Annotated in this window: 114 protein-coding genes, 2 tRNA genes, 1 other RNA gene and 3 pseudogenes (1 of these 120 cut by a window edge); 72 read left to right on the forward strand and 48 right to left on the reverse strand. The window is 70.5% G+C overall.

Translation table 11 applies throughout. The annotated features are described in order from the left end of the window. Window positions 1–37 precede the first annotated feature (37 nt). The 5 genes and pseudogenes from FJM51_RS12110 to FJM51_RS12130 form a co-directional block, all read right to left on the reverse strand. Window positions 38–712 (reverse strand): sulfatase-like hydrolase/transferase, encoded by a 675-nt coding sequence (locus FJM51_RS12110; RefSeq protein WP_140454415.1) that lies wholly within the window; start codon window positions 710–712, stop codon window positions 38–40. 271 nt (window positions 713–983) lie between these two features. Then, on the reverse strand, window positions 984–1715 hold the full coding sequence (locus tag FJM51_RS12115; protein ID WP_233713106.1) for a sulfotransferase family protein: 732 nt from the start codon (window positions 1713–1715) through the stop codon (window positions 984–986). Next, complete coding sequence (locus tag FJM51_RS12120) at window positions 1684–2073, reverse strand: hypothetical protein (protein ID WP_140454417.1); 390 nt, start codon at window positions 2071–2073, stop codon at window positions 1684–1686. Before FJM51_RS12120 ends, FJM51_RS12115 begins: the two co-directional genes overlap by 32 nt. A gap of 155 nt (window positions 2074–2228) precedes the next feature. Then, window positions 2229–2865: pseudogene (locus FJM51_RS24400) on the reverse strand (baseplate megatron protein TIM-barrel domain-containing protein). A 58-nt stretch (window positions 2866–2923) separates the two neighbouring features. Continuing rightward, window positions 2924–3316 (reverse strand): annotated as a pseudogene (locus FJM51_RS12130) (transposase); the annotation flags it as partial. Here FJM51_RS12130 and FJM51_RS12135 point away from each other — a divergent pair. After that, window positions 3304–4291 (forward strand): annotated as a pseudogene (locus FJM51_RS12135) (IS256 family transposase); the annotation flags it as partial. The pseudogenes FJM51_RS12130 and FJM51_RS12135 sit on opposite strands and share 13 nt — an antisense overlap. Here the strand turns inward: FJM51_RS12135 and FJM51_RS12140 are convergent. From FJM51_RS12140 to FJM51_RS12170, 7 genes are all read right to left on the reverse strand, one after another. After that, complete coding sequence (locus FJM51_RS12140) at window positions 4292–4435, reverse strand: hypothetical protein (RefSeq protein WP_233713097.1); 144 nt, start codon at window positions 4433–4435, stop codon at window positions 4292–4294. 78 nt (window positions 4436–4513) lie between these two features. Then, window positions 4514–4708 (reverse strand): hypothetical protein, encoded by a 195-nt coding sequence (locus FJM51_RS12145; protein WP_140454419.1) that lies wholly within the window; start codon window positions 4706–4708, stop codon window positions 4514–4516. Beyond that, the gene (locus FJM51_RS12150; RefSeq protein ID WP_140454420.1) at window positions 4708–5295 is read right to left on the reverse strand and encodes a DUF6538 domain-containing protein; all 588 of its coding nucleotides are present in this window, start codon (window positions 5293–5295) and stop codon (window positions 4708–4710) included. Before FJM51_RS12150 ends, FJM51_RS12145 begins: the two co-directional genes overlap by 1 nt. Before the next feature lie 131 nt (window positions 5296–5426). Next, window positions 5427–5500: transfer RNA gene (locus FJM51_RS12155), tRNA-Gly, on the reverse strand. A 97-nt stretch (window positions 5501–5597) separates the two neighbouring features. Further along, window positions 5598–5933, reverse strand: a complete 336-nt coding sequence (locus FJM51_RS12160) for a DUF167 domain-containing protein (protein ID WP_140454421.1) — start codon at window positions 5931–5933, stop codon at window positions 5598–5600. Then, window positions 5934–6602, reverse strand: coding sequence for an HAD family hydrolase (locus tag FJM51_RS12165; protein ID WP_140454422.1), 669 nt, complete (start codon window positions 6600–6602; stop codon window positions 5934–5936). It abuts the gene before it with no gap. A gap of 66 nt (window positions 6603–6668) precedes the next feature. Next, window positions 6669–8003, reverse strand: coding sequence for an ATP-binding protein (locus FJM51_RS12170; protein ID WP_140454423.1), 1335 nt, complete (start codon window positions 8001–8003; stop codon window positions 6669–6671). A gap of 72 nt (window positions 8004–8075) precedes the next feature. On the opposite strand from FJM51_RS12170, the gene FJM51_RS12175 reads away from it, so the two are divergent. Then, window positions 8076–8999, forward strand: a complete 924-nt coding sequence (locus FJM51_RS12175; protein ID WP_140454424.1) for an MBL fold metallo-hydrolase — start codon at window positions 8076–8078, stop codon at window positions 8997–8999. Here the strand turns inward: FJM51_RS12175 and FJM51_RS12180 are convergent. The 5 genes from FJM51_RS12180 to FJM51_RS12200 form a co-directional block, all read right to left on the reverse strand. Further along, window positions 8984–10756 (reverse strand): glucan ABC transporter ATP-binding protein/ permease, encoded by a 1773-nt coding sequence (locus FJM51_RS12180; RefSeq protein ID WP_140454425.1) that lies wholly within the window; start codon window positions 10754–10756, stop codon window positions 8984–8986. The genes FJM51_RS12175 and FJM51_RS12180 overlap by 16 nt on opposite strands. A gap of 6 nt (window positions 10757–10762) precedes the next feature. Beyond that, window positions 10763–12211 carry a protein adenylyltransferase SelO family protein gene (locus FJM51_RS12185; RefSeq protein ID WP_140454426.1) on the reverse strand — a complete coding sequence of 483 codons (1449 nt, stop codon included), beginning with the start codon at window positions 12209–12211 and terminating at the stop codon, window positions 10763–10765. A 100-nt stretch (window positions 12212–12311) separates the two neighbouring features. Beyond that, a complete protein-coding gene (locus FJM51_RS24720) occupies window positions 12312–13115 on the reverse strand; it encodes a tellurite resistance TerB family protein (RefSeq protein WP_140454427.1) in 804 nt (267 codons plus the stop codon). 135 nt (window positions 13116–13250) lie between these two features. Further along, window positions 13251–14492: a histidine kinase dimerization/phospho-acceptor domain-containing protein gene (locus FJM51_RS12195; RefSeq protein WP_140454428.1), complete on the reverse strand. Its 1242-nt coding sequence runs from the start codon at window positions 14490–14492 to the stop codon at window positions 13251–13253. Next, complete coding sequence (locus tag FJM51_RS12200; RefSeq protein WP_140454429.1) at window positions 14489–15142, reverse strand: response regulator; 654 nt, start codon at window positions 15140–15142, stop codon at window positions 14489–14491. Before FJM51_RS12200 ends, FJM51_RS12195 begins: the two co-directional genes overlap by 4 nt. A gap of 150 nt (window positions 15143–15292) precedes the next feature. Between FJM51_RS12200 and FJM51_RS12205 the strand changes: the two genes are divergently transcribed. Both FJM51_RS12205 and FJM51_RS12210 read left to right on the forward strand, forming a co-directional pair. Continuing rightward, window positions 15293–15550, forward strand: coding sequence for a PepSY domain-containing protein (locus tag FJM51_RS12205; protein WP_140454430.1), 258 nt, complete (start codon window positions 15293–15295; stop codon window positions 15548–15550). Continuing rightward, window positions 15543–16100, forward strand: coding sequence for a cytochrome b/b6 domain-containing protein (locus FJM51_RS12210; protein ID WP_140454431.1), 558 nt, complete (start codon window positions 15543–15545; stop codon window positions 16098–16100). Before FJM51_RS12205 ends, FJM51_RS12210 begins: the two co-directional genes overlap by 8 nt. A gap of 10 nt (window positions 16101–16110) precedes the next feature. Here the strand turns inward: FJM51_RS12210 and FJM51_RS12215 are convergent, their stop codons facing one another. From FJM51_RS12215 to fumC, 4 genes are read right to left on the reverse strand one after another with little or no spacing between them, the layout of a single operon-like run. Next, window positions 16111–16344 (reverse strand): ribbon-helix-helix domain-containing protein, encoded by a 234-nt coding sequence (locus FJM51_RS12215; protein ID WP_140454432.1) that lies wholly within the window; start codon window positions 16342–16344, stop codon window positions 16111–16113. Window positions 16345–16394: 50 nt separating this feature from the next. After that, complete coding sequence (locus tag FJM51_RS12220) at window positions 16395–16577, reverse strand: DUF4169 family protein (protein WP_140454433.1); 183 nt, start codon at window positions 16575–16577, stop codon at window positions 16395–16397. Window positions 16578–16584: 7 nt separating this feature from the next. Continuing rightward, window positions 16585–17442, reverse strand: a complete 858-nt coding sequence (gene ypfJ, locus FJM51_RS12225; protein ID WP_140454434.1) for a KPN_02809 family neutral zinc metallopeptidase — start codon at window positions 17440–17442, stop codon at window positions 16585–16587. A gap of 24 nt (window positions 17443–17466) precedes the next feature. Beyond that, window positions 17467–18861: a class II fumarate hydratase gene (gene fumC, locus FJM51_RS12230; RefSeq protein WP_140454435.1), complete on the reverse strand. Its 1395-nt coding sequence runs from the start codon at window positions 18859–18861 to the stop codon at window positions 17467–17469. Window positions 18862–19049: 188 nt separating this feature from the next. Here fumC and FJM51_RS12235 point away from each other — a divergent pair, with 188 nt between their 5' ends. Further along, window positions 19050–19463 (forward strand): DUF3775 domain-containing protein, encoded by a 414-nt coding sequence (locus FJM51_RS12235; RefSeq protein WP_181164544.1) that lies wholly within the window; start codon window positions 19050–19052, stop codon window positions 19461–19463. Window positions 19464–19491: 28 nt separating this feature from the next. Here the strand turns inward: FJM51_RS12235 and FJM51_RS12240 are convergent, their stop codons facing one another. The 3 genes from FJM51_RS12240 to ssrA all read right to left on the reverse strand — a co-directional run bounded on the left by FJM51_RS12240 (window position 19492) and on the right by ssrA (window position 21204). Beyond that, window positions 19492–20223: a gamma-glutamylcyclotransferase gene (locus tag FJM51_RS12240; protein WP_210240275.1), complete on the reverse strand. Its 732-nt coding sequence runs from the start codon at window positions 20221–20223 to the stop codon at window positions 19492–19494. Then, window positions 20220–20714, reverse strand: coding sequence for an SspB family protein (locus FJM51_RS12245; protein WP_140454437.1), 495 nt, complete (start codon window positions 20712–20714; stop codon window positions 20220–20222). Before FJM51_RS12245 ends, FJM51_RS12240 begins: the two co-directional genes overlap by 4 nt. Window positions 20715–20852: 138 nt before the next feature. After that, window positions 20853–21204: a transfer-messenger RNA gene (gene ssrA / locus FJM51_RS12250) on the reverse strand. Between the two features lie 113 nt (window positions 21205–21317). Between ssrA and FJM51_RS12255 the strand changes: the two genes are divergently transcribed. After that, window positions 21318–21680 carry a cupin domain-containing protein gene (locus tag FJM51_RS12255; protein WP_140454438.1) on the forward strand — a complete coding sequence of 121 codons (363 nt, stop codon included), beginning with the start codon at window positions 21318–21320 and terminating at the stop codon, window positions 21678–21680. Window positions 21681–21690: 10 nt separating this feature from the next. Here FJM51_RS12255 and FJM51_RS12260 read toward each other — a convergent pair whose 3' ends face one another. Next, the gene (locus FJM51_RS12260; RefSeq protein ID WP_233713098.1) at window positions 21691–22380 is read right to left on the reverse strand and encodes a DUF1194 domain-containing protein; all 690 of its coding nucleotides are present in this window, start codon (window positions 22378–22380) and stop codon (window positions 21691–21693) included. Beyond that, on the reverse strand, window positions 22374–22802 hold the full coding sequence (locus tag FJM51_RS12265) for a VOC family protein (protein ID WP_140454440.1): 429 nt from the start codon (window positions 22800–22802) through the stop codon (window positions 22374–22376). The genes FJM51_RS12260 and FJM51_RS12265 overlap by 7 nt, the downstream gene beginning before the upstream one ends. 77 nt (window positions 22803–22879) lie before the next feature. Here FJM51_RS12265 and thyX point away from each other — a divergent pair, with 77 nt between their 5' ends. Then, entirely contained in the window at window positions 22880–23803 is a 924-nt protein-coding gene (gene thyX, locus FJM51_RS12270) for an FAD-dependent thymidylate synthase (RefSeq protein WP_140454441.1), read from the forward strand. Window positions 23804–23841: 38 nt separating this feature from the next. Continuing rightward, window positions 23842–24462, forward strand: a complete 621-nt coding sequence (locus FJM51_RS12275) for a hypothetical protein (protein WP_140454442.1) — start codon at window positions 23842–23844, stop codon at window positions 24460–24462. A 150-nt stretch (window positions 24463–24612) separates the two neighbouring features. Here FJM51_RS12275 and FJM51_RS12280 read toward each other — a convergent pair. The 3 genes from FJM51_RS12280 to FJM51_RS12290 form a co-directional block, all read right to left on the reverse strand. Beyond that, window positions 24613–24688: transfer RNA gene (locus tag FJM51_RS12280), tRNA-Arg, on the reverse strand. A gap of 86 nt (window positions 24689–24774) precedes the next feature. Continuing rightward, window positions 24775–25728, reverse strand: a complete 954-nt coding sequence (lipA, locus tag FJM51_RS12285; RefSeq protein WP_140454443.1) for a lipoyl synthase — start codon at window positions 25726–25728, stop codon at window positions 24775–24777. A gap of 92 nt (window positions 25729–25820) precedes the next feature. Continuing rightward, window positions 25821–26762 carry a hydrogen peroxide-inducible genes activator gene (locus tag FJM51_RS12290; RefSeq protein WP_140454444.1) on the reverse strand — a complete coding sequence of 314 codons (942 nt, stop codon included), beginning with the start codon at window positions 26760–26762 and terminating at the stop codon, window positions 25821–25823. Between the two features lie 108 nt (window positions 26763–26870). Between FJM51_RS12290 and katG the strand changes: the two genes are divergently transcribed. The 3 genes from katG (at window position 26871) to argE (ending at window position 31414) form a co-directional block, all read left to right on the forward strand. After that, the gene (gene katG / locus FJM51_RS12295) at window positions 26871–29102 is read left to right on the forward strand and encodes a catalase/peroxidase HPI (RefSeq protein WP_140454445.1); all 2232 of its coding nucleotides are present in this window, start codon (window positions 26871–26873) and stop codon (window positions 29100–29102) included. Between the two features lie 153 nt (window positions 29103–29255). Continuing rightward, window positions 29256–30185, forward strand: a complete 930-nt coding sequence (locus tag FJM51_RS12300; RefSeq protein ID WP_267901411.1) for a pseudouridine-5'-phosphate glycosidase — start codon at window positions 29256–29258, stop codon at window positions 30183–30185. A gap of 83 nt (window positions 30186–30268) precedes the next feature. After that, window positions 30269–31414 carry an acetylornithine deacetylase gene (gene argE / locus FJM51_RS12305; protein WP_140454446.1) on the forward strand — a complete coding sequence of 382 codons (1146 nt, stop codon included), beginning with the start codon at window positions 30269–30271 and terminating at the stop codon, window positions 31412–31414. Between the two features lie 80 nt (window positions 31415–31494). On the opposite strand, the gene FJM51_RS12310 is transcribed toward argE, so the two are convergent. Further along, window positions 31495–32436 (reverse strand): LysR family transcriptional regulator, encoded by a 942-nt coding sequence (locus tag FJM51_RS12310; RefSeq protein WP_140454447.1) that lies wholly within the window; start codon window positions 32434–32436, stop codon window positions 31495–31497. 203 nt (window positions 32437–32639) lie between these two features. On the opposite strand from FJM51_RS12310, the gene FJM51_RS12315 reads away from it, so the two are divergent. From FJM51_RS12315 to recN, 11 genes are all read left to right on the forward strand, one after another. Further along, on the forward strand, window positions 32640–33806 hold the full coding sequence (locus FJM51_RS12315; protein WP_140454448.1) for a peptidoglycan glycosyltransferase FtsW: 1167 nt from the start codon (window positions 32640–32642) through the stop codon (window positions 33804–33806). Between the two features lie 76 nt (window positions 33807–33882). Beyond that, a complete protein-coding gene (locus tag FJM51_RS12320; RefSeq protein WP_267901417.1) occupies window positions 33883–34965 on the forward strand; it encodes a UDP-N-acetylglucosamine--N-acetylmuramyl-(pentapeptide) pyrophosphoryl-undecaprenol N-acetylglucosamine transferase in 1083 nt (360 codons plus the stop codon). Further along, complete coding sequence (gene murC / locus FJM51_RS12325; protein ID WP_140454449.1) at window positions 34962–36389, forward strand: UDP-N-acetylmuramate--L-alanine ligase; 1428 nt, start codon at window positions 34962–34964, stop codon at window positions 36387–36389. Before FJM51_RS12320 ends, murC begins: the two co-directional genes overlap by 4 nt. Before the next feature lie 54 nt (window positions 36390–36443). Beyond that, complete coding sequence (gene murB / locus FJM51_RS12330; RefSeq protein ID WP_140454450.1) at window positions 36444–37376, forward strand: UDP-N-acetylmuramate dehydrogenase; 933 nt, start codon at window positions 36444–36446, stop codon at window positions 37374–37376. Window positions 37377–37443: 67 nt separating this feature from the next. Continuing rightward, a complete protein-coding gene (locus FJM51_RS12335) occupies window positions 37444–38358 on the forward strand; it encodes a D-alanine--D-alanine ligase (RefSeq protein ID WP_140454451.1) in 915 nt (304 codons plus the stop codon). Further along, entirely contained in the window at window positions 38346–39233 is an 888-nt protein-coding gene (locus tag FJM51_RS12340; RefSeq protein ID WP_140454452.1) for a cell division protein FtsQ/DivIB, read from the forward strand. The genes FJM51_RS12335 and FJM51_RS12340 overlap by 13 nt, the downstream gene beginning before the upstream one ends. Further along, a complete protein-coding gene (ftsA, locus tag FJM51_RS12345) occupies window positions 39230–40564 on the forward strand; it encodes a cell division protein FtsA (protein ID WP_140454453.1) in 1335 nt (444 codons plus the stop codon). Before FJM51_RS12340 ends, ftsA begins: the two co-directional genes overlap by 4 nt. A gap of 184 nt (window positions 40565–40748) precedes the next feature. Continuing rightward, on the forward strand, window positions 40749–42251 hold the full coding sequence (gene ftsZ, locus FJM51_RS12350) for a cell division protein FtsZ (protein ID WP_140454454.1): 1503 nt from the start codon (window positions 40749–40751) through the stop codon (window positions 42249–42251). A gap of 262 nt (window positions 42252–42513) precedes the next feature. Further along, window positions 42514–43434, forward strand: a complete 921-nt coding sequence (lpxC, locus tag FJM51_RS12355; RefSeq protein WP_140454455.1) for a UDP-3-O-acyl-N-acetylglucosamine deacetylase — start codon at window positions 42514–42516, stop codon at window positions 43432–43434. A gap of 143 nt (window positions 43435–43577) precedes the next feature. Further along, on the forward strand, window positions 43578–44438 hold the full coding sequence (locus tag FJM51_RS12360; RefSeq protein WP_233713099.1) for an outer membrane protein assembly factor BamD: 861 nt from the start codon (window positions 43578–43580) through the stop codon (window positions 44436–44438). A 36-nt stretch (window positions 44439–44474) separates the two neighbouring features. Next, complete coding sequence (gene recN / locus FJM51_RS12365; protein WP_140454457.1) at window positions 44475–46124, forward strand: DNA repair protein RecN; 1650 nt, start codon at window positions 44475–44477, stop codon at window positions 46122–46124. 18 nt (window positions 46125–46142) lie between these two features. Here the strand turns inward: recN and FJM51_RS12370 are convergent, their stop codons facing one another. Beyond that, window positions 46143–46487: a DUF427 domain-containing protein gene (locus FJM51_RS12370; RefSeq protein WP_306419435.1), complete on the reverse strand. Its 345-nt coding sequence runs from the start codon at window positions 46485–46487 to the stop codon at window positions 46143–46145. A gap of 57 nt (window positions 46488–46544) precedes the next feature. Further along, window positions 46545–48347 (reverse strand): aminopeptidase P family protein, encoded by a 1803-nt coding sequence (locus FJM51_RS12375; protein WP_140454458.1) that lies wholly within the window; start codon window positions 48345–48347, stop codon window positions 46545–46547. 111 nt (window positions 48348–48458) lie between these two features. Between FJM51_RS12375 and FJM51_RS12380 the strand changes: the two genes are divergently transcribed. Continuing rightward, a complete protein-coding gene (locus FJM51_RS12380) occupies window positions 48459–48746 on the forward strand; it encodes a hypothetical protein (protein WP_140454459.1) in 288 nt (95 codons plus the stop codon). Window positions 48747–48769: 23 nt separating this feature from the next. Here the strand turns inward: FJM51_RS12380 and FJM51_RS12385 are convergent, their stop codons facing one another. The 6 genes from FJM51_RS12385 to FJM51_RS12410 all read right to left on the reverse strand — a co-directional run bounded on the left by FJM51_RS12385 (window position 48770) and on the right by FJM51_RS12410 (window position 54402). Beyond that, window positions 48770–49858 carry a zinc-binding metallopeptidase family protein gene (locus tag FJM51_RS12385; RefSeq protein ID WP_140454460.1) on the reverse strand — a complete coding sequence of 363 codons (1089 nt, stop codon included), beginning with the start codon at window positions 49856–49858 and terminating at the stop codon, window positions 48770–48772. Between the two features lie 64 nt (window positions 49859–49922). After that, complete coding sequence (locus FJM51_RS12390; RefSeq protein WP_140454461.1) at window positions 49923–50111, reverse strand: PLD nuclease N-terminal domain-containing protein; 189 nt, start codon at window positions 50109–50111, stop codon at window positions 49923–49925. 121 nt (window positions 50112–50232) lie between these two features. Then, on the reverse strand, window positions 50233–52110 hold the full coding sequence (cobT, locus tag FJM51_RS12395; RefSeq protein WP_140454462.1) for a cobaltochelatase subunit CobT: 1878 nt from the start codon (window positions 52108–52110) through the stop codon (window positions 50233–50235). Between the two features lie 48 nt (window positions 52111–52158). After that, on the reverse strand, window positions 52159–52521 hold the full coding sequence (locus tag FJM51_RS12400) for a carboxymuconolactone decarboxylase family protein (protein ID WP_140454463.1): 363 nt from the start codon (window positions 52519–52521) through the stop codon (window positions 52159–52161). A gap of 144 nt (window positions 52522–52665) precedes the next feature. Beyond that, window positions 52666–53652: a cobaltochelatase subunit CobS gene (gene cobS / locus FJM51_RS12405; RefSeq protein WP_140454464.1), complete on the reverse strand. Its 987-nt coding sequence runs from the start codon at window positions 53650–53652 to the stop codon at window positions 52666–52668. 93 nt (window positions 53653–53745) lie between these two features. Then, complete coding sequence (locus FJM51_RS12410) at window positions 53746–54402, reverse strand: J domain-containing protein (RefSeq protein WP_140454465.1); 657 nt, start codon at window positions 54400–54402, stop codon at window positions 53746–53748. Between the two features lie 113 nt (window positions 54403–54515). Here FJM51_RS12410 and FJM51_RS12415 point away from each other — a divergent pair, with 113 nt between their 5' ends. Further along, window positions 54516–54785 carry a BolA family protein gene (locus FJM51_RS12415; RefSeq protein WP_140454466.1) on the forward strand — a complete coding sequence of 90 codons (270 nt, stop codon included), beginning with the start codon at window positions 54516–54518 and terminating at the stop codon, window positions 54783–54785. Window positions 54786–54791: 6 nt separating this feature from the next. Here FJM51_RS12415 and FJM51_RS12420 read toward each other — a convergent pair whose 3' ends face one another. Continuing rightward, window positions 54792–55175, reverse strand: a complete 384-nt coding sequence (locus FJM51_RS12420) for a DUF4177 domain-containing protein (protein WP_140454467.1) — start codon at window positions 55173–55175, stop codon at window positions 54792–54794. A gap of 13 nt (window positions 55176–55188) precedes the next feature. After that, on the reverse strand, window positions 55189–56703 hold the full coding sequence (gene gatB, locus FJM51_RS12425; RefSeq protein WP_140454468.1) for an Asp-tRNA(Asn)/Glu-tRNA(Gln) amidotransferase subunit GatB: 1515 nt from the start codon (window positions 56701–56703) through the stop codon (window positions 55189–55191). A 135-nt stretch (window positions 56704–56838) separates the two neighbouring features. Between gatB and FJM51_RS12430 the strand changes: the two genes are divergently transcribed. Then, entirely contained in the window at window positions 56839–57138 is a 300-nt protein-coding gene (locus tag FJM51_RS12430) for a hypothetical protein (RefSeq protein WP_140454469.1), read from the forward strand. A 5-nt stretch (window positions 57139–57143) separates the two neighbouring features. Here FJM51_RS12430 and FJM51_RS12435 read toward each other — a convergent pair whose 3' ends face one another. Together FJM51_RS12435 and pepN are read right to left on the reverse strand one after the other, a co-directional pair. Beyond that, window positions 57144–58022, reverse strand: coding sequence for a 1-acyl-sn-glycerol-3-phosphate acyltransferase (locus FJM51_RS12435; RefSeq protein ID WP_140454470.1), 879 nt, complete (start codon window positions 58020–58022; stop codon window positions 57144–57146). A gap of 83 nt (window positions 58023–58105) precedes the next feature. After that, a complete protein-coding gene (pepN, locus tag FJM51_RS12440) occupies window positions 58106–60700 on the reverse strand; it encodes an aminopeptidase N (protein WP_140454471.1) in 2595 nt (864 codons plus the stop codon). Between the two features lie 242 nt (window positions 60701–60942). Between pepN and FJM51_RS12445 the strand changes: the two genes are divergently transcribed. From FJM51_RS12445 to FJM51_RS12460, 4 genes are all read left to right on the forward strand, one after another. After that, entirely contained in the window at window positions 60943–61293 is a 351-nt protein-coding gene (locus FJM51_RS12445; RefSeq protein WP_140454472.1) for a hypothetical protein, read from the forward strand. A 104-nt stretch (window positions 61294–61397) separates the two neighbouring features. Then, a complete protein-coding gene (locus tag FJM51_RS12450; RefSeq protein ID WP_140454473.1) occupies window positions 61398–62147 on the forward strand; it encodes a gamma-glutamyl-gamma-aminobutyrate hydrolase family protein in 750 nt (249 codons plus the stop codon). Window positions 62148–62151: 4 nt separating this feature from the next. Continuing rightward, a complete protein-coding gene (gene crcB, locus FJM51_RS12455) occupies window positions 62152–62520 on the forward strand; it encodes a fluoride efflux transporter CrcB (RefSeq protein ID WP_140454474.1) in 369 nt (122 codons plus the stop codon). A gap of 111 nt (window positions 62521–62631) precedes the next feature. Beyond that, window positions 62632–62955 (forward strand): hypothetical protein, encoded by a 324-nt coding sequence (locus FJM51_RS12460; protein WP_140454475.1) that lies wholly within the window; start codon window positions 62632–62634, stop codon window positions 62953–62955. A gap of 16 nt (window positions 62956–62971) precedes the next feature. Here FJM51_RS12460 and FJM51_RS12465 read toward each other — a convergent pair whose 3' ends face one another. Further along, complete coding sequence (locus FJM51_RS12465) at window positions 62972–64177, reverse strand: M10 family metallopeptidase C-terminal domain-containing protein (RefSeq protein WP_140454476.1); 1206 nt, start codon at window positions 64175–64177, stop codon at window positions 62972–62974. A gap of 30 nt (window positions 64178–64207) precedes the next feature. Beyond that, window positions 64208–65194 (reverse strand): 2-hydroxyacid dehydrogenase, encoded by a 987-nt coding sequence (locus FJM51_RS12470; RefSeq protein ID WP_140454477.1) that lies wholly within the window; start codon window positions 65192–65194, stop codon window positions 64208–64210. A 112-nt stretch (window positions 65195–65306) separates the two neighbouring features. Here FJM51_RS12470 and FJM51_RS12475 point away from each other — a divergent pair, with 112 nt between their 5' ends. Both FJM51_RS12475 and FJM51_RS12480 read left to right on the forward strand, forming a co-directional pair. Further along, entirely contained in the window at window positions 65307–65864 is a 558-nt protein-coding gene (locus tag FJM51_RS12475; protein WP_140454478.1) for an SH3 domain-containing protein, read from the forward strand. Between the two features lie 150 nt (window positions 65865–66014). Then, on the forward strand, window positions 66015–66500 hold the full coding sequence (locus tag FJM51_RS12480) for a cytochrome b (protein ID WP_140454479.1): 486 nt from the start codon (window positions 66015–66017) through the stop codon (window positions 66498–66500). Window positions 66501–66519: 19 nt separating this feature from the next. Here the strand turns inward: FJM51_RS12480 and irrA are convergent, their stop codons facing one another. Further along, entirely contained in the window at window positions 66520–66960 is a 441-nt protein-coding gene (gene irrA, locus FJM51_RS12485; protein WP_140454480.1) for an iron response transcriptional regulator IrrA, read from the reverse strand. Window positions 66961–67147: 187 nt separating this feature from the next. Here irrA and fabA point away from each other — a divergent pair, with 187 nt between their 5' ends. Genes fabA through FJM51_RS12515 form a run of 6 tightly spaced genes read left to right on the forward strand, consistent with a single transcriptional unit; the run spans window position 67148 to window position 72230 of the window. Continuing rightward, the gene (fabA, locus tag FJM51_RS12490; RefSeq protein WP_140454481.1) at window positions 67148–67654 is read left to right on the forward strand and encodes a 3-hydroxyacyl-[acyl-carrier-protein] dehydratase FabA; all 507 of its coding nucleotides are present in this window, start codon (window positions 67148–67150) and stop codon (window positions 67652–67654) included. 18 nt (window positions 67655–67672) lie between these two features. Further along, entirely contained in the window at window positions 67673–68902 is a 1230-nt protein-coding gene (gene fabB, locus FJM51_RS12495; protein WP_140454482.1) for a beta-ketoacyl-ACP synthase I, read from the forward strand. Then, the gene (locus FJM51_RS12500; protein ID WP_233713100.1) at window positions 68895–69719 is read left to right on the forward strand and encodes an enoyl-ACP reductase FabI; all 825 of its coding nucleotides are present in this window, start codon (window positions 68895–68897) and stop codon (window positions 69717–69719) included. The genes fabB and FJM51_RS12500 overlap by 8 nt, the downstream gene beginning before the upstream one ends. 11 nt (window positions 69720–69730) lie before the next feature. Further along, the gene (locus FJM51_RS12505; RefSeq protein ID WP_140454483.1) at window positions 69731–70423 is read left to right on the forward strand and encodes a haloacid dehalogenase type II; all 693 of its coding nucleotides are present in this window, start codon (window positions 69731–69733) and stop codon (window positions 70421–70423) included. After that, a complete protein-coding gene (locus tag FJM51_RS12510; protein WP_140454484.1) occupies window positions 70420–71256 on the forward strand; it encodes an alpha/beta fold hydrolase in 837 nt (278 codons plus the stop codon). The genes FJM51_RS12505 and FJM51_RS12510 overlap by 4 nt, the downstream gene beginning before the upstream one ends. Then, on the forward strand, window positions 71253–72230 hold the full coding sequence (locus tag FJM51_RS12515; RefSeq protein WP_140454485.1) for a threonine ammonia-lyase: 978 nt from the start codon (window positions 71253–71255) through the stop codon (window positions 72228–72230). Before FJM51_RS12510 ends, FJM51_RS12515 begins: the two co-directional genes overlap by 4 nt. 33 nt (window positions 72231–72263) lie before the next feature. On the opposite strand, the gene FJM51_RS12520 is transcribed toward FJM51_RS12515, so the two are convergent. Next, the gene (locus FJM51_RS12520; RefSeq protein WP_140454486.1) at window positions 72264–72806 is read right to left on the reverse strand and encodes an NADPH-dependent FMN reductase; all 543 of its coding nucleotides are present in this window, start codon (window positions 72804–72806) and stop codon (window positions 72264–72266) included. Between the two features lie 370 nt (window positions 72807–73176). Between FJM51_RS12520 and FJM51_RS12525 the strand changes: the two genes are divergently transcribed. From FJM51_RS12525 to FJM51_RS12630, 23 genes are all read left to right on the forward strand, one after another. Next, the gene (locus FJM51_RS12525; protein WP_140454487.1) at window positions 73177–73674 is read left to right on the forward strand and encodes a hypothetical protein; all 498 of its coding nucleotides are present in this window, start codon (window positions 73177–73179) and stop codon (window positions 73672–73674) included. A 53-nt stretch (window positions 73675–73727) separates the two neighbouring features. Next, window positions 73728–75776: a M3 family metallopeptidase gene (locus FJM51_RS12530; protein ID WP_140454488.1), complete on the forward strand. Its 2049-nt coding sequence runs from the start codon at window positions 73728–73730 to the stop codon at window positions 75774–75776. Between the two features lie 399 nt (window positions 75777–76175). Continuing rightward, complete coding sequence (locus FJM51_RS12535) at window positions 76176–76592, forward strand: Ros/MucR family transcriptional regulator (protein WP_140454489.1); 417 nt, start codon at window positions 76176–76178, stop codon at window positions 76590–76592. Between the two features lie 81 nt (window positions 76593–76673). Continuing rightward, window positions 76674–77996, forward strand: a complete 1323-nt coding sequence (gene miaB / locus FJM51_RS12540; RefSeq protein ID WP_140454490.1) for a tRNA (N6-isopentenyl adenosine(37)-C2)-methylthiotransferase MiaB — start codon at window positions 76674–76676, stop codon at window positions 77994–77996. Window position 77997: 1 nt separating this feature from the next. Further along, window positions 77998–79077 (forward strand): radical SAM family protein, encoded by a 1080-nt coding sequence (locus tag FJM51_RS12545; protein WP_140454491.1) that lies wholly within the window; start codon window positions 77998–78000, stop codon window positions 79075–79077. A 106-nt stretch (window positions 79078–79183) separates the two neighbouring features. Continuing rightward, window positions 79184–80203: a PhoH family protein gene (locus FJM51_RS12550; RefSeq protein WP_140454492.1), complete on the forward strand. Its 1020-nt coding sequence runs from the start codon at window positions 79184–79186 to the stop codon at window positions 80201–80203. A 9-nt stretch (window positions 80204–80212) separates the two neighbouring features. Continuing rightward, a complete protein-coding gene (ybeY, locus tag FJM51_RS12555; protein ID WP_140454493.1) occupies window positions 80213–80716 on the forward strand; it encodes an rRNA maturation RNase YbeY in 504 nt (167 codons plus the stop codon). A 38-nt stretch (window positions 80717–80754) separates the two neighbouring features. Beyond that, window positions 80755–81654 (forward strand): hemolysin family protein, encoded by a 900-nt coding sequence (locus FJM51_RS12560; RefSeq protein ID WP_140454494.1) that lies wholly within the window; start codon window positions 80755–80757, stop codon window positions 81652–81654. 6 nt (window positions 81655–81660) lie between these two features. After that, window positions 81661–83229 (forward strand): apolipoprotein N-acyltransferase, encoded by a 1569-nt coding sequence (gene lnt, locus FJM51_RS12565; RefSeq protein ID WP_140454495.1) that lies wholly within the window; start codon window positions 81661–81663, stop codon window positions 83227–83229. A gap of 107 nt (window positions 83230–83336) precedes the next feature. After that, on the forward strand, window positions 83337–83705 hold the full coding sequence (locus FJM51_RS12570) for a helix-turn-helix domain-containing protein (RefSeq protein ID WP_140454496.1): 369 nt from the start codon (window positions 83337–83339) through the stop codon (window positions 83703–83705). 90 nt (window positions 83706–83795) lie between these two features. Next, the gene (gene metK / locus FJM51_RS12575; RefSeq protein WP_140454497.1) at window positions 83796–84965 is read left to right on the forward strand and encodes a methionine adenosyltransferase; all 1170 of its coding nucleotides are present in this window, start codon (window positions 83796–83798) and stop codon (window positions 84963–84965) included. A 51-nt stretch (window positions 84966–85016) separates the two neighbouring features. After that, window positions 85017–85766 carry a tRNA (guanine(46)-N(7))-methyltransferase TrmB gene (gene trmB, locus FJM51_RS12580; protein ID WP_140454498.1) on the forward strand — a complete coding sequence of 250 codons (750 nt, stop codon included), beginning with the start codon at window positions 85017–85019 and terminating at the stop codon, window positions 85764–85766. 100 nt (window positions 85767–85866) lie between these two features. Beyond that, a complete protein-coding gene (gene aroA, locus FJM51_RS12585; protein ID WP_140454499.1) occupies window positions 85867–87204 on the forward strand; it encodes a 3-phosphoshikimate 1-carboxyvinyltransferase in 1338 nt (445 codons plus the stop codon). Then, window positions 87204–87362, forward strand: a complete 159-nt coding sequence (locus FJM51_RS23765) for a hypothetical protein (RefSeq protein ID WP_181164545.1) — start codon at window positions 87204–87206, stop codon at window positions 87360–87362. The genes aroA and FJM51_RS23765 overlap by 1 nt, the downstream gene beginning before the upstream one ends. After that, entirely contained in the window at window positions 87359–87988 is a 630-nt protein-coding gene (gene cmk / locus FJM51_RS12590; RefSeq protein ID WP_140454500.1) for a (d)CMP kinase, read from the forward strand. Before FJM51_RS23765 ends, cmk begins: the two co-directional genes overlap by 4 nt. Window positions 87989–88081: 93 nt before the next feature. Then, window positions 88082–89764 carry a 30S ribosomal protein S1 gene (rpsA, locus tag FJM51_RS12595; protein ID WP_140454501.1) on the forward strand — a complete coding sequence of 561 codons (1683 nt, stop codon included), beginning with the start codon at window positions 88082–88084 and terminating at the stop codon, window positions 89762–89764. Window positions 89765–89908: 144 nt separating this feature from the next. Continuing rightward, on the forward strand, window positions 89909–90820 hold the full coding sequence (sppA, locus tag FJM51_RS12600; RefSeq protein WP_140454502.1) for a signal peptide peptidase SppA: 912 nt from the start codon (window positions 89909–89911) through the stop codon (window positions 90818–90820). 85 nt (window positions 90821–90905) lie between these two features. Beyond that, window positions 90906–91187, forward strand: coding sequence for an integration host factor subunit beta (gene ihfB, locus FJM51_RS12605; RefSeq protein ID WP_140454503.1), 282 nt, complete (start codon window positions 90906–90908; stop codon window positions 91185–91187). A 28-nt stretch (window positions 91188–91215) separates the two neighbouring features. Then, window positions 91216–91554, forward strand: a complete 339-nt coding sequence (locus FJM51_RS12610; RefSeq protein ID WP_140454504.1) for a LapA family protein — start codon at window positions 91216–91218, stop codon at window positions 91552–91554. Window positions 91555–91564: 10 nt separating this feature from the next. Continuing rightward, window positions 91565–92251, forward strand: coding sequence for a phosphoribosylanthranilate isomerase (locus tag FJM51_RS12615; RefSeq protein ID WP_140454505.1), 687 nt, complete (start codon window positions 91565–91567; stop codon window positions 92249–92251). A 34-nt stretch (window positions 92252–92285) separates the two neighbouring features. Next, a complete protein-coding gene (gene trpB / locus FJM51_RS12620; protein WP_140454506.1) occupies window positions 92286–93509 on the forward strand; it encodes a tryptophan synthase subunit beta in 1224 nt (407 codons plus the stop codon). A gap of 158 nt (window positions 93510–93667) precedes the next feature. Beyond that, a complete protein-coding gene (locus FJM51_RS12625; protein ID WP_140454507.1) occupies window positions 93668–94168 on the forward strand; it encodes a hypothetical protein in 501 nt (166 codons plus the stop codon). A 115-nt stretch (window positions 94169–94283) separates the two neighbouring features. After that, on the forward strand, window positions 94284–94616 hold the full coding sequence (locus tag FJM51_RS12630) for a hypothetical protein (protein ID WP_140454508.1): 333 nt from the start codon (window positions 94284–94286) through the stop codon (window positions 94614–94616). 48 nt (window positions 94617–94664) lie between these two features. Here the strand turns inward: FJM51_RS12630 and pth are convergent, their stop codons facing one another. Then, window positions 94665–95348 carry an aminoacyl-tRNA hydrolase gene (pth, locus tag FJM51_RS12635; protein ID WP_140454509.1) on the reverse strand — a complete coding sequence of 228 codons (684 nt, stop codon included), beginning with the start codon at window positions 95346–95348 and terminating at the stop codon, window positions 94665–94667. Window positions 95349–95466: 118 nt separating this feature from the next. After that, window positions 95467–96081, reverse strand: a complete 615-nt coding sequence (locus tag FJM51_RS12640; protein ID WP_140454510.1) for a 50S ribosomal protein L25/general stress protein Ctc — start codon at window positions 96079–96081, stop codon at window positions 95467–95469. Window positions 96082–96318: 237 nt separating this feature from the next. Here FJM51_RS12640 and FJM51_RS12645 point away from each other — a divergent pair, with 237 nt between their 5' ends. The 12 genes from FJM51_RS12645 to FJM51_RS12700 form a co-directional block, all read left to right on the forward strand. After that, complete coding sequence (locus FJM51_RS12645) at window positions 96319–98682, forward strand: Tex family protein (RefSeq protein WP_140454511.1); 2364 nt, start codon at window positions 96319–96321, stop codon at window positions 98680–98682. A 214-nt stretch (window positions 98683–98896) separates the two neighbouring features. Further along, entirely contained in the window at window positions 98897–99745 is an 849-nt protein-coding gene (gene efeU, locus FJM51_RS12650; protein WP_140454512.1) for an iron uptake transporter permease EfeU, read from the forward strand. 6 nt (window positions 99746–99751) lie between these two features. Continuing rightward, window positions 99752–100924, forward strand: a complete 1173-nt coding sequence (efeO, locus tag FJM51_RS12655; protein ID WP_140454513.1) for an iron uptake system protein EfeO — start codon at window positions 99752–99754, stop codon at window positions 100922–100924. A 6-nt stretch (window positions 100925–100930) separates the two neighbouring features. After that, on the forward strand, window positions 100931–102262 hold the full coding sequence (gene efeB / locus FJM51_RS12660) for an iron uptake transporter deferrochelatase/peroxidase subunit (protein ID WP_140454514.1): 1332 nt from the start codon (window positions 100931–100933) through the stop codon (window positions 102260–102262). A 45-nt stretch (window positions 102263–102307) separates the two neighbouring features. Further along, window positions 102308–103132 carry an iron uptake system protein EfeO gene (efeO, locus tag FJM51_RS12665; RefSeq protein ID WP_140454515.1) on the forward strand — a complete coding sequence of 275 codons (825 nt, stop codon included), beginning with the start codon at window positions 102308–102310 and terminating at the stop codon, window positions 103130–103132. 173 nt (window positions 103133–103305) lie between these two features. Next, complete coding sequence (locus FJM51_RS12670) at window positions 103306–104220, forward strand: AAA family ATPase (RefSeq protein WP_140454550.1); 915 nt, start codon at window positions 103306–103308, stop codon at window positions 104218–104220. Further along, window positions 104204–105064 carry a DUF58 domain-containing protein gene (locus FJM51_RS12675; protein ID WP_140454516.1) on the forward strand — a complete coding sequence of 287 codons (861 nt, stop codon included), beginning with the start codon at window positions 104204–104206 and terminating at the stop codon, window positions 105062–105064. The genes FJM51_RS12670 and FJM51_RS12675 overlap by 17 nt, the downstream gene beginning before the upstream one ends. Next, window positions 105061–105453, forward strand: a complete 393-nt coding sequence (locus FJM51_RS12680; protein WP_140454517.1) for a hypothetical protein — start codon at window positions 105061–105063, stop codon at window positions 105451–105453. The genes FJM51_RS12675 and FJM51_RS12680 overlap by 4 nt, the downstream gene beginning before the upstream one ends. Then, window positions 105446–106441, forward strand: a complete 996-nt coding sequence (locus FJM51_RS12685; RefSeq protein WP_140454518.1) for a VWA domain-containing protein — start codon at window positions 105446–105448, stop codon at window positions 106439–106441. Before FJM51_RS12680 ends, FJM51_RS12685 begins: the two co-directional genes overlap by 8 nt. Then, a complete protein-coding gene (locus tag FJM51_RS12690; protein ID WP_140454519.1) occupies window positions 106438–107373 on the forward strand; it encodes a VWA domain-containing protein in 936 nt (311 codons plus the stop codon). The genes FJM51_RS12685 and FJM51_RS12690 overlap by 4 nt, the downstream gene beginning before the upstream one ends. Beyond that, the gene (locus FJM51_RS12695) at window positions 107370–107972 is read left to right on the forward strand and encodes a tetratricopeptide repeat protein (protein WP_140454520.1); all 603 of its coding nucleotides are present in this window, start codon (window positions 107370–107372) and stop codon (window positions 107970–107972) included. Before FJM51_RS12690 ends, FJM51_RS12695 begins: the two co-directional genes overlap by 4 nt. Beyond that, window positions 107966–108583: the 5' portion of a BatD family protein gene (locus FJM51_RS12700; protein WP_140454521.1), read on the forward strand. The gene runs 582 nt beyond the window's last position; the window shows 618 of its 1200 coding nt (coding positions 1–618); its start codon is at window positions 107966–107968; its stop codon lies beyond the right edge, outside the window. The genes FJM51_RS12695 and FJM51_RS12700 overlap by 7 nt, the downstream gene beginning before the upstream one ends.

Consider the following 108583-nt stretch of genomic DNA (forward strand, 5'->3'; position numbering starts at 1 on the left):
GCCGCGCAACTCGGCCTTGAAACCGAAGCCGCCACGGTCAAACTGGCGGCGTAACCGGCGCAAAGCGCTGTCTCGAATCCGTGCCCCGGTACAATGGCTTGTCCGGTTCGATCGCCTCGAGTGACCGCGGCCAGTCGATCGTTTGGTCCGCCAGATCGACGCTGAGATAGTAGTCGGGGGCGGTCGGCGTGCCGAGCGGCGTCTGGTTCTCGAAGAGAAAGGGCCGGATCTGGTTCGTATCCCCCGCCATGAAGCCGTAGAAGTAGTCGAGGCCGAGCCCGTTCGGCCAGTGATCGTAGGGGCCGACCGCGCTCGTCTCGTAGATCGGCGTATTGTGGTTCTTGCCGATCCAGGCGGTGGCATAGCCGTTCTGGCGCAGGATCTCGGACACGGTCGCCGTGTCCTTCGGGATGATCCCCGTATAGCCGTCGTAGCCGGTGGCGAGTTCGGTGATGACGCCGGTGCCCGCCACGTTGTGGTTGCGCCCGGTCAGCAGCGCCGCGCGGGTGGGCGAGCAGAGCGCCGTGGTGTGGAAGCGGGTGTAGAGTTCCCCCTCGCGCGCCAGCTCGTCCATCGCGGGCGAGGGCACGCCGCCGCCGGTGACGTCGAACTGGCCGAAGCCGACATCGTCGAGCAGGACGAGCAGGACGTTCGGCGCGCCCTCGGGCGCCTTGATCGGGGCCGAGAACTGGGCCGGCCGGATGGGAGGTATCGGCCGCGTGCCCCCCCGCGGACCGCCGCTCCGTCATGCTCTGCCCACCCGCGCCGGCTCCGGCGCGGCACACGGTGAAGGACGGAAAATGGCTGCGAAAACGAAGGTGCCCGAGGCGCGATCCCGCGGATGGCGGGGACAGTTCCGGTCCGCGGTCCGGGTTCGGCCCCCGAGGGGGCCATGGCAATGAGGTTCCGCCGCCAGCCGGTCCGGCGCCGCGGCCATCGGAGCGACTTCGGCCGCGGTGGCCGCCGCTTCGCGGTGTGGCCGCTCAGGCCGGTTGTTTGAAGCGATGGATGAAATCGTCCTTGGTGTTTGTCCTCGGATAGGGGGTGGCGGGGATCGGCTTGTCGAGAAAGCGACAGAGCGGCTCCCATCCTTCCGAGGCCTGAAAAACCAGCAGGCGGTCCGGCGGCACGCTGGCCTTGACCTCGGCCTCGTAGGCATTGAAGACTGCGATCGCATGTTCCCGGTCCGTCGGCCGGCCGCCGAAGGTCGTTTTCGTGACCAGGTCGCTGGCCATCGTCAGCCAAGGTTGAAGATGAGGCGGCAGCGTCGCGGGCGTGGCCATCAGCCAGGCGATCGTTTCCGAAAAGCTGTCGTACCAGCCCTCGGCGGGCCGCGTGCTCAGGATCACCTTCGCGTCCGGATAATGGGCGAGGATCTCCTTCCAGTACGCCGCCGAGGGCCAGTCCACCGTCGAGCCATAGCCCTCGAAGATCGCGTCCCAGTCGGCCTTCCCTTCGCTCGCCGCCACCCATTGCGGCACCTTGCGGTCGGGATCCTGGATGATCTCGATCATATGATAGCAAGGACCGAGACCCAGCGTGTCGAGCGCCTCCCTCAGCGAATGCGTTCCAGTCCGGCCGAAGCCCGCGCCAACGATTTGTAGCGACACGAGTACCCCCTTCGATGTGCCAGCGGCACGCCAAGCACATCTTCCCTGATCTATTTCGAATACTGTTCTACTACTATCGAAGCACTGTATTCCTTTTGAAGGCATCGGAACATCCGATTCCTCCGCCGCGCCGGTCACATGCGCGCGCCTTGGCCCGAGCCTCCCGGCTACCGCCTCCGCGGCGGCCCGACCAGCGGGGCCGGTAGCCACGCCCCGAACCACGCCAGCACGATCCCCCGGTCCCGAGCGCGATCAGATCCGTCGCCGTCATGAACACTTTCCCGCCGCCGAGGGCGAAGCGCGGCACCTCGACCTCGACGAAGCGCCGCGCGGCGAGCGCGAGCGAGCCGGGATCCGCGACCTGGGCGACGAGGCGGACCGTGCGATCGACCGCCGTGGCGCCCGCGAGCGTCGCGATCAGGTTCGAGTCGATCCGCCCGAGCGGCGCGTCACGGAAGAACATGGCGGACCTCGTTCGAAGGATCGGAGGCGCCCCGCGCGGCGCGGGACGCGGGCGGCGCGGCGGGCTCAGCGCCCCGCGCGCTCCCCGGCGGCGGCGATCAGCGCCGCGCGCTGGCCCGCGCTCGGCGCGGCCCCGACCACGATCGCCGCGTCGGCTCATTCCCAGGCGAAATTGGGGCATTCCGGCCAGGGCCGCGCGTCCCAGGCCCAGACCAGCACGTTCGCCGGATCGAGGATCGCCGAGCCGTTGTCGCGCCACCATTCAATGACAGCGCGGAGATACTGGCGCGGCATGAAGTCATCGCGGACCCCGCCCGAGAACCGCGGGAGCCCTGATTCCGAGGTATTGATCGCCGCGAATGTTCGGCTGATTGGCGCCCAAGTCGACCGCGGGGCAGCCGCTTTCGGTAAACCAGAGCGGCTTCGCGTCCGGGGTCCAGCTCGTCGCCGTGGCGGAGCGGACCCCGCCCGGGCGGTTGCGGTGCGCGTTCCCGAACCCGTCGCGGATCGCCTTTCGCCGAAAGATCCAGTCCTCGCCGTGCGCCCCGTCCGCGATCGGGGTCCGGACCCGCGCCGCGCGATCCGCGTCGCTGGCGTAGTACCAGGCGAAGTATTCCCCGCCCTCGACGTTCGCCTTGAGATAATCGAGGTCGTAGATCGAGACGCGACCCGCCGCCGGATCGTCATCGAGATGATCGTCTCCCGGGCGCCCGTCGGCCATGGGCGGACATTGGTCGATCGCGACGAAATCGACATGAGGCGAGGACCAGAGCGCATCGAGGTTGAAGAACACACCCCGGGCTGTCGCCCGGTCGCGGCAAGCTTCGCGAGGTCCCGGACTCGGAATCCAATCAACGGTAACAGAACCTTGCGAGGCCTCTGGTTGTGATGCGGATGTGGGCGACGTTGATCCATGCTTCCGCCGAGGCGACGGATTTCTCCCGGTCCTTTGCCAGACGCGGCCAGCGCCCGAGCCAGGCGAAGGGGCGTTCGACCCCCCATCGGCGCGGCAGGACTTCGAAGCCTTTCGCGGTGTCGGATCGCTTGACGATCCGTAGCGTCCAGTCGCCCATCCTGTCGAGCGCCGCCCGCAGTTTCGGCCCGGCATATCCTCCGTCCGCGAAGGCGTGCCGAAGCCAGGGACAGGCATGGCGGATGGATTTCAGGACCGCCGGCGCGCCGTCGCGATCCTGGATGTCGGCGGCATGGACCACCAGCCCGAACAGGAGGCCGATGGTGTCGACGAAGCCTCGATGCGCTGCTGCCGGTGCTCTATTTGCGCGGCGTCTCCACCGGCGATTTCCAGGGTGAGGCCCCGAGCGCCACGGGTTCGAGCGAGCGGGCCGAACCTGGCGGCGCTGCTCGGGACGGACGCGCCGAGCCTGTCGCCCGGCGCGATCGCCCGGCTCAGCGCCGGCTGGCGGGAGGAGTATGACCGCTGGCAAGGGCGCGATCTCTCGGCGCGTCGCTACGTCTACGTTTGGGCCGACGGGGTCTACCTCCAGGCGCGCATGGAGCCTCGGGCCGAATGCATCCTCGTGATGATCGGGGCGACGCCGGAAGGCGGAAAGGAACTGCTCGGCTTTCAGGTCGGGGTGCGGGAAAGCGCGCAGAGCTGGCACGAGTTATTGGTCGACATCAAGGCCCGTGGGCTGGCCGTCGCCCCCGAGGTCGCCGTCGGCGACGGGGCGTTGGGGTTCTGGAAGGCCCTCGACGAAGTGTTTCCGGGCACGCGCCACCAGCGCTGCTGGTTCCACAAGATTTCGAACGTTCTGAACAAGTTCCCGAAATCCATGGGCCCGGCCGTCAAGTCCGACCCGCAGGACATCCATCATGCCGAGACGAAAGCGGCGGCTCTGGCTGCCGTCGAGGTCTTCAAGGAAAAGTACGGCTTCAAGTTCGCCCCCGCCGTCGCTTGCCTGACCAAGGACGTCGACGCGCTGATGACGTTCTACGATTTTCCGGCCGAGCACTGGGACCACCTGCGCACGTCCAACCCGATCGAGAGCGCCTTCGCCACCGTCCGCCACCGCGCCGTGCGCACCAAGGGCGCGTTATCGCAGAAAACCGTGAAGCTGATGGTGTTCACCCTCGTGCGCGAGGCGTCGAAGAAATGGCGTCGCCTGAACGGCGCAAACCAGTTGCCGCGCGTCATCGAAGGCGTCAAATTCGCCGACGGCGTCGCCACGAGCGATGCCGCCCAAAGCCGCGCCGCCTGATCAGCACGAGTCACCCAAATTCATCCATAGCTCTGTCCGCGACAGCACCCGATTGTACAGAACCGTCCCACCCGCTCCGACAGCGCAGACCTGAAAGCTGCCCTTCGCCAGGTCGATCGCCAGCATGCTGATTTTCGTCATCATCGATGCGCCTCGGCTCGGTCCTATCGAACCTTCATGGCATACGAGATGCCGCTGGCTGGGGGTATCCACCGCATCACTTCAGATCTCGCGGATGAAATCGGGGGAATAGGGATCACGTTTGCTGCTCCCGAGGTCGCGCAGGCTCAACCGGCCGAACGGGCTCACCAGCCCGTAATGGCGCGGCGTGTTGACAGTCTCGAAGATGTTCGAGGCGTGCTCCAGTTCCTTGTTCGCGGTATCCGCGACGTGCCCTTCGCGACCCGCGCCTGCCATCACGTCCGGAACGCGACCGCGTCCTCGCAGGTAATCTGATTGATCGGTTTGTCGCCGAACACCTTGGTCATGTTCGCGACCGAGCGGATCCGCACGTTCTTCCAGCGCCGGATCTGACCTTCGTTCTTGCCCTTGAGCCGATCCGAGGTCAGCGCGACGAAGTCTTCGAGCACTTCCGAGAGGCGCGGGCGCGGGGAGGCGACCAGCCCGAGCGCCGCGTTGGGCTCGGCGCCGATCGCGACCGCGCCGCCGGGATGCACCGGGGATTCGACGCGCGCGTGCAGGGCCTCGAAGTCGCCGGCGGCGAGGTCGGTTGCCGGGCGGCAGGTGAAGCCGTGCGCTTCCGCGAGCTTGAGGGTCGCGTAATGACCCGCCTTCGCGTCGGTCGTGTTGCCGGCTTCGAGCGCTTCCCAACAGGCCCAGAGGCCCGCCGCGATCCCCGGCGCCTCGCGCTCGGAATCCGTCCTGAGCGCGATCCGGACCGGTCGTCTCGGGTCCGGCCTCTCGAATCTTCGGGGAACGCGCTGCTTGAAGCACCAGCGTCCGCCGCGTTGATACAGACAATTTCCCTCGTTGTGCCGCGCCAATGCCATTCCCGTTCAGGTTGTCGATCGTAGCGCAATATATGGCGCAAAAATCGGGCACTCTCGCAGGGGATCGGGGGGCGTCGGTTAACGGGCTGATCTGAAGGAAATTTTCAGATGGGCACCATTTTTGATGGAGCGGGTGAAGGGAATCGAACCCTCGTCACTTGCTTGGGAAGCAAAAGCTCTACCATTGAGCTACACCCGCCTCGATTCCCGGAGGTATCGACAAACGCGCCGCCGGTCAAGATGCCCTCCGGCTCCGGAGGGAGCCGGGCGCGGGCGCCTTGGCCGTCCGAGCGCCGTCAGAGCCCGGCGGCGATGGCCTCGAGCCTCTCCGCGATGCCCGGGGCCAGCAGGCGGAGCCGCTTCACGCGCGCGCGCTCCCCGGCGAGGAGCGTGATCGCGGAACGGGGCAGGCCGAGCAGATCGGAGAGGCAGGCGATCAGCGCCGCGTTCGCCGCGCCCTCGACCGGCGGGGCGGAGACGCGCACGCGCAGGACCGGCTGGCCCCCGGCCTCGGCGAGGCCGTCGATCGCCGCCCGACCGCCCCGGGGCGTGAGCCGGACGGCGAGTTCGACGCCGCCCGGGACCTCCTTCCACGGGCGCGGCGCGGTTGGCGCGGGCGGCTGGCGTGCCATTCAGGCGTCCCGCGCCACGAGCGCGTCGAGATAGGACCAGAGCGCGGGGGCGGTGAAGTCGTCGATGATCTCATGCGCGCCCGCGCCGCGCAGCGTCTCGGGGGAGAGGCTGCTCGTCAGGCCGAAGACATGCGCCCCGGCGGCGCGGGCGGCGCGCAGGCCCGAGGGGCTGTCCTCGAAGGCGACCGAGCGCGCGGGCGTGGCGCCGAGGGCTTCCATCGCCATCCGGTAGGGCAGGGGATCGGGCTTCGGCCGCGGGCATTCCTCGCCGATCAAAAGCAGCGTCAGCCGTTCCGCGAGCCCGGCCGCGGCCAGCATCGCCTCGGCGTTCACCCGGGGCGCGTTGGTCACGACCGCCGTGCCGATCCGCTCCCGCTCCGCCCAGTCGAGCAGCGCGTGGATCCCGGCCGTGGGATCCGCGCGCCCGCCGAGCAGGTCGCGGAAGCGGCTCTCCTTGATCTCCGCGATCTCGGCGTGGCGCGTCTCCTCGCCGGGAAAGTATTCCGCCATGATCTGCGCGTTCGGCTTGCCGATGATCCGGGTCTTGTATTCCTCGATGTCGAGGCCGCGCCCGCGCTCGGCGAAGACGGAGACGAAGGCCTTGTGATGCAGCGGGTCGGTGTCGAGGAGCGTACCGTCGAGATCGAACAGCAGGGCGGGGCGGGACATGGGGACTCCGGAAACGGGCGACAGGGATCGCGGCTCCTTAGCACCGGGCCGGCGCCGATGCACGTCTCAGCGCGGGATGCGGAGCGTCGCGCGCAGGCCGCCGAGCGCCTCGCTCTCCGCGAGGTCGAGATTGCCGCCATGGCTGCGCGCGACGTCGAGCGCGATCGAGAGGCCGAGGCCGACGTTGCCGTCCTCGTCCTGTCCGCGCGCGTGGTCGAGCCGGGTGAAGGGCGAGAGCGCCCGCGCCCGGTCCTCGGGGGGAATGCCGGGGCCGTCGTCCTCGACGACGAAATCGATCGTCTTGGTCCGGAGCCGCGCGCGCAGCGTCACATGCGCGCCGTGGCGGATCGCGTTGCCGACGAGGTTCTGCACCGCGCGGGTGATCGCGCCGGGGCGCATCTCGACGAGCCGGTTCTCCGGCGTCTCGTTCTCCTCGATGAGTTCGATCGCGGCGCCGGTGCGCCGGGCATTCTCGACGACGCGCTCCGCGAGCGCGAAGGGATCGGTCGGCGTCGTGGTCTCGAGCCCGTCGCCCCGGGCGAAGGCGAGGAACTCGCCGAGCATCCGGTCCATCTGGTCCATGTCATGCACCATGTCGCGCGCCTCCTCGCTGTCCTCCATCAGCGCGAGGGTCAGGCGCATCCGCGTCAGCGGCGTCCGGAGGTCGTGGCTGACGCCCGAGAGCATCTGCGTGCGCTGCTCGATCTGGCGCTCGATGCGCGAGCGCATCGCGAGGAAGGCCGCGCCGGCGCGGCGGACTTCCTCGGCGCCGGCGGGACGGAACGGCAGGGAGCGGCCCTTGCCGAAGGCCTCCGCCGCCTCGGCCAGCGCGCGGATCGGGCGGACCTGGTTGCGCAGGAAGATGACCGCGATCGCGGTCAGCAGGATCGAGGTTCCGATCATCAGCACCAGAAGCTGGTGCGGATTGGAGACCGAGAGCCGGGTCCGCGGAATCGTTGCCCGCAGCGCGCCCTTGTTGGTCGCGGCGGTGACGCTCGCCACCCTCTGGTCGGTCCGCAGATCGACGGCGAGCGGGCCGGGCAGTTCCTCGCCCAGCGTCGCCGCCAGGGTGCCGCCGCTGATGTCGTAGAACACGCGCCTGAGCCCCGGCGTCACGCCGATGCCGGGCCGGAGCGTGAGTTCGAGGTCGAGCGGGGCGGAGAGCCGGTCGAGCGCCGCCCGCGCCTCCGCGACATCGCGGGCGCGGTTGACCTCGCCGATCGCGTAGCGCAGTTCGAGCCCCACGCCGCTCGTCAGCTGGTCCGTCACGCGCAGATAGTGCCGCTGGAAGAAGACGAGGCCGACGACGAGTTGCAGAAGCACGATCGGCACAAGTAGGATCGTCAGCGCCCGGCCGAAGAGGCTGGTTGGCAGGACGGTCCGGGCGGTTGGCCATTTCATCGCAAGGCGAGCGTTACGCGGCGCCGCGCGGGGGCGCAAGCGGAAGGGCGCCCCGGGGCGCCGGGGAGGACCATGGCGGAGGATCCGTTCGAGCGCGACCATGCCCCGCCGATCGGCGCGGCCGAGCGGCTGGCGCCGGGGGTGCGGGTCGTCACCGCGCCGAACGCCGGGCCGATGACCTTCACCGGGACGCGCACCTATCTCGTGGGGGAGGGCCAGGTCGCGGTGATCGACCCCGGCCCCGACGATGCCCGGCATCGCGAGGCCGTCGCGCGGGCGCTCGGGCCGGGGGAAACGGTGGTGGCGGTGCTGGTCACCCACGCGCACCGGGATCATTCCGAGGGCGCGGCGGCGATGGGCGCGCGGCTCGGCGCCGAGGTGCTGGCGCATGGCGATCCGGTGGGCGCGCGCGCGCCCGGGATGGCCCGGCTCGCGGGCGATCTCGGCCTCGGCGGGGGCGAGGGGCTCGTCCCCGGCTTCGCGCCCGATCGCCGGATCGGCGAGGGCGAGGTGATCGCCGCGCCGGGCCTGACGCTGGCCGCGCTGGCGACGCCCGGCCATACGGCGGATCACCTGAGCTTCGTCTACCGGGAGGGCGCCGCGCTCTTCTCGGGCGATCTGGTGATGGGCTGGTCCACGACGATGATCTCGCCGCCCGACGGCGACCTCGCCGCCTATCGCGAAAGCCTCGGCCGGCTGCGGGAGCGCGGGGAAGGCGTCTACTACCCCGGCCACGGGGCGGCGGTGACGCGCCCGGGGCGGCTGATCGGCCACATGCTCGCGCATCGCGCCGCCCGCGAGGCGCAGGTGCTCGACATGCTCGCGAAGGGGCCGGCGCGGGTGCCGGAACTCGTGGAGGCGATGTACCGGGGGCTCGATCCGAAGCTGCGGGGGGCCGCGGCGCGGACCGTGCTCGCCCATCTCGTCGATCTGGCGGGACGGGAGCGCGTCGCGGTGGAGGGGAGCGGAGCCGGGGCGCTCTACGGGCTCGCTTGAGGCGGCGCCTCCTCCGGCTCCGTGAAGCCGCCCTCCGCCACCAGCCGGGCGAAGAGCCCGCCCTCCGCGACGAGGGAGCGGAAGGTTCCGCGCTCGACGATCCGGCCCTGGTCGAGCACCAGGATCTCGTCGGCGTCCGCGACCGTCGAGAGCCGGTGCGCGATGATGAAGGTGGTGCGTCCGGCACGCAGCGCGTCGAGCGCGCGCTTGATCTTCGCCTCGGTCTCGGGATCGAGCGCGCTGGTCGCCTCGTCGAGGATCAGGATCGGCGCGTCCTTCAGGATCGCGCGGGCGATCGCGAGCCGCTGGCGCTCGCCGCCCGAGAGCGCCGAGCCGCGCTCCCCGATCACGAAGCCGTAGCCGCCCTGCTTGCGCGCGATGAAGCGGTCGGCCTCGGCGCGGCGCGCGGCCTCCTCCACCTCGGCGTCGGTGGCGGAGGGCCTGCCGACGCGGATGTTCTCGGCGATCGAGCGGTTGAAGAGCCCCGCCTCCTGGAACACCACGGCGATCTCGCGGCGCAGCGAGTTCAGCGTGACGCCGGTGATGTCGTGCCCGTCGACCGTGATCGCGCCGGCATCGGGGTCGCGCAGCCGCTGGAGCAGCGCGAGGGTGGTCGACTTGCCCGAGCCGGTCGGGCCGACCAGCGCCACGGTGCGGCCGGGCTCGACCGAGAAATCGAGATCGAACACGCCCTGGTCGCTGCCCGGAAAGCGCATCGAGACGCCCGAATACCGCACCGCGCCCCGGACCCGGCCGAGATCGGGCGCGCCGGGCCTGTCCGCGACCCCCGCCTTGGCGTCGAGCAGGTCGAAATAGCCCGTCAGCGTCGGCGTCTGCTTGAAGATGCCCGCGACGAAGCCGGAGAGCTGGTCGAGCTTGCCGATCAGCAGCGTCGCGAAGGAGACGAAGGCCACGATCTCGCCCACGCTCACCTCGCCCCGCCGCGCGAGGATCGCGCCCACGGCGAGCACGAGGACCATCGCGATGGTCGCGGCCGCGCGCGTCAGCACGGTCAGCACGCCCCACCAGGTCAGCACCGGGTATTGCGCCGCCAGCAGCCGGTCCATCAGCCCCCGCATCGCCTCCGTCTCGGCGCCGAGCCGGGTGAAGCTCTGCACGATGGTCACGTTGCCGATCACGTCGCCGACGCGGCCGAAGACATTGGCATGATGCGCCTCGACATTCGCCTGGCCCGCGCGCGTGCGACGGATCACCGCGACGTTCAGCACGGCGTAGAGCGCGGCCAGCACGATCAGGATCGAGGCCATGGCGAGGTTCATGCCGAGCGCGGTCGGAATGAGGAGCAGGATGCTGACGACCGCCGTCAACTGGTTGCGCAGGACCGCGAGCCAGAGCGCGAAGAGCGCGTCGGTTCCCGCGAGGATGCCGCGCACCACCGCGCCGGTGCCGCGCGCGGCGTGATAGCCGATCGGCAGCGTGATCGCCCGCTCGAAGGCCCCGGCCATCGCGGCCATCCGCCGGCGGTGCGCCAGCCGGTCGGCGGAAACGGAGACGACGACGCCCGCGACGATGCCGAAGAGGCCGAGCGCGGCCCAGAGGCCGATGGTCGGGAAGGCGTCGGCGCCGGAGGCGAGCGCGTCCACCACCCGGCCGAACAGGATCGGCTCGGCGAGCTGGGCGACCGCGATCGCGACCGAGGCGGCGGCGAGGAGCACGGCCTGCCCGCGTTCCGCCGCGAGCAGGCCGAGGCTTCGCAGATAGACGCGGACGAGGCTCGGGGACCCGGGCGCGCCCATGCGGTCCTACGCGATCGGCACGTGGCGGGGCCGCCCGTTCGGCCCCCGGAGCAGGCCGAGCGCGGCGGTGAAGGCGCCGAAGGCGCGGACGCGCGCGATCTTCTCCCTGAGCGGTCCCCAGTCGTCGCTTTCGGCGATGGGCGCCCAGATCGCCTCGACCTCCTCGATCACCATCGTCTCCGGCGCCTCCGGCCGGATCGCGAGCGCCGCCTCGAGGCCGGGCGCGGGGGCGAGTTCGCGCAGGCCCTCGATCACCTCCGCCCAGGTCGCCGTCTCATAGAGCGGGCGCAGCGGGCTCGCCGCGATTCCCTCCGGCCGCGCGGCGAGGAGGTCGAGGAAGATCCGCTGGAACGGCGGCCGCGTCTCCTGCATCGCGCCCCAGAAGCGGTGCATGAGCTCGCGCGAGGCCGGCGTCGCCGGGGTGAGCAGGCCGAGCCGGGCGAAGGTCTGGCGCTCGAGCGCGGCGTGGAAACGTTCGGCGAAATCATTGAACCTTGGCTCGATTGCCTCGCGCGACGCGATCGGGATCAGGCATTCGCCGAGCCGCGCGAGATTCCAGACCAACGCCTCGGGCTGGCGCGCGAAGCAGTAGAGGCCGGTCTGGTCGAAATAGGCGGCCGTGAAGGCCGGGTCGAACCGGTCGAGGAAGCGCCAGGGCCCGTAGTCGAAGCTTTCGCCGGTGATGTTGATGTTGTCGGTATTGAGCACGCCGTGGACGAATCCCGCGGCGAACCATTCGGCGCCGAGCCGGGCGACGGCGGTGACGATCTGGTCGTAGAGCCCGGCGACCGGATCGGTTCCGGCGGCTTCCGGCCAGTAATGCGCGACGCAGTGATCGGCCAGCCGCCGGGTCGCGTCATGGTTGCCGAGGGCCGCGAGCCGCTGGAAGCTGCCGATCCGGATGTGCGAATGGCTGAGCCGGGTCAGCACGGCGGAGCGCGTGGGCGAGGGCTCGTCGCCCCGCGTCAGCGCCTCGCCGGTCTCGATCACCGAGAAGGTCTTGGAGGTATAGACGCCGAGCGCCTCCAGCATCTCGGTCGCGAGGATCTCGCGCAGCGCCCCCTTGAGCGTCAGCCGTCCGTCCGCGCCGCGGCTCCAGCGCGTCTGGCCGGATCCCTTGGTGCCGAGGTCGAGCAGCCGGCCATCCACCGCGTCGCGCAACTGCGCGAAGAGAAAGCCGCGCCCGTCGCCGAGATCGGGATTGTAGGCCCGGAACTGATGCCCGTGATAGCGCAGCGCGAGCGGCGTCGGCATGTTGCCGGGCAGGGGTTCGAACCGGCCGAAATGCCGGATCCAGTCGGCGTCGGAGAGGGAGTCGAGCCCGACGCGCGCGGCCCAGCGGTCGTTGCGGAATCGCAACTCGGCCCGGGGGAAATCCGCCGGGGTCGCGGTGTCGAAGAATTCCGCGCCGAGGGATTCGTGGATCCGGGCGCTGTCGGTCGCGAGACTGGTCATGACGGGCAGGCTAGGGCGCGGCGGGGGCGGGTCAAGCGCCGCCCCCGCGAGGCCCGCCGCGTCGCGGTCGATGGCGCGGCGGGCCGGGCGGTCGCCATGCTCAGGCGCCGGTCGTCTTCTCGAGCGCCTCGACCGCGGCCGGGTCGAGCCGGAGCGCCGCGGCGAGCTGCGAGAGATAGGCCTTCTCCGCCGGCGTGTCCGGCGTGATCGTGAGCAGCGACGCGGCGTAGACCGCGGCCGCCTGGGTGGGCGAGGTGACCCGCGCGGCCAGCGCGTCGATGTCGACGGGCGTCGTCAGTTCGGACAGGACGAACTGCTTCTCCTCCTCGGTCACTCCGTCCTCGCCGGCCTTGCCGATGATCTTCTTCATTTCCGCCTCGTCGACGCTGCCGTCGGCCTTGGCCGCGGAGATCATGGCGAGGAGCACCAGCCGTTCCGCCTCCGGCCCGGTCACCGAGGCGATTTCCTCGGTCGCGGGCGGGATGTCCGCCGCCGGCGCCCCGCCAGCCCGTTCCGCCTGGGCGGCGCGCAACGCGCCGAGCGCGAGCGTGCCGAGGATCGCCATCGCCCCGCCCTTGGCCGCGCCGCCCGCGCCTCCGCCGAGCAGCGCGCCCGCGATCGCGCCGATGCCGCCGAGCTGGCCGCCCGTCAGGCCGCCGACCTGTTCCCTGCCGAGGAAGTCCTTGGCCCGACCGGCGAGACCGCCCGTCCCGCCCCCGGAAACGCCGCCGGAAGCGCCGCCCGTCGCCCCGGCGAGCGCGCCCTGGAGCTGGCCCAGCAGGTCGCCGAGGCCGCCGCCGGTGGTCCGGCCGGTCCCGCCTAGGTTGCGCAACAGCTGGTCGAGGCGGCTCCCGCCACCGCCGCCTTGCCGCATCATCTGTTCGAGAATCGCCCCGAGGCTCATGGCTTCCCCCTGTTCGGCGCTATGGCGCCGGGGCCCGCTGCGAGCCGCGGCGTCCTCTGGCGCGACAATCGCGCCGGGATCGGGGTAGCAAAGCGGACCGGTCCTGCCAAGCGCGGCGTATCCCCGCGGGCGAGGTCATGCGGGCGCGGAAGGCGGAGCCCCGAGATCGAGCGTCGCCACCGCGCGGCCGTCCTCGAGCGTCAGATCCAGGCGCCAGCCGTAGCGCTCCGCGATGGCGCGGGCGATCGAGAGGCCGAGGCCGCTGCCGGAGGACCCGGCGCCGAGGGCGCGGCGCGGCTCGTGGAAGCGCGCGCCCGGCGCCACCTCGTTCGCGATCTCCACCCGGGGCCCCGGCCGCAGCGCGACGCGGACCGCGCCCGCGCCGTGTTCGACCGCGTTGCGCAGGAGATTGCCGAGCACGATCGCCGCCGCCTCGGCGTCCGCCTCGATCGGGAGCGTCTCGATATCGCCATCGTCGAACCGGACGCGGCCCGCCGGCGCCTCCCGGACCAGCAGCGTCAGCACCCGCGCCAGATCGCAGCCCTCGCCCGGCTGGCCGATCAGCGTCTCGGCCCGGGCGAGTTCGAGCAGCCGGTCCACCGTGACCCGGAGCCGGTCGACGGCCTCCAGAATCGCCGGGGCCGCCCCGGGCCCGGCGCGGCCATCCGCGATCAGCCGCGCCTCGGCCGCGACGACCGCGAGCGGGGTCCGGATCTCGTGCGCGGCATTCGCCGAGAAGGCGCGCTCGGACCGGAGCAGCCCGTCGATCCGCGACAGGTAGCGGTTGAGCGCGCGCGGAATGGGCAGCAGTTCCACCGGCAGCCCGGCCTCCGGCGTCGGCGACAGATCGGAGGCGCGCCGGCGCTCCATCCCGGCGGCGAAGCCCACCACCGGCGCCATGGCCCCGCGCACGGTCAGCACCACGAGGGGACCGAGCGTGAGCAGGAGCGGGACGGTAAGCAGGAGCCAGACGCGCGCGGCCTCGAGGAAGTCGTCGCGCCGCTCGCCGAGGGTCTGGCCGATCTCGACCGCGAATCCGTCCGGACCCGACCTGCGCGCCACGGCCCAGCCCCCGACCTCGGCGAAGCCGTCCGCGGCGAGCGGCGGCCAGGGCGCGGGCGTCGCCGCGGCGCCGGGCCGCTCCAGCCGCGCGCGGGTCTCGTCATCCTCCGGTTCGGGCGGTATGCCCCGTTCGAGCGCGGCGAGGGCGACGCGCGCCTTGAGGCCGAGCGCGTCGTCGGCGAATTCGCCCATCTCGTGCCACATCACGGCGAGGGCGACGCCGAGGACGATGGTCCAGACCAACCCCGCGCCGATCAGGATGCGCCGCGCGAGGCGGCCGCCGAGCGACCAGCCGCCGCGCCCTCCGATCCTCATGGCACGAGATATCCGAGGCCGCGCCGGGTCTCGATGATGCCGGGGCCGAGCTTGGCGCGCAGGCGCGAGACATAGACCTCGACCGCGTTGCCGGCGATCTCGTCGTCGAAGGAATAGAGCGCCTCCTCGAGCGCGGCGCGGGAGCGGACCCGGCCCCGCGCGGAGACGAGCACCGCGAGCACCGACCATTCGCGCGACGTCAGCCGGACCTCGCCCGCGGGGCCGAACACCCGCCCGGCGACCAGATCCACCCGGTAGGGGCCGACCGTCACATCGGTCGCGCCGTCGCTCGTCGCGCGGCGCGCATGGGCGCGGAGCCGGGCGGCGACCTCCCCGAGGTCGAAGGGCTTCAGCACGTAGTCGTCGGCGCCCGCGTCGAGCCCCGCGATCCGGTCCGCGATCCCGTCCCGCGCCGTCGCGATCAGCACCGGCGCCCGGTTCCCCCGCGCCCGCTCCGCGCGCAGCAGGTCGAGCCCCGATCCGTCGGGCAGGCCGAGGTCGAGGATGATCGCGCCGTAATCCGACACCCGCAGCGCGGAATCGGCCTCGGCCGCCGTCGATACGTGATCGACGGCGTGCCCCTCCGCCCGGAGATAGCGGACCAGCGCGTCCGCGAGATCCCGGGTATCCTCGACGACGAGCACCCGCATGGCGCGGGAGATTAGGCACGGGCCGGCCGGGGCGGAAGGGGGGCGGGGGCGGCGCATGAAAAAATGACGCGCCCCCTCGCCCTGTAAGCGGAGCGCAAGAACGGCCGGCGAGGAAGAGGCACGCAGAATGCATCAATCCGGAGTTTTCCCATGCGTCTCGCCCTCATCCCGATGATCCTCGCCCTCTCCGCCTCGGCCGCCTTCGCGGGCGAGCGGTGCGACGTGCCGAAGGAGAACTGGCGCCCGGTGGAGGACCTGAAGTCCGAGCTTACCGCCAAGGGCTGGACCATCGCCAACGTCAAGACCGAGGACGGCTGCTACGAGGTCTATGGCAAGGACGAGGCGGGCAAGCGGGTCGAACTGTTCTTCGATCCGGCGACCTTCGCCATGGTCGGTTCGGATGACTGACCGCCCCGTGGCGGCGGAGGGGGTCCTGGTCTGGGACCCCTTCGTCCGGGTCTTCCACTGGCTGCTCGTCGCGCTCATCGCCACCGTCTGGCTTCTCGCCGGGGAATGGAAGGCCGCGCACGAGTTTCTCGGCTATTGCGTCGCGGCGCTGGTGGCGGCGCGCATCGTCTGGGGCTTCGTCGGGCCGGGCCATGCCCGGTTCTCAGACTTCGTGCGCGGCCCCCGCGCGGTGCGGGGCTATCTCGGGGATCTCCTGCGCGGGCGCAACCGGCGGATGCTGGGGCACAATCCGGCCGGCGGGGCGATGATCGTCGCGCTGCTGCTCACCATCGCCGCCACCGGGCTCACCGGCTGGCTGCAGACGACGGACGCCTGGTTCGGCTCGCCGCTGCTCGACGTGACGCACCGGACGCTCGGCAACGGGATCCTCGCGCTGGTGGCCGTCCATGTCGGCGGCGTGATCTTCGAGAGCCTGCGCCACCGCGAGAACCTCGTCGCCGCGATGCTGACGGGCCGCAAGCGCCCGCTCGCGGCGGAGGAGGCCGACTGAGCCACCCCGCTCAGGCCGCGGGCGGCTCCGCGCGGTCGCGATACCAGGCCAGGACGTGCAGGCGGATCGCCGAGGCGAGGCCGGTGCCCGGTTCGCGGGCGGCGTCGATCTCGGCGGCGAGCGCGTTCAGCGCCCGGCCCTCGATCCGGGCGATCTCGCGGAAGGCGCGCCAGAACTCGGCCTCGAGGCTGACCGAGGTCCGGTGGCCGCTCAGGGTCAGGGAGTGCTTGACCGGACGGGCCAAGGGAAATCCTCGCGACTCGGCGCCCGGGCGGCCGGCCCGTGGCGCGTGACTCAGTCCTCGGTCTCGCGGCGGTGGCGGTCGAGATGGGCGAGGCCGCGCGCGCGCTCCATCTCCTGCCGGCGGCGTTCGCCCTTCGTCAGCCCGTGACGCGCGGCGTTCTCGTCGGCCGCCTGGCGCTCGGCCTCGCGGCGCGCCTGCTTGCGGGCCTGGCGGAGGTTCACGATCTCGGTCATCGGCGCCTCACAGGCTGTTGGCGTTGAACGTGTCGCACTGATCGGGGTCGCCGCTCCGGAAGCCGCGATAGAACCAGTTCTGCCGCTGTTCCGAGGTGCCGTGCGTGAAGCTGTCCGGCACGGCGTAGCCCTGCGCCGCCTTCTGCAGCGCGTCGTCGCCGATCCGCGCCGCGGTGTCGAGCGCGGAGCGGATGTCGTCGTCCGTGACGCTGAGCCGGTCCCGCGCCGCGTTGGCCCAGACCCCGGCATAGCAGTCCGCCTGCAGCTCGACCCGGACGGAAAGCGCGTTCGACCGCGCCTCCGAGACGCGGGCGCGCATCTCGTTCACCTGTCCGAGCACGCCGAGCTGGTTCTGCACGTGATGCCCGACCTCGTGCGCGACGACATAGGCGCGGGCGAATTCGCCCTGGCTGCCGAGCTGGCGCCGCATCACGTCGAAGAAATCGGTGTCGAGATAGACCTTGTGATCGACCGGGCAGTAGAACGGCCCCATCGCCGATTGCGCCGCGCCGCAGGCGGAGCGGGTGACGCCGGAAAAGAGCACCAGCGTCGGATCCTCGTAGGTCAGGTTCGAGGCCTTGAAGATCGCGCCCCAGACGTCCTCGGTCTCGGCGAGCACGACGGAGACGAAGGCCTTGTATTCCTCCGCCTGGGGGTCGCCCGGGGCGGAGGTCGTCGAGGCCTGGCGGGAGGTGTCGCCCGGCCCGACCATCCCCGAGAGATCGACGCCGAAGAAGGCGCCGAGGAGGAGCACGACGACGAGGCCGATCCCGCCGAGCCGGATGGGCCTGCCGCCCATCCCGCCCATGCCCATCCCGCGACGGTCTTCGATGTTCGAGCTTTCACGCCGTCCACGCCAGTCCATCGCATCTCCCCCCGAGGATCCTGCTCAGTCCTTGGGGCCAAGCATATCCTTCGGCTGTACCACCCTGTCAAAGGTCTCGGCATCGACGAAGCCGAGATTGATGGCCTCCTCCTTCAGGGTGGTGCGGTTCTTGTGCGCCGTCTTTGCGACCTTGGTCGCATTGTCGTAGCCGATCGTGGGCGCGAGCGCGGTGACGAGCATCAGGCTCTCCCACATCAGCCGCGAGATCCGCTCCTCGTCCGCCTCGATCCCCGCGACGCAGTTGTCGGTGAAGGCGGAGGCCGAGTCGCCGAGAAGCTGCATCGACTGGAGCACGTTGTAGGAGATCATCGGCTTGTAGACGTTGAGCTCGAAATGGCCCTGCGATCCGGCGAAGCCGACGGCCGCGTCGTTGCCCATCACATGGGCGCAGACCATGGTCAGCGCCTCGGCCTGGGTCGGGTTGACCTTGCCGGGCATGATCGAGGAGCCGGGCTCGTTCTCCGGCAGGATCAGCTCGCCGAGGCCGCAGCGCGGGCCGGAGCCGAGCAGGCGGATGTCGTTCGCGATCTTGAAGAGCGAGGCGGCGACGGTCTTGAGCGCGCCCGACATCTCCACCATCGCGTCATGGGCGGCGAGCGCCTCGAACTTGTTCGGCGCGGTCACGAAGGGCAGGCCGGTGATCTCGGCGATCTTCGCGGCCACGCCCTCGGCGAAGCCGGCCTTCGTGTTGAGCCCGGTGCCGACCGCCGTGCCGCCCTGGGCGAGCGGATAGATGTTGTGCAGCGCCTGGGTGACGCGCTTGATCCCCTGTTCCACCTGGAAGGCGTAGCCGCCGAATTCCTGGCCGAGGGTGAGCGGCGTCGCGTCCTGGGTATGCGTGCGGCCGATCTTGATGATGTCCCGGAACGCCTCGGCCTTCTCGGAGAGCGCCGCGTGCAGCTTCTGCAGGCCGGGCAGCGTCACGTCGCGCGCGGTCATCGCCACGGCGACGTGCATCGCGGTCGGGAAGGTGTCGTTCGAGGATTGCGACATGTTGACATGGTCGTTCGGATGCACCGGCTTCTTCGAGCCGATCTCGCCGCCCATGATCTCGATCGCGCGATTCGAGATCACCTCGTTCGCATTCATGTTCGACTGCGTGCCCGAGCCGGTCTGCCAGACGACGAGGGGGAAGTGATCGTCGAACCCGCCGGCCACGACCTCGGAGGCCGCCTCGACGATCGCCTTGCCGAGCTCGGGGGCGAGCTTGCCCTGGGCCATGTTGACCTCGGCCGCCGCCTGCTTGATGACGCCGAGCGCCCGGACGATGGCGACGGGCTGCTTCTCCCAGCCGATCGGGAAATTCATGATCGACCGCTGGGTCTGGGCGCCCCAGTAGCGGTCGCTGGCGACTTCCAGCGGTCCGAAACTGTCGGTCTCGGTGCGCGTCGCGGTCATCGGCGTCTCCTCGTTTCCGTGTAGGGTCGCGCGCGGTATACCGTCGCATGGCGCGGCCTCCAACCGGATTCGGCGCGCGCTCCCCGCGCTCCCGCCGCCTCCCGGTTCGGCCGGACCTCGCCGACGGCTGGCGGAGGCGGCGATCCGGCGCTATGTTCCGCGTGAAGATGAGAAAGGGCCGGTTCGCCGTGGAAGAAGAGATCTCGCTCAACCCCGAATTCCTGCGCAGCCTGATCCTGAAGCTCGGCGCGTTGATGGCGCAGGAGGAGATGGTCTCGCCGGATTCCGGCTCCAACCCGTCCGACGACGAGGCCGCCGCCGTGCTGCAGGACAGTCCGGACAACCTGACCCGCGACGAGATCGTGGCGCAGATCGAGGATCTCGAACCCGATCAGCAGGCCGAGCTCGTCGCGCTGATGTGGGTCGGCCGCGGCGATTTCGAGCCGGACGAGTGGCAGGAGGCGGTGGCGCTGGCGGCCGAGCGGCGGGATCGCCCGACGGCGGGCTACCTGCTCTCGCATCCGCAGGTGGCGGAGGACATGATCGAGGGGCTCGACAAGCTCTTCGACGGCAGCGACCTGCTCGAGACCGGCCAGTACTGAGGCGAGGTCCGGGGCGCGCGCGCGCCCGTCAGGCCCTCGGCAGCGGCCAGGCGCCGATCTCCTCGGCGACGAGATCCTGCAGGCGCCAGAGGTTGCGGTCATGGATGCCCGCGGCCTCGAGATGCTCCACGGTGTTGTAGAGATATTCCGCCCCCGATCCGCCATGCCCGCAGGCATGGGCGAGCCGATGCGCGACGGTTCCGAGCGGCAGCCGGTGCTCGATGTTCGGCCCCTTCGGACCGGCCCAGAATACCAGTGCCGGCAGCCGGCCCCGCGCGGTATCGATCTGCGACCAGCGCGCCATGTCGGCGCCCTCGCGATGCGGGATCTCGCGCCGGACGAGCTTCACCAGCGCCTCCGTCCGGCCCTCCGCCGGCAACCGGAGCAGCAGGCCCACGCAGGTGCCCCCACGTTCGAGCGCCAGCATCAGCCCCGGGCAGGCCGGCGATCCGCGCCAGCGCGTCAGGCTGATGCAGAAGGAGCGGTGCCACCCGCGCAGCGTGCCGCGCAGGCTCTCGGTCACCTCGAATTCCGGTTTCCAGATCAGCGAGCCATAGGCGAAGACGTAGAGCGGCTCACCCGGCCCCGGCGCCTCGGGCCGCGCCAGCAGCGCCTCGACCAGCGCGGCGGATTCGGCCTCGGTCGCCGGGGTGAATCCCGGACCCGGCCCCGGGTCCGGCTCCTCGCGATGGGCGCGCCGGACCATCTCCGGGGTCAGCCGCATCGCCCGCGCGCGCCGCGCGCCGGTGTCGTCCCTCAATGCTTGCCGCGGAACTTGGCGAGACTCACCACCTCGGCGTCGCCGGCGGGGGGGGCGGCGGGCGGCTCGGGCGGCTCGTCCCCGTCGGATCCGTCCCTGTCCTCGGACGAGCCCGCCTCGTCCTCCGCCGGGTCGACCTCGTGCGCCTCGAACCGCAGGCCGAACTCGACGCTCGGATCGACGAAGGTCTTGACCGCCTCGAAGGGCACGACGATCGGCTCCGGCACATTGCCGAAGTTGAGCGTCACCGTGAACCGGTCCTTCATCACCGCGAGATCGGCGAACCACTCCTGGAGCACGATCGTCATCTCGGTCGGATAGCGCTGGCGCAGGAAGTCGGCCATGTCGACGCCCGGATGGGTGGTGTCGAAGCTGATCATGAAATGATGCTTGCCCGGAAGGCCCTCCCGCGCAACCTGTGCCAGGGCGTCCGCCATCAGCTGGCGCATCGCCTTGTACATGAGTTGCCGGTAGTCGATCCCCTTTGCCATGCGGCGCTCCCTGGTATTCGGGGTCACCCTAACGCTTTTTCGCGGGCAGGAAAGCGGGAAATGGCCGCTCTGGCCCGGCGCGCGGGCATCCGCGGGAAGCGGCCGCGGTCATCGGGATTCGGGGGGAGTCGGGAGGAAAGTGCAGGCTTCTGTTGCCAGGTGCCTGCGAACCCCGCCCGGACCTGCTAGAGCCCGGGGCTTAGATTTGGTCTTGCGAACCGCTTACGCGGCGAGCGCGACCGGAGCGTGGTTGTCGTTGGCAACTATTGCTCTTGAGCCGGTAACGGTGGCATCCAGCCGAGTGAAAGCTAACACCTTTGGACGTCCGTCGATCCTGTTTCGGCCCCGTCCGCCCCCAACGAGGGTGTCTGGTGGAGCCGCCGGGTACCGCCCCCGGGTCCGATCCGCTTATTACGTGCGCGTTTATCACCATAGTCCGGTTGCCCGGACAGGAGGGAATATAGGTCCGCCGCCCGCCGTTTTGAAGGGGCAATCGCATCGCCGGGGGGAGGTGGCGAAATCCTGGCTGGGCGGGGGGCGGGGGAGGCGGTAACCTCGCGCCGTTCCGGCGCCTCGGCCGGGGAAGATCATCGGGGGTCATCCGTGCCAAAGCCAGACCACGTCGTGACCGTCGACATGAGCGACAGGGCGGAGCCCGCCGACGCGGCCCTTTCCCGCGTCGTCGCGGGCTCGGGCGTCGCGCGCCTCTGGAACGCCTTCAGCGATCCCTCCGGCCGCTACCACGCGGGTCACTGGCAGGCGGAGCCCGGCACGCTCTCCGTCGACTATGCCGAGAGCGAGCTCTGCGTCCTGCTCGAGGGGCGGGTGCGGCTGACCGACGCGACGGGCACGGTCGAATACGGCCCCGGCGAGGCCTTCGTCGTCGCCGCGGGCTTCCGCGGCACCTGGGAATCGATCGGGCGGGTCACCAAGATCTACGCGATCCTGATGCCCGAGGGGGCGTGAGCGCGGGCGATCACAGCCTCGGCGCGGGCGGCGCGCCGAGCAGGCTGACCGCGGCCGGGCGCAGTTCGCGCTCCAGCTTGCGCTTCATCGCCACCTCGAAATCCTGGTAGTCGCTCGCCTGCTCGACGAAGGCGCCGGGCCCCCGGATCACGAAATTCGCATAGTAGCGCGCGAGCGTCTCGCCCTCGTCGCCGACCACGAGCCCGTTGATCACGATCGGCGCGTCGGGCGCGGCGAGCGGCGGCGGGATGCCGTCGTTGTTGGTCCCGTCGCCGGAGATGTCGAGCTTCAGCTCCGCGCAGGGCGGCGCCGCCGCGAGGGTCTCGGCGCCGTAGAGCACCGCGTGGCCGAGCGCGGTCGGATACTGCTCGAAGCTCCGCCCCATCTCCGCGAGCCGCCCCGCCACCGCGTCGAGATCGGCGGCGGAGCGGATGATGACCCACTCCTGCCGCGTCTGCTGCTGCCGCCGCCCGCTCCATTCGTAGATGTTGAGCGCGACGACCTCGCCCGGCACCGCGAGAAACGCCTCGCGCACCGAATCGGAGGCGAGGGCGGCGGCCAGCCCCCGCGTCTGCAACGCGTATTCCCGCCCGTCGACCGAGGAGGAGACGTCGAGGCCGAGCGCCAGCGCGATCCGGCACTGTTCGGCGGTGGCCGCCCCGGGCAGGCCGAGCGCGAGGGCGAGGGCGAGCCTTACCACGTGCCGGTGTTCTCCATGCTCGCCCAAGGCTCCGCCGGTTCCTTCGCCGGGCCGGACTGGATGAGCTCGACCGAGATCCCGTCGGGCGAGCGCACGAAGGCCATGTGCCCGTCGCGCGGCGGCCGGTTGATCGTGACGCCGCCCTTCATGAGCTTGTCGCAGAGCGCGTAGATGTCCTCGACCGCGTAGGCGAGATGGCCGAAGTTGCGCCCCTCGCCATAGCCCTCGCTCTGGTCCCAGTTGTGGGTGAGCTCGACCGCCGCGTTCTCCTGGCCGGGGGGCGAGAGAAAGACCAGGGTGAAGCGGCCCTTCTCGTTCTCGACCCGCCGCGTCTCCTCGAGCCCGAGCAGGTCGCAATAGAAGCGCTTCGACGCCTCGATGTCCTTTACGCGGACCATGGTGTGGAGGTATGTAATCTTCATATTGGGGCTTCCGTCGTGTGAAACGCTAGATTTAGCTGGCGCCCGACTCCCCGCGAGTGCCTGCGAGGAATGAGCATATGCCACTGACCGAGGAACAAAAGGCCGAGATCGAGGCCGCCCGCGCCGAACCCCGGCCCACGCTGCGCGCGGTCTCCGAGGGGATGGAGCGCTGGCTCTACAGGCCGGTCGAGGTGCTCGACCACGGGCTGATCCGGGTCATCGACTACATGGGCGACGATTCGGCGATCACCCAGGCGGCGCGGGTCAGCTACGGCCGGGGCACGAAGTCGGTCTCGAACGACGAGGGGCTGATCCGCTACCTGATGCGGCACTGGCATTCGACCCCCTTCGAGATGTGCGAGATCAAGCTGCACGTGAAGCTCCCCGTCTTCGTCGCGCGCCAGTGGATCCGGCACCGCACCGCCAATGTGAACGAGTATAGCGCGCGCTATTCGATCCTCGACCGCGAATTCTACATTCCCGCGCCGGAACACCTCGCGGCCCAGTCGACGGTGAACAACCAGGGCCGGGGTGCGGTGCTGGAAGGCGATGAGGCGGCGCGCGTGCTCGACTGGCTGCGCGCCGACGCCGGGCGGGCCTACGACCATTACGAGGCGATGCTGAGCCAGGCCCAGGCCGATGGAACACCCCAGGCCGGGCTGGCGCGGGAACTGGCGCGGATGAACCTGCCGGCGAACATCTACACGCAATGGTACTGGAAGGTGGACCTGCACAACCTCTTCCACTTCCTGCGCCTGCGCGCCGACCCCCACGCGCAATACGAGATCCGCGTCTACGCGGAGGCGCTGTGCGAGATCGTCAAGGACTGGGTGCCGGCGGCCTACGCGGCGTTCGAGGATTACCGGCTCGGCGCCGTGCAGTTCTCGGCGAAGGGGATGGGGTGCCTGCGCCGGATGCTGGCGGGGGAGGTGGTCACGCAGGAGACCAGCGGGATGAGCAAGGGGGAGTGGCGGGAATTTGAGGGGGCGTTGGAGATTTGATAGATTTCGCTTACCGCCCTGAGACAGGATTGCCGTATTTGGCGATAGCCATTGAAGCGTTGCGAGTACTGGCGTGGCCAACAGCGGCATATCTTATTGCCAGAATTTATCGATCGGAGATCAAGGCGCTATTCCCTAGAGTCCGACGCATTGGGCCATCCTCGATAGAGTTGGATATCGACACAAAGCAAGCGAGTATTTCTGATAAAAGCAGTGAAGATATTATCGAATCTGCGCGTTCCCCTCTGACTCTAGCGCATCCGGCAATAATTGAGATGGAAGAATTTATTAAAGAAAGACTGGAGCAAATTGATCAGGGAGAAAGGTCAGATTTTCTTATACGGGCTGCTGCTGTCGAGCGAGCCGAGAAACATTGTGCGTTTGTGTATATCAATATCTTTGGGAGTCAGATCGAGGCGCTGCAACTGGCGAATCAGCGAGGGGGTCCCGTTTCTTGGGCTGAGGCGGAGGAGGCATTTTCAAAATTAAAGTTAGAAAATCCGGCTTTTTTAGAGTGGAACTTGCATAAGTATTTGAGATTTTTATTTGTTAATAATCTTATTATTCAAGAGGGTGACATGATATTTATAACAAATATGGGAAAATATTTTTTGCTTTTTCTAGCCCACTATGGGCTGGAAGAAAAACGTCCACTATAGAGATTGATGCAATAGCTCTGCAAGGAACCGCCTGAAGACTGCTGGCAAGCGTAGCAAGCGTAGGGCGGGCATTTGTCCGCCGCCCCCTCCCGCGGGCGGCCGTTCGGCTCCGGACGGCGGACAGATGTCCGCCCTACGGGCGCCGGGGCATGGCGATCCCGGGTGGACTTGAACCACCGACCTACCGCTTAGGAGGCGGTTGCTCTATCCGCTGAGCTACGGGACCGTGGGGGTGGTCGTAGCGGCGAAAGCCGCCCGGGTCAATCGCGAGGGGGCGCGCGGTGTGAAAGGGGTGGCGGACAGATGTCCGCCCTACGCTTCGCCGAGCTTTGCCAGACGCGCCGCTCTCAGCCGGGCGAAATCGTCGCCGGCGTGGTAGCTGGAGCGCGTCAGCGGCGTCGCGGAGACCATGAGGAAGCCCTTGCCGAAGGCCGCCTTCTCATAGCTTGCGAATTCCTCCGGCGTCACGAAGCGGTTCACCGCGTGGTGCTTCGGCGTCGGCTGGAGATACTGGCCGATGGTCAGGAAATCGACGTCCGCGGCGCGCATGTCGTCCATCACCTGGATCACCGACTGCCGGTCCTCGCCGAGGCCGACCATGATGCCGGACTTGGTGAACATGCTCGGATCGAGCTCCTTCACCCGCTGCAGGAGCCGCAGCGAGTGGAAGTAGCGCGCGCCGGGCCGGACCTCGGGATAGAGGCCGGGGACGGTCTCGAGGTTGTGGTTGAACACGTCGGGTTTCGCCGCGACCACCACTTCCAGCGCGTCGGGGCCGCATTTGAGGAAATCGGGCGTCAGCACCTCGATCGTCGTCCCGGGCGCCTTGCGCCGCACCGCGCGGATCGTCTGCGCGATATGCTCGGCCCCGCCATCCGCGAGGTCGTCGCGGTCCACCGAGGTGATGACGACGTGGTTGAGGCCGAGCTTTTCGACCGCGACCGCGACGCGGCCCGGTTCGAACACGTCGAGCGCGTCGGGCCTGCCGGTGGCGACGTTGCAGAAGGTGCAGCCCCGGGTGCAGATCTCGCCCATGATCATCATCGTGGCGTGGCCCTGCGACCAGCATTCGCCCACGTTCGGGCAGCCCGCCTCCTCGCAGACGGTGACGAGGCGGTTCTCGCGCATGATGTCGCGGGTCCGGCGGTAGCCTTCCGAGGTCGGCGCCTTCACGCGGATCCAGTCCGGCTTGCGCAGGAGCGGCGCGTCGGCGCGATGCGCCTTTTCCGGATGCCTCTGCGCGCGGTCCTTGATGTCGCGGCTCATTCTCTTCCCCCGGGACAGGCCGCGACCCTGGCGCGGCGCGGCCTCAACATAGGCGGTATCGGGGGGAATGTCAGGGGGGAAACGGTTTGTGATCACGCCGCGATGCGCGGCGGCGACAGCGCCTCGGCATGGGCGATCTCCGCCCGGCCGGCGTCGGAGAGGAGTTGCGCGAGTTCGCTGAACCAGCCGTCGTCGGCCGAGCGGGCGCGGCGAACCAGGCCGATGGCGCGCCTGGGCTCCGGCGCCGAGAAGCGGCGCAGCGCCAGCCCCGGCGCCGCCGCCCGCTCGACGCGGAGCGCGAGTTCGGGGATCAGCGTCAGGCCGAATCCCTCCTCGACCAGCCGGCAGAGCGTCGAGAGGCTCGAGGCGCGCAGGTCGAGCCGCCCGGAATCGCGCGCCAGCGCGCAGGCGGCGAGCGCCTGGTCGGTGAGGCAATGCCCGTCCTCGAGCAGCAGCAGCCGGTCGGGGCGCATCTCCGCCGGGCTGACCGGCCGGGCGCCGAGCGCGGCGATCTGCGTCTCCGACCCGCCGAGCAGGAAGCGGTCCTCGAAGAGCGGCTCCTCGATCAGGTCGCGCGCCCCGATCGGCAGCGCCACGATCGCCGCGTCGAGCGCGCCGCCGCGCAATTCGTCGAGCAGTGCCTGGGTCTGACCCTCGCGCACGCCGAGATCGAGCGCGAGGTCGCGCCCGCGCAGGAGCGGCAGCGCGGCGGGCAGCAGGTAGGGCGCGACCGTCGGGATGATCCCGAGCCGGAGCCGCCCGCCGAGCCCGCCCCGCCAGCGCGAGATGCGCCGCAACTCGCCGAGTTCCTCCATGACGCGGCGGGCATGGATCAGCGCCTCGCGCCCCGCGGGCGTCGGCACCACCTCGCGCGGGCGCCGTTCGAAGAGCTCGACCCCGAGCGACGTCTCGAGCTCGCGGATCTGCACGGAGAGCGCGGGCTGGCTGACGTTGACCGAGGCGGCGGCGCGGCCGAACCCGCCTTCCTCGGCGAGGGCGACCATGTAACGGAGCTGGCGCAGCGTGATTTCCATAATTTTCTCTTATCGGAACGTGAAGGAAATACAACTTCCAACTATGGCGCCGAGGGCGTATCAACGCCGCAGCCATTGCACGACATCATGCCATGAAGGGGAGCGGATATGGACGCGGTCGTTGACGAGAAGGGCGGCGGTTGCCCGATGGGACACGGTCCGAGCATCGCCTCGAATTCGGCCATGCGGGGGAACCGCGACTGGTGGCCGAACCAGCTCAACCTGAGGATCCTGCACCAGAATTCGGCTTCGAGCCTCGCGCTGTCCAATCCGATGGGCAAGGATTTCGACTACGCCGCCGAATTCGCGAAGCTCGATTACGAGGCGCTGAAGGCCGATCTCACCGCGCTGATGACCGACAGCCAGGAGTGGTGGCCGGCGGATTTCGGCCATTACGGCGGGCTCTTCATCCGCATGGCCTGGCACTCGGCCGGCACCTATCGCACCGGGGACGGCCGGGGCGGCGCGGGCGGCGGGCAGCAGCGTTTCGCGCCGCTCAACTCCTGGCCCGACAACGTGAGCCTCGACAAGGCCCGGCGCCTGATCTGGCCGATCAAGCAGAAGTACGGCGACAGGATCTCCTGGGCCGATCTCATCGTGCTCGCGGGCAATGTCGCGCTCGAATCGATGGGCTTCAAGACCTTCGGCTTCGCCGGCGGCCGCGTCGACACCTGGGAGCCGGAGGAGGACATCTACTGGGGCGCCGAGGACGAATGGCTCGCCCCGAGCGGCAGCCGCGGCACCCGCTACTCGGGTGAGCGCGACCTCGAGAACCCGCTCGCCGCGGTGCAGATGGGCCTCATCTACGTCAACCCCGAGGGGCCGGACGGCAATCCCGATCCGCTGGCCTCGGCGAAGGACATCCGCGAGACCTTCGCCCGGATGGCGATGAACGACGAGGAGACCGTCGCGCTGATCGCGGGCGGCCACACCTTCGGCAAGACCCATGGCGCCGGCGACGCCGCGCTGGTCGGGCCGGAGCCGGAGGCGGCGCCGCTCGAGGAGATGGGGCTCGGCTGGACGAGCAAGCACGGCACCGGCGTCGGCCCCGACACGATCACGAGCGGACTCGAGGTCATCTGGACCTCGACGCCGACGAAGTGGAGCAACAACTTCTTCTGGAACCTGTTCGGCTACGACTGGGAACTGACGAAGAGCCCGGCCGGCGCGCATCAGTGGACGCCGAAGAACGGCGCGGGCGCGGGCACCATCCCCGATCCGTTCGACAAGACCAAGCGCCGCGCGCCGACGATGCTGACCTCCGACCTCGCGCTCCGCTTCGACCCGATCTACGAGCCGATCGCGCGCCGCTTCTTCGAGAACCCGGACGAGTTCGCGGATGCCTTCGCGCGCGCCTGGTTCAAGCTCACCCATCGCGACATGGGGCCGAAGTCGCGCTACCTCGGCCCGGAAGTGCCGGCGGAGGATCTGCTCTGGCAGGATCCGGTTCCGGCCGTCGACCACCCGCTGATCGACGCGGCCGATCAGGCGGCGCTGAAGGAGAAGATCCTCGCCTCCGGCCTCTCGGTCGGCGAACTCGTCTCCACCGCCTGGGCCTCGGCCTCGACCTTCCGCGGCTCGGACAAGCGCGGCGGCGCCAATGGCGCGCGCATCCGCCTTAGCCCCCAGAAGGACTGGGAGGCGAACGAGCCCGAGAAGCTCGCGAAGGTCCTCTCAGTGCTCGAGGGCATCAAGGCCGATTTCGACGCCGCCGGGGAGAAGAAGGTCTCGCTCGCCGATCTCGTCGTGCTCGCCGGCAACGCGGGCGTCGAGGCGGCGGCCAAGGCGGCCGGCACGCCGGTCGAGGTGCCCTTCGCGGCCGGCCGGACCGACGCGACACAGGAGCAGACCGATGTCGAGGCCTTCGCCGTGCTGGAGCCGATCGCGGACGGGTTCCGCAACTACCAGAAGAAGCGCTACAGCGTGACGGGCGAGGAACTGCTGGTCGACAAGGCCCAGCTTCTCGGCCTGACCGCGCCGGAGATGACGGTTCTGGTCGGCGGCCTGCGCGTGCTCGGCGCCAACGCGGGCGGGGCGACGCATGGGATCTTCACCGACCGGCCCGAGACGCTGACCACCGACTTCTTCGTCAACCTCTGCGACATGGCCACCAAGTGGGCGCCGGTCGACGCGGACGAGGAGGTCTTCGCCGGCCGCGACCGGAAGACGGGCGAGCCGAAATGGACCGCGACCCGCGTCGATCTCGTCTTCGGCTCGAACTCGCAGCTCCGCGCGCTCTCGGAGGTCTACGCGCAGGCCGACGCGCAGCCGAGGTTCGTGAAGGACTTCGTCGCCGCCTGGACCAAGGTGATGAACGCCGACCGGTTCGATCTCGCCTGATCGGAACAGGGTCTGATCCGAAAGGAGGGCGCCGGACGGAAACGTCCGGCGCCTTTCGCTTGCGCCCTTGCGCCCCGCCGGCCCGCCTGCGCTAGAAAGGCGTGACGACGCGAAGGAGGGAGAGGCGGTGAGGCTGAGTCGGGGAAGGGCGCGGTGAACCCGCCCGAAAGGATTCCGGTCGAGCGGAGCCTGGAGGTCGCCGAGGCGATGGCCGACGGCCGGCCCGTGGTCGCGCTCGAATCGACCATCATCACGCATGGCATGCCCTATCCGCGCAACGCGGAGACGGCGCGGGCGGTCGAGGCGGAGGTGCGCGCGGCCGGGGCGATCCCCGCGACGATCGCCGTGATCGGCGGCGAGTTGCGCGCGGGGCTGAGCGCGGAGGAGATCGACGAACTCGGCCGGGCCGAGGGCGTCTTCAAGGCGACGCGCCGCGACCTCGCGCCGGTGATCGCCGCGCGGGGGACGGCGGGCACCACGGTCGCGGCGACCATGGCGATCGCGGCGATGGCGGGAATACCGGTCTTCGCGACCGGCGGCATCGGCGGCGTCCATCGCGGCGCGGCCGAGACATTCGACATCTCCGCCGACCTGACCGAACTCGCGACCACCCCGGTGACCGTGGTCTGCGCCGGGGCGAAGTCGATCCTCGACATTCCGAAGACGCTGGAGGTGCTGGAAACGCGGGGCGTGCCGGTGCTCGGCTATCGCACCCATGCCTTCCCCGCCTTCTTCTGCCGCGACAGCGGCGAACGGCTCGATTTCTCCTGCGAGAGCCCGGAAGAGGTCGCGGCGGTGATCGCGACGCATCGCGCGCTCGGCTTCGGGAGCGGCATCCTCGTCGCAAATCCGATCCCCGAGGCCGACGCGCTCGATCCGCTGGCGATCGACGGCCGCGTCGCCGCCGCGCTCGCCGATGCCGAGGCGGCGGGCGTGTCGCGCAAGGAGGTCACGCCCTATCTGCTCGCCCGCGTCCTCGAACTGACCGGGGGGCGCAGTCTCGAGGCCAATATCGCGCTCGCGCGGAACAACGCCCGGCTCGCGGCGCGGATCGCCGGCGCGCTCGCGGCGCGCAACGGCTGAGACGGGCGCGCCCTGTGCCTCCGGTCCGGCTTGACCACCGGGCGGCGGGCGCGGCATCGAAGGGCTTTGAGAAGGAGCGCGCGATGGAAACGCTGGAGATCCTGGAACGGCTGATCGCCTTTCCGACCGTGAGCCGCGATCCGAACGCGCCGCTGATGGAGTATGTCGCCGATCTGCTGCGCGCCGGCGGGATCGAGCCGGTCCTGGTGCCGAACGCCGACGGCGCAAAGGCCAATCTCTTCGCGAGCGTCGGCGGATTCGAGGGCGGGGTGATGCTCTCGGGCCATACCGACGTGGTGCCGGTCGAGGGCCAGCACTGGACCCGGCCCCCTTTCGCGCTGACGCGGGACGGGGGACGGCTCTACGGGCGCGGGACCGCCGACATGAAGGGCTTCGTCGCGGCCTCGATCGCCGCGATGCTGCGCGCGGCGAAGATGGAGCTCGCCGCCCCGCTGCATCTCGCGCTCTCCTACGACGAGGAACTCGGCTGCCTCGGCGTGCATTCGCTGATCGACCTGATCGCCCGGGGGCCGGCGCGGCCGGCGATGTGCATCGTGGGCGAGCCGACCGAGCTTCGCGTCGCGACCGGCCACAAGGGCAAGACGGGGCTGCGCGCGACCTGCCGGGGCGTGGAGGCGCATTCGGCGCTCGCTCCGACCGGGCTGAACGCGCTCCATCTCGCCGCCGATCTGATGTCGGTGATCCGCGCCGAACAGGCGCGGGTGGCGGAGGAGGGAACGCGGGACGGCGATTACGACATCGCCTATTCCACGCTCCATGTCGGGCGGCTGAACGGCGGCGTCGCGCTCAACATCGTGCCGAACCTCGCGGTGATGGATTTCGAGCTGCGCAACCTCGCCGCCGACCGTCCCGACGAGGTGCTGGCGCCGATCCGCGCCGCGGCCGACCGGCTGACGGCCGAGGCGCGGGCGCGCTTTCCCGAGGCCGGGATCGAGATCGAGGTCTTCAACACCTATCCCGGGCTCGACACGCCGAAGACGGCGGAGGTCGTCCGCTTCGTCCAGTCGCTGACCGGGGCGAACGGAACGATCAAGGTCGCCTTCGGCACCGAGGGCGGGCTCTTCACCGAGAAGCTCGGCCTGCCGACGGTGGTGTGCGGCCCGGGCTCGATGGCGCAGGGGCACAAGCCCGACGAATTCGTGACCGAGGAGCAGATGGCGCGCTGCGACGCGATGCTGGCCGCGCTCGTCGAGCGCCTCGCGGCGTAGGGCGGACATCTGTCCGCCACGATCCCGCCCGCCGGCGCCTCCCCCCACCGCGCGAAGGATAAGGCGGACGGATGTCCGCCCTACGGAGGGTTTCCGCGGTCGTGCCACAGGCCCGGCACGCCCTCGGCGCGGACGAGGGCGCGGCAATGCTCGAGAAAGGCTTCGACCGTCGCGGTCCGGTGCGCCGCCCGCGACAGCGCGATCCCGAGGCTGAGCGGCGCGAGCCCCGCGAGCGGCACGAAGGCGAGCGGCTTGCCGTCGGGCGCCAGGTCGTGGCGCGCCCGGGCGGTCACCACCGTGTAGCCGAAGCCGTTCGCGACCATGGCCCGCGCCACCGACATGTCGCGCGTGCGCTCCGCGATCCGGGGGCGCAGGCCGAACCGGCCGAAGATCGACAGGAAATAGTCGCCGCTGTGCGGCAGGTCGAGCAGGACCATGCCATGGTCCACCAGATCCTCCGGCCGGAGCGCCTCGGCGCGGGCGAGCGGATCGTCGGGGGAGAGCATCACGAAGGGCGGCAGCTCGGCGAGCGGCTCGAAGACGATGTCCCCCGGCACGCCGAGATCGTAGGTGAGCCCGATGTCGAGATTCGCGACGCGCAGCCTTTCGATGATCTCGGCGTGGTTGAGCTCGTGCTGGCGCACCGCGACGCCCGCGTAGCGGTCCTCGAAGCGCCGGCGCAACTCGGGCAGGACGAGCTGCGCGAAGGTGACGAGGCAGCCGACCGCGAGCGGGCCGCGCACCGTGTCCGACAGGTCGTTGGCCATCGCGTGAAGCTCCTCCGCCGCCGTGATCACCCGGCGCGCCTGGGCGAGGAAGGCGCGGCCGGCGCCGGTCGGCGTCAGCCCGTGCGCGTGCTTGCGGATGAAGAGCGGCAGGCCGAACTCCGCCTCGACCTGCGCGATCGCGGTCGAGATCGAGGGCGCCGAGACATTGACACGCTCGGCCGCCTGGGTCACGCCGCCGGCCTCCCCGACGGCGAGCAGGTATTCGAGCTGGCGCAATGTGAACCGGAGCGGCATGGGCTGAAGAGGGCACGCCTATCGCCCCGGCGAGTCAAGAGGGCGCGGCCGGTCCGGACCCCGCCGGCCCCGCGGACAAGCGCCGGTTGAAATGCTGGCGCGTTCGCCAATTCGCCGCTAGACTGCCCCCAAACAGTCCGCGCCGGGAGCAACCCGGGTGGAACCGGCAGTGAAACAGGCATCAGGAACGAGGGCGGTTCCCCATGACCGACATGGTCTTCGGCGCGACTCCGGCGAAGCCGGGGGAAGCGATCATTCCCGAATGGTGGCGCACCGTCGATCGCTGGTCGCTCGCCGCGATCATCGCGCTCTTCCTGATCGGGCTGCTGCTCTGCCTCGCGGCCTCGCCGCCGCTCGCGGTCCGCAACGGGCTCGACCCGTTCTACTACTTCTGGCGCCAGCTCGGCTTCGGGATCGTGGCGCTGCTGACGCTCGTCACCGTGTCGATGGCCTCGCCGCTGCGCCTGCGGCGCTGGGGGGTCGTCGCCTTCCTGATTTCCTTCGTCGCGCTGGCCCTGCTGCCCTTCCTCGGCACCGATTTCGGCAAGGGCGCGATCCGCTGGTATTCGCTCCGGGTCATCTCGGTCCAGCCCGCGGAATTCCTGAAACCCTCCTTCGCGATCTGCGCGGCCTGGCTCATGGCCGCGAGCTACGACCTGAAGGGTCCGCCGGGCAAGGGGCTGAGCTTCGCCATCGCGGTGACGCTGACGGCGATGCTGGCGCTCCAGCCCGATTTCGGCCAGGCGGGGCTCATCATCGCCTCCTGGGCGCTCATGTATTTCGCGGCCGGCGCCCCGGTCGGGCTGCTCTCGGGGATCGGCGCGGGCGTGATCGGGGTCGGCTGGTTCGCCTACCACCATTCCGAGCACGTGGCGCGGCGCATCAACGGCTTCCTCTCGGAGGAGATCGATCCGCTGACCCAGATCGGCTATGCGACCAGCGCGATCCAGGAGGGCGGGATCTTCGGCGTCGGCGTCGGCAACGGCTCGGTCAAGTGGACGCTGCCCGACGCGCATACCGACTTCATCATCGCGGTCGCGGCGGAGGAATACGGGCTCATCCTCTGCGTCGTCATCATGGCGCTCTACGCGACCGTGGTCGCGCGGTCGCTGATGCGCCTCGTCGGCGAGCGCGACCCGTTCATCCGTCTCGCCGGGACCGGCCTCGCCTGCCAGTTCGGAATGCAGGCGATGATCAACATGGGCGTCGCCGTCCGGCTCCTGCCCGCGAAGGGCATGACGCTGCCGCTCATCTCCTATGGCGGTTCCTCGCTGATCGCCGCCTGCCTCGGCCTCGGCGCCCTGCTCGCGATGACGCGCGCGCGCCCGCGGCCCGACGAAATGGAAGACATCCTTGGTCCCGTCCACTGACATCGCCCCGACCGATCCCGCCTCCTTCGAGTCCGGGCCGAGCGCCGTTCCCACGCGGGGCAGGCCGCCGCTCCTCGTGATCGGCGCGGGCGGCACGGGAGGGCACATGTTTCCCGCCCAGGCGCTCGCCGAGGAGATGCTGGCGCGCGGCTGGCGCGTGCGGCTCGCGACCGACGCGCGCGGCGCGCGCTACGCCGGCGGCTTTCCGGAGGCGGTCGAACGCCGCGTGACCCGCGCCGGCACCTTCGCGCAGGGAAGCCTGATCGCCCGCGCCCTCGCGCCATTGGCGATCCTCGCCGGGACCGTCTCGAGCATCTTCTCGATGCTGCGCGACCGTCCGGCCTGCGTCGCGGGCTTCGGCGGCTACCCGGCGCTGCCCGCGATGATCGCGGCCTGGGCGCTCCGGCTGCCGCGGCTGATCCACGAGCAGAACGGCGTGCTCGGCCGCGTGAACCGGATCTTCGCGACGCGGGTGGACGTGGTCGCCTGCGGCACCTGGCCGACCGAACTGCCCGCCGGCACCCGCCACACGCATACCGGCAATCCGGTCCGGAGCGTCGTGCTCGAACGGGCCGGCGCGCCCTACGAGCCGCCGGGCGCGCATCCGATGGGCCTGGTCGTCATCGGCGGGAGCCAGGGCGCGGGCGTCTTCTCCCGAGTGATGCCCGAGGCGCTGATGCTGCTCGACCCCGCGCTCCGCGACCGGCTGCGCGTGAGCCAGCAGGTACGGCCCGAGGACATGGCGCGGATGCAGGACAGCTTCCGCGGCCTCAGGATCCGGGGCGACCTGCGCGGCTTCTTCGACGACGTGCCGAAGCGCCTCGCCGAGGCGACGCTCGTCATCAGCCGGGCGGGGGCGAGTTCGATCGCCGACATCACGGTGATCGGCCGCCCCTCGATCCTGATCCCCTATCCCGCGGCGATGGACGACCACCAGAGCGCGAATGCGAAGGGGCTGGTGGAGGCGGGGGGCGCCTTCGTGATCCAGGAGCGGGATTTGACTCCGGATCTGCTGGCCGGGCATATCACCGCGATTCTCGAGGATCCGGAGGGAGCGGAGGCGATGGCGGCGGCGGCGCTGGCACAGGGGATGCCGGACGCGGCCGAGCAACTCGCGGGGCTCGTCGAGCATCTCGCGCAACAAGGAGCAAGTGCATGAACGGACAGACCAGGCTCCCGCACGACATCGGTGCGATCCATTTCACCGGTATCGGCGGGATCGGCATGTCCGGCATCGCCGAGGTGCTGCTCAACCACGGCTTCACCGTGCAGGGCTCCGACCTCCGCGAAAGCCCGATCACCGAGCGGCTGCGCGCCAAGGGCGCGACGATCTTCATCGGCCAGAAGGCCGAGAACATCGAGAACGCCCAGGTCATGGTGATCTCCTCCGCGATCAAGCCCGGCAACCCCGAACTCGACGCGGCCCACGCGCGGCACCTGCCGGTGGTGCGGCGCGCCGAGATGCTGGCGGAGCTGATGCGGCTCAAATCCAATGTCGCGGTGGCGGGAACGCATGGCAAGACGACGACGACTTCGATGGTGGCGGCGCTGCTCGACGCGGGCGGGATCGATCCGACCGTGGTCAACGGCGGCGTCATCCACGCCTATGGCTCGAATGCCCGCATCGGCGCGGGCGACTGGATGGTGGTGGAGGCCGACGAGAGCGACGGCAGCTTCAACAAGCTCCCCGCCACCATCGCCGTCATCACCAACATCGACCCGGAGCATCTCGACCACTACGGTGATTTCGAGGCGCTGAAGGCGGGCTTCGACACCTTCGTCTCCAACATCCCGTTCTACGGGCTCGCGGTCTGCTGCATCGACCATCCCGAGGTGCAGGCGCTGGTCGGGCGGGTGTCGGACCGCAAGGTCACGACCTACGGCTTCAGCCCGCAGGCGGACGTGCAGGCGAAGAACCTCGTCTTCGAGAACGGCGGCGCGAGGTTCGACGTGGCGCTCAACGCCGAGGGGCAGGTGATCGAGGGCGTGAAGCTGCCCATGACCGGCGATCACAACGTGTCGAACGCGCTCGCCGCCATCGCGGTGGCGCGGCATCTGAAGATCTCCAAGGAGGCGATCCGCCAGGCCCTCGCCGGGTTCAAGGGCGTGAGCCGGCGCTTCACCAAGGTCGGCGTCGTGAACGGCGTGACGATCATCGACGACTACGGCCACCATCCGGTCGAGATCGCCGCCGTGCTGAAGGCGGCGCGGCAGGCGACGAAGGGTCGGGTGATCGCGGTGCACCAGCCGCACCGCTACAGCCGGCTGCGCGACCTCTTCACCCAGTTCTGCGCCTGTTTCAACGACGCCGACACGGTGGCGATCGCCGACATCTACGCCGCCGGCGAAACCCCGATCGACGGGATCAGCCGCGACACGCTGGTGGGCGGGCTGATCGCGCACGGCCACCGGCGCGCGCTGCCGCTCGCCGGCGAGGCGGCGCTCGCGGATTTCGTCAAGGCGGAATGCAGGCCGGGCGACATGCTGGTCTGCCTCGGCGCCGGCTCGATCAGCGCCTGGGCGAACGCGCTGCCGGGGCGGCTCGCGGAGAAGAACGGCGCCAAGGAACCGGTCGAGGCGTAGGGCGGACCTCGGTCCGCCATGATGGCCCCGAACGCGGACCGAAGTCCGCCCGCGATGAAGACGAGCGACACGATGACCCTGCCCCCCGTTCGCGGCGCGCTCACCCCGGGCAAGCCGATGGCCGATCTGACCTGGCTCCGCGTCGGCGGCCCGGCGGACTGGCTGTTCCAGCCGGCGGACGAGGCGGATCTCGCGGATTTCCTCGCCGCGCTTCCGGAGAGCGTGCCCGTCTTTCCGATGGGCGTGGGCTCCAACCTCATCGTGCGCGACGGCGGGATCGAAGGCGTGGTGATCCGCCTCGGCCGCGCCTTCGCCGGGATCCGCGTCGAGGGGGAGAGGGTGATCGCCGGCGCCGCGGAACTCGATTCGCGCGTCGCGCGCCGCGCGGTCGAAGCCGGGCTCGACCTCACCTTCCTGCGCACGATCCCGGGCTCGATCGGCGGCGCGGCGCGGATGAACGCCGGCTGCTACGGCGTCTATCTCGCGGATGTCTTCGAAAGCGCCCGGGCGATCGACCGGCGGGGGAGGGCGGTGACGCTCGGCCCGGCCGAGATGGGCTTCGCCTACCGCCACAGCGACCTGCCGCCGGACATGGTTGTCACCGAGGTGACGATGCGCGCGCCCCGGGCGGAACCCGAGGCCCTCGCCGCGCGGATGGCCGAGCAGGTGGCGCGGCGCGACGCAAGCCAGCCGACGCGGGAACGCTCCGCCGGTTCCACCTTCCGCAATCCGGCCGGATTCTCCTCCACCGGCCGCGCGGATGATTCTCACGATCTCAAGGCCTGGAAGCTGATCGACGACGCCGGAATGCGGGGCGCGGCGCTCGGGGGCGCGCGCATGTCGCCCCAGCATGCCAACTTTCTCCTGAATTCCGGGGGGGCCACGGCCGCGGACCTCGAGAATCTCGGCGAGATCGTGCGAAAAAAGGTTTTGGAAACAAGCGGAATCCGGCTAGAGTGGGAAATCATGCGGATCGGCCGAACATAAGGCTGAACGCGGCGACCCCATTCAAGGTTCCGAAGGACCGCGGGGCGCTTCTTGGAACGAGGCGGGCATGTCGAGCAGGACAGCAGCCCGTATCGCGGTCCTGATGGGTGGCCGGTCGGCCGAGCGCGAAGTGTCGCTCGTCTCCGGGCGCGCCTGCGCGGCCGCGTTGCGGGAGGAAGGATACGAAGTGATCGAGGTCGATGCCGGCCGCGATCTGGCATCCGTCCTGATCTCCGACAAACCCGACGCGGTGCTCAACGCGCTGCACGGACGGTGGGGCGAGGACGGCTGTGTGCAGGGTCTGCTCGAATGGCTGGGCATTCCCTATACGCATTCCGGCGTGCTCGCCTCCGCGCTGGCCATGGACAAGGCCCGCGCCAAGGATGTCTTCGCCGCGGCCGGTCTGCCCGTCGCGGCGGGACGCCTCTGCTGCAAGGCCGAGGTGCGCGGCTCCCATCCGATCGATCCGCCCTATGTCGTGAAGCCGGTCAACGAGGGATCCTCGGTCGGCGTCTATCTGGTGCGGGAGAATGCGAACGGCCCGGCCCAGGTCTCGGACGAGATGCCAGAGGTGCTGATGGTCGAGCAGTACATTCCGGGCCGGGAACTCACGACGACGGTGATGGGAGACCGGGCGCTCGGGGTGACGGACATCATCGCCGACGGCTGGTACGACTATCACGCGAAGTACTCGGCCGGCGGCTCGCGCCACGTGGTTCCGGCCGATATCCCCGATGAGATCACCGCGGCCTGCCTCGACTACGCGCTCCGCGCGCATCGCGCGCTCGGCTGCCGGGGCGTGAGCCGGACCGATTTCCGCTGGGACGAGTCCCGCGGTCTCGCCGGGCTCTACCTGCTCGAGACCAATACGCAGCCGGGCATGACGCCAACCTCGCTCGCGCCGGAACAGGCGGCGGTGCTCGGCATGTCCTTCGGGGCGCTGGTGCGCTGGATGGTGGAGGATGCCTCGTGCGGCCGCTGAGCGCCGAGCCGCGCCGGCCGCGCCGCGATCCGGCGCCGTCGCGGCTGCGCTACCGCATCGACCGGCTCTGGCTCCGGCCCTGGGTGCGCCGGACCGTGAACCTCGGCGTTCCGGGGCTCGCGCTGGTTCTGGCGTCCTGGACGCTCTTCGCGCAGTTCGATGCGCGGGACCGGGTGATCGCGGCCTACGAGACGCTGCGCGAGTCGGTGGTGCGCCGCCCGCAGTTCCAGATCACCTCGATCGAGGTGCCGGAGGCGAGTCCCGATCTCGCGGAGCAGATCCGGACCGCGGCCTTCGTCACCCTGCCGGCCAATTCGCTCGAGGTCGACGTGAACGCGGTCCGCGACCGGGTCGAGGCGCTCGGCGCGGTCGAGCGGGCGCGGGTGCGCGTGCTGACGAGCGGCGTGCTCGAGATCCGCGCGATCGAGCGGGTGCCGGCGGTGGTCTGGCGCTCCGACCGGGGGATCATGCTGCTCGACCAGGGCGGCGCGCGCGTGGCGGAGGTCGACAGCCGGCGCCGCCGCGTCGACCTGCCGCTGATCGCGGGCGCGGGCGCGGACGCGCATGTCGGCGAGGCGCTGGCGCTCGTCGCGGAGGCGGCGCCGGTGCGCGGGCGTCTGCGCGGGCTGGTCCGGATCGGCGAACGGCGCTGGGATCTGGTGCTCGACCGGGGTCAGGTGATCCGCCTGCCCGAGGCCGAGCCCGAGGCGGCGCTGAAACACGCGATGGCGCTCGAGACCGGGCAGAAGCTGCTCGAACGCGAAGTGACGACGCTCGACCTGCGCGATCCGCGCCGGCCGATGCTGGGACTGACCCCTTACGGGAAGGACGAACTGGCGCGGGTCCGCGCCGAGGCCGCGGGAGGAGACGCATGAGGCGCCAGCTATACGAAGTGCAACGGGCGATGCGCGCCCGTCGCGAGGCGGCGCTTCGACGCGGCGTCATCGCGGTGCTCGACATCGGGACGTCGAAGGTCGCCTGTCTCGTCCTCCAGTTCGTCCCGGACGAGGGCTCGGGCGCCCCGGCCGACCGGCCGACGCTGAGGCAGGGCGCCTTCCGGGTGATCGGCGCCGCCAACACCCGCTCCCGCGGCGTCGCCTTCGGCGAGGTCGCCTCGATGGAGGAATGCGAGCGCGCGATCCGCACCGCGATCCAGGGCGCGCAGAAGATGGCGAACCTGCGCGTCGACCATGTGATCGTCGGCTTCTCGGGCGGCCGTCCGCGCTCCTACGGGCTGAACGGCGAGACCGAGGTGCGCCACGGCGCGGTGGCCGAACACGACATCGGCCATGTGCTGGCCGCCTGCGAGGTGCCGGACCACGGCCATGATTTCGAGGCGATCCACGCGCTTCCGGTGAACTTCTGCCTGGACGGGCGCACCGGCCTCACCGATCCGCGCGGCCAGATCGGCCGCACGCTCGCCGTCGACATGCATCTGCTGACGATCAACAGCGCGGCGCTGCGCAACGTCATCCACTGCATCCGGCGCTGCGATCTCGAACTCGCGGGCGTCGCGGCCGGCGTCTATGCGAGCGGGCTCGCGGCGCTGATCGAGGACGAGCAGGAACTCGGCGCCGCCTGCGTCGACATCGGCGCCGGCACGACCGGCATCTCGATCTTCGTCCGCCGCCAGATGATCTACGCCGATTCCGTCCGGATGGGCGGCGCGCATGTCACCTCCGACATCGCACACGCGCTCCGGATCACGCCGCAGGAGGCGGAGCGGCTGAAGACCATGCACGGCGGCCTGGTCGCGACCGGGCTCGACGACCGCGAGATGATCGACCTGCCCTCCGCGCTCGGCGGCTGGGATCACGACCGCCGGCAGGTGAGCCGGTCTGAGCTCATCGGCGTAATGCGCCCGCGCGTCGAGGAAATCCTCGAGGAGGTGCGCGAGCGGCTCGACGCCGCTGGCTTCGAGTACCTGCCGGGCCAGCGCATCGTGCTGACCGGCGGCAGCGCGCAGATCCCGGGTTTCGAGATGATCGCCTCGCGCTTCCTCGGCCGGCAGTGCCGCGTCGGCAAGCCGCTGCGCGTCCGGGGCCTGCCCGGCTCGGCGACGGGGAGCGCCTTCGCGGGCGCCGTCGGCCTCGCGCTCCACGTCTCCCACCCGCAGGACGAGTGCTGGGATTTCGAGGTGCCGGCCGACCGGCAGGGGGCCCGCCGGGTCACCCGGGCACTGCGCTGGTTCAAGGAAAACTGGTGATTTTGTGCAACATCTGATACTTGTTAGTGCATCTTGCGGTAATCCCCAACATATTGGGGTTGACCTGTTGTTTTTGCGTGACCCTTGCGGGTTTTCTCGTTAGGGTTTCGAATCAAGAACAAGAATCCCGCGCGGGGGCGCGGGTGCGCGGTGGCAGGGGCAAACAGGACAGGCGGACCTCAACATGGCTTTGACTCTCAGCATTCCGGTTACGAATGATCTCAGCCCCCGTATCACCGTCATCGGTGTCGGCGGCGCCGGCGGGAACGCCGTCAACAACATGATCGAGAACGCGTTGGAGGGCTGCGAATTCGTGGTCGCCAACACCGACGCCCAAGCGCTGCAGCAGAGCCGGGCGGGCAACAAGCTCCAGCTCGGCGCGCGGGTCACCGAGGGTCTCGGCGCCGGCGCGCGGCCCGAGGTCGGCGCCGCCGCCGCCGAGGAATCGATCGAGGATATCGTCGACCGCCTGAGCGGCTGCCACATGTGCTTCATCACCGCCGGCATGGGCGGCGGCACCGGCACCGGCGCCGCGCCGATCATCGCCAAGGCCGCGCGCGAGATGGGCGTGCTGACCGTGGGCGTCGTGACCAAGCCCTTCCAGTTCGAGGGCTCGCGCCGGATGAAGCAGGCCGAGGCGGGCGTCGAGGAACTGCAGAAGCACGTCGACACGCTCATCATCATCCCGAACCAGAACCTGTTCCGGCTCGCGAACGAGAAGACCACCTTCACCGAGGCCTTCGCGCTGGCCGACGACGTGCTCTACCAGGGCGTCAAGGGCGTGACCGACCTGATGGTCCGCCCTGGCATGATCAACCTCGACTTCGCCGACGTCCGCTCGGTGATGAACGAGATGGGCAAGGCGATGATGGGCACCGGCGAGGCGACCGGCGAGGATCGCGCCGTCCAGGCCGCCGAGAAGGCGATCGCCAACCCGCTGCTCGACGAGATCAGCCTGAAGGGCGCGCAGGGCGTGCTCATCAACATCACCGCCGGTCCCGACCTCACGCTTTTCGAGCTCGACGAGGCGGCGAACCGGATCCGCTCCGAGGTCGACCCGGACGCCAACATCATGGTCGGCTCCACGCTCGATCCGGAGATGGCCGGGATGATGCGCGTGTCGGTCGTCGCGACCGGCATCGACGCCCATGTCCGCGCCGAGGCGGAAGCGCCGGCCAGGGCCGCCGCTCCGGCGCAGCCCGCCGCGCGCCCGGCGGCGCCCGCCGCGCCGGCCCAGGCCGCCCATGTCGCGGAGCCCGAGGCACCGCGCCCGGCCACCTTCGCCGACGCGGCCGCCGCCCAGCCGGTGGCGCGCCCCGCCCCGGTCGAGCCGCGCTCGACGCCCTTTGGCCAGCCCCGCGTCGAGACCGCCGATGGCCAGCCCCGCCGTCCGGGCGAGCCCTCGCCCGAGGCGCTGCGCCGTCTCCAGGCCGCCGTGCAGAGCGTGCCGAAGGCCCCGCCGATGATGCAGCCGCAGTCCGCCCCGCGCGAAGCGGAGCGGCAGAGCCGGCTCACGATCAACAGCCTCATCCACCGGATGACCGGCCAGGGCCCGCGCGAGGAAGCGCGGCCCCGCGTCGAGGAGCCGGGTCTCCACCGCGAGGAGCGCCTGCCGGAGCCCGATTACGACGAGGCCGAGCGGGAGCGCGTGGACATCCCCGCCTTCCTGCGGCGTCAGGCGAACTGACCCGGGCCCGGCGGTTTCCCCCCGCCGTTCGCGCCACGTGGCCAGCAGGGCACCCGTTCGCGGGTGCCTTTTTTTGTCCGCGCGCCTTTCCTTCCGCGGTGGTCGTGCCGTTCTGAACTCGGCGCCGCAAGTCTCCGGAACACTGTTACAAATCGTCACAAAGCTTGATTTGTGACGATCGGGGCAAGTTCCTAGATTGCAATCAACAAGGCTGCCCCGCGTCCATTGACCGCGCGCGCCTTCATCGCAATCGAGGGCTGAGATGCAAACGACTTTCAAGCGAGACGTGTCGCTGGTCGGCATGGGCCTCCATTCGGGGCGTCCGGCGCGCCTTGTCCTGCGGCCGGCGACCCAGGGGGGAATCCGGTTCCGGCGCACCGACGTGACCGACCGGGACAACATCATTCCGGCGCGCTATGACCGCGTGACCGATACGACGCTCTGCACGCTGCTGTCGAACGAGGCCGGCGTCTCGGTCTCGACGGTCGAGCATCTGATGTCGGCGCTCGCCGGCACCGGGGTCACCCACGCGCTGATCGACATCGACGGGCCGGAAGTGCCGATCATGGACGGCAGCGCGCTGCGGTTCGCCCATGCGATCCTGAAGGCGGGGCTGAGACGGCTCGACGGCGCGGCGCGGGCGATCCGCGTTCTGAAGCCGGTCGTGCTCGAGGAGAAGGGTGGGGTGGTCGCCGAGCTTCGGCCCGCGTCGGCGCTGTCGATCGATTTCGAGATCGACTTCGCCGACGCGGCGATCAGCCGGCAGTCCAGGTCGCTCTCGATGGTGAACGGCGCCTTCCTGCGCGAACTCGCCGATTGCCGCACCTTCTGCCGCCGCGCGGATGTCGAGGCGATGCAGGCGCGGGGCCTCGCGCTCGGCGGCTCGCTCGACAATGCGATCGTCGTCGACGGGGACAGGATCCTCAATCCGGGCGGGCTGCGCCGCGCGGACGAGTTCGTCCGGCACAAGATGCTCGACGCGCTCGGCGACCTGGCGCTCGCGGGCGCGCCGATCCTCGGCGCCTATCGCGGCGTGCGCGCGGGCCACGGCGTCACCAACCGGCTCCTGCGCAAGATGTTCGCGACCGAGGGCGCCTGGGAAGAGGTGATGCTCGGCGAGGCGGAAGCGGGTTCCCTGCCCGGCGCGGGGGTCGATCTCGGCGATCTCGCCCGCGCCGGCTGAGCCGGGGCGGCGGGTCTTGGCGCGGCCCGTCCCCGGGCTGCGCTTTTCGTTTTACCCCCCTCGAAAAGCTGTGTTATCTGAACCCGCCGGAGCGGATGCCAGCAGGCCCGCCCGGGCCGGAACTTCTGAGGGTCAGCATGCGAATGGAGCGTTTGACAGGTCGTGGTCTGGCGCTCCTGATCGTTCTCGGCACATCCTTCGCTCTCGCGGGATGCGCGGGTGACTATCACCTGCCCCGCTTCGGCGACAGTTCCGCCGAGATCGAGACGCGGACGCCCGAGGAGATTTATCTCGACGCGGAGCGCCTGCTTTCCGAGGGCAATGCGAAACAGGCCGGCGACATGTTCGGCGAGGTGGAACGGCTCTATCCCTATTCCGACTGGGCGAAGCGGGCCATGCTGATGTCGGCCTTCGCCTATCACGAATCGGGCCAGTACGACGAGAGCCGCTCGGCGGCGGAACGCTATCTCGAATTCTTCCCGGCCGACGTGGACGCGCCCTACGCGCAGTTCATCATCGCGCTCTCCTATTACGATCAGATCGTCGACATCGGCCGCGACCAGGACAACACCTTCCAGGCGCTTCAGGAAATGCGCGACATCATCGAGCGCTATCCCGACAGCGAATACGCGAAATCGGCGCAGATGAAGTTCGAGCTCGCCCTCGACCATCTCGCCGGCAAGGAAATGGAGATCGGCCGGTATTATCTGAGCCGCGGCCATTACACGGCAGCGATCAACCGCTTCCGCGTCGTGGTGGAGGAATACCAGACCACGACGCAGACGCCCGAGGCGCTCTACCGGCTGGTCGAATCCTATCTCTCGCTCGGGCTGACGCAGGAGGCGCAGACGGCGGCCGCGATCCTCGGCCACAACTTCCAGGGCACCACCTGGTACGCGCGCGCCTATGCGCTGCTGACGGGCAGGGGGCTCGTGCCCGCGAACGCGGGCGACAGCTGGCTGAACCAGACCTACCGCCAGGTGGTTCTCGGGGAATGGCGCTGAGGGACGAGCGATCCCCGCGCGCGCAGGGGGCCTGAGGTGCTGAACACGCTCGCCATACGGGACATGCTCCTGATCGCCGAGGCGGAGCTGAGCTTCGCGCCCGGCCTCAACGTGCTGACCGGGGAAACCGGAGCGGGCAAGTCGATCCTGCTCGATTCGCTCGGCTTCGTCCTCGGCTGGCGCACGCGGGCGGACCTCGTGCGCCCGGGCGCGGCGCAGGGCGAGGTGACGGCGGCCTTCGCGCTGCCCCCCGGCCATCCGGCCTTCGCGCTGCTCGACGAGGCGGGGATCGCCGGGGCGGAGGAGCTGATCCTGCGCCGGACGATCAGCGCGGAGGGACGCCGGCAGGCCTATGTGAACGATCGCCGCGTGGCGGCGGAAACCCTGCGCGGCCTCTCCGACCTGCTCGTCGAACTGCATGGCCAAGGTGACGACCGCGGCCTGCTTGATCCGCGCGGGCATCGGGGGCTGCTCGATTCCTACGCGCGTCACGCCGATCTCCTCGCCGGGGTCCGCGCCGCCTGGGCCGCGCTCAGCGAGGCACGCGGGGCGCTGGAGGCGGAACGCCGCGCGCTCGAGGAGGCGGCGCGGGACACGGAATATCTCGAACACGCGGTGGCCGAACTCGACGCGCTCGCGCCGACGGCGGAGGAGGAGCCGGAACTCGACGCGCGCCGCCGGAGGCTCCGCGCGGCGGCCCGGATCCGCGAGGACGTGGCGAAGGCGGCGCAGGCGCTGGGGCCGGAGGGGGCGGAGGGGCCGCTGCTCCAGGCGCTGCGCTGGCTCGAAGGCGCGGCGGAGCAGGCGGAAGGCGCGGTCGATCCCGCGCTCGACGCGCTCGCCCGGGTCCTGGAGGAGCTTTCCGGCGCGGCGGGCGCGGTCGAGACGCTGCTCGACGGGCTCGGCGGCGATCCGGGCGAACTCGAGGCGGTGGAGGAACGGCTCTTCGCGATCCGGGCGCTGGCGCGCAAGCACAACCTCGCGCCGGACCTGCTGCCCGAATTCGCGGAGGACCTGCGGGCACGGCTTGGCCGGATCACCGGCGGCGCCGACGAGATCGTCCGGCTGACCGCCGCCGCCGAGGCGGCGGAGGCCGATTACACCGCGACGGCCGCGCGTCTCTCCGAAAGCCGGCGGGCCGCGGCGCGGCGGCTGGACGCGGCGATGGCGGAGCAGCTGGAACCGCTCCGGCTCGGCCGGGCGGTGTTCGCGACCGAGGTCGAACCCGGCGAGCCGGGGCCGGACGGCGCGGACCGCGTGCGTTTCGCCGCGGCGACCAATCCCGGCGCGCCGGCGGGGCCGCTCGACAAGGTCGCCTCGGGCGGGGAACTCTCGCGCTTCCTGCTGGCGCTCAAGGTCTGTCTCAGCGCGCGGGGCGAGGATCCGACGCTGATCTTCGACGAGATCGACCGGGGCGTGGGCGGGGCCACGGCCGACGCGGTGGGCCGCCGGCTGCGCGCGCTCGGGGCCGAGGCGCAGGTGCTCGTCGTCACGCATTCGCCGCAGGTCGCGGCGCGCGGCGGCCATCACTGGCGCGTGGGCAAGATGATCGAGGGCGGGGCCGCGGTGACGCGGGTGGAACCGCTCGACCCGGCCGAGCGGGTGGAGGAGATCGCCCGGATGCTCGCGGGCGACACGATCACCGACGCCGCCCGCGCCGCCGCCCGCGCCCTGCTCGAAAGCTGAGGCGGGGCGGCCCGGCGGTCAGAGCTGTTCGAGCGTCACCAGCCGCGGGTGGAAGGCGACGTAGCCCGCGACCCGTTCGGTCTCGGCGGTCGGGGCCTCGATCGTCCAGGCGGCGTCCGGAATGGTCCGGCTCTTCATCACGATGTTGTAGTAGCGCGCCGTTCCGGCAGGGGTATTCGGCAGGGTCGTCTCGGAAGCTTCGAGAAAGGCCATCGCCAGATCCTCGCGCGGGAAGAAGATGACCGGGGCGCAATTCTCCTCGATCACTTCCAGCGCGCGCTTGCTCTCGCCGATCACGGCGCCATCGGCGCGCACGACCCAGTCGCCCTCGGCGGGCTGGACACGAATCTTGGCAGTCAGCATCGCAGTTCCTTTCGCGTGGCGGCGCCCCTGGGGCGCCGGAAGCATTGGGATCGGTCGTCAGATCGGCGCGCAGGCTTTCGCGAGCCAGCGCGCGGTTTCCGGTGTGACAGCCGGCCCCACCTCGGCCAGCACCCGCGCGTGATAGGCGTCGAGCCAGGCCCTTTCCTCGGGTCCGAGCAGCGCCGGATCGATAAGGCGCCGGTCGATCGGGGCGAGCGTCAGCGTCTCGAAGCCGAGCATCGCCCGCTCGCCGCCCTCCGGCGTCGCGGCGGGACGCACGGCGACGAGATTTTCGGTCCGGATGCCGAAGGCGCCCTCGCGGTAGTAACCCGGCTCGACCGAGACGACCATGCCGGCGCGGAGCGGCTCCAGCCCCCGGCTCGACAGGCTCTGCGGTCCCTCGTGCACACCGAGATAGGCGCCGACGCCGTGCCCGGTGCCGTGGTCGTAGTCGAGCCCGGTGTTCCAGAGCGCGGCGCGGGCCAGCACGTCGATGTCGCGCCCGGTGCGTCCCTCCGGCCAGTTCTGGCGCGATACCGCGATCAGGCCGCGCAGCACCAGCGTGAAGGGCCGGATCGCCGCCTCGGGTGGCGCGCCGACGGCGACGGTGCGGGTGATGTCGGTCGTGCCGTCGGGATACTGCGCGCCGCTGTCGACGAGGAGCAGCTCTCCCGGCCGGACCGGACGGTCGCTGTCCTCGGTCACGCGGTAATGCACGATGGCCCCGTCGGATCCGGCGCCGCAGATCGTCTCGAAGGAGATGTCGCGGAGCTGCCCGGTGGCGGCGCGGAATTCCTCGAGCCGGCGCACCACGGCCGTTTCGGTCAGCTTGCCGGACGGGGCCTCGGCGTCGAGCCAGGCGAGGAACTCGGCCATCGCCGCCGCGTCGCGCAGATGGGCGGCGCGCGATCCGGCGAGTTCCGCCTCGGTCTTGCAGGCCTTGGGCAGCAGGCAGGGATCCGTTTCCCACGCGATCTCGGCCCGGCCCTCGGCCAGCCGGTCGGCGATCCAGACCGGCGCCCGCGCCTTGTCGAGCCCGACCCGGCCCTTCAGCGCGTCGAGCGCCGGGCCGAGGGCCTCGCGCGGCGCGACGCTCACCTCCGGCCCGAGATGGGCGCGCGTCTCCGGCCCGACCTGCGCGGGATCGACGAAGAGGCTCACCCGTCCATCGGCGCCGAGGATCGCGAAGGCGAGGCCGACCGGCGTCCGCGCGATGTCGGAGCCCCGGATGTTCAGGAGCCAGGCGATCGAATCCGGGAAGGTCAGCACGAAGGCGGCGAGATCCTTCGCCGCCAGCGCGGCGGCGAGTTCGGCCCGCTTTTCCGCCGAGGGGCGGCCGGCGAGGCGGTCGGGATGGGGCACGATCGGCTCGGCGGGGGGCGGCGGCTGGTCGGGCCAGACCGCGTCGACGAGATTGGCCACGCGCGCGAGCCCGATCTGGTGCCTGCCGAGCGTCTCCTCCAGCCGGTCGATCTCGCCGCGCGTATGCAGCCAGGGATCGAAACCGAGCCGCCCGCCGCCCGGGATCGCCGCGACGAGCCAGTCGGCGACCGCGTCCTCCGGAATGCGCAGCGTCTCGAAGACCCCGGTATCGACCTGGTCGCGGACCTGCAGCCGGTAGCGGCCGTCGACGAAGACCGCCGCCCGCTCGCGCGCGACGGCGGCCGCGCCGGCCGATCCGGTGAAGCCGGTAAGCCACGCCAGCCGCTCGTCGCGCGGCGCGACGTTCTCGCCCTGATGGGCGTCGGCCCGGGGCACGAGGAAGGCGTCGACCCCGGCCTCCGCCATGGCCGCCCGCAGGGCCGCGAGCCGCGGCGCCCCCGTCTCGGGCATGGTCCGGCGCCGGAAATCCTGAAGCATCTCTCTCCCTCGAAGGCGCGCTCGCGCGCCATCCCGGTTTATCGGCGGTTTGCGATCCCGGTCAATGAAGGATAGCTTCCCCGGACGTGATTCAACCGCCGGAGGAAATGGATGCGCCTAGCCCTCGCGCTGCTTCTGCTCGGGCTCGGCGCCTGGCAGGCGGTCTCCGACTGGAACGCCACGATCGGCGTCGGCTATGCCTATCGCCTGACGCCGGTCGGGCAGGTGCTGGCCGACGCCGCGCCGGATTTCTACGCGCGGCTGATGGCGGTCTGGCAGGCCACGCGGATCCCGTTCCTCTGGGATCCGCTCGGGCGCAGGCTCATGGCGCTGCCGATGGCGCTGGTCCTGATCGTGCCCGGCGCGCTGCTCTGGGTCCGCCGCCGGCGCCGCCGCTGAGGAGGCGCCGGGCCGCGGGGTTCTCAGGCCGCCGCGTCCGAGGCGCCCGTTCCGGCGCCGAGCGGGCCTTCCTGCACGAGCATGTGGATGAAGCGCAGCTTCTCCACCACGGCCGGGCTCAGCGAGAACGGGTAGAGATCGGGCTGGCCCATGCTGCGGTTGAGGCTGTTGAGCGCCACGGTCAGCGGCACCCAGGCATCGATGAGCTGGTCGATCGACCGGGCGTTGTAGGGGTCGAACTCCACCTCGGTATTGACCTCGGGCGCGTCGCTCACGACCGGATTGACGACCACGCCGAAATTCGCCGCGGTGTCGAGCGTGTCGATCATGTGCAGGTAATGCGTCCAGGTCTCGGCGAAATCCTCCCAGGGATGCATCGTCGCATAGGCGGAGACGTAGTTGTATTCCCAGCCCGCGGGGGTGCCGTTGTTGTAATGCTCCTGCAGCGCCGCGCCGTAATCCGCGCGCTCGTCGCCGAAGAGGGCGCGGCAGGCTTCCTCCCGGCCGGAATCGCGGACGAGCATGTCCCAGTAGTAATGCCCGACCTCGTGGCGGAAATGGCCGAGCAGCGTGCGATAGGGCTCGCCAAGTTCGGCGCGGCGGCGTTCGCGCTCGGCGGAATCGGCCTCGGCGATGTTGAGCACGATGAGGCCGTCGTCATGGCCGGTCAGCACCGGATCCTGCCCCTCGACATCGGCGAGGAACTTGAAGCGGAGCGGCGTATGCGCGCCGACGGGGCTCACGAGCGGCAGGCGGAGCCGGTCGAGCGTGTAGATCACGCGGCGCTTGGCGAATTCGATCGCCTGCCAGTGCTCGAGATTGCCCGGCACGCTCAGGTCCGGCACCGTGTCGTTGAGCGCGCAGGCCTCGCAATAGGCCGCGTCGGATTCCGCCGGAACCATCCAGTTGCAGCCGAGCGCGGATTCGTTGGCGCAGGGGCGCCAGTGCGAGCCGTCGCCCTTCACAGGCGTCCGGGAGCCGTCGCTCTCCAGGTTCAGCGCGTTGAGCGTCTGCGCGCCCGGCAGGTAGCCGAGCGGCATGCCGCAGTTCATGCAGCTCACGTTCTCGAAATGGACGAGCTGCCCGCAATTCTGGCAAGCGAAGAGTTTCATGGATATGGTTTCCCTGCCGCGGGCGCTTCCGGCCCGCGGTCCTGATGCGTGTTCGAGGAAGCGGTCAGACGCGCGAGGAGCGGGGTCCGAAGAAGAACCAGACGATGAAGCCGACCAGCGGCAGGACCAGGATGCCGAGCACCCAGAGCACCTTGTTCAACGTCTTGTCGGCGGAGCCGATGACCGAGATGATCGCCCAGATGTCGAGCGCGAGAAGGATCAGGCCTAGAATCCCACCGTACTGAAAGCGCATCTCGTCCCTCCGTCCGCGCCGTTGCGTCGATCCAGCCGCGCGGCCCCGGTCAGGGGCCATCGCGCGCCGGCCGCAACCAACCCATGCCGTACCCGAAGGTTCCCGCTGTCAACCCGAATTGTCAGCGCCGCGCCCGGCGGCCTTCGCGCGCCAGCCGCCCCGGATCGTTGTCGAAGAGCGCGGCGAGCTGCTCGGTCATCGCGCCGGCGAGCTGCTCCACGTCGGTGATCGTCACCGCGCGGGAGTAGTAGCGCGTCACGTCGTGGCCGATGCCGATCGCGATGAGCTCCACCGCGCGGCGCCGCTCGATCATCGCGATCACGTCGCGCAGGTGCTTCTCCAGATAGTTGGCCGGATTGACCGAGAGCGTCGAATCGTCGACCGGCGCGCCGTCGGAGATCACCATCAGGACCCGCCGCGCCTCCGGCCGCGCGGTCAGGCGGCGGTATGCCCATTCCAGCGCCTCGCCGTCGATATTCTCCTTCAGCAGCCCTTCCTTCATCATCAGCCCGAGATTGGCGCGGGCGCGCCGCCAGGGCGCCTCGGCCGACTTGTAGACGATGTGGCGCAGGTCGTTCAGGCGGCCCGGCAGGGGCGGGCGCTGCGCCGCGAGCCACTGCTCCCGGCTCTGCCCGCCCTTCCAGGCGCGGGTGGTGAAGCCGAGGATCTCGACCTTCACCTGGCAGCGCTCCAGCGTGCGCGCGAGCACGTCGGCCGAGATCGCCGCGATCGAGATCGGCCGGCCGCGCATCGAGCCGGAATTGTCGAGCAGCAGCGTCACCACCGTATCGCGGAATTCGGTGTCGCGCTCCCGCTTGAAGGAGAGCGGCGTCATCGGATTCGCCACCACGCGCGCGAGGCGGCCGGCGTCGAGCGTGCCCTCCTCGAGGTCGAATTCCCAGGCCCGGTTCTGCTGCGCCTGAAGCCGCCGCTGCAGCCGGTTCGCGAGGCGCGAGACCGCGCCCTTCAGCGGGTCGAGCTGCTGGTCGAGATAGGCGCGCAGCCGTTCGAGCTCCACCGTGTCCGCGAGATCCTCGGCGGCGATCTCCTCGTCGAAGGCGGTCTGGAAGACCCTGTAGCCGGGATCGGCCTCCGAGATCGGCGGCGGCGGCGCTTCCTCCGGCGGCTCGGCCTGTTCGGCCTGGACCTCGTCCTCGACCTCGCCCTCGTCGAGCGCGTCGGTCGCGGCGCGCATCTGCTCGGGGTCGCCGGCCTGGTCGGAGGTGTTCTGCTCCGAACTCGTGTCCTCGTCCGCCTGTTCGGGGGAATCGCCCTCGCTCGATTCCTCGTCGCGCTGATCCTCCTCGGTCGCGGCCTCGGGCTCGTCCTCATCCTCGTCGCTGATCTGGTCCGGATCCTCGCCGAGCTGGTCGCCGTAGCCGAGTTCCTCGATCACCTGGCGCGCGGCGCGGGCGAAGGCGCGCTGGTCGTCGAGGCTGTCGCGCAGCGCCGCGAAGGTCGGGCCGGCGTTCTGCTCCAGAAAGCCGCGCCAGAGCTCCATCACGTTGCCCGCGCCCTTCGGGAGCGGCCGCCCGGTGGCGAGATGGCGCAGCAGATAGCCCGCCGCCTGCGCCATCGGCGCCCTGGTCTGGTCGGTTATCTCGGCATAGCCGTAGCGGCGCGCCTCCTCGGCGATCTTCGCGTCGATATTGCCGGCGGTGCCCGGCATCACCCGCGCGCCCATCGCCTCGCAGCGCGCCGTCTCCATGCTCTCGAACAGCGCCGCCGCCACGTCGCCCGGCGGGGCGTAGCGGCGGTGCAGCGCGTCGTCGTGATAGCGCAGGCGCAGCGCGTAGGCGTCGGCGGTGCCGCGCGCGAGCATCACCTCGTCGCGCGTCATCCGCCGCGTGACCTGCGGCAGCCGCATCGCCTCGTTGCTCAGCCCCGGCGGATCGACGCTGAAGCCGACCGTGAGTTCGGGCTGGTTGGCGAGCGCGCGCGTCGCCTCCGCGAGGGCCTTCTTGAACGGGTCGGCGGGATTGTCGCTGGGCTTGCTCATGCCCCCTGATAGACCCCGCGCGCCGCCGCTCCGCAAGGCATTTTCGCGTCAGGTCGCGGTCCTGGCCGCGGCGAACTGGTCATAGGCGCGCAGCGCGTCGGCGGCGTACATGAGCGCCGGGCCGCCGCCCATGTAGACGCAGACGCCGAGCATCTCGGCCACTTCCTCCCGCGTCGCGCCCAGTTCGACCAGCGCCTTGCCGTGAAAGCCGATGCAGCCGTCGCAACGCTGGCTGACCCCGATCGCGAGCGCGATCAGCTCCTTGGTCTTGGCATCGATCGCCCCGGCGGCCATCGCCCCCTTCGAGAGCGCGTGGAACCCCTGCATCATCGGCGGCGTCGCCTTCCTCAGCTCCGCCATATAGGCCCCGATGCCGGCGATCCGCGCCGCGTAGTCCTTCTCGCCACTCATGTCCGCCCCCCGGGATTGCCATTCCGCGGGACCATCATTCGACGAAGCGGGCAAAAGTAAAGCGCCGACGACATCCCGCCCGCGCCCCGACGTAGGGCGGACCACGGTCCGCCGTCCCCGCCCCCGACCCTCGGATCCGCCGCGTCAGCCGAGGCTGACGCTCGCCGCGCTTTCGGGCAGTTCCTTGTCGAAGCAGCGCTGGTAGAACTCGGCCACCGTCTGCCGTTCGAGTTCGTCGCACTTGTTGAGGAAGGTCAGCCGGAAGGCGAAGCCGATGTCGCCGAAGATCCGGGTGTTCTCGGCCCAGGCGAGCACGGTGCGCGGGCTCATCACCGTCGAGAGGTCGCCGTTCATGAAGGCCGCGCGCGTGAGATCGGCGACGGTGACCATCTGGCTTACCGTCTTTCTGCCCTCCGGCGTCGCATAGCCGGGATATTTCGCCAGGACGATGTTGGCCTCGTCGTCATGGGGCAGGTAGTTGAGCGTGACCACGAGGCTCCAGCGGTCCATCTGGCCCTGGTTGATCTGCTGCGTGCCGTGATAGAGCCCGGTCGTGTCGCCGAGCCCGACCGTGTTCGCCGTCGCGAACAGCCGGAAATAGGGATGCGGCCGGATCACCCGGTTCTGGTCGAGCAGCGTCAGCTTGCCCTCGACCTCGAGCACGCGCTGGATCACGAACATCACGTCCGGCCGGCCGGCGTCGTATTCGTCGAAGACGATCGCCACCGGGTTCGAGAGCGCCCAGGGCAGGATTCCCTCCTGGAATTCCGTGACCTGCATCCCGTCCTTCAGCCGGATCGCATCCTTGCCGATCAGGTCGATGCGGCTGATGTGGCTGTCGAGGTTCACCCGCACGCAGGGCCAGTTCAGCCGCGCCGCCACCTGCTCGATATGGGTGGACTTGCCGGTGCCGTGGTAGCCCTGGATCATCACGCGCCGGTTGTGCGCGAAGCCCGCGAGGATCGCGAGCGTGGTGTCGCGGTCGAAGCGGTAGGTCGGGTCGACGTCCGGGACCCGGTCGGTGTGCTCCGCGAAACCCTTCACGGTCATGTCGGTGTCGATGCCGAAGAGATCGCGCACGCTCATGTCCACCGTGGGCTCCGCTGCCATTTCCAATCCGCCGTCCGCCATGTCACTCGCTCCTCAGGGCGCGGTCGCCCCATCAGCACTGATGTGTCCCAAATGTCCCTCCGACGCAACCCGGGCGCCGGCCGCCCCGTTCCGTCAGTCGCGGAAGCTTCGGCTCACCTTGATCTGCTCCCAGGCCCAGACCACCTCGGCCAGCCGCGCCTCGTCGTCGCGCCGGCCGCCGTTCATGTCCGGATGCAGGTCCTTGACCAGCGCCTTGTAGATCTTGCGGATCTCGGCCTTGGTCTGGGTGTCCTGCGCGTCGAGGATCTCGAGCGCCTTGCGCTCGGTCGGGGGCAGGCGGCGGCGCTGCACGGTGCCGCGCGGCGTACCGGGGTTGAGCGTCGCGTTCTCGCCGAGCAGATCGGCCGGATCGCTGAAGCCGAAGCGCTGCCAGGCCCGGCCCTCGGCATGCGGACGCTGGCCCCGGTCGACCGTGCCGCTGAAGGGCTGGGTCGGCCGCTCCCAGACGCGATCCGCCGCGAACTGCTTCTCGAGATCCTCCTCCGAATGGGACTGGAAGTAGTTCCATTTGAGGTTGTACTCACGGATATGGTCCATGCAGAACCACAGGAATTCGTCCAGGTTGTCCGGCGATTTGGGCGCGCGGAACTTGCCGGGCTTGTCGCAGCCGGGCTTGTCGCAGCCGCGGTGCGAGGATTCGACCGCGCCACTCAGGCCGCGGCCCCGCGACCGCCGCTTCTTGTCGGCGGAGACGGAAATGTCGAATTCGAACGGAGAGCGTCGGCTCATCTTCGGCCGTTCCTTTCCAGGGATCTCAGGCGTTTCCCGACTCGGGCGCATCAGTTTAATGTTTTGCCGCCGGGGGCCAAGGGCCGAAGGCGGCGTTATCGGGAGAAGACGACTTGAGCGGCATCAAACCTGAACAGCTCGAAGCGAAGCTCAACGCGGTCTTCGCACCGACGCGGCTCGAAGTGATCGACGAGAGCGAGCAGCATCGGGGCCATGGCGGCTGGCGCGAGGGCGGCGGCACGCATTACCGCGTCGTCATGCGCGCCCCGGCCTTCGCCGGCATGTCCCGGGTCCAGCGCTCCCGCGCGGTGCATTCGGCGCTCTCGGACGAACTCGCGGGCGGGGTGCATGCCCTCGCGCTCGACCTCGCGCCGCCGGACTGACCCCGCTCAGTCGCGTCCCGCCGGGCCGAGCGTCGGGAAGCGGGGAGCCTCGGGCCGGGCCGATGTCCGCGCCGGGCCGAGGCTCGGCTCCTCCATCGCGCGCGGCCGGGGCACCTCGCGCGGGGTCTCGACCGCGACCCTCGGGCTCAGATGCTCACGCGCGCGGCGGAAGACAAGGACCGCGTGCTCCTCGGTCCGGGCGCGGCTCAGCCAGCCGCCCGGCGTCTCGATCGCCAGCGCCTCGGAGCAGTAGTATTCCCATCCTTCCCGCGCGACCTCGTTGATCGCGTCGGTCAGCGTCAGCGCGAAGAGCTCGGCGGCGCCGGAGACGCCCTTGACCTTCTTCGCGCGTTTCGGGACGGGAACGACCTTGTAATCGTAGTAACTCATCCGCCTGCCTCGCTCACTCCAGCCCGAGCTTCGCGCGGACGAGCTGGTTCACCATCTGCGGCGCCGCCTTGCCGCCCGTCGCCTTCATCACCTGGCCGACGAACCAGCCCGCCATCGAGGGCTTGGCCTTCGCCTGTTCGACCTTGGCGGGGTTCGCGGCGATCACCGCGTCCACCGCCGCCTCGATCGCGCCGGTATCGGTCACCTGCCTCAGGCCGCGCGACTCGACGATCTCCGCCGGATCGCCGCCCTCGGCCCAGAGAATCTCGAACACATCCTTCGCGATCTTGCCCGAAATGTCGCCCCCGGCGATCAGGTCGATGAGCCCGCCGAGCTGGCCGGGATCGATCGGGCTGTCGGCGATGCCGTGGCCCTCCCTGTTCAGCCGGCCGAAGAGCTCGTTGATGACCCAGTTCGCGGCGGTCTTGCCGTCGCGGCCGCGGGCCACCTCCTCGAAATAGTCCGCGCTCGCGACCTCGGCGGTCAGCACGCCCGCGTCGTATTCGGTCATGCCGAAATCCGTCACGAACCGCGCCTTCTTCGCATCCGGCAGCTCCGGCAGGCCGGCGGCGATCTGCTCGACATAGGCGTGTTCGAGTTCGAGCGGCAGCAGGTCGGGATCGGGGAAGTAGCGGTAGTCGTGCGCCTCCTCCTTCGAACGCATCGAGCGGGTCTCGCCCCGGTTCGGGTCGTAGAGCCGGGTCTCCTGCTCGACCGCGCCGCCGTCCTCGATGATCGCGATCTGGCGCCGCGCCTCGAACTCGATGGCGGCCTGGATGAACCGCATCGAGTTCATGTTCTTGATCTCGCAGCGCGTGCCGAGATGCGAGAAGTCGCCGGTGGCCCGGTACTTCTCGTAGGCGCCCGGCGGGCAGACGCTGACGTTCACGTCGGCGCGCAGGCTCCCCTCCTGCATGTTGCCGTCGCAGGTGCCGAGATAGCGCAGGATCTGGCGAAGCTTGCGGACGTATTCCGCCGCTTCCTCCGGCCCCCGGATGTCGGGCCGCGAGACGATCTCCATCAGCGCGACGCCGGAGCGGTTCAGGTCGACATAGGAGAGGTTGGGGTCGAGGTCGTGGACAGACTTGCCCGCGTCCTGCTCCAGATGGATCCGCTCGACACGCACCTTGCGCGCGACGCCGGGGCCGAGATCGACGAGGATCTCCCCCTCGCCGACGATCGGGTGGTAGAGCTGGCTGATCTGGTAGCCCTGCGGCAGGTCGGGATAGAAGTAGTTCTTCCGGTCGAAGCGCGAGAAGAGATTGATCTTCGCGTTGAGCCCCAACCCGGTGCGCACCGCCTGCGCCACGCAGTATTCGTTGACGACGGGCAGCATGCCGGGCATCGCCGCGTCGACGAGGCTGACATTGGTGTTCGGCTCCGCCCCGAAGGTGGTGGAGGCGCCGGAGAAGAGCTTCGAATTGGACGTGACCTGCGCGTGCACTTCCATCCCGATCACGAGTTCCCAGTCGCCCTTGGCGCCGGGGATGATCTTCGGATCCGGTTCGGTATAGGCGAGCTCGGCCATGGCAGTTCCGCTCTCAATATGCGCTTGGGATGTGCCGTCTTACTCGGGCGGGGCCGTCCCGGCAAGGGCCGCGCTCCGCGCTTGCGCGCCCCGGCCGAAGCCGTGATGATGCGCGGGACCGAACGGGGTAAGACCATGAAAAGACTGCTCGCGCTTCTGCTCCCGCCGCTGCTCGGCGCCTGCGCCCAGAGCGAGATTCCCGTGCCGGCCTCCGGGCCGGGCCGGCAGGACGCGATCTGCGCCATCACCTTCTCGCAATGGCTCGGCATCAATTCGCACGATGTCCAGGTGCTCGGCCGCGCGATGAAGGGCGAGAACGCGCTGGTGCGGCTCGGCGCGACCGAGCCCCTCGTCGGCGGCGTCTGCGAGATCACGCCCGGCTACGGACTGGTCGCGATGACGACGGAGCCCGCCCGCGCCGCGCCCGCGCCCTAGCCCGCTCAGGCGGGCAGCCGCGCCTGGCGCAGCGGCGTCGGGCGGCCGTAGCGCGGCGCGGTCAGCACCGTCTGCGGCTTGTGCCCGCCGAGCTCCAGCGTCCGCGCCTTCAGGATCTCGATCGCCTGGGCCGAATCCGCGGGCAGCGAGGCCGGGTCGATCGGCTGCCCGACCGTGATCCGGTAGGGCTGGTGCGTCTTGTTCAGCACCTCGTGGAACAGGGTGATGTCGCGCAGCGTCGGATGGATCCGGTCGAAGAGGTAGAACATCACCGAATTGCGCGCCCGGATGTGGAGCGGCACGACGGGCAGGTTGAACTTGCGCGCCATCATCGCGCCCGAGGCCATCCAGGGCCGCTCGTGCAGCGACAGGCGGCGGCGTTTGGCGAGGCGCCCGGAGGGGAAGAGCACGCCGAGCCGCCCCGCGCCGAAGGCCTTGTGCGCGTAGGCCATGGTCTCGCGGTTCTGCCGGTGGCTGCGCTTCTCCGGGCGCCATTCGACCGGGGCGATCACGTCGCCGAGCTGCGGCAGGATCCGGATCGCATCGGCGTTGGCGAAGAAGAACAGGTCCGGCCGCGCCTTGGCGAGCGCGCCGTAGAGCACGACGCCGTCCGCGATCCCGGTCGGATGGTTGGAGACGACGAGGCAGGGACCCGACTTCGGCAGGTTCTCGAGCCCGCCGATCTCGACGTGATGGGCGATCATGTCCGCGAGCGAGAGCATGATCTCCGGCCCCGGCATCGGATCGAGCGCGCGCTTGATCTCGGCGGTGCGCTGGTACTGGAGCAGCCGGTACAGCACGGCCCGCGCGCCGGCCACGGCCGGCCCGGGGCGCCGAAGCCAGGGCGCGCGCTCCTCGATCAGTTGGTCCAGCACTTCGCTCATGATCGCCGACCTACGCTCGCAGCTTGACGGAACCGTGACAAGTCATCGGGAAATGCCGGGACGGGGCAAACCGTTGCATGGTCTCAGGCGTCGTCATCGCGCAGCAGGCGCGAGACGATCTCGCCCGTGTCGCGCGACAGGCCCTGGAGCGCGGCGAGCCGTTCGAGCTGGCCGCGCAGCAGCGTCCGCCGGCGCGCGTCGAAGAGCCGCCAGTTGCCGAGCGAGGCGGTGAGCCGCGCCGCGGTCTGCGGGTTCACCGGGTCGAGCCGGGTCATCCAGTCGATGAAAAGCGCGTAGCCGGCGCCATCCGCGCGGTGAAATCCGGCCGGGTTGGCCATCGCGAAGGTGCCGATCACCGAGCGGAACCGGTTCGGGTTGCGCCATTCGAAATCGGGATGTTCGGTCAGCCGCGCCACGGTCTCCGCCGCCGCCTCGGGCGGGGTATGGGCGGCCTGGACGGTGAACCACTTGTCGACCACCAGCCGGTCGTCGCGCCAGTTGGCGAAAAACCGCGCAAGCGCCTCCGCCCCCGCGCCATGGGCGACGAGAAGCGTCAGCGCGGTCATCCGCTCGGTCATGTTGTCGGCCGAATCGAACTGCGCCCGCGCCGCCCGCGCCTCCGGATCGCGCGCGGTGATCAGCGCGAGCGCCCGGGCGCGGAGCGCGCGGCGGCCGGCGGCCGCGGCGTCGGGCGCGTAGGGGCCCGTGACCGCGTTCGCGGCGTAGAGCGCCTCCACCCGGTCGCCGAGCGCCTCCGCGGTCAGCAGGGTCAGCGCCTCTCGCGCGGCGTGGATCCGCGTCGGATCGGGCACGCCGCCCTTGCCCGCGACATGGCCGATCACCTCCTCCTCGGAGGGCAGGCCGAGCAGCAGCGCCTTGAAGGCCGGGTCGAGCGTGGCATCGTCCGCCACCGTCGCCAGCGCCGCGAGATACTCGGCGTCGACCTCCGCCCGCGCGTCCCCGGCGAGCGTCGCGATGGCTTCGAGCGCGGCGCCCCGGCCGGCCTCCCACTTGTTGAACGTGTCGCTGTCATGGGCGAGCAGGAAGGCGCGGTCCTTCGCGCCAAGGTTCCGCTGGAGAATGACCGGGGCCGAGAATTCCCGGAGCAGCGAGGCGGTCGGCCGTTCCGGCAGTTCCCAGGAGACCTCCCGGCTCGCCCCGGCGAGTTCGATCAGCCCCGCGTCGATCTCCCGCCCGTCGGAGCCGACGAGGCCATAGGCGACCGGGATGAGCATGTGCTTCTTCACCGGCTGGCCCGGCGTCGGCGGAAGGCTCTGGCTGAGGCGCAGCGTGTAGCGGCCGTCCCGCCAAGTCTCCTCGGCGGCGAGGCGGGGCGTGCCGGATTGCGAGTACCAGAGCTTGAACTGCGCGAGGTCGCGGCCCGAGGCGTCCTCGAACACCCGGATCCAGTCCTCGATCGTGCAGGCCTGGCCGTCGTGGCGCTCGAAATAGAGGTCGAGCGCGGCGCGGTAGGTTTCCGGGCCCACGAGGCGGCGCAGCATCCCGATCACCTCGGCGCCCTTCTCGTAGACGGTCGCCGTGTAGAAGTTGTTGATCTCGACGTATTCCTCTGGCCGGACCGGATGCGCGAGGGGGCCGCCGTCCTCGCGGAACTGCGCGCCGCGGAGCCGTATCACGTCCTCGATCCGCTTCACCGCCGCCGAACGCTGGTCGGCCGAGAACTGCTGGTCGCGGAAGACCGTCAGTCCCTCTTTGAGGCAGAGCTGGAACCAGTCGCGGCAGGTGATCCGGTTGCCGGTCCAGTTGTGGAAATATTCATGCGCGATGATGGTCTCGATCGACTTGTAGTCGGCGTCGGTCGCGGTCTCGGGGCTCGCGAGCACGTAGCGGGAGTTGAAGACGTTGAGCCCCTTGTTCTCCATCGCCCCCATGTTGAAGTCGTCGACCGCGACGATCATGAACCGGTCGAGGTCGTATTCGCGCCCGTAGGCGTCCTCGTCCCATTTCATCGAGCGCTTGAGCGCGTCCATCGCATAGCCGCAACGGTCCTCGTCGCCCGGGCGCACCCAGATCTGCAGCAGCACCTCGCGGCCGGAGCGGGTGGTGAAACGGTCCTCGACGGCGCGCAGGTCGCCCGCGACCAGCGCGAAGAGATAGGAGGGTTTCGGGAAGGGATCCTCCCATTCCGCCCAGCCCTCGCCCGAGGCGATCAGATTGCCGTTCGAGAGCAGGACCGGCGCCTCCCCCTCGACCCGGACGCGGAAGCGGGCCATCACGTCGGGCCGGTCGGGATAGAAGGTGATCTTGCGGAAGCCCTGCGCCTCGCATTGCGTGCAGTACATGCCCTTCGACATGTAGAGCCCTTCGAGCGCGGTATTCGCCTCGGGCGCGATCTCGGTCTCGGCCTCCCAGACGAAGGGCGCGTCGGGGACATGGGCCGCGTCGACCGTCAGCCCCTCGTCGTCCACGACCAGCGCGTTCGCCGGGATGGCCGCGCCGTCGATCGTGGCCGAGACGAGCCGGAGCAGCCGCCCGTCCAGCCGCAGGTCGCGCGGACCCTCCGCCGCCCGGGCCGGGTTCGGCGCGAGATGGAGCCGGGCGCGCACGCGCGTCGCCTCGGGCGCGAGGGTGAAGACAAGCTCGACCCGGTCGAGCAGATGCGCCGGGGGGCGATAGTCTTCGAGGCGGATCAGGGGGGGCTGGGCGTCGAGGCGCATGGGCCGCTCCGGTGGTTCGAGGCCGGTTCGCCCGGCGCATCCGCCCGCCAGGGCCGGGCGCCGGGTCGGCGGACCCTGTCACAAAGATGAAGAAAGGGTCAAGGGAGACCATGACGCGGTGCAAGACGGGGTTGCGCTAAACGCGCGGCTCCCGCGGTTGCGAAAAGGCCCCCGGCGCATCATTCTACCCTCATCACCGGGACGGGAGAGTCCCGGAATTCGTAACCCGGAGTATCGCAGTGATGAAGAACGTCAGCCTTCTGGCGGCGGCCGCCGCCGTTTTCGCCGCCCCCGCCTTCGCCGAGGATTTCGTGATCAAGGCGCCCGGCCAGGGCATGAGCCTGCACGAGGGGCCGGTCGACATGGTCGCCTACTACCAGCCCGCCGAGGACGGCCTGCTCGAGGTCACCGCCACCTACGCGGCCCGCGACGGCGCCGGCGAGCCCGCGCGGCTGGTGCTGGGCATGCGCGACGGCGACGGCGTGAGCTTCAGGCTCCCGGGCGTGCCGAACGTCACCTATTCCTTCGCCCGCGCCGGCGATTACGTGACCGTGCGCTCCTTCGAGGAGATCCGGACCGCCTCCGCCGAATGAGGCCCTCGGCCGTCCCCCGCGACGCGGGGGACGGTTCGCGCTCGACGCAGGCGCAGCAAGGGACTATATATCGCTGGTAACTGTCGCGGATTCGCACCCTCGGAATGCCCAGACCCGTCATCGGCATCATCGGTAACGCTCACACGATCAACGACCAGTATTCGGTCCAGGCGGTCGGCCTGTCCAACATCGAGGCCGTGGCGACGCTGACCGGGGCGATCCCGCTTCTGGTGCCCGCCGTGCCCATGGTGGGCGCCGTCGCCGATCTCATCTGCGCCTGCGACGGTTTCGTCTTCACCGGCGGGCGTCCCAATGTCCACCCGAGTCTTTACGGGCACGAGGTCACCGAGAAGCACGGCGCCTTCGACCCCGACCGCGACGCGGTGACGCTGCCGCTCATCCGCGAATGCGTGGCCCGCGGCATTCCGGTCTTCGGGATCTGCCGCGGCTTTCAGGAATTCAACGTCGCCTTCGGCGGCACGCTGCATCCGGAGATCCGCGAGATCCCGGGCAGGATCAACCACCGCATGCCGCCCGACGGCACGATCGAGGAGAAGTTCGAGCATCGCCACACGGTGCGGCTCTCCCCAGGCGGGCAGTTCACCCGCATCCTCGGCGCCGAGGAGGTGATGGTGAATTCGCTGCACGGCCAGGGCATCCTCGACAAGGGGCCGCGGGTGGTGATCGAGGGCTACGCGCCCGACACGACGCCCGAGGCGATCGTGATCGAGGCGGCGCCGGGCTTCGCCATGGCGGTGCAGTGGCATCCCGAATGGAACGCCGCGAACGATCCGGTCTCGCGCCCGCTCTTCCAGGCCTTCGGCGCCGCGGTCGGCGCCCGGGCGGGGCATTGAGGGCTTGGGGAACTACCTGATCGTCGCGCTGGGCGCCGGGATCGGCGGCGCCATGCGTCACGGGGTGAACGTGACGGCCGCGCGGCTGCTCGGCACCGGATTTCCCTTCGGCACGCTCACCGTCAACGTGCTCGGCTCCTTCATGATGGGGCTGCTGACGCAGGTCTTTCTCGCGCGGCCGGGCATCGGCCAGGAATGGCGCCTGCTCATCACCACCGGCATGCTCGGCGGCTTCACCACCTTCTCCACCTTCTCGCTCGACACCGCCGTGCTGATGGAGCGCGGGGCCCCGGCGACGGCGGCGGGCTATGTCGCGCTGTCGCTCCTCGCCTCGGTCGGCGGGCTCTTCCTCGGTCTGCGCGTCGGCGGCTGACGCTGGCTCCTCGGGTCCCTTCGGTCGCCGGCGAATCCGGACTCCGTGCTCCGAGGGGCGGGGAGTAGACTCGCGCGCACCGCTTTCAGAAGACCTTTCAGGAGAATCGATATGGCCTGCCCCGACACGCGCGATTTCGCCGCATGGATCGACCTGATGCCCGGCGACGAAAGCCGCCTGATCGTCGCCGGAGAGGTGAAGACGACCTCCGGCAACCTGCTTCCCCGACTCGCGGAGGCCGAGCCCCAGGGGATCAACCCCCGGGATCTGCTGCTCGTGCTCTCGCTCGAGCAATGCGGCGAGGTGGGAACGGACGACGTCGCCTACCGGCCCGTCCGCTTCGAGAAGCCGGCGGTCCGGGACCAGTATGCGACGGTCACCGTGCTGAGCGACGGCGAGATCTGCTTCACGCTCGAGGTGACCGAGGCAAGCTGACGCGGGCGCCGGCCGGTCAGAGGATCAGGTCGGAATGCGTCAGCGCGTTGGTTCCGACCTCGATCTGGAGATCGGCGTGCCCGTCGCCGTCCACGTCGGCCGAGAGCACGCGGAAGGCATTCCGGACCTCGCCGGGCGTGTCGGAGAACCCGGCGCCGCCGATGAAGTCGAAATGCTGGTGGCCGGAGCGTTCGGTGTTCGCGTCGATCTCCGAGAGGTCGATCTTGTCCACGCCGCGCTGGAAGTCGACGATCTCGTCGCGCGCGCCGCGGATGGCGGGGGACTCGCTCGTCGCGCGGAAGACGAAGTGGTCCGCGCCGCTCCCGCCCGTCATCCGGTCGGGGCCCGACCCGCCGATGAGCGTGTCATGGCCGGTGCCCCCGTAGAGGGTGTCGGCGCCCGTGCCGCCCGACAGCGGATCGTCGCCGGTGCCTCCGCTCAGCCGGTCGGAATGTCTGCCCCCGAACAGCCTGTCGTCGTCCGCGCCGCCATAGAGCCGATCCCGGCCCGTGCCCCCGGAGAGCCTGTCCTCGCCGTCCCGGCCGTAGAGCGTGTCGCGGCCCGAATCTCCGTAGAGGCTGTCGTCGCCCCCGCCGCCGTCGATCGTGTCGTCGCCGCCGCGCGCGCGCAGGAAGTCCGCGAACTCCGTGACGAAGACGTCGTCGTCGCCCGAGGTGCCGAGGATCTCCGGCGGGCCGGACGGATCGGACTGGGTGCCGAACCAGACGTCGTAGACGCGCCCGGCATAGATGCCCGGCCCGGCGCTCCGGTCGAGCCCGACGCCGATCGCGTTCCATTCCATCGAGGCCCAGGCGCCTTCGTTCAGGATGATCGCGTTGTGCGCCGAGGACTCCTTCCAGCCCTGGAGCGCCGCCGCGCTGGTCGCGTAGCCCGCGCCGGTGATCTCGTAGCCATAGCCCGGATAGTCGGTGCCGAGCCGTTCCGGCGCCTCCCACATCGCCTCCGGCGTCGAGCCGTCGGCCATGTAGGGCGCGTCGCTCCAGCTGTGCAGGTTGGCGCCCCGGGGCAGGTCCAGATCCTCGCCCCAGATGTTCTCGCGCGTGTCGACGACGTGGCGCCCGGCGGTCAGCGTGAGCGAGGCGGAGAGCCGGATCGGATCCAGCCCCTCCTCGGCGCGGTAGTCCATGATCTGGTGGTAGAGCCGCAGCTCCTCGAGGCTCAGCGTGTCCTGGGCGTTCTCTTCGTAGATGTCGACGGCCAACGGGCTTCCCTTCCGGCCCCGGGCGGGACCTTAGAGCATGGATGGAACGACCTGATCCGGCGGCCGGTGGCCATCGGCGAAGGTCTTGATGTTGATGATGACCTTCTCGCCCATTTCGAGCCGGCCTTCCATGGTCGCCGAACCCATGTGAGGCAGAAGCAGCACATTCGGCAATTCACGAAGCCGCGGGTTGATCTCGTGGCCATGCTCGTAGACGTCGAGGCCGGCCCCGGCGAGTTCGCCCGCGCGCAGCATCCGGGTCAGCGCGTTCTCGTCCACGACCTCGCCCCGGGCGGTGTTCACGAGATAGGCGGTGGGCTTCATCAGCTTCAGCCGGCGCGCGTTCAGCAGGTGGAAGGTCGATGGCGTGTGCGGCACGTGGATCGTCAGGATGTCGATGCGCGCCAGCATCTGGTCGAGGCTCTCCCACCAGGTCGCGCCGAGTCCGGCCTCGATCTCGGGATGGACGCGGCGGCGGGCATGGTAGTGGACCTCGAGCCCGAAGGGCTTCGCGCGCGCCGCGACCGCGCGGCCGATGCCGCCGAGGCCGAGGATGCCGAGGCGCTTGCCGGCGATCCGGTGCCCCATCAGCGCGGTCGGGCTCCACCCCGTCCATTCGCCGGTGCGCATCAGTTCGGCGCCCTCGGGCAGGCGGCGCGGCACCGACAGGATCAGCGCCATCGCCATGTCCGCGGTATCCTCGGCGAGTACGCCAGGGGTGTTCGAGACGATGATGTTGCGCTGGAGCGCGGTGGCCACGTCGATATGGTCGAAACCCGCGCCGTAGTTCGCGATCAGCTTCAGCCGCGGCCCCGCCTGGCCGAGCAGCCGCGCGTCGAGCCGGTCGGTGATCGTCGGCACCAGCACGTCGGCGTCGGCGATCGCGGCGACGAGCTTTTCCGGACCCATCGGCGTGTCGTCGGGGTTCAGGGTGACGTCGAAGAGCTCGCGCATCCGCGCCTCGACCGGCTCGGGCAGGCGCCGGGTCACGACGACTTTCAATCTGGGCGGGGCCATGCGCTTTCCTGTTCCTCTGAGGCGTAATTTTGTTATCGTCGCGGATAATTGCACGGGGGGTCCGGCGGAATCCAGATACTTCCCGGCGTACGAAGGTCGAGAGCAGGAACTCATGGCTGAACCCTATCGCTGGGCCGCGCGCGCCGTCGCGGGGCTCGCCGCGCTGGCGTCGCTCGCCGCCGCCGCGCCGGCCGAGGAGGCGGCGGCGCCCGCCGCCGCGCCCCAGGCTGTCGCCTCCGGCGTCGGCCCCGTCACCCACCTGCCGCTGCCCCGTTTCGTCTCGATGCGCGGCGAGACGGCCAATGCTCGGCGCGGGCCGAGCCTCGACCAGCGCGTGGACTGGGAGTTCCGCCACCGCGGCATGCCGCTCGAGGTCACGGCGGAATACGGCAACTGGCGGCGCGTGCGCGACGTGGACGGCAAGGGCGGCTGGGTGCACCACGCGCTGCTCTCGGGCACGCGTACCGCGCTCGTGATCGGCGCGGATCGGGTCGCGCTCCGTGACCGGCCGGAGGAGGCGGCGCGGATCGTCGCGCTGGCCGACCCCGGCGCCATCGGCCGGATCGACGCCTGCGCGGGCGCCTGGTGCGAGATCAGCGCGGCGGGCAGCGAGGGCTGGCTGCCGCGCGCCGCGATCTGGGGCGTCTCGCCGGACGAGACGATCGACTGACCGCTCTCACGCCTCCGTCATTCGCCGCCATCGTAAGGAGAGCGCAAGCTCGGCCCTTCACGAGACTCGGACGCGAGGTCGCCGCGCGCGCGGGCACGACGGCGTCCCGCGCGGACATGGGCCCCGGAGGGGGTGCGAGGGAGTCAATCGATGGGCGAACGTGAGGGCTACAGCGGGGCGCAGATCGCGCTGCACTGGTCGATAGCCGGGCTGATCCTCTTCAACTATCTCTACAGCGACGGCATGGGCCGCGCCTTCGACGCCTCGCTCGAGGGCGGGTCGCCGGTCAATCCGGAGATCAATCCGAGCATTCACGTCTGGGTCGGGGTCGCGGTGCTCGTGCTCGTCCTGCTCCGGTTCCTCGTCCGGGCGCGGTCCGGCGTGCCGGCGGCGGCCGGGGCGGGTGCCATGCGGCACGCGGCGCACTGGGGTCACCGTCTGCTCTACGCGCTGATGGTGCTCGTCCCCGCGCTCGGGGCGGTCACATGGTTCGGCGGGATCGAGGCGACGGCCGACCTGCATTCGCTGCTTGCGAACGCGCTCATGATCGTCGCGGGCGGCCACGCGGCGATCGCGCTCTTCCACCACTTCGTGCTGCGCGACCGGGTCATCGTCCGGATGCTGCGCGCCCGCTGAGGGCCGGGCGGCCGCCGGGTCAGGCGACCTGGCGGCGCAGCCGGATCACGACGTCGACGCGGCTCAGCGTCGCGCCCTCGGGCAGCGTGGGCGCGCCCACGAGGCGCACGGCCTCGTTCGGCGCGTCGGTGAGCAGCCCGTCCTCTTCCCAGTAGTAGTGCGGATGATCGTCGATGCGCGTGTCGAAATAGGAGCGCGTGCCATCCACCGTCACCTCGTTCATGAGGCCGGCGGAACAGAAGGCGCGCAGCGTGTTGTAGACGGTCGCGAGCGAGACCGAGACCTCAAGCGAGCGGGCGGCCTCGTGCAGCCCCTCGGCGGTCACGTGGCGATCCCGGCCATCCCCGATCAGGAGTTCCGCGAGGGCGAGGCGCTGGCGCGTCGGCCGGAGGCCCGCCCCGGTCAACCATTTCGCGGCGCTGAGCCGCGCTTGCCGACGATCCGGTTCCGCACCCGGCATTTTTGGCCTCCGAAGACAGCTACCCAGAACACATAACGAAATGGCTCAGGATTTTCCAGTGCCTTCCGGATCCGCCGCCCGGCGCCGCAGCCCGCGCCGGGGGGGCCTTGCGCCGCGCGCGCCCCGGATGCTAGGGATCGCGCGGTTTTTGACAGACAATGAACAGTCCCAGCGACTGGGAGCAGCGATGAACGACCGCCCGACCAGCATCGATTACGAAGGCCTTCTCTCCTGCGCGCGGGGAGAGTTGTTCGGCCCGGGCAACCCGCAGCTTCCGGCGCCGCCGATGCTCATGTTCGACCGGATCACCGAGATCTCGTCCGACGGCGGTTCCAACGGCCTCGGCCATGTCGTCGCCGAACTCGAGGTGAAGCCGGATCTCTGGTTCTTCGCCTGCCACTTCATCGGCGATCCGGTGATGCCGGGCTGCCTCGGGCTCGACGCGCTCTGGCAGCTCACCGGCTTCGCGCTCGGCTGGCGGGGGATGCTCGGCCGGGGCCGCGCGCTCGGCGTCGGCGAGGTGAAGTTCACGGGCATGGTCACGCCCGATGTCAAGCTTGTCGAGTACAACGTTGATTTCACGAGGATCATTGATCGCAAGCTGAAGCTTGGCATGGCCAACGGGACCATGAAGGCGGATGGCAAGGTGATCTATACCGCCACCGACATGAAGGTCGGGCTGTTTCAGGAATAATCCCGAGGAGGATCCGCCATGCGCCGCGTCGTCGTCACCGGACTCGGCATCGTCTCTTCGATCGGCTGCGACGCCGACGCCGTGGCCGCCGCGCTGAAGGCGGGTAGGTCGGGCATCAGCTTCGCCCCCGACTACGCCGAGCACGGCTTCCGCAGCCAGGTGCAGGGCAAGCCCGAGATCGACGTCTCCGAGCATATCGACAAGCGCCAGCTCCGCTTCATGGGGGACGGCGCGGCCTATGCCTACATCGCCATGCAGCAGGCGATCGCGGACTCGGGCCTCGAGGAGAGCGACGTCTCGAACGAGCGGACCGGCCTCATCGCCGGTTCGGGCGGCCCCTCGACGCGCAACATGTTCGAGGCGCACCGCACGGTGATCGAGAAGGGCGGGCCAAAGCGGATGGGTCCGTTCATGGTCACGCGCTGCATGTCCTCGACCGTCTCGGCCTGTCTCGCGACGCCGTTCAGGATCAAGGGGCTCAACTACTCGATCACCTCGGCCTGCTCGACCTCGGCCCATTGCATCGGCAACGGGGTGGAGCAGATCCAGTTCGGCAAGCAGGACATCGTCTTCGCCGGCGGCGGCGAGGAACTCGACTGGACGCTCTCGTGCCTCTTCGACGCGATGGGGGCGATGAGCTCGAAGTTCAACAACCGTCCCGAGGCGGCCTCGCGCGCCTTCGACGTCGAGCGCGACGGCTTCGTGATCGCGGGCGGCGGCGGCATGGTCGTGCTCGAGGAGCTCGAGCATGCGAAGGCGCGCGGCGCGAAGATCTACGCCGAGGTGACCGGCTATGGCGCGACCTCCGACGGGCACGACATGGTCGCGCCCTCGGGCTATGGTGGAGAGCGGGCGATGCGGCTCGCGCTCCAGTCGCTCGATCCCGACCGCAAGGTCGGCTACATCAACGCGCATGGCACCTCCACCCCGGTCGGCGACGTGCCGGAGGTGGAGGCGGTGCGCCGCGTCTTCGGCGACGGGACGACCCCGCCGATCAGTTCCACCAAGTCCATGACCGGTCACAGCCAGGGCGCGACCGGCGCGCAGGAGGCGATCTACTGCATGCTGATGCTGCGCGACGATTTCATCGCTCCGTCGATCAATGTCGACACGCTCGACCCGGCGATCCGGCCGGAGGAGATCGCGACCGCCCGGGTCGACGAGGCGGGGCTCGACTCCGTCATGTCCAACAGCTTCGGCTTCGGCGGCACCAACGCGTCGCTCATCATGAGCCGCTACCATGGGTGAGGCCTGGACCGAGGAGAAGATGGCGCGCGCGGGCCTGCTCGCGGGGAAGCGGGCGCTGATCCTCGGGGTCGCGAACGACCATTCCATCGCCTGGGGCATCGCGAAGGCGATGCGCGCGGCGGGCGCGGAACTGGCCTTCACCTACCAGGGCACCGGCTTCGGCCGCCGTGTCGTGCCGCTGGCCGAATCGGTCGGCGCGCGGCACATCCTGCCCGCGGACGTGCAGGATCCCGCCTCGCTCGACACCGTCTTCGAGACGCTCCGCGCCGCCTGGGGCGGGCTCGACATCCTCGTCCATGCGATCGCCTATTCCGACAAGGCCGAGCTCGACGGGAAGTTCCTCGACACGAGCCGGAAGAATTTCCTCAATTCCCTCGATGTCTCCTGCTACAGCCTCGTGGAGCTGACGCGCCGCGCGGCGCCGCTGATGGCGCCGGGAAGCTCGATCATCACGCTCACCTATATCGGGGCGCAGCGGGTGACGCCGCATTACAACGTCATGGGCGTCGCCAAGGCCGCGCTCGAGGCCTCGGTGCGCTATCTCGCCAACGACGTCGGGCCAGACGGGATCCGCGTCAATGCGATCAGCGCGGGGCCGATGCGCACGCTCGCCGGCGCCGCGATCTCCGGCGCGCGCAAGGTCTATCACGCGGTCGAGCGCAACGCGCCGCTCCGCGCCAATGCGACGCTCGAGGCGGTGGGCGGCACGGCGGTCTATCTCGCCTCCGATCTCGGCGCCTCGGTGACGGGCGAGGTCATCTTCGTCGACGGCGGCTTCCATGTGCTCGGCATGGCGCAGCCGGAATATCTGCCCTGAGGAGCGCGACGGTGTTCCGGGCCATCGTCTTCGACGCCTACGGAACGCTGTTCGATGTCGACGCCGCGGCGCGCCATGTCGCGGCGGAACCGGGGCGGCACGGATTCGCCGCCGTCTGGCCCCGTGTGTCGGCCGACTGGCGGCGCAAGCAGCTCGAATACACTTGGCTCCGCGCCATCACCGGCACCCACGCCGATTTCTGGCAAGTCACCCGGGAGTCGCTCGACTGGGCGCTGGAGGCCGCCGGCATGGCCGGGCACGACCTGCGCGAGCGGCTGCTGGCGCTCTATTGGGAGCTCGATGCCTTCCCGGAGGCGGCCGAGGTGCTCGACGGGCTGCGCGGCGACGGTTTCGCGACCGCGATCCTGTCGAATGGCACGCCCGAACTGATCGAGGCCGCCGTCCGCCACGCCGGGCTCGCCGACCGCTTCGACGCGCTGATCTCGGTCGAGGAGGCGGGCGTCTACAAGCCCTCGCCCAAGGTCTACGATCTCGCGACCGCGCGCTTCGGTTGCAAACCGGACGAAATCCTGTTCGTCTCCTCGAACGGCTGGGACGCCTGCTCGGCGGCCGGCCACGGGTTCCGGACGGTCTGGGTCAACCGCGGCCGCGCGCCGGCGGAACGCCTGGCGGCGGCGCCCGATCGGGAGACGCATGACCTGACGGGGGTGCTCGCGGTGGCACGCGGGGAAGGAGGCCGATGACGCGGCGGTTCACGACTTCGGACGGGCTTTCGCTCGCCTATACCGACACCGGGGAGGGGCGGGCGCTGCTCGGCCTGCCGGGGCTGACGCGCAACGCGGCGGATTTCGAGGATCTCGCGGCGGCGCTCGGCGGGCGCCATCGCCTGATCGCGCTGACCTCGCGCGGCCGGCACGGCTCGGATTTCGATCCGGAGTGGAAGAACTACAACGTCGCGGTCGAGGGGCGGGACGTGATCGAATTGCTCGATCACCTCGGCCTTGATAAGGTGACCATCGTCGGCACGTCGCGCGGTGGGCTGATCGCGATGCTGCTCGCGGCGGTCGCCCGGGATCGGCTGGCGGCGGTTCTGCTCAACGACATCGGCCCGGAGATCGACGCGGTGGGCCTCGACCGGATCATGGGCTACCTCGGGATCGCGCCGAAAGGCCGGACCTACGCCGACGTCGCCGCCGCGCTCCGCGCCACGAGCGGGGCCGAATTCCCCGATGTGCCGCTCGAACGGTGGGAGATCAGCGCGCGGCGCTGGTTCGCGGAGACGCCCGACGGGATCGGGCTCAACTACGATCCGAAGCTCCGCGACGCGGTGCTCGAGGGCTCGGCGGCGCCGACGCCCGACATGTGGCCGCTCTTCGACGCTTTCGCAGGCATTCCGCTCGCCGTGCTCCGGGGCGCGAATTCCGATCTCCTGTCGCGCGAGACGGTGGCGGAGATGGCGCGGCGCCGGCCCGACCTGATCGCGGCCGAGGTGCCGAACCGGGGGCACGTGCCCTTCCTTGACGAGCCTGAGGCGCTCGGCGCGCTCGACGCGTTGCTGGCGAGACCGGCGGCATGAGCGATTTCGCGGCGATCCGGGCGGCGGCGGATCGCGCGCGGGGGCGTATCCGGCGCACGCCGCTGCTGACGAGCCCGGCGCTCGACCGGTTGGCCGGGCGCCGCGTCTGGCTGAAGGCCGAATGCCTTCAGGTCACCGGATCCTTCAAGGCGCGCGGCGGCTGGGCCGCGCTCTCGGCGCTGCCGGCCCAGGCGCGGGCGCGCGGGGTTCTCGCCTTCTCCTCGGGCAACCACGCCCAGGGCGTGGCGCGGGCGGCGCTGGAATTCGGCGCGCCGGCGGTGATCCTGATGCCCTCCGACGCGCCTTCGGTGAAGGTCGAGAACACCCGCGCGCTCGGGGCCGAGGTCGTGCTCTACGACCGCGCGACGCAGGACCGCTACGAGATCGGCGCGCGCATCGCGGAGGAGCGGGGGCTGACCATCATCCCGCCCTACGACCATCCGGAGGTGATCGCGGGGCAGGGGACCACCGGGCTCGAGATCGCCGAGCAGGCACGCGCGGCGGGCATCGCGCGCGCCGACGTGCTCGTCTGCTGCGGCGGCGGCGGGCTCAGCGCCGGCGTCGCGCTCGCGCTCGAGGCGCTGGCGCCGGGTCTGCGCGTGCGCCCGACCGAGCCGGAGCGGTTCGACGACATGGCGCGCTCGCTCGCCGCGCATGCGCGCGTCGAGAACGCGGCGCTCTCGGGGTCGGTCTGCGATGCGATCCTGACGGTGCGGCCGGGCGAGATGACCTTCCCGATCCTCTCGCGGCTCGCGGGCCCCGGGCTCGTCGTCTCCGACGAGGAGGCGCTGCGCGCCGTGGCGCTCGCCTTCGCGCATCTGCGCGTGGTGCTGGAGCCGGGCGGGGCGGTCGCGCTCGCCGCCGCGCTCTTCCATGGCGACGAGATCGCGGGCGACAGCGTGATCGCCATCGGCTCGGGCGGCAATGTCGATTCGACGCTCTTCGCCCGGACGATCCAGCGCTACGCGGTCTGAGGGGCGGGCGCCCGGCGCGCCCGCCCCCGGGACTCATCCGTGCTTCTCGATCCAGGCCGAGAATTTCTCGAGGAAGCCCCGCATGATCTCGCGGGTCTTGTCGCTGGTGAAATTCCCTTCCGCGTCGATCCCTTCCGGCTTGAAGCTGTAGTAGAGTTCCGGCTGGCCCATCAGGACCATGCCGCGGCCAACCACGATGGAGCGCAGCTGCGCCTGCGCCGCCGCGGTGCCGATCGCCCCGCCCGAGGCGCCGGTGATGGCGGCCGGCTTGCCGGGCCAGCTTGGCTGGCCCACGGGCCGCGATCCCCAGTCGATCGCGTTCTTCGTCGCCGGCGTGAAGGAGCGGTTGTATTCCGGCGTCACGAACAGGACCGCGTCGGCGGCCTCGACTGAGCGCTTGAGCGCGAAGACGCTCTCCGGCGGGTCGGGCCAGAGATCCTCGTTGTAGAGCGGCAGGTCGAGGCTCGGATAGTCGAACTCGAAGAGATCGGCGCCGAGCTTTCCGAGCGCCTTCGCATAGGTCCTGTTGATCGAGGCGGCCCTCAGGCTGCCGACGAGCACGGAGATCTTCCGCATTCCAGTTTCCTTCCCTTGCCTCCCGGGCCTCCGCTACTCTAGCGCCCGGAAGGCATCAGGAAAGGGCGCGCGGTTCCCCCGGCCCGAACCCGTAGGGCGGACTTCAGTCCGCCGCCCCCCGGCCCGCCGCCCCCGGCCCGCCGCCCCCGGTCCGCCGCCCCCCCCCCGGTCCCGCGATTGCCGGATTGCGCTTCGCCCCCCGCGCCTTTAGACGAATCCTTGCGAGGACGAAGGCGGTACGACGACAGATCGCGGGCCATTCCGACCCGGAACCATTCACGAGACCGCCGCGTTTCACCGCTGCCCGGGGTACGCGGATCCCCGGCCCGGGCAAGGCGTTGCCCGGTCAAACGCAAGGAGGGATACCGTCATGAAGGCTTTCGCATTGCTGACCGCCTCGGCGCTGGCGCTCGCCGCCTGTTCCGGCGAACCGGAGATGCCGACCAGGCTGCCGATTTCGGAGATCACCGTGAACACGGACCTGAGCGCGATCGGCAACCGGAGCGCCGTGAACTACTGGTCGAACCTCAGCACCGACCTGAAGACGGCGCTCGCGAATGAATTCGTGAACGATATCGCGCCGGGCGGCGCGCAGCTGACGGTCGACGTGGACGAACTCGCGCTGGCGCAATCCTACAGCCAGGGTCTCACGCAGAATTCGACGCTGAAGGGCCAGGTCATCGTCAACCACCGCGGCACCGTGGCGGGCACCTACAACGTGACGGCGACGATGGCCGAGGCCATGGCCAGCGAGGAACAGGGGGGCAAGACGCCGCCCGCGCCGGACAGCACCGAATCCTATCAGGCGCTCCTGAAGGCCTTCGCCCGCGGCGTGGACCAGCAGATCAACCCCGTTCCCGCCCCTTGACCTGACCCTGGAACCTCCCGATCTTCCGCGAGCGAAGAGATCGGGAGGTTTTCATGTCTGGGGCGAGCGCGAAGGGTGTCGAGACGCTGATCGGGCAATGGCACGGGCCGTTCGGCCTGCCCGGTTTCGACCGGATCGAGGTCGAGGCCTTCGCCCCCGCCTTCGACGCCGCGATGGCGAAGGCGCGGGCCGAGATCGACGCGATCGCCGGCGATCCGGCGGCGCCGAGCTTCGCGAACACGATCGAGGCGATGGAGCGCGCGGAGGCGGAGCTCGACCGCGTCTCGGCCATCTTCTTCAACATCGCCGGCGCCCATTCCAGCGACGCGCTGGAGGCGCTGCGCCGCGATCTGAGCCCGAAGCTCTCGGCGCATGGCTCGGCCACGATGATGAACGCCGCGCTCTTCGCGCGGATCGACGGGCTGATGCGCGCCATCGACACGCTCGGCCTGACGGCGGAGCAGCGCCGGGTGCTGACGCTCTACCACCGGATGTTCCGTCGCGCGGGCGCCAAGCTCGAGGGCGCCGACCGGGCGCGGCTGACCGCCGTCATGAGCCGGCTCGCCTCGCTCGGGACCGCCTTCGGCCAGAACGTGCTGGCCGACGAGAAATCCTGGGAGATGGAGCTGGCCCCCGGCGATCTCGAGGGGCTGCCGGATTTCGTCGTCGCCGCGGCCGCCGAGGCCGCGCGGGAGCGGGGGCGGGCCGGACATGTGGTGACGCTGTCGCGGAGCCTCATCGTGCCCTTCCTGCAGTTCTCGCCCCGGCGCGACCTGCGCGAGAAGGCGTTCCGCGCCTGGGTCGCGCGCGGCGCGAACGGGGGCGAGACGGACAACCGGGCGATCGTCGCCGAGACGCTGGCGCTCCGCGAGGAACGGGCGCGGCTGCTCGGCTATCCGACCTTCGCCGCCTTCAAGCTCGAGACCGAGATGGCGAAGACGCCCGAGGCGGTGCGCGACCTGCTCACCGCCGTCTGGACCCCGGCGCGGGCGCGGGCGGAGGCCGACGCCGCGCGCCTGGGCGCGCTCATGCGCGAGGACGGGGTGAATGGCGATCTCGAACCCTGGGACTGGCGCTACTATTCCGCGATCCGCCAGAAGCGGGAGCACGATCTCGACGAGGCGGAACTGAAGCCCTATCTCGAACTCGATCACATGATCGCGGCGGCCTTCGACGTGGCGGGCCGGCTCTTCGGCCTCGACTTCACGCCGGTCGATGCGCCGCTCTATCACCCCGATGCCCGGGCCTGGGAGGTCCGGCGGGACGGGCGGCACATGGGCGTCTTCATCGGCGACTATTTCGCGCGCCCCTCGAAACGCTCCGGCGCCTGGTGCTCCTCCTTCCGCGCGCAGTCGAAATTCGACGGCGAGGTCCGGCCCATCGTCGTCAACGTCTGCAACTTCGCCAAGGCGCCGGAGGGGGCGGCGAACCTGCTCACCTTCGACGACGCGCGCACGCTCTTCCACGAATTCGGCCACGCGCTGCACAACCTCCTCTCCGACGTGACCTATCCCTTCATCTCCGGCACCTCGGTCGCGCGCGATTTCGTGGAACTGCCGAGCCAGCTCTACGAACACTGGCTGTCCGTGCCCGAGATTCTCGCCAGACACGCCCGCCATGCGCGCACCGGGGAGCCGATGCCGGCGGATCTGCTCGAACGGCTGCTCGCGGCGCGCAACTACGACCAGGGCTTCGCCACGGTCGAATACGTGACCTCGGCGATGGTCGATCTCGACTTCCACGCCGGACCCGCGCCGGCGGATCCGATGGCGGCCGAGGCCGCGACTCTCGGCCGGCTCGGCGTTCCCCATGCGATCCGGATGCGCCATGCCACGCCGCATTTCGCGCATGTCTTCACCGGAGACGGCTATTCGTCCGGCTACTATTCCTACATGTGGTCGGAAGTAATGGACGCCGATGCCTTCGCCGCCTTCGAGGAAACCGGCGATCCGTTCGATCCGGCGATGGCCGGACGGCTCGCGGCCAGCGTCTATTCCGCCGGCGGATCGCGCGACGCGGCGGAGCTTTACGCCGAATTTCGCGGCCGCCTTCCCGGCGTCGAGGCGCTGCTGCGCCAGCGCGGGCTGCTCGATCCGGTCTGATCCGGCGGATCTTGGCCTCGAATCCCCCCTGAAAGGCGCGCCGGCGGCGCGTCTTGCTCGCGTATGAGCGGAATCACGCTGATCGCTATGCGACGGCGGCTTGCGGTATCGTTAAACTCCCACTAACGGCTTAGAACCTGTCCTTCAACGGAGGCGGTCAGGCCAAGGTCTGCCCCGTTGAGGCGGCACCGGGGATCTTACCGGGGTATCCGCGCGATTTGCGAGCTCTCACGTTTCGGTGAGAGAATTTTTATCGTTATTTTTATGGAACTCTTGTTTCTTGTATGAGATCTAAATAAAGTAGTATCATATCGGTATCGTGGAGCACGACCGATTGTCTCATACAGTCCCGGCCGGCCCAGATCGGATGCCACGGGTTAAAACAGGAAAGAGTTGAGGATGATCGAAGATCAGACCATTGGGCGGGGCGAGATCCTGGCTCTGACGACCGAAATCGTTTCGGCCCATCTGGCGAATAACGCGGTGGTCCAGAACGAGGTGCCGGAGCTTATCCAGTCGGTTTTCGCGAAGCTGAGCGAACTCGCCTCCGGCGAGGAGGCCGCTTCGGTCGAGCTGACCCCCGCCGTGCCGATCAAGAAGTCGGTGACGGACGATTACATCATCTGTCTCGAGGACGGCAAGAAGCTCAAGATGCTGAAGCGCCACCTGATGACCGCCTACAACATGACGCCGGAGGAGTACCGGACGAAGTGGGGCCTGAAGGCGGATTACCCGATGGTCGCGCCGAACTACGCCGCGAAGCGCCAGGAGCTCGCGAAGAAGATCGGGCTTGGCCGGAAGCCCCGGGCGAAGTAAACCCGGCCAGCGCCAACCATGGAACGCGGAAGGCACCCGGGCGAAGGTCCGGCGTGCCTTTCGGCTTTGAGGGGGTCGGGAATGTCCGCGCCGGTAAAGAAGCTCTTCGTCAAGACCTATGGCTGTCAGATGAACGTCTATGACAGCGAGCGGATGACCTCCGCCCTGGCCACGCGCGGCTACGAGGCGACGGAGACGGCCGAGGACGCCGACCTGATCCTGCTCAACACCTGCCACATCCGGGAGAAGGCGGCCGAGAAGGTCTATTCCGACATCGGCCGGCTGCGTCCGCTGAAGGCCGCGCGGCCGGATCTGCGGATCGGGGTGACCGGCTGCGTCGCCCAGGCCGAGGGCGGGGAGATCCTGCGCCGGACGCCGCTCGTCGATCTCGTCGTCGGGCCGCAGGCCTATCACCGCCTGCCCGGGATGCTCGACCGGATCGGGGAGGGGGAGCGGCCGGTCGACACGGACTTCCCTGCGGAAGACAAGTTCGACCACCTGCCCGAGGCGCCGCGCGCGCGCCGCGCCCCGACGGCCTTCCTCACCGTCCAGGAGGGCTGCGACAAGTTCTGCGCCTTCTGCGTCGTGCCCTATACGCGCGGCGCGGAAGTGTCGCGCCCGGCGGGCCGCCTGCTCGCGGAGGCGCGCGATCTGGTCGCCCGCGGCGTGGCCGAGATCACGCTGCTCGGGCAGAACGTGAATGCCTATCGCGACGAGAACGGGGAGACGCTGGCCGGGCTCATCGGCGAGCTCGCGGCGATCGAGGGGCTGGAGCGGATCCGCTACACCACCTCGCATCCGAACGACATGGGCGCGGACCTGATCGCCGCGCACGGGGCGGAGCCGAAGCTCATGCCCTTCCTGCACCTGCCGGTACAGTCGGGAAGCGACCGGATCCTGAAGGCGATGAACCGCAGGCACACGGCCGAGCAGTATCTGCGCCTGATCGAGCGCATCCGCGCCGCGCGGCCCGACATCGCGCTCTCGGGCGATTTCATCACCGGCTTCCCCGGCGAGACCGAGGCCGATTTCGCCGAGACGCTCGCGCTCGTCGAGGCGGTCAACTACGCCCAGGCCTTCTCCTTCGCCTATTCGCCTCGCCCGGGCACGCCCGCGGCCGGGCGCGAGGATCTGCCGCGCGAGGTGAAGGCCGAGCGGCTCCGGCGGCTGCAGGAGCTCCTCGGGCGGCAGCAGGCGGCGTTCCAGGCCAGCATGGTCGGCCGGGACCTCGCCGTGCTGGTCGAGAAGCCGGGACGCGAGCCGGGGCAGGTGGCGGGCAAGTCGCCCTATCTCAACGCGATCCAGATCGACGCGGGCGCCGAGACGATCGGCCGGGTGGTGCGCGCGCGTGTCACGGCGTCGGGACGGAACTCCCTCTTCGGCGACCTGCTCGACGCGGCCTGATATGGACGGCGCGGAGAAAGCGGCCGGGATCGGCTGCGTCCATTTCGACATCACCGATCTCTGCAACGCGGGCTGCCCGCAATGCCCGCGCACCGATCCCAACGGTTGCCGTCCCCAGGAGTGGCTTCGCAAGCATGCGGGCAGCCTCGAGGAGTTCCGCGCCTACAGCCCGCCGGAACTGCTCGCCTCGCTCGACTCGGCCTATTTCTGCGGCAATTACGGCGACGCGGCGGTGGTGCCGGATCTGATCGGGATCCTCGGCTACTGCTGGGAGGCCAATCCGAAGCTGAAGCTGCAGCTTCACACCAACGCGGGGATGCGCGGACGGGACTGGTGGGTGGAACTGGCCGAGGCGGCGAAGGGCCGGCGCTTCAGCGTGATCGCCGCGATCGACGGCGCGAGCCAGGAGACGAACAGCCTCTATCGCGTGCGCACCGATTTCGAGCGCGTCATCGGCAATCTCACCGCCTTCATCGAGGCGGGCGGCAAGGCCGAATGGCGCATGCTCGTCTTTCGCCACAACGAGCACGAGGTCGCGAAGGCGGAGGCGATGGCGAAGGCGCTCGGCTTCACCGGTTTCCGCGCCTATCCGTCGAACCGGTTCAACGGAGCCGATTTCCGCTACACGCTCGGTGGCCGGCAGTTCGTGCTCGAACCGCCGGCGGCGAAGGTGGCGCCGAAGGTCGAGGGCCGGCATTCGATCGCCTCGGGCGAGCTGACGCGGACCGAGGCCTGGATCGATTGCGAGGCGATCCGGAAATCCACCGCCTATCTCGATTTCGAGGGCTATCTGCTGCCCTGCTGCTACTTCGGGCGGCGGCTCTACATCCACCACCACGGCGGCGCCGGGCGGGACGACCGCGAACTCGCGGCGCTCTTCGACGCCTTCGACATGGAGCGGCTCAACGTCGCCCGGCACGGCTACGAGGCGGCGCGCGCCGCCTATGACGAATTCCTGAAGTTTCTCGCCCCCTACTGGGATCGCCAGGAACCGAAACTCTGCAAGTCGGTTTGCGGCAGGAAGCGGACCGTCCCGGTCGAGGGCGGCGCGTCGGGGGAGGAGGGCGCCGCGCGCCCCTGATCTCCCGCTTGCGCGGTCGGCCCGGCTGGGGCAGTCTCGCGCCAGACGCGTCTCGCAGTCTCTTGCCCCACGGAGGCCGGCCGGCCTCTTGCCCCACGGAGGCCAATTGGCGATCAACGCCCCCTATCCCGCCTTGAGCCCGGACGAAACGTCCGACAGCGCGCTGCAGTTCCCGGACAACCGCCTGCTGATAGATCTCTGCGGAGAACTCGACCGCAACATCGTCCAGATCGAGCAGCGGCTCGGCGTGGCGATCCATCGACGAGGCAACCAGCTCGCGCTGCACGGCTCGCCCCAGGAGCGGGAGGCGGCGGAGCAGGTGCTGCGCGCGCTCTATGCCCGGCTGGAGCAGGGGCGCCCGGTGACGCCGGGCGACATCGACGCGGTGATCCGCATGGGCGGCGCGCCGGAGGCGCGGACCCCCGCGCCCGATCCCGGGCAGCTCGAGATGTTCGACGGCGGGCCGCTGGAGATCCGCACCCGGCGCAAGGTGGTGGAGCCCCGCACGCCGACCCAGCGCGTCTATGTGCGCGACCTGTTCCGGCATGAGCTCGTCTTCGGCCTCGGCCCCGCGGGTACCGGCAAGACCTATCTCGCGGTCGCCGCCGCCGTCGCCATGTTCATCGAGGGGCGGGTCGACAAGATCATCCTCAGCCGTCCCGCGGTGGAGGCGGGCGAGCGGCTCGGCTTCCTGCCCGGCGACATGAAGGACAAGGTCGATCCCTACATGCAGCCGCTCTACGACGCGCTGAACGACTTCTTCCCGCCGAAACAGGTGCAGAAGATGATCGAGGAGAAGCAGATCGAGATCGCGCCGCTCGCCTTCATGCGCGGGCGCACGCTCGCCAACGCCTTCGTCGTGCTCGACGAGGCGCAGAATGCGACGACGATGCAGATGAAGATGTTCCTGACCCGCCTCGGCGAGGGCAGCCGGATGGCGATCACGGGCGACGTGACGCAGATCGACCTGCCGCGCGGCGTGATGTCGGGCCTGATCGAGGCGGAGCGGGTGCTGCGCGGGGTCGACGGCATCGGCTTCGCCTATTTCAAGGCCGAGGACGTGGTGCGCCATCCGCTGGTCGCGCGGATCATCCGCGCCTACGAGAGCGCGCGGCCGGAGGGCTGAGGAACGGCGATGACGGAGACCGGCGGAGAAGCGCCGCTCGTCGATCTGGTGATCGAGGAGCCGCGCTGGGAGGCGCTGGGGCTCGGCCCCCTCGCCGAGGCCGCGGCCCGGCGCGCGCTCGAGGCGGCCGGGCTCGATCCGGCCGCGCACGAGCTGAGCCTGCTCGCCTGCGACGACGCGCGGATCGCGGAGCTGAACGCCGATTTCCGCGGAAAGCCGAAGCCCACCAACGTCTTGTCCTGGCCCGCCTTCGAGGGCGAGGTGCCCGCGCCCGATCCCGAGGACCCCGAGCCGCTCTTCCTCGGCGACCTCGCGCTCGCCTACGAGACCTGCGCGCGGGAGGCGGAGGCGGGGGGTATCAGCCTCGCCGATCACGCGACGCATCTCGTCGTCCACGGGATCCTGCACCTGCTCGGCTACGATCACGAGATGGAGGACGAGGCCGACGCGATGGAATCGTTCGAGACGAAAATACTTGCCAGCCTGGGGGTGGCGGACCCATATTCGCACTAGGAACGCCCCTCGGGCGCCAGGCTTACGGATAGGGAGACATGGGCGAGACACACGACGCGCACCCGGCGACGGGGCAGCACGTTTCGGACGATGGAGATCCGGACAGTCCCGCCAGGTCGACATTCTTCTCGCGGCTGTTCCGGCGCGAGCCTCCCGAGACGGAGGACCGCGCGGATGAAGGCGAGTCGGAGGACGCGGATTCCTCCGGCGAGATGCTCCTGAACCTTCGCAATCTCGCCTCGATGCGCGTGGACGACGTCTCGGTGCCGCGCGCGGAGATCGTGGCGGTCGCCGATGATTGCTCGCTCGAGGATCTGGTCGAGACCTTCCGGGAGAGCACGCTCTCGCGCCTGCCGGTCTATACCGAGAGCCTCGATCAGCCGCGCGGCATGGTCCATCTGAAGGATTTCGCGCTGACCTACGGTTTCGGCGCCCCGGCGGATGGGTTCGCGCTCGAACCGATGATCCGCCCGCTGCTCTACGTGCCGCCCTCGATGCCGATCGGCGCGCTGCTGCACAAGATGCGGGCGGCGCATATCCACATGGCGCTGGTGATCGACGAATACGGCGGGGTCGACGGGCTCGTGACCATAGAGGATCTGGTCGAGCAGATCGTCGGCGACATCGCCGACGAGCATGACGAGGCCGAGAGCCAGCTCTGGGCGCGGGAACCGGACGGGGCGATCGTCGCCCAGGCCAGGGTCGAGCTCGACGATTTCGAGGACGAAACCGGGATCGAGCTGCTGCCGCCCGACCGGGCGGACGAGGTCGACACGCTCGGCGGGCTCGTCGTGCTGCTCGCGGGCCGGGTCCCGGCCGTGGGCGAACTGGTGGAGCATCCCGCCGGCCACGAATTCGAGGTTCTCGACGGCGACGTGCGACGGATCACGCGGCTGCGGCTCCGGCCGGGCGGGGACGTCCGGGCCGCCGCGGAGTAAATCCCGTTGCAGGACTCCCTGTCCCGCGCCCGGCGCGGTCCCGGTGTCGCGCGCGCGATGCGCGGGCTCGGGGCCTGGCGGCGCGCCGGGCTCGGGCTGCTCGCCGGGGTGGCGCTCGCGGGCACGCAGCCGCCGCTCTCCTGGCCGGCGCTGATCTTTCTCGCCCTTCCCGCGCTCCTGTGGCTGATGGATGGCGTGCGTGCTCCGCGCGGCGCCTTCGCGCTCGGCTGGTGCGTGGGCGTCGGATATTTCGGGGCGGGGATGTTCTGGATCGTCGATCCGTTCCTCGTCGAACCCGAGGTCTTCGGCTGGCTGGCGCCGTTCGCGCTCGTCGGCATGGCGGGGGGAATGGCGCTCTTCTGGGGCTGGGCCTTCGCCCTCGCGCGGCTCTTCTGGCATCCGGGCTGGAGCCGGGCGGTGCTCTTCGCCGCCGTCTGGGCGCTGGTCGAATTCGCGCGCGGCCATGTGCTGACCGGCTTTCCCTGGGCGCTGCCCGCCTATGCCTGGATCGACACGCCGGTCGCGCAGGTCCTGTCGCTGACCGGCCCCTACGGGCTCACCTTCCTCACCCTCGCCGCCGGCCTGCTGCCCGGCGTCGGCCGCCCGGCCGCGGTTGCCGGGGCGGTGGGGCTCGTCGTGCTCGGCTGGGGCTTCGGCGCCTGGCGGCTGGCCGAGCCCCTGCCGGTCCGGGCGGAGCCGGTCCGGGTCCGCCTCGTCCAGCCCAACATGGCGCAGGACGAGAAATGGCTGCCGGGCCGCGAGGAGGAATTCTTCCGGCGCCATCTCGCGCTCAGCGCCGACGGGGCCGGGCCCCGGCCCGACGTGACGATCTGGTCGGAGACCGCCGTCGCCTTCATCCTCGACCGCGACCCGGCGGCCCAGGCGGCGGCCGCGGCCTCGGTCGGACCCGACGGGCACCTGCTGCTCGGCATCCGCCGGGCGGAGTCCGCGGGCGAGGATTGGAGCTGGTTCAATTCGCTCGCCGCCCTCGCGCCCGACGGGACGACCGAGGCGGTCTACGACAAGGCGCGTCTGGTGCCCTTCGGCGAATACATCCCGCTCAAGGGCCTCGCCGCGCGGCTCGGCATCCCGGCGCTCACCACGCTGACGCGGGGCGGCTTCACCGCCGGCCCCGGCCCGCGGGTGGTCTCCGTCCCCGGCGTGCCTCCCTTCCTGCCGCTCATCTGCTACGAGGCGATCTTTCCCGCGGCGGCGCGGGCGCCGGGGGAGCGGCCGGACTGGCTGGTCCAGGTCACAAACGACGCTTGGTTCGGCGAGGCCTCCGGCCCCTACCAGCATTTCGCCCAGGCCCGGGCGCGGGCGATCGAGCAGGGGCTGCCGCTGGCGCGCGCCGCCAATACCGGCATCTCGGCCATGGTCGATCCGAAAGGCCGGGTCGTCGCGGAACTGGGCCTCGGCGCGCAGGGCCATGTCGACGCGCCGCTTCCCGCGCCGCTTCCGCCAACAGTCTATTCACGAACCGGGGACATTCCAGTCCTGTTAATCCTGTTTACAATTTACCTGTTAACTGCGACAGTTTTTGTCAGTGGCATTTTAAAACCGTCTCATCGATAAAATTTTCTTCAGATGTGGTGGATCCTTCGGGCTCCTCTCGGACCTGGAACAGGTCGAGGCGGGGTGACCGGGGACAAGTATTTCGGGGAACTGCCTTGACGCCGTCCATGAACGAGATTGACAAGCATGTGGGATCGCGGATGCGGGCGCGGCGGGAGCGGCTCGGGATCAGCCAGGGGCGGCTCGGCCGGCAGCTCGGCCTCACCTTCTCGCAGATCCAGAAATACGAGAAGGGCGCGAACCGGATCGGCGCGGGCCGGCTCTATCACATCGCGGCCTATCTCGACGTGCCGCTCACCTTCTTCTTCGAGGGGCTCGGCGGGGCGCCGACCGGCGCGGCGCCGCTCGCCCGCGATACCGAGGCCGATCTGCTGATGGCCTTCCGCGCGATCGGTGGGGAGGAGACGCGCGCCTCGGTGCTGGCGCTCGTCCGCTCGCTCGCGGCCCTGCCCGCGGGCGCGGCGGCGCCGGAGTAGCGGGCGCGCCGGTGGCGGCGGATGGTCGTTGACCTCGCTCGCCGCGGTGGCTTAGGAACGCCGATATCCAAACCGAGAAGGGTTGTCTGCATGAGTAACCGCGGTGAGTACATCTTCGCCTCCGAATCCGTCTCCGAAGGCCATCCCGACAAGGTCTGCGACCGGATCTCCGACGCGGTGCTCGACGCCTTCCTCGCGGTCGATCCGGAGGCGCGCGTCGCCTGCGAGACCTTCGCGACGACGGACCGGGTGATCGTCGGCGGCGAGGTCCGCGGCCCCGGCGACGTGCTGGCGCGGGTCGAGGACATCGTGCGCGACTGCGTGCGCGACATCGGCTACGAGCAGAAGGGCTTCCACTGGGCGACGCTGAACGTGGAGAACTACATCCACGGCCAGTCCGAGCACATCGCCCAGGGTGTCGACGCGGCCGACGGCAAGGAAGAGGGCGCCGGCGACCAGGGGATCATGTTCGGCTACGCGGTGAACGAGACGCCGGAGCTCATGCCCGCGCCGATCCACTACGCCCATGCGATCCTGCGCCGCCTCGCCGATGTCCGCAAGAGCGGGGCCGAGCCGCGCCTCGGCCCGGATGCGAAGTCCCAGCTCTCGCTGCGCTACGAGAAGGGCGAGCCCGTCGAGGTGTCGAGCCTCGTGCTCTCGACCCAGCACATCGACGAGGACATGACCTCGGCCGACGTGCGCGAGATGGTCGAGCCCTATATCCGCGAGGTGCTGCCGGCGGGCTGGCTGACCGATGCGACGGCCTGGCACGTGAACCCGACCGGCAAGTTCGTGATCGGCGGGCCCGACGGCGACGCCGGGCTGACCGGCCGCAAGATCATCGTCGACACCTATGGCGGCGCGGCACCGCATGGCGGCGGCGCCTTCTCGGGCAAGGATCCGACCAAGGTCGACCGCTCCGCCGCCTATGCCGCGCGCTATCTGGCGAAGAACGTGGTCGCCTCGGGCCTCGCGCATCGCTGCGTGATCCAGCTCTCCTATGCGATCGGCGTCGCGAAGCCGCTGTCGATCTACGCCGACACCTTCGGCACGGGCGAGGTTCCGGAGGCGGCGATCGAGGCGGCGCTGGCCAATGTGATGGATCTGACGCCGCGCGGCATCCGCACCCATCTCGGCCTCAACAAGCCGATCTACCAGCGCACCTCCGCCTATGGTCACTTCGGCCGGACGCCGGACAACGACGGCGGTTTCTCCTGGGAGCGGACCGACCTGACCGAGGCGCTGCGCAAGGCGGTCTGAACGCGGCGAGGGGCGGTTCGCGCCGCCCCGCCGCCCCGGGGATGCGACAGGATGAGTGAGATCACCACCGGCGCGGTTCGGCCGCGCCGCGACTTTTACGGGCGGCGCCACGGCAAGTCGCTGCGCCCGAACCAGCGTCGGCACCTGGCCGAACTGCTGCCCCGGCTCGCCGTTCCGCTCGGCACCGCGCCGATCGACCCGTCCGCGCTCTTCGGCGGGCCCCGGCCGGTCTGGCTCGAGATCGGCTTCGGCGGCGGCGAGCATCTGGTTCACCAGGCGCTCGCCAATCCGGGCGTCGGGCTGATCGGCTGCGAGGCCTTCGTGAACGGCGTCGCCATGGCGCTGAACCAGATCGAGGAAGCGGGGATCGAGCCCGCCGGGATCAAGCGCCCCGCCGCCGCCGGCGGGGACGCCCCGCCCTCCGGCAACGTGCGCCTCCACGCGGGCGACGCGCGCGACCTGCTCGACGCGCTGCCCGACGGCTGTCTCGACCGGGTCTTCCTGCTCTATCCCGATCCCTGGCCCAAGGCGCGCCATGCCCGGCGGCGGTTCACGAGCGTCGAGAACCTGACGGTGCTCGCCCGCGTGATGAAGCCCGGCGCCGAGCTTCGCGTCGCGACCGACATTCCGGCCTATGTCGAGCATACGCGCGAGGCGGTCGCGGAGGTCGCCGCGCTCTTCGAGACGGTGGCGCGCGATTCCTCCGCGCCCTGGCCCGACTGGCACCGGACCCGCTACGAGGCCAAGGCGATCCGCGAAGGGCGGGCGCCGAACTACCTGAGCTTCATCCGCCGCGGGTAAGGCGGCGCGGGGGCGCCCCGCCCGCGTCCGCCCCGATGGACCCGCGCGGTCCGATCGCGTAAAGGGGCCTTCGATCTGACGAAGCCCGGAGAGGAAAATCATGGCCGGACATGGCGCGCCCGTTCCGATGCGATCCGAGAGGACCGGCCCGCTCCGGGGCACGGCGGAGGTGCCGGGCGACAAGTCGATCTCGCACCGCGCGCTGATCCTCGGCGCGATGGCGGTGGGCGAGACCCGGATCACCGGCCTGCTCGAAGGCGAGGACGTGCTCGACACGGGGCGCGCGATGGCCGCCTTCGGCGCGACGGTCGAGCGGCTCGGCCCCGGCGCGTGGCGCGTCGCGGGCGTGGGCGTCGGCGGCTTCCGCGAGCCCGAGGACGTGATCGACTGCGGCAATTCCGGCACCGGCGTCCGGCTCATCATGGGCGCGGTCGCGACCTCGGACCTGACCGCGATCTTCACCGGCGACGCCTCGCTGCGCTCGCGCCCGATGGGCCGCGTGACCGAGCCGCTCGCCCTCTTCGGCGCGACCACGCGCGGCCGGCGCGGCGGGCGGCTGCCGCTCGCGCTCACCGGCGCGGCCGATCCGCTTCCGGCCACCTACACGAGCCCGGTTCCCTCGGCGCAGGTCAAGTCCGCCGTGCTGCTCGCCGGGCTGAACGCTCCGGGCGTCACCACGCTGATCGAACGCGAGGCGACGCGCGACCATACCGAGCGGATGCTCGCCGGTTTCGGCGCCGAGATCGCGACGGAGGTGACCGAGGAGGGCCGGGTCATCACGCTCCGGGGCCAGCCGGAACTGCGCCCCCAGGCGATCGCCGTGCCGCGCGACCCGTCGAGCGCGGCCTTCCCCGTCGCCGCCGCGCTGCTCGCGGAAGGCTCGGACGTGCTGGTGCCCGGCATCGGCCTCAACCCGACGCGCGCGGGCTTCTACGAGACGCTGGTCGAGATGGGCGCCGACATCGCCTTCGAGAACCGCCGCGAGGAGGGGGGCGAACCCGCCGCCGATCTCCGCGTGCGCCACGGCGCGCTCAGGGGGGTGGAAGTCCCCCCCGAACGCGCCGCCTCGATGATCGACGAATACCCGATCCTCGCCGCGCTCGCCGCCACGGCGGAGGGGCGGACGGTGATGCGCGGGGTGAAGGAGCTTCGCGTGAAGGAGAGCGACCGGCTCGACGCGATGGCCCGCGGGCTCGAAGCCTGCGGCGTCACGGTCGAGGAGGGGCCGGACTTCCTGATCGTCCATGGCATGGGCGCGGGCGGCGTCCCGGGCGGGGCGACGGTGGAGAGCCGGCTCGACCACCGGATCGCGATGGCCTTCCTCTGCCTCGGCCTCGCCACGAAGGCTCCGGTCACGGTCGACGACGCCGGGCCGATCGCGACGAGTTTCCCGAATTTCGTGCCGCTGATGCGCGGCCTCGGCGCGGAGATCGCGTGATGGCGACCGGCGGATGCGCCCGCGGCGCGGTGCGCTACCGGGTCGACGGTCCGCTCGGCGATCTCGCGGCCTGCCATCGCGGGCACTTCGTCGCGGACAAGGGCGGCTATTACGACATCGCCGACCGCCTGCCTCGGTACCCCGCGGGTCGGCCATGATCTTCACGGTTGCGATCGACGGGCCGGCGGCGGCGGGGAAGGGCACGATCGGGCGCGCGCTGGCGGCGCATTTCGGTTTCGCCCATCTCGACACCGGGCTGCTCTACCGCGCCGTCGGCACGCGGGCGCTCGACGACGGGCGGGGCGTGATCGATCCGGCCTGGGCCGCTGAGGTGGCGCGGCGGCTCGATCCGACCGATCTCGAGGGACCGGACCTGCGCACCGCCCTGGCGGGGCAGGCGGCCTCGAAGGTCGCGGCGCTGCCGGAGGTGCGCGAGGCGCTCCTCGATTTCCAGAAGCGTTTCGCGCGGCGGGAGGGCGGCGCCGTGCTCGACGGCCGCGACATCGGCACGGTGATCTGCCCGGAGGCCGAGGCGAAGCTCTTCGTCACCGCCTCGGACGAGGCGCGCGCGGCGCGGCGTCACGCCGAGCTTGGCGCCGGCACGCTCGAATCGGTGCTCGCCGATCTGCGCGCGCGCGATGCCCGCGACGCGGCCCGCGACGTGGCGCCGCTCCGCGCCGCGGGGGACGCCTTCTTGCTGGACACGAGCGGAATGACTATATCCGAGGCCGTGGCCGCCGCGATCGGCCATGTCAGGGACCGGATTCCGTCGGGCGGGGCTTGACCCGCGCCCGTTTTTGGTCTTTGAGCGCCCATCAACTTCCCGAAAGACCGGTGGAGCCAACCGCCCGGCCAGCAACCCCATACGGAGAACTTAATGTCGTCGACTGCGACACTGGAAGATTTCGAAGCCCTGCTCAACGAAAGCTATGAGCTGGAGACCCCCGACGAGGGTACCGTCGTCAAGGGCACCGTCCTCGCCATCGAGGCGGGACAGGCCATCATCGACATCGGCTACAAGATGGAAGGCCGCGTCGATCTCAAGGAATTCAGCGCCGCCGGCAAGCCCGCCGAGCTGAGCCCCGGCGACACCGTCGAGGTCTATCTCGACCGCGTCGAGAACGCCCGCGGCGAAGCGGTCCTCTCCCGCGAGAAGGCCCGCCGCGAGGAGGCCTGGGACCGTCTCGAGAAGGCGGCCGCGAAGGAAGAGCGCGTCGAGGGCCAGATCTTCGGCCGCGTGAAGGGTGGCTTCACCGTCGATCTCGGCGGCGCCGTGGCCTTCCTGCCCGGCAGCCAGGTCGATGTGCGCCCGGTCCGCGACGCGGGCCCGCTCATGCACATGAACCAGCCGTTCCAGATCCTGAAGATGGATCGCCGGCGCGGCAACATCGTCGTCTCCCGCCGCGCGGTTCTCGAGGAATCCCGCGCCGAGCAGCGCGCCGAGATCGTCGCCCGGCTGCATGAGGGCGACGTGGTCGACGGCGTGGTCAAGAACATCACCGAATACGGCGCCTTCGTCGATCTCGGCGGTGTCGACGGCCTGCTCCATGTCACCGACATGGCCTGGCGCCGCGTGAACCACCCGAGCGAGATCCTGAACATCGGCGAGACCGTCAAGGTCCAGGTGATCAAGATCAACAAGGAGACGCAGCGCATCAGCCTCGGCATGAAGCAGCTGCTCGCCGATCCGTGGGATACGGTCGAGGACAAGTTCCCGATCGGCTCCAAGCACCTCGGCCGCGTCACCAACATCACCGACTACGGCGCCTTCGTGGAGCTGGAGCCGGGGGTCGAGGGTCTCGTGCACGTCTCTGAGATGTCCTGGACCAAGAAGAACGTCCATCCGGGCAAGATCGTCTCCACCTCCCAGGAGGTCGAGGTTCTCGTGCTCGAGATCGACACCGCGAAGCGCCGCGTCTCGCTTGGCCTCAAGCAGACCCAGGGCAATCCGTGGGACAACTTCGCCGCCAGCCATCCGAACGGCACCGAGGTCGAGGGCGAGATCAAGAACATCACCGAATTCGGTCTGTTCATCGGTCTCGACGGCGACATCGACGGCATGGTGCATCTCTCGGATCTCGACTGGAACCGGTCGGGCGAGGATGCGATCCAGGACTACCACAAGGGTGACGTCGTCCGCGCGGTCGTGACCGACGTCGACATCGACAAGGAGCGCATCTCGCTCTCGATCAAGGCGCTCGGCGGCGATCCCTTCGTCGACGCGACCTCGGGCGTGAAGCGGGGCGATGTCGTCACCGTCACCGTCACCGCGATCGAGGACGGCGGCATCGAGGTCGAATACGACGGGATGAAGTCCTTCATCCGCCGGTCCGACCTCTCCCGCGACCGCTCCGAGCAGCGCCCCGAGCGCTTCACCAAGGGCGACAAGGTCGACGCGCGCATCACCAACATCGACAAGGGCAGCCGCCGGCTCGGCCTGTCGATCAAGGCGCGCGAGATCGCCGAGGAGAAGGAGGCCGTGGAACAGTACGGCTCGTCCGACTCGGGCGCCTCGCTCGGCGACATCCTCGGCGCCGCGCTGAAGAAGCGCGACGGCTGATCGCTTCTCGCGAACCGCATCCTGCGACGGCGCCGCCTCCCAGCGGCGCCGTTTTCCTTTGCCGCGGGCCTTCATCTTCCCTGCGCCGCGCGCTAGCTTCCGCGCCGGACGGGGGCGCCGGGCGCCCCGGAAAAGGATGGACCGGTGGACGCGCTCGAACGGGATTTCTACGAGGAACGGCGCCGGAAATGGCGGCGCGGGGCCTTCTGGCGCGGCTTTCTCGTCGCCGCCATCCTCGGCGCGGTGATCGCGTTCCTCGCCCTCGGCTCGGCCGATCTGCCGCATGCGCGGGTCGCGCGGTTCGACGTGACGGGCATGATCCTCGACGATCCCGACCGCGACGAACTGCTGAGGAAGATCGCCGAGGACGACGCGACCAAGGCGCTGATCCTGCGGATCAATTCCCCCGGCGGCACCACGGCGGGATCGGAGGCGCTCTATGCCTCGGTCCGGGCGATCGCGGCGAAGAAGCCGGTGGTGGCGGTGCTCTCCGAACTCGCGGCCTCCGGCGGCTACATCGCCGCGCTCTCGGCCGATCACATCGTCGCCCGCGGCAACACGCTGACCGGCTCGATCGGCGTCATCATGGAATATCCGGACTTCACCGAGCTGATGTCGAAGATGGGCATCGGCTACGAGACCGTGCGCTCCTCCGAGCTCAAGGCCGAACCCTCGCCGTTCCGTCCGACCAGTCCCGCGGCCCGCGCCGAGGAGCAGGCGATGATCGAGGAGAGCTTCCGCTGGTTCCGCGGCCTCGTCGGCGCGCGGCGCGGGCTCGAGGGCGCGCGGCTCGACGCGGTGGCGACCGGGGGGGTCTTCACCGGGCGCGTCGCGCTCGGAAACGGGCTCGTGGATGAGATCGGCGGCGAGCCCGAGGCGCTGGCCTGGCTCGAATCGCGCGAAGCCGGACTTGGCGCGCTCCCGGTGGAGGAACGCGAAGTCGAGCACGACGAGACGCTGGTGGGCCGCTGGCTCGGTCTCGGGGGCGCAAGCGGCGGGATTCTCGGAGAAATATCGCGCGGGACGGGCGTGAAGCTCTATTCCCTCATGCGCTGATTCCTGACAGTATGCCCGCATCGGGATTTCGGTCAGGATTTCTGCGCCGCGCCGCTCGACCGGCGGCGGTGAACGGGATGGGGTGATGATAAAGTCAGAGCTGATCCAGAAGATCGCAGAGGAAAATCCGCATCTGTTTCAGCGCGATGTCGAGCGGATCGTCAGCACGATCTTCGACGAGATCATCGACGCGATGGCGAACGGCAACCGGGTCGAACTGCGCGGCTTCGGCGCCTTCTCGGTGAAGAGGCGCGACGCGCGGCAGGGCCGCAACCCGCGCACCGGCGACGCGGTCGACGTGGAGGAGAAGCATGTGCCCTTCTTCAAGACCGGCAAGCTGTTGCGCGACCGGCTCAATCAGCAGTAGATAGACCCCCGCAACTTCCGGAGCTGCCATGCGCACGGTGAAGATCCTCCTCCTCGCGCTGATCCTCTTGGTCATCGTCGTCCTGTCGCTCGCCAACCGCGAGCTCGTCACGCTGAACCTCCTGCCGGAGGGCATGGCCACGCTGATGCCGGTCTCGGTTCAGGTGCCGCTCTTCCTGGTCAGCCTGCTGTCGATCCTCGTCGGCATGATCCTCGGCTACCTGCTCGAATGGCTGCGGGAGCACAAGCACCGCCGCCGCGCCTCGGAACATGCGCGCGAGGCCGCCCGGCTGAGCCGCGAAATGCACGAGCTGCGCACGTCCACCGGCAAGCCGGAGGACGAGGTCCTGGCGCTCATCAGCCGCTGAGCCCCCGGCCGTGCGCGTCAAGATCTGTGGACTGCGTTCGCGCGCCGAGGTTCGGGCCGCCGTGACCGCCGGCGCCTCCTATGGCGGCCTGGTGTTCTTTCCGCGCTCGCCGCGGCACCTGCCGCTCGGGGATGCGCGCTGGATCGTCCAGGCGATGCCGGATGGCTTCACCCGCGTCGCGCTCACGGTGAACGCGTCGAACGAGAATCTCGACCGGATCGTCGAGACGATCCCGCTCGACATGCTCCAGCTCCACGGCGCCGAGACGCCCGAGCGGGTGGCGGAGATCCGGGCGCGCTACGGTCTGCCGGTGATGAAGGCGATCGGCGTCGCGGAGGAGCAGGATCTCGCGGTCCTGCCCGATTACGCGCGCGTCGCCGACCAGATCCTGATCGACGCGCGGGCGCCGAAGGACGCGGCGCTGCCGGGCGGCAACGGGGTGAGCTTCGACTGGCGGCTGCTCTCGGGGCGGCGCTGGAGCGTGCCTTGGATGCTCGCCGGCGGGCTCACCCCCTCGAATGTCGCCGAGGCGATCCTGACCACCGGCGCCTCCCAGGTCGATGTATCCTCGGGCGTCGAGATCGCGCCCGGCTACAAGGATCCGCGGCTGATCGCCGCCTTCACCGCCGCCGCGCTCGCCGCCGGGGGCGGGGGGCCGCGCGGATCGGCTCTGGACGGTTCGGGCGTCGCCGTTTAGGAAGGCGCCGCACCCGAAGCGGAGGCCCGACCCCATGCAAGACGCCCCCCGGCCCAATTCCTTCCGCGCCGGCCCCGACGCCCGCGGCCGTTTCGGCGATTTCGGCGGCCGGTTCGTCTCCGAGACGCTGATGCCGCTGATCCTCGATCTCGAGGCAGAATACGAGAAGGCGAAGACCGACGCCGACTTCTGGGCCGAGATGGACGATCTCTGGAAGCATTATGTCGGCCGCCCCTCGCCGCTCTATCACGCCGCGCGGCTGACCGAGCGGCTCGGCGGCGCGAAGATCTACTTCAAGCGCGACGAGCTCAACCACACCGGCGCGCACAAGATCAACAACGTGCTCGGCCAGATCATCCTCGCCCGCCGCATGGGCAAGACCCGGATCATCGCCGAGACCGGCGCCGGCCAGCACGGCGTCGCGACCGCGACCGTCTGCGCGAAGTTCGGACTGAAATGCATCGTCTTCATGGGCGCGACCGATGTCGAGCGGCAGAAGCCGAACGTCTTCCGGATGCGGCTCCTCGGCGCCGAGGTCGTGCCCGTCACCTCCGGCCGGGGCACGCTCAAGGATGCGATGAACGAGGCGCTGCGCGACTGGGTGACCAATGTCCGCGACACCTTCTACTGCATCGGCACGGTGGCGGGGCCGCACCCCTATCCGGCGATGGTGCGCGACTTCCAGTCGATCATCGGCAAGGAGGCGCGCGAGCAGATCCGGGAGCGCGAAGGGCGGCTTCCCGACACGCTCGTCGCCTGCATCGGCGGCGGCTCGAACGCGATGGGCCTGTTCCATCCGTTCCTCGACGACGAAGGCGTGCGGATCATCGGCGTCGAGGCGGGGGGCCATGGCGTCGACGAGCGGATGGAGCACGCGGCCTCGCTGACCGGCGGCCGGCCGGGCGTGCTGCACGGCAACCGCACCTATCTGCTGCAGGACGACGACGGCCAGATCATCGAGGGGCATTCGATCTCCGCCGGGCTCGACTACCCGGGCATCGGGCCGGAACATGCCTGGCTCCACGACGTCGGCCGGGTCGAATACGTGAGCATCACCGACAAGGAGGCGCTCGAGGCGTTCCAGCTCTCCTGCGTCACCGAGGGGATCATCCCCGCGCTCGAACCCGCCCACGCGCTCGCCCATGTCGCGAAGATCGCGCCGACGCTGCCCGCCGACCATCTCATCGTGATGAACATGTGCGGCCGCGGCGACAAGGACATCTTCACCGTCGCCGAGGCGCTCGGCACCGCGATCTGATCCTTTCCGGAGCGGCGCGGCTGCCCTAACATGCCCCGCGCGGGCGGATGGGGGATCGGCCGGCACGCCGGGCGCGGACCTCCCGCGTCCTCGCCCCCTCGCCGCGCCTTGCTGGCTCCGCGGCGGGGGTCGCCGCGCTCTCGGGGGGATTGAAAGGGATGATCAGGATCGCGGCGGGCCTCATGGCCCTCTCTCTCGGCTCCGCGGCATGGGCGGCTTCGCCGCTCGACGCGGTGCTGGACCGGCTTCGGACCCAGGGCTTCACCGATTTCGAGGTGAGCCGGACCGGAGACCAGCTCAGGATCGAGGCGAAGGACGCGACGCGCGAGCGGGAACTCGTCTACGATTCGCGCACCGGCAAGCTTCTCTCCGACGAGACCGGCATGGCCGGGGCGGGCGGGGCCGGTCACGATGACGATGATCACGGCGCCCCGGGTTCGGATGACGGCGGCCATGACGCGGACGACGATCACGGAAGCGGCCAGTCCGGCTCGGGCGGCGACGATTCGAGCCATGACTCATCGGGTGGCTCCGGCCACGACTCCTCCGATGATTCCAGCCACTCGTCGAGCAGCGGCTCCAGCCATTCCTCCGGCGACGACTCCGGCCACGAGTCCTCAAGCCACGACTCGGGTCACGACTCCGGCCACGACGACTGAGCCGGGGCGGGCGCGGTCGGGCTTGCCTCTTGCCCGGCGCGGCGCGGCGATATAGGAGAGGCTCCTTGCGCGGCGCCGGAGGGGCGTCGCGCTCCACAGAGAGTACGTTACGTTTATGGACAGCTACGAGATCGGGGATCTGGTGATCCTCACCGCCGGGTCGATGCGCATGGCGGTCGAATCGGTCAGCGACGGCCAGATCGGCTGCGTCTGGTGCCACGAAGGCCGGATCGGCCGTGACACCTTCGACCCCCGCCTGCTGAAGAAATGGGAATTCCGCGAGGACGAGCGCCCGGCGCGGCCCGCCGGCGGCCCGGGCGGCAAGCCCTTCCGCGGCGATCGCGAAGGCGGCGGCAAGCCCTATGGCGCCCGCGACGACAAGCCGCGCGGCAAGCCCGGCTGGGACGGAAAGCCCCGCGAGAAGAAGTACTTCCGCAAGGAAGGCTGAGAGATCGGATGAGGATCGGGGCGCCGCGAGGCGCCCTTTTCCGTTGGATCAGCGGAACCGCTCGGCGAGGCGGCGCAGCGCGTCCATCGGCGCGTCGGGCGCCGCTTCGCCGTCCGCCGGCGCCGGGGTGGCGAGCTTCTCCGCCGGCCGCTCCGCCTTCGGCCTCGGCGGCGCGAGGCGCGCGGCGACCGCCGTCAGGAACCGCGCCCCGTCGCTCGCCAGAAGCGGCGCCTCGGCCGCGACGGCGGCGAGCAGCGGATCGAGCCAGGCCTCGTCGGCCTTCGCGAAGTCGCCGAGCACGTAGTTGCTGACCAGGCGCTTGTCGCCCGGATGCCCGATCCCCATCCGGAGCCGCTGGAACGCCGCGCCGACATGCGCGTCGATCGAGCGGAGCCCGTTGTGCCCCGCGTGTCCGCCGCCGGTCTTGAACCGCAGCCTGCCCGGCGCGAGGTCGAGTTCGTCATGGAGCACGATCACGTCGGCCGGCGTCAGCTTGAAGAAGCCCATCGCGGCGCGCACGCTGTCGCCCGAGAGGTTCATGAAGGTCCCGGGCTTCAGCAGCAGCGCCTTCTCCGCGCCGAGCCGGCCCTCGGAGACCAGCCCGTTGAATTTCGTCCGCCACGGCCCGAAGCCCTGGGCGTCGGCGATCGCCTCGACGGCGAGAAAGCCGATGTTGTGCCGGTTGCGCGCGTATTGCGCGCCCGGATTGCCGAGTCCCACGATCAGCTTCATCGTTCCACCTCGGGTTCCGCCCTGGGCCCAAATGCGAACGCGCCGCGAAATCTCCGCGGCGCGTCGCTGTCTCTCGCGGTCGGCGCGGGAAACCGCCATGGATCTCCCGCCCCTGCGATCAGGCTTCCGTCTCGGCCTCGGCTTCCTCGGCCTCGGCCGAGCGCAGGCCCGACGGCGCCTGGATGTTCGCGATGACGAAATCGCGGTCGGTGATGGTCGGACGGGTCCCGGCCGGCAGCTTCACGTCCGAGATGTGGATATGCGCGTTGATCGCGAGGCCCTCGAGATCGACGGTGAGCTTCTCGGGGATGTTGCCCGCGGTCACGACGAGTTCGACCTCGTTACGCACGATGGTCAGCACGCCGCCGCGCTTGATGCCCGGGCACTTCTCGGCGTTGATGAACTCGACCGGGATGTAGAGATTGATCCGGCTGCGCTCGGCAAGGCGCAGGAAGTCGACATGCGTCGGCAGGTCCTTGACCACGTCGCGCTGCACGGCGCGGCAGATCACGGTGTTGTCCTTGCCGTCGACCTTCACGTTCAGCAGCGTCGACAGGAACTTGCCCGCCTTCAGCGCCTTCAGAAGCTCGTTGAACTTCACGTTGATGGTCTCGGGCTCCTGCCCGCCACCATAGATAACTCCGGGGACGAGCCCCTCGCGGCGGGCAGTGCGGGCGGCCCCCTTGCCGACCCCTGCGCGCGCCACGGCTTCGAGAACCGGTGTCTCAGCCATGTTCATGCTCCTGCAAATGGCAATGACGGCCTTCCTCCAAGGGTGTAAGGCCGCGAAGCGCGCGCATAGCCGATTTCCGCCGCGAAGGAAAGGGCGAACCGTCCGTCCCGCCGGCGGCGCCGCGCCTGCTTGACTCCGGCGCGGGGCGTCATTCTACAAGGTACCCCGTGCGACCCACTGCGAGACCCGAGCCATGAAGATGATCTCCGCCGAGCCGTCGTTTGAAGGGGAAATCTCGTGAGCGCCGCCGCCGGCCCCGCGACCGAGACGCGGATCGCCCGGGCCGTCGCGGCCGAGATCGGCGCGCGGCCCGAACAGGTCACCGCCGCGGTCGCGCTGCTCGACGGGGGCGCGACCGTGCCCTTCGTCGCGCGCTACCGCAAGGAAGCGACCGGCGGGCTCGACGACACGCAGCTTCGCAACCTCGCCGACCGGCTCGCCTATCTGCGCGAACTGGAGGCGCGGCGGGCGACGATCCTCGCCTCGGTCGCGGAACAGGGCAAGCTGACCCCGGAACTCGAGGACCGGATCGCCGGGGCCGAGACCAAGGCGGTGCTCGAGGATCTCTACCTCCCCTACAAGCCGAAGCGCCGGACGCGGGCGATGATCGCGCGCGAGAAGGGGCTCGGGCCGCTCGCCGAGGCGATCCTCGCCGACCGCGCCGCGGCGCCCGCGACGCTGGCGGCGGGTTTCGTCACGGCGGAGGTCGCGGATGCGAAGGAGGCGCTCGCGGGCGCGCGCGACATCCTGACCGAGCAGCTTTCGGAGGACGCGGCCCTGCTCGGGCGGCTGCGCGGCTTTCTCGAGGCCGAGGCCGTCGTCACCGCGAAGGTCGTGGCCGGGCAGGAGGAGAAGGGCGCGAAATTCTCCGACTACTTCGCCCATTCCGAGAAATGGGCCGGCGTGCCGAGCCACCGGGCGCTCGCGATGATGCGGGGCGCGAACGAGGGCGCGCTGACGCTCGACATCGGGCCGGAACCGGAAGCGGGCGCGCCCCGCGTCGAGGCGATGATCGCCGCGGCGCTCGGCGTGCGGCCGGGCGCCGCGCCCGGCGACCTCTGGCTCGGCGAGGTGGCCCGCTGGGCCTGGCGGACGCGGCTCTCCGTCACGATGATGCTCGACCTGCTCGGCACCCTGCGCGAGCGCGCGCAGGAGGAGGCGATCCGGGTCTTCGCGCATAATCTCAAGGATCTGCTGCTGGCCGCGCCGGCCGGGGCGCGGGCGACGATGGGGCTCGATCCGGGCGTGCGCACGGGCGTGAAGGTCGCCGTGGTCGACGCGACCGGCAAGGTGCTCGCGACCGAGACCGTCTATCCGTTCCAGCCGAGGAACGACCTGCGCGGCGCGCAGGCGGCGCTCGCGCGGCTGATCCGCGCCCATGGCGTCGAACTGATCGCGATCGGCAACGGCACCGCGAGCCGGGAGACCGAGCGGATGGTCGCGGAACTTCTCTCCGACCTGCCGGCGCCGAAACCGGTCAAGGTCATTGTCTCGGAGGCGGGCGCCTCGGTCTATTCCGCCTCCGAACTCGCGTCGAAGGAACTGCCGGGGCTCGACGTCTCGCTCAGGGGCGCGGTCTCGATCGCGCGGCGGCTGCAGGATCCGCTGGCGGAACTCGTGAAGATCGAGCCGAAGGCGATCGGCGTCGGCCAGTACCAGCACGACGTCGACCAGTACAGGCTCGGCCGCTCGCTCGGCGGCGTGGTCGAGGACGCGGTGAACGCGGTCGGCGTCGATCTCAACACCGCCTCGGCGCCGCTGCTGGCCTATGTCTCCGGCCTCGGCCCGTCGCTCGCCGCGGCCATCGTCGCGCATCGCGACGAGAACGGCGCCTTCGCGAAACGCCGCGATCTGCTGAGGGTCGCCCGACTCGGCCCCCGCGCCTTCGAGCAATGCGCGGGCTTCCTCCGGATCCGGGACGGGGCCGAGCCGCTCGACGCCTCCGCCGTCCATCCCGAGGCCTACGACGTCGCGCGCCGGATCGTCGCCGCCTGCGGCCGCGACCTGCGCGCGGTGATGGGCGACGAGGCGCGGCTGCGCGCGCTCGACCCGGCGGATTTCGTCGACGCGGCCTTCGGCCTGCCCACCGTGCGCGACATCCTCGCCGAGCTCGCGAAGCCCGGCCGCGACCCGCGCCCCGGCTTCGTCACCGCGAGTTTCGCCGAGGGGGTGGAGGAGATCTCCGACCTCAGGCCCGGCATGCGGCTCGAGGGGACGGTGACCAATGTCGCGGCCTTCGGCGCCTTCGTCGACATCGGCGTGCATCAGGACGGACTCGTCCATGTCTCCCAGCTGGCCGACCGGTTCGTGAAGGATCCGCGCGAGGTGGTGAAGGCCGGCGACGTGGTGAAGGTGCGCGTGCTCGAGGTCGACATTCCGCGCAAGCGCATCTCGCTCACGATGCGCAGGGAGGCCGAATCGGGCGCGCGCCCGGGCGGCCGGGACAGCCGGGAGGCGCCGGGGCCGGGCGGGCGCGGGCCGAAAGGCGGCGGCCCGAGGGGCGGCGGGCCGAAGGGCGGCGAGCGGCCGCGCGACGGTGCCCGGCGCGAGGAGACCGGATCCCTCGGAGCGGCGCTCCTCGATGCGATGAAGGGCCGCTGAGGCACGGCGATCCGGGCGGATCCTCGTCCCGAACGCGGGCGCTCGGGCGCCCGCGCGTGTCGGCGCCGATCCGCCGCGCCCTCGGCCCCCACGCGAAATTTTACCCTGATGTGACGATTCCCCGCTTGTGCTGAACCGGAGGCGACGCTAGGCACGGCAATAACCTAGTGGAAAGGTCAGGAAGTCCTGGCCCACGGGCATCGGGGGGGTCCGCATGCTGGCGTCGTTTCTTATCATGCTCCGCGAAGGGATCGAAGCCGCTCTGATCGTCGGCATCATCGCGAGCTATCTCGCGCGGACCGGACGGAGCGAATACGTGCCCACGGTCTGGGTGGGCGTCCTGCTCGCCGCCGCGCTGTCGCTCTTCGTCGGCGCCGCCGTGCTCGCGGTCGGCGGGGATTTCCCGCAGAAGACGCAGGAGCTTTTCGAGGCGGCGATCGGAACGGTCGCGGTGGTCGTGCTGATCTCGATGGTCTTCTGGATGCGCAAGGCGTCGCGCTCGATCCGCGCCCAGATGCAGAGCGAGATCGACGCGGTCTTCGCCGACGACCGCGGCCCGGTCTGGGGCCTGATCGGACTCAGCTTCTTCGCCGTGGCGCGGGAGGGGCTCGAATCCGTCTTCTTCCTGCTCGCGATCTTCCAGCAGAGCCCCGGCCCCGCGGCGCCGGTCGGCGCGCTGCTCGGCATCGGCTGCGCGGTGCTGCTCGGCTTCGGGATCTACCGGGGCGGACTCCGGCTCGACCTGCGCCGCTTCTTCCTCTGGACCGGGGTCTTCGTGATCTTCGTCGCCGCCGGGCTCGCCGCCTCGGTGCTGCGCAACCTGCACGAGGCGGGGATCTGGAACTTCCTGCAGCAACCCGCCTGGGATCTCTCCCGCGCGCTGCCGCTCTCCTCGGTCACCGGAACGCTGCTCTCGGGCATGTTCGGCTATCACGACACCCCCGCGGTCGGCGAGGTGATCCTCTGGGCGCTCGTGCTTGGCGTGACGCTCTTCTTCTTCTTCCGCCCGGCGGAGCCCTCGGCCTCCGCGCCGGCGGCCAGCCCGGCGCGCCGCGAGGCCTGATCCCCGATGCCTGAAACTCCCCGGAAATCCGCCGGGACGGCGACGCGCCTGATGCTGGCCGGCGCGGCCGTCCTGGTGCTGCTCGGCATCGGTGCCTTCTGGCTCGCGGCGCGCAGGACCGCGGCGCCCCCGGCCGCCGACGAGATCGTCGTGACCGTCAACGACGCCACCTGCGAGCCCGCGACGCTCGAAGTGCCGGCGGGCCGGCGCACCTTCCGGATCCACAACGCCTCCGACCGGCCGCTGGAATGGGAGATCCTCGACGGCGTGATGGTCGTCGCCGAGCGCGAGAATATCGCGCCCGGGCTCAACGCCACCTTGAGCCAGCGGCTGGCGCCCGGCACCTACGAGATCACCTGCGGCCTGCTCTCCAACCCGCGCGGCACGCTGACCGTCGTCGCGACCGCCGAATCCGAGGCGCGGCAAGCGGCGCCGGAGACGCGGGAATTCATCGGCCCGCTCTCGGAATACCGGGTCTACCTCGGCCGCCGCTCGGGCCAGGTGCTCACCGCGACCGCCGCGCTCTCGGAGCGGATCGCGGCGGGCGACGTCGAGGGGGCGAAGGCCGCCTGGACCGCGGCGCGCGTGCCCTGGCGCGAGATCGCGCCGGTCTCCGCCCGCTGGAGCGATCTCACCAACGGCATGGACCCCCAGGCCGACTATCTCGCGAAGCGCGAGGAGGATCCGGGCTTCACCGGCTTCCACCGGATCGAGTACGGCCTCTGGAGCCAGGGGACGACCGAGGGGCTTCAGCCCGCGGCCGACAAGCTTCTCGCCGACGCGGCCACGCTGAAGGAACGGCTCGGCGCGCTCGACCTCGCCCCAGCCGATCTCGCCGGCAACGCCGCCGCCTTCGCGCAGCGCGTGGCCGATCAGGCGACGGGATCGCAGACTCCCTACAGCCATACCGAGCTCGCGGAATTCTCCGCCGATCTCGACGGCATCGCGAAATCCGCGCTGCTCGTCGACCCGCTGGTCGCCGCGGCCAGCCCCGCCACTTCCGAGGCGCTCCACAAGGCGCTCGGCAATGCGCGGAGCGTGCTCGACGGGTTCATGGTCGAGGGCGCCTGGCCCTCCTACGACACGATCGACACGGCCGGGCGCGAGAAGATCGCCCAGGCCTTCGCGGCCGTGGCCGGGGCGGCGGGCGCCTACAACGCCGCCATCGGGCTGGAGTAGGCGGCGATGAGGGACGAGACCTTCCGCCCGAGCCGGCGCGGCCTTCTCGCCGGCGCCGCCGCGCTCGCCGCCACCCCGGTACTCGCCCGCGCGGGCCGGGCCGGGGCCGATGCCGATGCCTCCGCCGGGCAGAGCCATGTCGCGGACGCGCCGGTCGCCGACCGGGCGCATGCCACCGACATGGTCTCGCCCTTCGGCGCGCATCAGGCGGGCATCACCACGCCGAGGCCGGCCAACGGCGCGCTCGCGGCCTTCCACGTGATCGCGGAGACGCCGGCGGATCTCGAACGGCTGTTCCGACGGCTGACCGAGCGCATCGTCTTCCTGACCCATGGCGGGCCGGTCGCGGAGGAGGATCCGAAGCTGCCGCCACCCGACAGCGGCATCCTCGGCCCGGAGGTGCCGCCCGACGCGCTGACGATCACCGTCGGCCTCGGCGCCTCGCTGTTCGAGAACCGCCCCTGGCTCGCGCCGCTGAGGCCGCGCGCGCTGAGCCAGATGGCGAGATTTCCCAACGACGCGCTCGACGCGGAGATCACCCATGGCGATCTCTCGATCCAGTTCTGCGCCCATACCCAGGAAACCGTCGTCCACGCGCTGCGCGACGTCGTGAAGACGATCCCGGACCAGCTCGTCCTCAAATGGGTCCAGATGGGCAGTGTCCCGGTCATCGTCACGCCGAAGGGCGCGCCGCCCGAAAGCGCGCGCAACCTGCTCGGCTTCCGCGACGGCTCGGCCAATCCCGACAGCGCGGACCAGGGCCTGATGGAGAAGGTGGTCTGGGTCGGCCCGGCGAATGACGAGCCGGACTGGGCGGCGGGGGGCAGCTACCAGGCGGCCCGGATCATCCGCAACACCGTCGAACGCTGGGACCGCACTCCGCTCGGCGAGCAGGAGCGCATCTTCGGCCGGACCAAGATGACCGGCGCCCCGCTCGACCGGCCGGGCGGGACCGAGGCGATGGTTCCCGATTTCGCCGCCGATCCCGACGGCGCGCTCACCGCGCATGACAGCCACATCCGCCTCGCCAATCCCCGCACGGCGGAGAGCCAGGCGAACCTGATCCTGCGCCGCCCGTTCAACTACGTGAACGGCGTGCTGCGGAACGGGCAGCTCGACCAGGGGCTGCTCTTCATCTGCTGGCAGGCGGATCTCGAGAAGGGCTTCGTCGCCGTGCAGCGCCGGCTCGATGGCGAGCCGCTCGAGGAATACATCAAGCCCGTGGGCGGCGGCTATTTCTTCGCCCCGCCCGGATTCCAGGACGGCGGGGACTATCTCGGCCGCCCGCTGATCGAAGCCATCTCCCCGGCAAGCCAGGACTCCAGCCAGTCGGGATAGTCATCGCCGTCGCCCGGCGACGGAACGAAACCAGAGGAGTTTCCAATGCGCCTTTGCAAGCGCCTGTTCACCCTGACCGCCGCCGCGGGCGCCTTCGCGCTGTCGCAGGGCACCGCCCGCGCGGCGGATGCGACGCTCGATCTCGTCGCGCCGATCGCGGATTACAAGATCTTCGTCTCCGAGGAGGTCGACGCGCTGGTGTCCGACACGACCACCTTCGTGGAGGCTATCAAGTCCGGCGACGTCGAGCAGGCGAAGGCCCTCTTCGCGCCGACCCGGATGCATTACGAGGCGGTGGAGCCGATCGCCGAGCTCTTCTCCGATCTCGACGTCTCGATCGACAGCCGCGCCGACGATTACGAGCAGGCCGAGGCCGATCCCGCCTTTCCGGGCTTCCACCGCGTCGAATACGGCCTCTGGGAGAAGAACTCGACCGAGGGGCTCGGCCCGGTCGCGGACAAGCTGCTCGCCGACGTGACCGAGCTCCAGGGCCGGATCGAGAGCCTCACCTTCCCGCCCGAGGTGGTGGTCGGCGGCGCGGGCGTGCTGATGGAGGAGGTCGCCGCGACCAAGATCTCCGGCGAGGAGGACCGCTACAGCCACACCGACCTCTGGGATATCCGCGGCAACGTGGACGGATCGCAGAAGATCGTCGAACTGGTCGAGCCGCTGGTGAACGACCCCGCCTTCCTCGAGCAGGTGAACGGCAATTTCGCCACGGTCGACACGATCCTCGCCAAGTACGAGGAGGGCGACGGCTACGTCACCTACGACCACCTGACCGAATCCGACCGCGTGACGCTCTCCGCGGCCGTCAACACGCTCGCCGAGGATCTCTCGACGCTGCGCGGCAAGCTCGGGCTCGACTGAGCGGGCGGGGGGACGGTCCCCCGATCCGTCCCCTCCAATGCTTAAGTAGGAGAGCGCGCGGCCCGTTCCTCTGCCAGTCTGCGGAAAACACCAATGATCCGTGGGAGGAGTCGCGCGTGGATGGAACGGAGCGGGTGAGCGCGGCGGAGCCGGTCGCCGCCCTCGCGGCCGAGATGCGCGCCGCGCTGATCGGGCACGAGGAACTGGTCGAACGGCTGATGACCGCGCTGCTCGCGCGCGGGCATGTGCTGATCGAGGGGCCGCCGGGGCTCGCCAAGACGCGCGCGGTGAAGCGGCTCGCCGGCGGGCTCGACGGCACCTTCGCCCGGATCCAGTGCACGCCCGACCTGATGCCCTCCGATCTCACCGGCACCCAGGTCTTCCGCCGCCAGAGCGAGACCTTCGACTTCGTCGCCGGGCCGATCTTCCATTCGCTCGTGCTGGTGGACGAGATCAACCGCGCGCCGCCCAAGGTGCAGTCGGCGCTCCTGGAGGCGATGGCGGAGGGGCAGGTGACGGCGGGCGGCGTGACGCGCGCCCTGCCCGACCCGTTCATGGTCGTCGCGACCCAGAACTCGATCGAGCACGAGGGCACCTTCCCGCTGCCGGAGGCGCAGCTCGACCGGTTCCTGATCCACGTCGACCTCGCCCTTCCCGACGCGGCGCGGGAGCGGGCGATCCTCGATCTCGTCGAGGGCGAGGCGCGGGCGGAACCGAGCCCCCCCGCGACGCGGCTCAGCCACGCCGCGCTGGCTGAGGCGCGCGCGGCGACGGCGGCGGTGCATCTCGCCCCGGCGCTGCGCGATTTCATCGTGCGGCTCGTCATCGGCACGCGCGAGACGGCCGGGACACCACTCGAAGGACTGGTGGAACACGCGGTCTCACCGCGCGGCACGCTCGCCCTCGCCGCCTCCGCGCGGGCGCGGGCGCTGATCCATGGCCGCGACCACGCGCTGCCCGAGGATGTCGAGGCGCTCGCCACCGACACGCTCGCGCACCGCCTGATCCCGAGCTGGCGCGCCACTTCCGAGGGGCTCTCGGCGCGCGACATCGTGGCAAGGCTTCTGACCCATGTCCGGCCCTGGTGACGCTTCTCCGACCGAGGTGACCGCCGAGCGGCTGGTCGCGCTCGGGTCTCTCGCGGCGCGGCTCGGGCGCGACCGGCCCGAGATCGCGCGCCGGCCCGGCACGACGGCGACGCGGCCGCGCGGCCAGGGGCACGAGATCCGCGAGATCCGCCCCTTCGCCGAGGGCGACGACCCGCGCCATCTCGACGCCGCCGCGACCGCGCGCACCGGCTCGCCCCAGGTGCGCGGCTTTCACGAGGACCGCGACCGGGCGCTGATGCTGATCGCCGATTTCCGCCGCCCGATGCTCTGGGGCACGCGCCGGCTGCGCTCGGTGGCGCTCGCCGAGGCTCTGGCACTCGCGGGCTGGCGGGCGGTGCTCGACGGCGGCGCGGTCGGCGTCGCGGTGATCACCGACGACGGCGTGCTCTCGGAACGGCCGACGGCCCGGGCGCGCGGCATGGCGAAGGTCGCGGGCTGCCTCGCGCGCGGCCATGCCCTCGCGCTGACCCTCACCGGGCATCCGGTCCGCCCGCTCGCGCCCGATCTCGTCCGCGCCGGCCGACTGGCGCCGCGCGGCGCGCGGGTGCTGCTCGGCTCGGCGCTCGACCTGCCGGGGCCGGGGCTGCCGGCGGCGCTCGACGGCATCCGCCGACGCGGCCCGCTCCGGGTGCTCTTGCCGCTCGACCCGTTCGAGGCGGCGCCACCGGGGGGCGAGCTGCCCTATCTCGCGGGCAGGGGCGCGGCGCTCGGCGCCTTCGGCCGCCTGCCGGCGGCGCGCGCGGCGGAACTGCGCCGGCTCGCCGACATGGGAATCGCGGCGGAGGAGGTGCCGACCGACCGGGTCGCCGGGGTGGCCGCGTGACGCCCGCGGAGGTCGTCGCCGCGCTGCATGGTCCGCGGCTGCCGGAGGGCACGGCGTCGCTCGGCCCCGGCGCCCTCGTCGCGGCCTTCGGCCTCGGCCTCCTGATCGCGCTCGCCCTCTTCGCCCTCGCCCGCCCGGTCCTGCGCGCGCGGCGGCGTGCGCCCCGGCCGGCGGATCTGCTCGCACGCCTCGCGGCGCTGCCGGACACGGCGCGCCCGCTGGCCGCCGCGCGTCTGTTCGGCCATCTCGGCGCGCCGCCGCCCGAGGCGGTGGCGGCCCGCCTCTACCGCCCGACACCCGCGCCGCTCGATCCGCGAACGCTCGAGCCCGCGCTCGCCGCCGCCTTCGCGCAGGCGGCGCCCGAGGCGCGGAGGACCGCGCATGTATGACCTCGCCGCCCCCTTCTTCCTGCTCCTCCTGCCGCTGCCCTTCCTCGCGCTCCGGCTGCTGCCGCCGCGCGATCCGGCGGAGGGCGCGCTGCGCCTGCCCGAGGGGATCGCGGCGGAGGCCGCGCCGGTCCAAGCGGCGCGGCGCTGGCGCGGCCCTCGCCGGGGCCTCGCCTGGCTCGCCTGGATCGGCCTCGTCCTCGCGCTCGCGGGCCCGGTCCGGCTCGAGCCGACGCGCGACACCCGCGCGACCGGGCGCGACATCATGCTCGCGCTGGACATGTCGGGCAGCATGCTGACCGAGGATTTCGACCTCGACGGCGCGCCGGTCTCGCGCCTCGACGCGGTGAAGCGCGTCGCCGGGCGCTTCGTGACCGAGCGGCCGGGGGACCGGATCGGCCTCGTCCTCTTCGGCGACCGCGCCTATGTCGCCGCGCCCCTCACCTGGGATCTCGCCGCCGTCGGCCGCGCGATCGAGGAGGCGGGCGTCGGCGTCACCGGCCGTTCCACCGCGATCGCGGAGGGGCTCGGCCTCGCGCTGAAGCGGATCATCGCCGCGGACGGACGCGCGCGAGTCATCGTGCTGCTCTCCGACGGCCGCGACACCGCGAACCGGCTCGACGCGACCGGCGTCGCGCGGCTCGCCGCCGAGCACGGCGTCCGGATCCACACGATCGCGCTCGGCCCCGCCGACCTGGAGAGCCAGCCTTCGGACCGCGAGGCGGTCGACACCGCCACGCTCCGCGCCATCGCCGAGGCCTCGGGCGGCAAGGGCTACCGCGTCCGGGGCACGGCGGATCTGGTCGCGATGGCCGCCGATCTCGACCGGATCGAGCCCAATCCCTCCGGCCGCCCGCCAGTCCTCGTGCCCCGGCCGCTCTGGCCCTGGCCGGCGGCGCTCGCGCTTCTCGCCGCGGCGGCGCTCGGCGCGCTGCCGCTCCTCCGGCTGCCCCGCCTCCGCCGGGGGTTCCGCGCGGAGAGCCCGGCATGACGCTGATCCTGCTCCGGCCCTGGTGGCTTCTCGCGCTCGTTCCGCTCGTGGCCCTCGCCGCGCTCGCCTGGCGGCGGCGCGCGGCGGGCGGGTGGGAGGCGATCGTCGCGCCCGAGCTGATCGCCTTCCTCCGCGCGCGCGGCGACGTCGGCGCGCCGGGACGGCGCTGGCCGGCGCTGCTGCCCTTCGCCCTCGCCGGACTCGTCGCGCTGGCGCTGAGCGGCCCGGCGCGGCTCCGGACCCATGGCGCGGCCTTCGAGCGACAGGATCCGCTGGTGCTGATGATCGACCTCTCGCCCTCGGTGACCGAGGGCGGCGATCTCGCCGACGCGCAGGCCGCCGCCGCCTGGCTGCTCGCCCATGGCGGCGGCCGGCCGATCGGGATCCTCCTCTACGCCGCCGACGCCTTCCTCGCCTCGGCCCCGACCAGTGATCCGGCGACGCTGCAGAGCCTGGTCGCGGTGCTCGACGCGAGAACGATGCCGGTCGGGGGCAGCCGGCCCGACATCGCGCTCAGCGAAGCCGCGAAGCTCTTCGCCGCCCCCGGGATGCCCGGGGCGGGCGGCACCGACGTGGTGATGATCTCCGACGGCGGCGGCGCGAGCCCGGAGGCGGAGCGGCGGGCCGGCGTGCTCGCGGAACGCGGCGCCCGCGTCTGGGGCCTGACGCTCGACCGGGGCGCGGCGGACCCGGACGCGCCCCCGCCCGATCCCGGGGGCCTCGCCGCCATCGCCCGAGCGGGCGGCGGCGCGGCCTGGCCGGCGCGCGATCCCGCGCCGCTCGTCGCCGCGATCGCCGCGGCGCGCACGCGCCAGCTCGCGCGGGAGGCCGAGGCGCCGGAGGTCTTCGAGGATCTCGGCCGCTGGCTCCTGCTGCTCGCGCTGCCGCTCGCGCTCGCGTTCTTCCGGCCCACGCGGGAGCCGGGACGATGAGCCGGATCGCCTCCCGCTCCGCGCTGCTGCTCGCCGTCGCGCTCGCGGCGATGGCACTGCCCGGGCGCGACGCCTGGGGCCGGCTCGCCTACGCGGCCGGCCTGCCGGGGATCGCGGCCCGCCTGCTCGCCGACCCTTCGGCGCGCGGCGTCGCGCTCTACAGGGCGGGCGACTACGCGCGCGCCGACCGCGCCTTCGCCGAGGCGGGCCGGGTCGCGACCTACAACCGCGGCCTCGGCCTCGCCGCGATCGGGAACTACGCGCTCGCCACAGCCTATTTCGACGCGGTGCTCTTCGCCAATCCCGCCGATTCCGAGGCGCGCGACAACCGCGAGGTCGTCGCGGCGCTGGTGCCGCCTGTGATCGGCGAGGGCGACAGGACCGGCCGCATGGCCGCGCGGCCGACCGATCCGCCCGGCGGCCGCTTCTCCGCCGTGATGCGCCCGATCGACGAGGGCCGCCGCGTCGCCGACGACGCCTGGCTCGCCACGCTGCCGGACGATCCGGGCGAGTTCCTGCGGCTCCGCCTCGCCGACGAACACGCGCGCCGCGTCGCCCTCGGCCTCGTGCCGCCGCAGGAGGATGGCGTGCGATGGTGAGAGGATTCCTCCCGCTGGCATTGCTATGCGCCACCGCCGCCCGGGCGGAGGAGGGCAAGTCGCTGACGCTGATCGCCGCGCCCGCCGCGACGCCGGTCATCGCGGGCGAGATGGTGCCGCTGACGATCCGGGGCGTCTACGACACCGAGATCGCGCTCGAGAAGATGGAGATCGCCCCGAGCCAGGGCTTCGACTGGATCCAGCTCGCCCCCGACGACTGGCACGACGAGCGCATCGGCGGCGTCACCCGCCGCGTGGTCGAGCGGCGGCTCGCGATCTTCCCGAAGACCGGCGGACAGGACACGTTCGGACCGGTCAACCACCACCTGACCGTGATCGGCGAAGGCTCCCGGCGCGAGGAGATCACGCTGCGCGCCCAGCCGGTCACGCTGGCGGTGGCGCCGATGCCCGACGACCCGCCGTTCGAGAAGCCCTGGGGCTGGCGCTTCGCCGCCTCGAAGGTGACGATCACCGACGCGCTCTCGACCGATCCGGCGAAGCTCGCCGACGGCGAGACGGTGACGCGCACCGTGACCTTCCGCGCCGAGGGCGCGCTGCCGGAGATGCTGCCGCCGCGCCCGGTGATCCAGGAGCCCTGGCTCATCTCCTTC

Source organism: Amaricoccus solimangrovi (genome assembly GCF_006385685.1).
In the GTDB taxonomy this organism is placed as follows: domain Bacteria; phylum Pseudomonadota; class Alphaproteobacteria; order Rhodobacterales; family Rhodobacteraceae; genus Amaricoccus; species Amaricoccus solimangrovi.

What these genes read in the sequence shown, in the direction of transcription:
- FJM51_RS12115 (WP_233713106.1), bottom strand. Translation starts at nt 1,715, where the DNA reads ATGCCTTCAAAAGGAATACAGTGCTTCGATAGTAGTAGAACAGTATTC.
- FJM51_RS12120 (WP_140454417.1), bottom strand. Translation starts at nt 2,073, where the DNA reads ATGTTCTTCCGTGACGCGCCGCTCGGGCGGATCGACTCGAACCTGATC.
- FJM51_RS12140 (WP_233713097.1), bottom strand. Translation starts at nt 4,435, where the DNA reads ATGATGACGAAAATCAGCATGCTGGCGATCGACCTGGCGAAGGGCAGC.
- FJM51_RS12145 (WP_140454419.1), bottom strand. Translation starts at nt 4,708, where the DNA reads ATGGCAGGCGCGGGTCGCGAAGGGCACGTCGCGGATACCGCGAACAAG.
- FJM51_RS12160 (WP_140454421.1), bottom strand. Translation starts at nt 5,933, where the DNA reads ATGGCACGCCAGCCGCCCGCGCCAACCGCGCCGCGCCCGTGGAAGGAG.
- FJM51_RS12165 (WP_140454422.1), bottom strand. Translation starts at nt 6,602, where the DNA reads ATGTCCCGCCCCGCCCTGCTGTTCGATCTCGACGGTACGCTCCTCGAC.
- FJM51_RS12170 (WP_140454423.1), bottom strand. Translation starts at nt 8,003, where the DNA reads ATGAAATGGCCAACCGCCCGGACCGTCCTGCCAACCAGCCTCTTCGGC.
- FJM51_RS12175 (WP_140454424.1), top strand. Translation starts at nt 8,076, where the DNA reads ATGGCGGAGGATCCGTTCGAGCGCGACCATGCCCCGCCGATCGGCGCG.
- FJM51_RS12180 (WP_140454425.1), bottom strand. Translation starts at nt 10,756, where the DNA reads ATGGGCGCGCCCGGGTCCCCGAGCCTCGTCCGCGTCTATCTGCGAAGC.
- FJM51_RS12185 (WP_140454426.1), bottom strand. Translation starts at nt 12,211, where the DNA reads ATGACCAGTCTCGCGACCGACAGCGCCCGGATCCACGAATCCCTCGGC.
- FJM51_RS24720 (WP_140454427.1), bottom strand. Translation starts at nt 13,115, where the DNA reads ATGAGCCTCGGGGCGATTCTCGAACAGATGATGCGGCAAGGCGGCGGT.
- FJM51_RS12195 (WP_140454428.1), bottom strand. Translation starts at nt 14,492, where the DNA reads ATGAGGATCGGAGGGCGCGGCGGCTGGTCGCTCGGCGGCCGCCTCGCG.
- FJM51_RS12200 (WP_140454429.1), bottom strand. Translation starts at nt 15,142, where the DNA reads ATGCGGGTGCTCGTCGTCGAGGATACCCGGGATCTCGCGGACGCGCTG.
- FJM51_RS12205 (WP_140454430.1), top strand. Translation starts at nt 15,293, where the DNA reads ATGCGTCTCGCCCTCATCCCGATGATCCTCGCCCTCTCCGCCTCGGCC.
- FJM51_RS12210 (WP_140454431.1), top strand. Translation starts at nt 15,543, where the DNA reads ATGACTGACCGCCCCGTGGCGGCGGAGGGGGTCCTGGTCTGGGACCCC.
- FJM51_RS12220 (WP_140454433.1), bottom strand. Translation starts at nt 16,577, where the DNA reads ATGACCGAGATCGTGAACCTCCGCCAGGCCCGCAAGCAGGCGCGCCGC.
- ypfJ (WP_140454434.1), bottom strand. Translation starts at nt 17,442, where the DNA reads ATGGACTGGCGTGGACGGCGTGAAAGCTCGAACATCGAAGACCGTCGC.
- fumC (WP_140454435.1), bottom strand. Translation starts at nt 18,861, where the DNA reads ATGACCGCGACGCGCACCGAGACCGACAGTTTCGGACCGCTGGAAGTC.
- FJM51_RS12245 (WP_140454437.1), bottom strand. Translation starts at nt 20,714, where the DNA reads ATGGCAAAGGGGATCGACTACCGGCAACTCATGTACAAGGCGATGCGC.
- FJM51_RS12265 (WP_140454440.1), bottom strand. Translation starts at nt 22,802, where the DNA reads ATGAAGATTACATACCTCCACACCATGGTCCGCGTAAAGGACATCGAG.
- thyX (WP_140454441.1), top strand. Translation starts at nt 22,880, where the DNA reads ATGCCACTGACCGAGGAACAAAAGGCCGAGATCGAGGCCGCCCGCGCC.
- lipA (WP_140454443.1), bottom strand. Translation starts at nt 25,728, where the DNA reads ATGAGCCGCGACATCAAGGACCGCGCGCAGAGGCATCCGGAAAAGGCG.
- FJM51_RS12290 (WP_140454444.1), bottom strand. Translation starts at nt 26,762, where the DNA reads ATGGAAATCACGCTGCGCCAGCTCCGTTACATGGTCGCCCTCGCCGAG.
- katG (WP_140454445.1), top strand. Translation starts at nt 26,871, where the DNA reads ATGGACGCGGTCGTTGACGAGAAGGGCGGCGGTTGCCCGATGGGACAC.
- argE (WP_140454446.1), top strand. Translation starts at nt 30,269, where the DNA reads ATGGAAACGCTGGAGATCCTGGAACGGCTGATCGCCTTTCCGACCGTG.
- FJM51_RS12310 (WP_140454447.1), bottom strand. Translation starts at nt 32,436, where the DNA reads ATGCCGCTCCGGTTCACATTGCGCCAGCTCGAATACCTGCTCGCCGTC.
- FJM51_RS12315 (WP_140454448.1), top strand. Translation starts at nt 32,640, where the DNA reads ATGACCGACATGGTCTTCGGCGCGACTCCGGCGAAGCCGGGGGAAGCG.
- murC (WP_140454449.1), top strand. Translation starts at nt 34,962, where the DNA reads ATGAACGGACAGACCAGGCTCCCGCACGACATCGGTGCGATCCATTTC.
- murB (WP_140454450.1), top strand. Translation starts at nt 36,444, where the DNA reads ATGAAGACGAGCGACACGATGACCCTGCCCCCCGTTCGCGGCGCGCTC.
- FJM51_RS12335 (WP_140454451.1), top strand. Translation starts at nt 37,444, where the DNA reads ATGTCGAGCAGGACAGCAGCCCGTATCGCGGTCCTGATGGGTGGCCGG.
- ftsA (WP_140454453.1), top strand. Translation starts at nt 39,230, where the DNA reads ATGAGGCGCCAGCTATACGAAGTGCAACGGGCGATGCGCGCCCGTCGC.
- ftsZ (WP_140454454.1), top strand. Translation starts at nt 40,749, where the DNA reads ATGGCTTTGACTCTCAGCATTCCGGTTACGAATGATCTCAGCCCCCGT.
- lpxC (WP_140454455.1), top strand. Translation starts at nt 42,514, where the DNA reads ATGCAAACGACTTTCAAGCGAGACGTGTCGCTGGTCGGCATGGGCCTC.
- FJM51_RS12360 (WP_233713099.1), top strand. Translation starts at nt 43,578, where the DNA reads ATGGAGCGTTTGACAGGTCGTGGTCTGGCGCTCCTGATCGTTCTCGGC.
- FJM51_RS12370 (WP_306419435.1), bottom strand. Translation starts at nt 46,487, where the DNA reads ATGCTGACTGCCAAGATTCGTGTCCAGCCCGCCGAGGGCGACTGGGTC.
- FJM51_RS12375 (WP_140454458.1), bottom strand. Translation starts at nt 48,347, where the DNA reads ATGCTTCAGGATTTCCGGCGCCGGACCATGCCCGAGACGGGGGCGCCG.
- FJM51_RS12380 (WP_140454459.1), top strand. Translation starts at nt 48,459, where the DNA reads ATGCGCCTAGCCCTCGCGCTGCTTCTGCTCGGGCTCGGCGCCTGGCAG.
- FJM51_RS12385 (WP_140454460.1), bottom strand. Translation starts at nt 49,858, where the DNA reads ATGAAACTCTTCGCTTGCCAGAATTGCGGGCAGCTCGTCCATTTCGAG.
- FJM51_RS12390 (WP_140454461.1), bottom strand. Translation starts at nt 50,111, where the DNA reads ATGCGCTTTCAGTACGGTGGGATTCTAGGCCTGATCCTTCTCGCGCTC.
- cobT (WP_140454462.1), bottom strand. Translation starts at nt 52,110, where the DNA reads ATGAGCAAGCCCAGCGACAATCCCGCCGACCCGTTCAAGAAGGCCCTC.
- FJM51_RS12400 (WP_140454463.1), bottom strand. Translation starts at nt 52,521, where the DNA reads ATGAGTGGCGAGAAGGACTACGCGGCGCGGATCGCCGGCATCGGGGCC.
- cobS (WP_140454464.1), bottom strand. Translation starts at nt 53,652, where the DNA reads ATGGCGGACGGCGGATTGGAAATGGCAGCGGAGCCCACGGTGGACATG.
- FJM51_RS12410 (WP_140454465.1), bottom strand. Translation starts at nt 54,402, where the DNA reads ATGAGCCGACGCTCTCCGTTCGAATTCGACATTTCCGTCTCCGCCGAC.
- FJM51_RS12420 (WP_140454467.1), bottom strand. Translation starts at nt 55,175, where the DNA reads ATGAGTTACTACGATTACAAGGTCGTTCCCGTCCCGAAACGCGCGAAG.
- gatB (WP_140454468.1), bottom strand. Translation starts at nt 56,703, where the DNA reads ATGGCCGAGCTCGCCTATACCGAACCGGATCCGAAGATCATCCCCGGC.
- FJM51_RS12430 (WP_140454469.1), top strand. Translation starts at nt 56,839, where the DNA reads ATGAAAAGACTGCTCGCGCTTCTGCTCCCGCCGCTGCTCGGCGCCTGC.
- FJM51_RS12435 (WP_140454470.1), bottom strand. Translation starts at nt 58,022, where the DNA reads ATGAGCGAAGTGCTGGACCAACTGATCGAGGAGCGCGCGCCCTGGCTT.
- pepN (WP_140454471.1), bottom strand. Translation starts at nt 60,700, where the DNA reads ATGCGCCTCGACGCCCAGCCCCCCCTGATCCGCCTCGAAGACTATCGC.
- FJM51_RS12445 (WP_140454472.1), top strand. Translation starts at nt 60,943, where the DNA reads ATGAAGAACGTCAGCCTTCTGGCGGCGGCCGCCGCCGTTTTCGCCGCC.
- FJM51_RS12450 (WP_140454473.1), top strand. Translation starts at nt 61,398, where the DNA reads ATGCCCAGACCCGTCATCGGCATCATCGGTAACGCTCACACGATCAAC.
- FJM51_RS12460 (WP_140454475.1), top strand. Translation starts at nt 62,632, where the DNA reads ATGGCCTGCCCCGACACGCGCGATTTCGCCGCATGGATCGACCTGATG.
- FJM51_RS12470 (WP_140454477.1), bottom strand. Translation starts at nt 65,194, where the DNA reads ATGGCCCCGCCCAGATTGAAAGTCGTCGTGACCCGGCGCCTGCCCGAG.
- FJM51_RS12475 (WP_140454478.1), top strand. Translation starts at nt 65,307, where the DNA reads ATGGCTGAACCCTATCGCTGGGCCGCGCGCGCCGTCGCGGGGCTCGCC.
- FJM51_RS12480 (WP_140454479.1), top strand. Translation starts at nt 66,015, where the DNA reads ATGGGCGAACGTGAGGGCTACAGCGGGGCGCAGATCGCGCTGCACTGG.
- irrA (WP_140454480.1), bottom strand. Translation starts at nt 66,960, where the DNA reads ATGCCGGGTGCGGAACCGGATCGTCGGCAAGCGCGGCTCAGCGCCGCG.
- fabA (WP_140454481.1), top strand. Translation starts at nt 67,148, where the DNA reads ATGAACGACCGCCCGACCAGCATCGATTACGAAGGCCTTCTCTCCTGC.
- fabB (WP_140454482.1), top strand. Translation starts at nt 67,673, where the DNA reads ATGCGCCGCGTCGTCGTCACCGGACTCGGCATCGTCTCTTCGATCGGC.
- FJM51_RS12500 (WP_233713100.1), top strand. Translation starts at nt 68,895, where the DNA reads ATGGGTGAGGCCTGGACCGAGGAGAAGATGGCGCGCGCGGGCCTGCTC.
- FJM51_RS12510 (WP_140454484.1), top strand. Translation starts at nt 70,420, where the DNA reads ATGACGCGGCGGTTCACGACTTCGGACGGGCTTTCGCTCGCCTATACC.
- FJM51_RS12515 (WP_140454485.1), top strand. Translation starts at nt 71,253, where the DNA reads ATGAGCGATTTCGCGGCGATCCGGGCGGCGGCGGATCGCGCGCGGGGG.
- FJM51_RS12520 (WP_140454486.1), bottom strand. Translation starts at nt 72,806, where the DNA reads ATGCGGAAGATCTCCGTGCTCGTCGGCAGCCTGAGGGCCGCCTCGATC.
- FJM51_RS12525 (WP_140454487.1), top strand. Translation starts at nt 73,177, where the DNA reads ATGAAGGCTTTCGCATTGCTGACCGCCTCGGCGCTGGCGCTCGCCGCC.
- FJM51_RS12530 (WP_140454488.1), top strand. Translation starts at nt 73,728, where the DNA reads ATGTCTGGGGCGAGCGCGAAGGGTGTCGAGACGCTGATCGGGCAATGG.
- FJM51_RS12535 (WP_140454489.1), top strand. Translation starts at nt 76,176, where the DNA reads ATGATCGAAGATCAGACCATTGGGCGGGGCGAGATCCTGGCTCTGACG.
- miaB (WP_140454490.1), top strand. Translation starts at nt 76,674, where the DNA reads ATGTCCGCGCCGGTAAAGAAGCTCTTCGTCAAGACCTATGGCTGTCAG.
- FJM51_RS12545 (WP_140454491.1), top strand. Translation starts at nt 77,998, where the DNA reads ATGGACGGCGCGGAGAAAGCGGCCGGGATCGGCTGCGTCCATTTCGAC.
- ybeY (WP_140454493.1), top strand. Translation starts at nt 80,213, where the DNA reads ATGACGGAGACCGGCGGAGAAGCGCCGCTCGTCGATCTGGTGATCGAG.
- FJM51_RS12560 (WP_140454494.1), top strand. Translation starts at nt 80,755, where the DNA reads ATGGGCGAGACACACGACGCGCACCCGGCGACGGGGCAGCACGTTTCG.
- FJM51_RS12570 (WP_140454496.1), top strand. Translation starts at nt 83,337, where the DNA reads ATGAACGAGATTGACAAGCATGTGGGATCGCGGATGCGGGCGCGGCGG.
- metK (WP_140454497.1), top strand. Translation starts at nt 83,796, where the DNA reads ATGAGTAACCGCGGTGAGTACATCTTCGCCTCCGAATCCGTCTCCGAA.
- trmB (WP_140454498.1), top strand. Translation starts at nt 85,017, where the DNA reads ATGAGTGAGATCACCACCGGCGCGGTTCGGCCGCGCCGCGACTTTTAC.
- aroA (WP_140454499.1), top strand. Translation starts at nt 85,867, where the DNA reads ATGGCCGGACATGGCGCGCCCGTTCCGATGCGATCCGAGAGGACCGGC.
- FJM51_RS23765 (WP_181164545.1), top strand. Translation starts at nt 87,204, where the DNA reads ATGGCGACCGGCGGATGCGCCCGCGGCGCGGTGCGCTACCGGGTCGAC.
- cmk (WP_140454500.1), top strand. Translation starts at nt 87,359, where the DNA reads ATGATCTTCACGGTTGCGATCGACGGGCCGGCGGCGGCGGGGAAGGGC.
- rpsA (WP_140454501.1), top strand. Translation starts at nt 88,082, where the DNA reads ATGTCGTCGACTGCGACACTGGAAGATTTCGAAGCCCTGCTCAACGAA.
- ihfB (WP_140454503.1), top strand. Translation starts at nt 90,906, where the DNA reads ATGATAAAGTCAGAGCTGATCCAGAAGATCGCAGAGGAAAATCCGCAT.
- FJM51_RS12610 (WP_140454504.1), top strand. Translation starts at nt 91,216, where the DNA reads ATGCGCACGGTGAAGATCCTCCTCCTCGCGCTGATCCTCTTGGTCATC.
- trpB (WP_140454506.1), top strand. Translation starts at nt 92,286, where the DNA reads ATGCAAGACGCCCCCCGGCCCAATTCCTTCCGCGCCGGCCCCGACGCC.
- FJM51_RS12625 (WP_140454507.1), top strand. Translation starts at nt 93,668, where the DNA reads ATGATCAGGATCGCGGCGGGCCTCATGGCCCTCTCTCTCGGCTCCGCG.
- FJM51_RS12630 (WP_140454508.1), top strand. Translation starts at nt 94,284, where the DNA reads ATGGACAGCTACGAGATCGGGGATCTGGTGATCCTCACCGCCGGGTCG.
- pth (WP_140454509.1), bottom strand. Translation starts at nt 95,348, where the DNA reads ATGAAGCTGATCGTGGGACTCGGCAATCCGGGCGCGCAATACGCGCGC.
- FJM51_RS12640 (WP_140454510.1), bottom strand. Translation starts at nt 96,081, where the DNA reads ATGGCTGAGACACCGGTTCTCGAAGCCGTGGCGCGCGCAGGGGTCGGC.
- efeU (WP_140454512.1), top strand. Translation starts at nt 98,897, where the DNA reads ATGCTGGCGTCGTTTCTTATCATGCTCCGCGAAGGGATCGAAGCCGCT.
- efeO (WP_140454513.1), top strand. Translation starts at nt 99,752, where the DNA reads ATGCCTGAAACTCCCCGGAAATCCGCCGGGACGGCGACGCGCCTGATG.
- efeB (WP_140454514.1), top strand. Translation starts at nt 100,931, where the DNA reads ATGAGGGACGAGACCTTCCGCCCGAGCCGGCGCGGCCTTCTCGCCGGC.
- efeO (WP_140454515.1), top strand. Translation starts at nt 102,308, where the DNA reads ATGCGCCTTTGCAAGCGCCTGTTCACCCTGACCGCCGCCGCGGGCGCC.
- FJM51_RS12670 (WP_140454550.1), top strand. Translation starts at nt 103,306, where the DNA reads ATGCGCGCCGCGCTGATCGGGCACGAGGAACTGGTCGAACGGCTGATG.
- FJM51_RS12675 (WP_140454516.1), top strand. Translation starts at nt 104,204, where the DNA reads ATGTCCGGCCCTGGTGACGCTTCTCCGACCGAGGTGACCGCCGAGCGG.
- FJM51_RS12685 (WP_140454518.1), top strand. Translation starts at nt 105,446, where the DNA reads ATGTATGACCTCGCCGCCCCCTTCTTCCTGCTCCTCCTGCCGCTGCCC.
- FJM51_RS12690 (WP_140454519.1), top strand. Translation starts at nt 106,438, where the DNA reads ATGACGCTGATCCTGCTCCGGCCCTGGTGGCTTCTCGCGCTCGTTCCG.
- FJM51_RS12695 (WP_140454520.1), top strand. Translation starts at nt 107,370, where the DNA reads ATGAGCCGGATCGCCTCCCGCTCCGCGCTGCTGCTCGCCGTCGCGCTC.